Consider the following 115343-nt stretch of genomic DNA (forward strand, 5'->3'; position numbering starts at 1 on the left):
CGGCAAAAGTGTTTGGAAGTTGAGAGGCGGTCCTGCGGACGGCTTAAAAAGTCTATTTGATTACGAGCGGGCGTCTTCCATGTTTTTGAGGAAATTGTAGAGATCATTCATGTTAGTAATTTTAGTTGCTACTAACATAAAGTTCGTACCTAACTGCTTCAGCTTTGCATTGTTCACCCGCGTCTGTACATAGTTCAATATATGATCAAATGTAGGCGATGTAAAGTAAGGCGAATCAGGGTTGTTGATAAAGTAACAACGAAGTGTCTCATCTTTCAGGATCATCTTCTCAAACCCTAACTTAATCGCCATCCAGCGGCAACGCACCAGGCATAACAGTTCCAGTACCGGGTCAGGCAATGGACCGAATCTATCTTTCAATTCCTCTTCAAATGCAACCAGCTTACTTTCCAGCGTGATGTTATCCAGTTCCTGGTACAGGTTCAAACGCTCCTGTATGCTTTCTACATAACTATCAGGAATGAGAATTTCCAGGTCTGTATCGATGGTACAATCGCTTACATAATCCTTCTTCTCTTCCAGCTGCTCTTTAAAGAGATCTTTAAATTCATTCTGCTTCAGTTCGCGGATGGCTTCGTCCAATATCTTCTGGTACATATCGAACCCGATATCTGACATAAATCCACTCTGCTCACCACCTAAAAGGTTACCAGCACCGCGGATATCCAGATCCCGCATTGCAATCTGGAAACCGCTACCCAGTTCACTATGCTGTTCCAGTGTTTGCAGGCGCTTGCGGCTATCAGCAGGCAATGTACTCATGGGCGGTGCCAGCAGGTAGCAGAATGCTTTCTTGTTACTACGTCCTACACGGCCACGTAACTGGTGCAGGTCACTCAATCCAAAGTGATGCGCATTGTTGATGATAATGGTATTTGCATTTGGAATATCCACACCACTCTCTACGATGTTTGTACATACCAGCACATCGTATTTACGGTCTATGAAATCAAGGATCACTTCTTCCAACTGATGTCCTTCCATCTGCCCGTGGGCAGTAGCGACAGATAAGTCAGGGCACAGCCCTTTAATGAGACTGCTGATCTCGCCCAGGCCTTTCACACGATTGTATACAAAGTATACCTGCCCGCCTCTTTCGGTTTCGTAATAGATCGCATCACGAATCATGTCATGATCAAATACGTGTACCTCTGTTTCAATCGGCTGCCTGTTAGGCGGTGGTGTATTGATTACAGAAAGATCTCTTGCCCCCATCAGGGAGAACTGCAGGGTTCTCGGAATAGGCGTAGCCGTTAGTGTCAATGTATCTACATTCAATTTGATATGCTTCAGCTTTTCCTTTGCTGCCACACCAAATTTCTGTTCTTCGTCCACGATCAGCACACCGAGGTCTTTGAACTTCACATCCTTGCTCAGCAGGGCATGCGTACCCACGATGATATCTATCTTTCCTTCAGCGAGTCGCTGTAATGTTTCTTTCTTTTCCTTCGCCGATTTGAAACGGTTCAGATAATCCACTGTGCAGGGGAAATCTTTCAATCGCTCTGCAAATGTTTTGTAATGCTGGAAGGCGAGAATGGTAGTAGGCACCAGTATGGCCGCCTGCTTGCCATCTACGATAGATTTGAAGGCTGCACGTACTGCTACTTCCGTTTTACCAAAACCCACATCACCACATACCAGTCTGTCCATTGGTGCCGGCGATTCCATATCTCTCTTCACATCGGCAGTAGCCTTGCTCTGGTCAGGGGTATCTTCATAAATGAAGGATGCCTCCAGCTCTGTTTGCAGGTAAGTATCCGGTGCATGCTGAAACCCTTTCTGGGCCTTGCGTGCTGCATACAGTTTGATCAGGTCTTTGGCGATATCTTTAACCTGTGTTTTCGCTTTTTCTTTCAGCTTATCCCATGCATCACTGCCCAGTTTATTCACTTTGGGTTCTACCCCTTCTTTGCCGGTGAATTTACTGATCTTGTGCAGGGAGTTGATGTTCACATACAGGAGGTCGTTGTTCTTGTAAATGATACGAATGGCTTCCTGCATTTTGCCACCTACTTCTATTTTCTGTAAGCCGCTGTACATACCTACCCCATGGTCGATGTGGGTCACGAAGTCGCCTGACTGCAATTCGCGCAGGGTCTTCATGGTAAGTGCCTTATTCTTGTTGTATGCCTGCTTTACCTTGTACTTGTGGTAACGCTGGAAGATCTGGTGATCTGTATAGCACACCAGCTTCAATGAATGATCGATGAAGCCATGGCTCACCGGCACGGGGATTGGGAAGAATGTAAAGGTCGCTTTCAGGTCTTCGAAGATGCTGCGCAGCCTTTCCAGCTGACGGGCATTTTCGGCGAAGATGAAGAGGTTATATTTATTTTTATTATGCGTTTCCAGGTCTTTGATCAGCATTTCAAACTGCCGGTTAAAGACGGGTTGCTCCTGTGTTTCGAAGTTCAGGGGGGTGAATGCACGGTTGGTTTCTTCCCACCAGAGCCTGGAGCCAAAGATGATGCAGTGCCTTTGCAGTATCTGCTGCATGAGCAGGTGTGCTTTTACAAAATCTTCCTGCTGCAGTTCCATCTTCTCGTCTTCGTCAATCCTTACCTGTTGGCCGGATTGCAGGAATGCTTCCATCTTTTCTTCCAGCTGCAAAATCACATCCTGCACATATGCCGGGTCTTTCATCCAGATGACGGTATTGGCAGGCAGGAATTCCAGCAGGGAGGTCTTGTGATGGTCCAGGTTATGGGTATCCATATTGGCTATCAGGGTGACCTGGGTGAGTTTGCGTTCACTGAGCTGGGTTTCCGGGTCAAAGATGCGGATAGAGTCGACATCTTCTCCGAACAGCTCTATACGGTAAGGTTTTTCATTACCGAAAGAGTAGATGTCGAGAATACCGCCACGGAGGGCATACTGCCCCGGTTCGTATACGAAGTCAGTGAAGCTGAAGCCCCAGCTGACGAGCTTTTCCAGCAGATCGTCCACTTTGAGCACATCGCCTACCTTCAACTGGACCATGTTGGTATTGAAAGCTACGGAGGCTGCTACTTTTTCCCAAAGTGCTTCGGGGTAGGTGACGAGGATCTTTTTATGGATACTATTGCTATCGCCGGAAAATTTCATCAGGGCTTCGGTACGCAGCATGCTATGGCTGCTATTCAGATCGCTGAACTGACCGGCCTTTTTGAATGAATCCGGGAAGTAGAAAATATCGAGTGCCTGACTGAGTTGCTCAAGGTCATTATGAAAATAGGCAGCCTCTTCTTTATCATTTAAAATGAACAGGTGATTAACGGAAGGCGCCAGTTCCCACGCGCCTGCTGCGATAAATGTGGGGGTGCTACCGGTTAATCCTGTTAGTTGGAAATACTGTGGATCGGACAAATGAATCCCTTTCACCAGCTGTTGCAGGCGGGTGTCTCGCTGGTACAGTTGTAATACAGCCTGTATATTCATGAGGGGAGCAAAGTTACGAATTATTGATCATTCTTTGACCTGATGAAAGCGGCCTTTCGTTTCGGAAAAAATCGTGGGCGGGCCGGAGGGAATGAGTTTTTTCGCGATATTTAAGTAACAAATTCCACTAAATATGCTGGACCACTGGTATACTGGTTATGTGACCCGGATTGTACAGGAGACACATAACACAAGACGGTTCTGGATACAGATAAGGGAGCTGGAAAGATTTGATTTTAAACCCGGACAATTTGTAACCCTGGACTTACCTATTCATGAAGAAAAGAAAAAGCGCTGGCGAAGTTATTCTATTGCTTCGGCCCCGGATGGGACGAATGAGTTTGAGTTGGTGATTGTGCTGCTGGAAGGTGGGGCGGGAACGACTTATCTTTTTAATGAGGTAAAAGTAGGGAGTGAGTTTCCTGTGAAAGGGCCGCTGGGGGTGTTTACACTACCGGAGACGCTGGACAGGCATTTGTTCCTGATTTGTACGGGTACAGGGGTGGCGCCGTTCAGGGCGATGGCGCATCATATACATACGCATCAGATACCGCATCAGTCGATACATTTGATTTATGGGTGCAGGAAGGAGTGTGATTTGCTGTATGCGAGGGAGTTGTGGCAGTTGGAGCAGGAGATGGAGGGGTTTACTTATAGTCCGACCTTGTCAAGGTGTGAGGATGGGTGGACGGGGAAGAAGGGGTATGTGCATTTGGTGTATGAGGAGTTGTTGGGGGTGAATAGGGAGCCGGCGTATTTCTTTTTGTGTGGGTGGAAGAATATGATTGATGAGGCGAAGGGGAGGATATTGGGGATGGGGTATGATAGGCATGATATTCATCAGGAATTATATGGATAGCAAAAAAATAGCTGGGACCTTCGGTCCCAGCTATTTTTTTGAGGGGCGAATGTAATCCGGCCTGACGGCCGGATTACATTCGCCGGATATTCGGAGTGAATATGATTATTCGTTGATTTTGTTAAGAACGAGTTCTTTTATCTTGTCTAATGGAATTCTTTCCTGTTCCATGGAGTCGCGGTAGCGGATGGTAACGGTGTTGTCTTCTTTGGTCTGGTGGTCGATGGTTACACAGAATGGTGTACCGATCGCATCCTGACGGCGGTAGCGCTTACCGATCGCGTCTTTCTCTTCATAGAAGGTATGGAAGTGTGGCTTACATACATCCATCAGTTCTTTTGCTATTTCTGGTAAACCGTCTTTTTTAGTGAGCGGGAAGATTGCCAGTTTCATTGGCGCCAGTTTAGCTGGAAAGCGCATTACTACGCGGCTATCTTCTTTACCATCTTTGGACAGGTCTTCTTCTTCGTAAGCGTTGCATACGGTGAGGAGGAACATACGGTCCAGACCAATGGAGGTTTCGATTACGTAAGGAATGTAGTTCTGATTGATTTCAGGATCGAAATACTGCATTTTCTTTTTGCTGAATTCCTGGTGTCTGCCCAAATCGTGGTCTGTACGACTATGGATACCTTCTACTTCTTTGAAACCAATCGGAAATTCATATTCGATATCTTCAGCAGCATCTGCATAGAAGGCCAGCTTTTCGTGTTCATGGAACTTATATTTGCTTGCATCTACACCCAGGCTCAGGTGCCATTTCATACGCTCATTCTTCCAGTATTCAAACCACTCTTTCTGGGTGCCAGGGCGTACAAAGAACTGCATTTCCATTTGCTCGAATTCGCGCATACGGAAGATGAACTGACGGGCCACGATTTCGTTACGGAAAGCCTTACCTACCTGTGCAATACCGAAAGGTATTTTCATACGGCCGGTTTTCTGCACATTCAGGAAGTTCACGAAGATACCCTGAGCTGTCTCAGGGCGGAGGTATATTTCACTGGCTTCGTCGGTGACGCTACCTAACTGAGTAGAGAACATCAGGTTGAACTGACGTACATCGGTCCAGTTAACGGTACCGCTGACAGCACATTTGATTTTGTATTCTTCAATCAATGATTTCAGGCCAGCCAGATCATCAGCAGCCAGGAGGGCGTTCATTTTAGTGATCAGGGCTTCTGCACCCGCAGCATCAAGCGTTTCTGCATGTGCTTCGATCAGGTGGTCTACACGGTAGCGCTTTTTGCTATCCTTGTTGTCAATCATAGGATCGCTAAAGCCGTCAACGTGCCCTGACGCCTTCCAGGTAGTCGGATGCATAAAAATGGCCGCATCGATCCCCACGATGTTTTCATGCATCTGGGTCATGCTCTTCCACCAATAATCGCGGATATTCTTCTTTAACTGCGCCCCATACTGGCCGTAGTCATATACCGCACTCAAACCGTCATATATCTCACTGGACGGGAAAACGAAGCCATATTCTTTACAATGCGAAATAATCGCCTGAAATTTGTTCTGATCTGTTGCCATAATGGCGCAAATATATATAACTTTTTTGTGCCTGCTCTTATGGGGTAGAAGGCTTTTTTTCGGCGGCGGCCAGATTGGTTTCCAGCTCTACAGGGACCTCCTTTACATAGACTGCGTACTCATTGGGCCTAATCTGCTCCCCATTATACCGCACGTAGACCTGTGTAAACTCTGCACCAAAGTAGAGGATAATGGCCGAGTAGTATACCCAGAGGAGGATGATTACTATACTTCCGGCCGCACCATAAGCAGTACCCACCTTGCTGGTACCAAGGTAGAAGCCGATAGCAAATTTGCCTATCATGAAGAGGACAGCGGTGGTCATGGCCCCCACAATGACGTGTCGCCATTTGACCTTTGCATCCGGAAGAACCTTGAAAATGATGGCAAACAGGAGGGAGATGATCGCAAAAGTGAGGCCCAGGTTGATGACATAGACCAGTATCACGGTCACTTCGGGGAGCAAACGGGCCAGTTGCGCGCTGAATAACTCAATCAAACCGTTCAACGCCAGGGATACCATGAGAATAAATCCTAAAGAGATCACCATGGAAAAGGAGAGGAGGCGGTTGATGAGTATTTTAAGAAGGCCGTTTTTGGGTTTGGCTTTTAGCTGCCAGATGAAGTTGATAGAATCCTGGATTTCTCCGAATACACCGGTGGCGCCAAAGATGAGGGTCACGATACCGACTACTGTCGCCCAGGTAGAATCACCGGAGAGGGCGGCATTTTTGATCATCTGCTGGATCTGGCGGGCGGCATCGTTGCCTACAAATGAATTGATTTGCCCGTAGATGCTGCCTTCGATGGCTTCCTTGCCCAGGAATACTTCGCATAGTGTGATGATCACTATGAGCATGGGGGCGATGGAGAAAATCGTGTAGTAAGATAAAGCGGCACTGAGTTTAAGTACCTTGTCATCTAGAAAATCGCTGGCGGTTTGCTTCAGGATTTGCCAGTATTTCGTAAAAAATCCGGGTTGCTGCATATAGTTGATTTAACAAAAAACCTGCCTAGAGTAGTTTTTCATTTTCCTTGTGCCGGCTGGCATCGCGGATGTTCTTTTTGTCGAAGTTCTGCATGAGGGCAGCGGTCATGTCGATGCCGGTTTGGTTGGCGATGCAGAGGAGCACCCACATAACGTCTGCCAGCTCATCGGCGAGGTCTTTTTGCAGGTCGGAGGCTTTGGAAGATTGGTCACCGTATTTGCGGGCCATGACACGGGCCACTTCGCCGACTTCTTCGGTGAGGATGGCCATGTTGGTAAGTTCACTGAAGTAACGTACGCCTACGGTTTTGATCCAGTTGTCGATCTGGTCCTGCGCTTCTTTGATAGTCATGTTTTGGAGTGTTTTGCTTGTTAATTTTCGAAAAAATTGCTGATACCTTCGGTATCAGCAATTTTTTCGGGCGGTGGTCGGGCCTGCGGCCGGCTTTCGGGAAGTTCGATTCCCGGATGCGGGCGAGTGGGCCTGCGGCCGGCCTAAAATTTATTCCTTGTTTTTTGTATCGATCAATATTGTAACGGGGCCATCATTCAGCAAATCAACTTTCATATCAGCGCCGAAAATACCGGTAGCCACCTGCTTTCCGAGGTCCTGGCTCAACTGTTGTATCATCTGCTCATACAGTGGTATGGCTATATCCGGCTTACTGGCCCGGATATATGAAGGCCGGTTCCCCTTCTTCGTCGCGGCAAAGAGTGTGAATTGACTCACTAATAGTATGCCACCATCTACATCCTTTACCGACAGGTTCATCACTCCCTCTGCATCAGCAAACACACGCAGGTTTACGAGTTTATTACTCAGCCATGCAATGTCTTCCGCATTGTCTGCATCTTCGATTCCTAACAGCACCAGCAACCCTGTCTGTATACTGCCCGTGACCTGGTCGTCCACGGTCACGGAGGCCCTGGTTACCCGTTGTATAACTGCGCGCATTATGTATTTGTTTAGTTACTCCCTGTCTGTAATCTCCATGATATCTTCTGCTTCCAGTTCAGGATAGAAAGTCTCAATTAAGAAATAATAATACAGGTATATCAGTGCAAGATAAAATATAAAGTAATCATTGAAAGCATAAGCCACCGTCAATATATTCAATCCGATCACAATGTACACAAATGTCTTACCAGCAGAGAGTTTCAGGTAAGCACCAATTTTGAGCAGGTATAAAAATGCGAGTATACTGATCGCTACCAGCCGCAGTCCCGTAGGTACAAAGAGCATGGTATAAATGTTATAACCTGTGATGACGATGCCAAGTACGATCATTGCAATACGTGCATACCGGCGCTTTGCCTGCAGGTAGCTCGCAGCATTCTTCATATGCGTTTCTCTTTTTTCAGGTGCTAAAAAACAATAAACGGCGGCACCGGTATTTACCACCGGCAACAAATGCAACAGCAACACCCAGGGGCTATAATGCCCGATAGTCAAGGCTCTGCCAGTAATTACATTGCGCAGCATAATAGCACCCACATATAAAAAGAAGATGGATGCGATCATAAAGAGAATACTCATCGGCGTAGATTCTTCCGGCATCTGTTGCCCTTCAAAGAGCATGTGCACACGGGTACTCAGGTCTCCAATACAACCCATGTAAGCAAAGAACAGCACCATCCACATAAAGAGGTATTCCCACCGGTTGTATACCTGCACCTTAGATGGCAGGCGCTCCATGAAATGGCGCAGGCGGTAACCATTTTCTACCAGGAAGAGAATTACATAATAACACAGCACTTTCATGTACAGCAATATCAATGTAGACGCCAGGTATACCACCTCTTTCAAAGTGCCTGTGAGGAGCGCATTGCTGCTGAAAGGATTGCCCGTCTTTGGTAATAAATAAAATATAGCGGTTGCCAGCAGGCCGGCAGAGAATTTAGTTTCTATCCCCATCAGGTGATAATGGGTTGTAATGGCGACCATCCAGGCGGCAAACAGGTTCAGGTGTCCCAAGGCCCCGGCGGCTGCCGGGTTGCCATCCGGCAAATGGTGCATCAGCACATGCTGCAGGGAAAATGCGATACCCGATACCAATACCATGATAAAAAAGTCTTTCCAGCGACGGCAGACTACAAACTCCCAGCTTAACAGACCTGTGATCGTGAGCGTGTTGACGATATAACCCGGGGCATGTGGAATAAAAAGCAGCAGCCATGTAAGAATGGCCATGATCCAGCCGGATTTCAGAACGCGGAGTTGGGCAGGGTTGAAAAATGTCATAGTCCAGGGTTTTGGTTAATATATTGAATACCCGTAATAATTGTACCTTTATTAAATTACAATAAACAGTTATAAAGAAAAGTTAATTTAATGGACCTGGATCTCACGCCCGAGATTACCTTCCGGACTGCACGCAGCGGAGGTAAAGGCGGACAAAATGTGAACAAGGTAGAAACGATGGTAGAGGGCTACTTTGATGTAGCGGCATCCCAATTGTTAACCCCCGAACAAAAAACCCTTGTATTAGAAAAATTAGCCCACCGACTGACGAGTGAGGGCCTGCTACAGGTAAAATCGCAGGAGGAACGGACCCAGCTGGGCAACAAGCAGCTGGTGATCAAAAAAATGAACGAGCTGGTGCAGAAAGCGATGATCCGACCCAAAAAACGCGTGGCCACCAAACCTTCCCGGGCCGCCAAAGAAAAGCGGCTGAACCTGAAGAAAAAGCAATCTGACAAAAAACAGCTTCGCCGGAAAGGGCTGGAATAGTTAATTTTGGTAAAAATACAGGGCATTGAGTAGTATTAAATCACTGGCAGGACAGACCATCTATTACGGCTTTAGTAACATCGCTAGCAAGTTGCTGAATTACTTTCTGACTCCTCTTTACCTGGAATTAATGACCCAGGCAGCATATGGGGAAATGTCTACAGTATATGCCTATGTTCCTTTCATGAATATTATTCTCACGTATGGGATGGAGACTGCTTTCTTCCGCTTTGCAAAGCAGGAGAATAAGACGCAGGTGCTTAGTACCACTATGTTGTCCCTGATTTTTACTACCATTGGTTTTACCATACTGCTGCTCCTGATGCAGGGAACGGTCGTCAATTCTTACCTGGGTACCCTGGGGGGCTTGAAGGGGCATCCATGGTTTTATACATGGGTGGTGTTAATTATGGCCTTTGATGCGCTCACGGCGATTCCTTTTGCACAGCTGCGACTGGAGAACCGGCCTATTAAGTATGCCACAATCCGCCTGTCAGGTATCATCACCACAATTTTATTCAATATTTTCTTCCTGGTCGTACTGCCTAAGTTTTCGCCAGACCTGGTGAATAGTGGCAACCAGGTAGGATTTATTTACCTGAGCAATATGCTGGGGAGTGGGGTAACCTTATTATTATTTTTACCGCAGTTACTGCAAATAAAGCCGGAATTTGATCTCTCCCTGTGGAAGAAGATTCTCAACTATTCTTTGCCACTGGTCATTTTCGGGATGGCGGGCATGGTGAATGAAACATTTGACAGGGCATGGTTCCTGCCGGAATTCCTGCCTGGCAATAATATGGAGGTGAAGAAACAGCTGATCGGGATTTATGCGGCTAACTATAAACTGGCTATCCTGATTACGATGTTCATACAAGCTTTCAAGTTAGGTGCGGAGCCTTTCTTTTTTAAGCAGGCAGAGGGGAAAGATCCACAGCGGACGTATGCGAGGATTATGAAATTGTTTGTAATCCTGTTGTGTTTTATGTTTTTATTCGTGAGTCTTTATCTGAATATATGGAAGATCTTCCTGCGGAAACCGGTATACTATCCGGGTATGAAGATCGTACCGGTGTTGTTGCTGGCAAATATGTTCCTGGGTATTTATTATAACCTGACCATCTGGTTTAAGCTGACGGACAAGACGAGGAGCGGGGCGGTAATTACCCTGATTACTGCGGCGGCTACGTTCTTTTTTAACTGGTGGTGGATACCGATATTTGGGTATTTTGGTGCAGCGCTGGCTACGATGGTGTGTTACTTTATACAGATGGCAATTTGTTATTCATGGGGGCAGAAGCACTATCCGATTCCCTATCATTTGCCGAAGATTATTACCTATATAGGGAGTGCGGTGGTCGTGTATTACCTGTTTGATTGGCTGAACAGGACGATTTTGTCGCCGGGGGATGTGTATGCGGCGAAGCCAGCGAATCTTTTGGTGGCCACGGTGTTGTTTTTGGGGTATGCGTGGTTTTTGTTGAAGATGGAGAAGAGGGAGTTTGGGAAGTTGCCGGTGGTGGGGAAATATATTGCGAAATTATAATCGTTTTTATCGGGCAGAGCTCCGCTCTGCCCGATAAAAACGGCGGCGGGCTTAGTGGAATTGCGGAGCAATTCCGCTAAGCCCGCGGGGATTATAAGAATGGGTTATGCTTCTTTTCATACCCTATAGTCGTATCTTTTCCATGACCGGGCCAAACCCGCACTTCATCCGGCAATACGAACAATTTCGTCTCTATGCTGTTAAGTAAAGTTTGATGGTCACCACCAGGCAGGTCAGTTCGACCAATGCTCTGGTAAAACAACACATCTCCGCCAATCACAAACTGCTGCTCTGCACAGTAAAAACATACACTTCCGGGAGAGTGCCCAGGCGTCAGCAACACCTCCAGCTCATTGTCTCCAAACCGGATCTTTTCACCATCTACCAAATAACGGGCAGGAGCAGGAGAAGCCTCAAATGGCACGCCATACACTTTCCCTAATTCCGGTGAGCGCTCCAGTACCACCGCATCCAGCTGGTGGATCTCAAGGCCCACCCCATACGTATCAGCTACCAGTTTGTTGCCAAAAATGTGATCCAGGTGACAGTGAGTATTCAGCAAACGGGTAACATTTAATCCCTCTTTTTCGATATATGTTAGTAATTCTTTTCTTTCCGACTCAAAATAACAGCCCGGGTCTATAATTATACATTCCTTTTTTTCGTTTAAGAGCAAATAGGTATTTTCCTGAAACGGATTAAAGGTGAAATGTTTGATTTCAAGCATTGTTACCGATTTTTGTTACTTTTAATTAAGAACGCAATATTATCAATACTTTCTGTATGAACAGACTTATTACCAGGTTATTATTTACCGGTACCCTATTACTTGGCCCGTTTCTCCTCATGGCGCAGACGAATAGCGTGGAATTTGGACAAAACCGCATACAGCATAAGAACTTTAAATGGCGTTATTATCAAACCAGCCATTTCAATACTTATTTCAGCCAAAACGGTCTTGAATTGGGAAAATACGTCGCTCAGGTTGCAGAAAAGGAGTTGCCCCAGCTGGAAGAGTTTATGGAGTTCACCTTCCGTCAGAAGGTGAACATCGTTGTTTACAACTCCTTTGGGGAAATGAAACAATCCAATATAGGCATTGGCGTAGACTGGCAAAACACCGGTGGAGTAACCAAGCTGGTGGGTAATAAGCTGATTGTATACTTTGATGGTGACCATGAGCACCTGCGCTCCCTCATCCGCCAGGGTATTGCCCGCGTGATGCTCGAAAACCTCCTGTTCGGGGAAGACATCGGGGAGTTCGCCGGCAATGCGGTGCTGATCGACTTTCCAAAGTGGTATACAGATGGATTTATTGCATATGCTGCTGAAAACTGGAACACCACCCTCGACGATCAGCTCAAGGATGCCATCCAGTCCAACAGGTATAAAAACTTCTACCAGTTCGCCTACGAACAACCTTTGCTGGCTGGTCACGCGTTTTGGTACTATGTAGAAAGTAAATATGGTAAAGACGCCGTTCCTTACCTCATGTATATTTCCCGCATCAACAGGGGTTTGAAAAAAGGCTTTGAGCAGGTGCTGAACACCAAGCCGAAAGCTGCCCTGAAAGACTTTTTTGCATACAATGCCAAGCGCTACCAGGACGATAACCGCCGCCGTCGCCAGTCGACCAAAGGCCGTACCATCGCCGTGAAAGAGCTGGGCAAAACCGATTACTTCCGTTTCCAGGCCAATCCTAAGAATGCCAGCTTTGCGGCTGTTGCTTATACCAAAGGATTCTACAAAGTACAGCTGCAGACAGGGGAAGACAAACCTACCACATTGCTGAAAAACGGTGTGCGTATGCAGGCAAACCAGATGGACCCGAACTACCCGCTGCTGGCATGGAACCAGAAAGGTAACCGCCTCGCTATCGTATACGAATCAGAAGGTATGACCAAACTGATGGTATACGACCTGATCACCCGAACAAGAATGAAGTATGACCTGAATAAGTTTGACAGGGTGATCGATATGAAGTACTTCTTTGAATTCGATAACTCCCTGTTGCTCTCCGCTGTGAAAAATGGTCATACTGATATCTACGTTTACAGCATCAACAAGAACACGATCGAGCAGATTACCAACGACGTGTATGACGACCTGGATCCGTCTTTCGTAGCCTTCCCTGGTAAGAGCGGTATCATCTTCTCTTCTAACAGACCTTCTCCTACTGCCAGAGGTGGTGATACGACCCTGCCGGCAGGGCACTACAACATCTTCCTGGTTGACAACTGGAACAAGAGCGCGGACAAGCAGATCACCCAGCTTTCTAACATGAAATATGGTGATGCACGCAATCCGCTTCAATATAACACCACTCACTTTACCTTCGTATCTGACGCTAACGGTATCCGTAACCGTTATGCCGGTTTCTTCAAGACAGAAAGAGCCGGAGTTGACTCCCTCTTCTTTGTGGGCAATGAGATCCTGCACAACCCTGATCCGCTGGAACTGGATTCTGCCCTGCAGGAATATGGTACCAATGCACCAGATAGCGTGATGGCCGTATCTATTACAAAAGACTCTACTTATACTTTCCCGCTCAGCAACTACTCTTACGGCATCAAGGAAACAAGAGGCGCCGGCGATCAAAGCGAGGTTTCCCAGGTGATCCAGCAATATGGCTATAAGATTCTGCAAAAGCTGAAAGTAGATACCATCGCACTGAAGAAGCGTAATGTGAGCGATCGCCCTACTGCTTACCGTGCATATGTAATGCACCAGGATAGCATCCGGTTGGGCCTGCCTACTTACCAGAATATAAAGGCGCCCAAAAAGGATACTGTGAAACACAACGACTTCTTCCAGAGTGAGTTTGGCAATGAGCCACAGGATACGACCAATAGCAATCCTACCGGCAACAATGCCACCGCAGATATGTCTGGCAACGGTAACCCGATCAAAATACCTGTGGAACCGCTGCTGAAGAAAGCGAAGCTGCTGCCTTATAAGTGGAAATTTGCTTCTGACTACCTGATCCTGCAACTGGATAACTCTGTACTGATAAACAGGTATCAACCGTTTACCGGCCAGCCTTCAGGAGCAATACAGTTGGCAGATCCGCTGAATGGTATGATCCGTTTGGGGGTGAGTGACCTGATGGAAGATGTCAAGATCAATGGTGGCTTCCGTATTCCATCTTCACTGGATGGTACTGAGTACTTCCTGTCTGCTTCCTATCTGAAAAAACGCTTTGACTATAAATTCACTTACTACCGTAAGGTGGCGAAATATACTGGTATTGGTACAGATAGCAGTGGTACGGTGTTGATTGATTATCCTGCCAAGATGAAGACGAACCTGTGGCAGGCAGAGATCAAATACCCGTTTGACGAAGCAAGAAGCATTCGCCTGCAGGTAGGTTACCGTGTAGATAAATTTGTGATTGCGGCTTCTGACCAGAACTCGCTGAAATGGCCTGATTACCAGGATAAATATGTGCTGACCCGTTTGGAATATGTGTATGATAATACCATCAATCCTGCCATCAACATCTGGCATGGTACCCGGTATAAGATCTATGGCGAAAGCTGGGCAAAAGTAGCTGGCAATATCAATGAGGCATTTGGTACCACGGACGCTGCCGGCAAGGGTAGGTTTACTTATAACATGGGTATCGATGCCCGCCACTATGAGTCTATCTATCGCAACTTTATCTGGGCGACCCGTTTCTCAATGGACGTATCATGGGGCGACAGGAAGTTGCTGTATTATTTAGGTGGTACGGACAACTGGCTGAATCCTAAGATCAATACAAATACACCGGTAGCAACGAATGCAAGTTATGCTTACCAGACACTGGCTACACCACTGCGTGGGTATAAACAGAATGCAAGGAATGGTAATAATGTGATGGTGTTTAACTCAGAGTTACGCTTACCAGTGTTTGCAACATTCCTGCAAAGGCCGATTAACTCAGCGTTGCTGAGGAACTTCCAGCTGACGCAGTTCATTGATATTGGTACAGCCTGGAACGGGAAATTGAGCTTTAAGGATGCGAATTATACTTATTATACCGGCAGTGATGGAACGATTAGTGTGAAGGTGAAGGAAGGGTTCCTGGGGCCGTTTGTAGGGGGATATGGATTTGGTGCGAGAACGACGATTGCAGGGTACTTCCTGAGAGTTGATGCAGGCTGGCCGGCGATTGCGTTCTTTAGAGGAAGCCCGATCTGGTATTTTGGTATGGGGGTAGACTTCTAAAACATTTGATAATATTGCAAAATAAAAGCGCTTTTGCCTTCGGCAAAAGCGCTTTTATTTTGGGATGGTTTAAAAATATGGGATGAAGATGATTGCCCCGACGGCGAGTGCTGTGATGGCTGCTATTAAGACAGCACCTGCTGCCACATCCTTAATCCACTTTACACGGGGATGATATTCGGGCGCTACGTGATCCATTACCTTCTCTAAGACAGTGTTCAACATCTCTGTGATCCATACAATTCCTATCACTATAAGGAGGGCAATCCACTGCATTTCCGTGATGTGGAAATAAAGGGCAGCGGCTATGACGATCACCGTTGCAATGAAGTGCAGCAGGGCATGTGGTTCAGTGCGAACAAACGCGATGATACCAGCAATCGCAAATCCAAAACTGCGCAGTCGTTTTTTGAAATAACTCATAGTTTTCAAGCAATCTTATTCATTACCTTTCAGCTCATTCCATTTGATTCTACGGCTAAAGTACATTACAATAGCGAGTATAATGAATAATCCCAGGCTACCCATCAGCAAAGACAAATCTTCGGCACGGAGAATGACATAAATAGCCCCATACAGTATGGCTAATGCCCCACCAATGCCAAGCCCCACACGGAGATTACCAAAGATACTTGCCGTATATGCGGTGACAAGGGCAATGGTCATACCACTTGCAATCAGGTAGGCCATACCGAAATTGAATTGTTCTGCGAGGGCAATTAACAAGGTATAGAAGAGTACCAGGGCAAACCCGATCAGGATATATTGTAAGGGATGTACATACAGGCGCTTCAATAATTCAATAAAGTAGAAAACAAGGAATGAAAGGCCGATAATGAGGATAGCGTATTTTACTGCGCGGGTAGACTGTTGATACCCATCGACAGGCAGGAACAGCTTGATACCAAAATCATAGCTACGCAGGTTTACCTCATCTTTTGTGGTCAGGGATTGGGGGAAGTTGCGGTTCAGGTGCGATACCTGCCAGGCAGCGGTAAAGCCGGTAGATTTAACAACGGATTTCACAGGCAGGAACTGACCATCGAACTGGGGATTGGCCCAGTTGGAAGTGATTTTGACCTCGGTGGTTTTACCAACAGGGGAGAAGTGCACCTGGCCGGAACCGCGAAGATCAAGGTTGATAGAAAAATTACCTGCTATCCAGCCACTATCGGTTTTGGTCAATGGAATCCTTGTTTGCATACCATTATTGAATACACTTTGGATGGTCACCCCCGGAGAAAAAAGGTAGTCTTTGCCATTGAGCTGCATACTGGGTTGGTTACTGATACCTCTCATATCACTGACCCCTACGGCAATGACAGCTTCATTGATCAGTAATTTATCCGCAGGAATGTCCGTAGTGAGGGGGGCAAAGTTGCCTCCGATCTGGAGATGTGAACTGTATACAACGGTTTCATAGATGCCGCGGTGGCGCATTTCGGGCAGCAGTTCACCATTGATGCTCAGTTTGTCCGGGAGGAATAGCGCGTAAGCACGATGACCGGGGGTATCGATGTAGGGTACAATGATGATAGGGCCGGTAAGGGTTTGGGCATCGCCCCATTTGCTGCTGATTTCGGCGGTCGCTTCGTTACTGCGTTGTTCTCTTTCCCTGATCAGTTCCATGATCATGGCGGTGGGGATGAGGAGGAGGAGTACGAGAACGCCGATGATGAATGCCTTGATGGCATAAGCATATCGTTTTAGAAAGGAGGGTTGTTCCGGGAAAAGCTCTCCCTCTTGGGCAGGAGAATGGCTCTCCTGTCCTGCATTTGCAAGATGTTGATGTTCCATGATTGTTTTCTTTTAAAGTGCTTTGTATTTCAAAGTATAGGGATAAAAAAAATTTACTCGATAGAGCGAATCATATTTTCAAGCGCAGCGAGGTGGCCTTTGAAGGCTTTTTCGCCTGCTTTGGTGATTTGATAAGTTGTATTTGTTTTGCGGCCGATGAAGCCTTTGTGAACTTTGAGATACCCGTTTTCTTCCAGTGTGTTCAGGTGCGAGGCCAGGTTACCGTCGGTAAGTTCCAGCATTTGTTTTAAATCGTTGAAGCTGACCTCATCGTTGACCATAAGTATGCTCATAACACCAAGACGGATCCTGCTGTCGAAAATTTTATTCAGATTACCTATGGGATTGTTTATGGCCACTACTTACCAGATTCAAAAGTTCAATTAATAAAGCCTTGCCTGCAGCTGGGGTTTACCCTTCTGATTCAGCATTGCGCTCATACTTCCACCACATCATCACACCGTACACGATGTGTAATACACCGAAACCGAAGGCCCAAAAATACAGACCACGGCGCAAATAGAAAATATTGATAATCCCCAGTATGATTTGAGCGATCCCAAAGTATTTGATGTCTCTGAATGTATACTTGCTGGCATTGACCAATGCCAATCCGTAGAAGAGGAGGCAGGCGGGCGCCACGAGTACTTCAAGATTATTGTAAACCATTCCGGCAATGAATGCAGCGCCGGCTAGCATGGGGATGAGCCCACTGTAGAAAACGTTGCGGGAGGTTTTGTCCCAGATGGGGAGACCGTCTTTCTTAGCTTTGCGCCAGGTAAAGTAGATGCCGCCACCGAGGGCGATGGCCATTACGATGAGGCCGAGAATGGTGAGTTTTATTTTTAGTATGTTGAAATCTTCTCTTACAAAGATACCGGAGGTGTTCCAACGGATGTAATAGTCGCGGATCCAGATGTAGGCAACAGTGGCACCTATGAGGCCGGCTACGCCAGCGCAGACACCGCTTAAGCCACTGAGAGAGATGAAGCGGCTGCTGCGGTCCATGATACGTTTAATATCACTTAAGGTGTTTAGATGTTGCTGATCGGTCATACTAAAGTACTTTGGAATTCAAAGTTAGTATTTCGGATGGAATTACAAAAGGTTTTTATTGGTATTTGTTTTAAAAAGCCAATCCTGCGGGAAATCGCTTCGCGATTTCCCGCAGGATTGGGGGGGAACGGTATTAGATACGGTCGCGTAAGGCGACCGTATCTAATACCGCGAGGATAATATCAGATGCGAATTTAATCTCGTCTTCGGTGATAATGAGCGGTGGCGCAATGCGCAGGCATTGCGGGGCAAATAAGAACCAGTCGGTCATCACACCTTTCTCAATGCAGGCATCGATCACCTTTTTATTCATTGCAAAGCTTTCCAGCTCCACAGCCATCATCAGCCCCTGAGAACGGATTGCTTTGATAGCCGGATGCTTAAGATATTTGTGAAATAAGGCTTCTTTTGCCCGGACTGTATCTGTGAGCTTTTCTTCCAGCAATACTTTGAAACCCGCCATCCCGGCAGCACAAATCACCGGGTGGCCCCCAAAGGTGGTCATGTGACCTAAAACAGGGTTATTGGTAAGGGTCCACATAATTTCCCTGTTGGCAATGAAAGCACCCATTGGCATACCGCCCCCCAGCGCTTTACCTAACAAGAGAATATCAGGAACGATACCGAATTGTTCAAACCCCCAGAGGGAACCATTTCTGCCCAAACCACACTGGATCTCATCTAATACAAGCAGGGTACCGGTTTGGGTACATTTTTCCCGCAGGGCTTTCATCCATTCCTGCTGTGGTACGATCACCCCTGCTTCGGCCTGCACCGTTTCTGCAATTACACAGGCCGTTCTTGTTGTGATACGATCGATCGCCGCCCAGGTATTATATTTCAGGTGTTGAATGTCAGGTAATAATGGACGATATGCATTCCGCCATTCCTCATCCCCCATAATACTCATCGCCCCCTGTGTAGAACCATGATAACTATTCTCAAATGCAATAATTTCGGTTCTGCCCGTGAAGCGCTTGGCCAGTTTCATAGCCCCTTCTACTGCTTCCGAACCACAATTGGTAAAATATACACTATCTAAAGAAGCTGGTAAATGCTGTGTGAGCAAAGTAGCAAACGCTACCTGCGGCGACTGCACCAGCTCTCCATATACCAGGAGGTGCATATAACTCGCGGCCTGCTCCTGTATAGCCGCCACCACTGCCGGATGGCAATGCCCTACATTGCACACACTAATCCCCGCTATCAGGTCCAGTAATTTTTTCCCGTCCACATCCCACATGTACATGCCTGATGCCTTCACCATCTCAATTCCCAACGGCGCGTCTGACAATTGCGCTACGTGTCTTAAAAAAAGTTGCCTGTTATTCATTTGCCTGCAAAAATACGAAAATGATATGCCCATGCGTATTTAATAAGTATACCTGATCCGGAGCATCTGTTTAATCAATTGTAAGTGGTAATTTGCCAGCAAAACATAAGGAAATGCCATACATTCTGCCGGTAAAAGGAGTAATGCCTGAAATGGGAAAGGACTGTTTTATAGCTCCAAATGCGACTATCGTTGGTGATGTGATCATGGGAGATAGTTGTAGCGTTTGGTTCAATGCTGTGATCAGGGGAGATGTAAACAGCATCCGCATGGGCAATAAAGTAAATGTACAGGATGGTGCCTGCATTCACGCCACTTACGAAAAGACGAAAACCATTATTGGCAATAGTGTATCCATTGGCCATAATGCGATTGTGCATGGCTGTACTGTGGAAGATAATGTGCTGATTGGGATGGGTGCGATTGTGATGGATAATGTACACATCGGCAGCAATACTATTATCGCTGCAGGTGCTGTGGTACTGGAAAATACACAGGTAGAAGGAGGCGCTATTTATGCCGGTGTACCTGCTAAAAAAGTTAAAAACATCAGTGAGTCATTAATCAGTGGAGAGATCGACAGGATCGCGAATAATTATATTATGTATTCCAGCTGGTTTAAGGATTTGCCGGAAGAAGGGGAATAGGATCCTTTGGACGTTTGTTAGCTGAGATCTGCTGAGAGATGACGGCCTGCTGACCCGGCGGGCAGAGGATGGGTATTATCTAAAAATGACATATTTTAATTATCTTGCATTTAATATCCTTACCCTATGCAGAAATTAATATTACTCCTGGTGCTGGGTAGCATTCTGGCTATCAGCTGTCAATCAGAGCAAAAAGGCTGTCCTAGCAGCAATTATTACTCTAATAGGAATATCAAGCAGAACAAGCATTCTTCCAAACAAATGTCTAATAGGGTATTCTGATGATACGTACGTTTTTTATTTGCATGTTCGTGCTTGTTATGGGGTTGAGTTCCTGTAGGACGAGGAAGACGGGGTGTCCGCAACCGAGGAGTAATTGGGGGGCGGAGAAGGTCTTGGATGAGATGCAGGGGAAGCATCATAAGAAGAATAAGCATTGATTGATGGAGGAGGGGGATTTCCTTCGGAAAACATGTAGGGAAATTTTATTTTTCCCGAAGGGTAGGATCTGGTAGCCTCTTACATTTTGAGGGGGATTTCCTTCGGAAAACATGTAGGGAGATTTTTTAAGTATTCAGTAGGTTTTCTCCGAAGGAAGGGAAATTTTATTTTCCCCGAAGGGTAGGATCTGGTTGCCTCTTACGTTTTGAGGGGGATTTCCTTCGGAAAACATGTAAGGAGATTTTTTAAGTATTCAGTAGGTTTTCTCCAAAGGAAGGGATCAGTAGCTTTCTTCCTGTATTGATTCCAGGATCGTAGCATAACTCACATACCTCTCCATATCTATTTCCCCTTTTTCCACAGCAGCCTTCACCGCACAGCCAGGCTCATTGATATGCAAACAGTTATTAAACTGACACTTTGAAAGATAAGGCTGCATCTCAAGGAAATAATGCGACAACTCCGGCTTATCGATATCTACGATACCGAACTCTCTTACACCAGGAGTATCTATCAACCGGCCACCCTGTGGCAGATCATACATCTCTGCATAGGTGGTGGTATGCAAGCCTTTTCCACTCCACCCGCTAACTGCTTTTGTACGCAGTTCCAAACCAGGTAACAAACGATTGATCAGGGAAGACTTTCCTACGCCGGAATGGCCAGACACCAGGGTAGTTTTGTCCTTCATCATTTCTCCCAGTTCATCTACCCCCTCGCCGGTAGCGGCAGAAACCAGTTTTACAGTATAGCCTATATCTTCATACAAGGCTGCTAATTCAGCAAACCTGTCTATTTCTTTCTCTTTGTAAATGTCTTTTTTGTTGAACACCAGGATGACCGGAATATGGTAAGCAGCAGCTGTAACCAGGAAGCGGTCCATGAACCCATTGGAGGTTCTGGGTTCTTTTACCGTGCAGATGAGCATAGCCTGATCGACATTGGCAGCTACAATATGCTTCGCATTTCCTTTTTTATGTGGGGAGCTACGTACGATGTAGTTACGTCTTTCGGCAATGTCGGTGATCATAGCATTTTTTGCACTGGCATCGCCCTCTTCAGGAACGATGTCCACAATATCACCTACGGCTATAGGATTGGTAGAGGTAATGTCCTCATCCAGTTTCAGCACACCTTTGATACGTGCCTGAAATGTTTCGCCGGTGGTAGTAGTTTTTACGGTGTACCAGCTGCCAGTGGATCTGTAGATTAATGCCTGCAAATGCTTTATTTATTATTATGAGGGTGTAAAAATACAAAAAACTCGCTTCTGCCTTCGGCAAAAGCGAGTTTTTTAGGAGGGATTAGCCTTCCGCTGTCGCGGAAGGTTAATCTTTTAGAGCAACCTACCTTTGTGGCGGAAGGTCAATCTTTTAGAGCAGCGTGCCTTACGGCAGGCTGCGGAATATGGTATATCGCAGCACTACTTCCAGCAGCATGCAAGCTAATGCCAGCATTACAAACGGGAAGAAATGCTCGCCAAATCGTTTGTAAGAAGTGATCTCCACCTTTGTCTTTTCCAGCTTATCGATCTCATCATAAATACTTTCCAGGTCCTTATTGTTAGTGGCCCTGAAATATTTCCCACCAGTTTCTGTAGAAATCTTCTTCATCAGCGGCTCGTCCAGCTGTACATCCTGCATTGCCATCTGGATACTACCATCCGGCATCGTCATAGGGAACGGCGCTTTCCCGATGGTACCTACACCCACTGTATATACTCTTGTCTTGAATGCCTTTGCAATTTCCAGCGCGGTGAGCGGATCTATCAAACCCACATTGTTCACACCATCTGTCAGAAGGATGATCACTTTACTCTTGGCTTTACTGTTTCGGAGGCGATCTACAGCCGTGGCCAACCCCATTCCAATCGCAGTACCATCCTGCAGCATACCACTCTTGATAGCTGCTATCTGGTTTTTCAATACCGCATGGTCAGTGGTAATCGGACATTGCGTGAAGCTCTCTCCCGAAAAGATTACCAAACCTATACGGTCACTGATACGGCTATCCACGAAGTCGTTCGCTACTTTTTTGGCAGCTTCCAGCCTGTTTGGCTGCAGGTCTTCGGCCAGCATACTACCTGAAATATCTATTGCCAGCACAATGTCAATCCCTTCACTGTCTATACTTTCAGATGTATTGCTGGTCTGAGGTCTTGCCAGTGCCACCACCAGCGCACTAAACGCCAGCAGTCGCAGTATCAGCAGGAGGGGGCGGAACCGCACCTTCCAGGATACCGGCAGTCCCTTCAATCCCTGAAGGGAAGACATATCCATAGCCACCTGTTTCTTCTGCTGCTTTGCATAGTACCAGTAGATCATCACTGGCACCAGCACCAGCAAGCCAAAGAAGGCAGGATGGGCGAATTCAATATTTTTCCAGACTGAAAAATCCATGTATCTAAAATAATTTCCTGGTTCTAATTAGTTGCCTACGCCTTCACTTTTCTCTTTCTCTGCTTCTTTTGCTTTCTCTACAGCGGGTTTGGTCCATTCCACAATCTCAAATGCCTGTGACAGTGCGCGCTCGTGCTCTTCAGGTGTAGGATTGAGCTTCGCAAATTTAGCCAGGTCAGCTATGGTCAGCAGGTCTCTCAACCTGTCGCGCTGCTGGTTCAGGACCGTCACCGGTTTGATGTGTTGCAACAGTTCCTCGCTGGTTTGCTCCAGGGCAGGGATATTGAATTGCTGTTCGAAGTATGCGCGCAGCACATCTGTGATGCGGGTATAATATTGCTTTACATCTCCCTGTTGCCACAGTTTCTCTTCTTTCAGCTGCTTCAGTGCCAGCAGTGCTACCTCGTAAGGTGGTACGGCGGCAACCGCAGGTTTCACCACTTCTTTCTTAGGACGGCCGCGGAAATATACCCACAATCCGATGCCTATAATAATAACGGTGATACCGATGGCGAAGTACAGCCAGTAATCCCAGAAGCTCCAGGGTACTGTACGTACGGCTTTGATAGGTTTGAATGCTTTGGTAGTATCTACCTGCACGGTACCTACCTCTATACGCAGAGAATCGGTGAAAGCAGAATCAGTCACCGCACCATTATTGAGCACCTCAAATTTTAAAGCAGGGAGATCCCAGCTACCACTGTCAAAGCTGGTGAGCACAAGGGTTTGTTGCAACACCTTGTTGCCATTGGCAGCAGCAGTATCGAGACCGGTACGGCTCACTACTTCCCAGTGAGTGAAGGAATCGGGTAACTGCGGGAAAACGACATTGCCAGCGCCCTGGTTAGGTACGGTGGCAGACAATATGAGTTTTACCTGCTCACCTATACGGATTCTGTCTGTATCTGTACGGGCGCTCACCTGTACCTGGGCCTGTGAGGCAAGCCCATAACCCAGCATTACAAATAAAAGAAGTGTTTTAACTATGATCTGTTTACCCATGTTAATTTGCTCATCTTTAAACTATCACCTGTTTGTAAAGAAACCCCGTAAAGCCTTTACATAATCTTCATCCGTACGAATGCTGATCAGGTCTGCGCCGCTCTTCCTGAAGGAATTGCGGCAATACTGTACGTGCTGCTGGAACTGTTGGGTATAATATTGCTGCACCTGTTTGTCAGAAGCATCAACCCACTGGCGTGCACCGGTTTCAGAATCCTGCATCTGTATCAGGCCTACCGGTGGCAGTTCTTTATCACGCTGATCGTATACATGCACACCTACCACATCGTGGCGCCTGGCGGCAATGTTCAATGCATCCTGGTAGTCGCCTGTCAGGAAGTCGCTCAGCATGAATACAATGCTTTTTTTCTTTGTTGCATTGTTGAAGAAACGCAGTGTTTCCCTGATATTGGTTCCCTTGCGGGAAGGCGTAAATGATAGCAGCTCGCGAATGATAAACAGGATATGGGATTTACCTTTCTTAGGCGGGATATATTTTTCCATACCGTCGCTGAAGAAGATCACCCCCACTTTATCATTGTTGTTGATAGCGGAGAAAGCCAGTACAGCGCAGAGCTCCGTCATCATATTCCGCTTGTTTTGCCGAACGGTACCGAAGAGGGAGCTTTCACTCACATCTACCAGCAGCATTACGGTGAGCTCACGTTCTTCTTCGAAAACCTTGATGAAGGGATGGTTCAAACGGGCGGTCACATTCCAGTCGATAGCCCGCACATCATCGCCTACCTGGTAATCACGCACTTCACTGAAAGACATACCACGGCCTTTGAAGGCGCTGTGGTATTCGCCCGAAAAGATGTGATTGGAGAGACCCTTTGTTTTGATCTCTATCTGCCTGACCTTCTTAAGTATTTCTGCAGTATCCACCGGTTGTACATTAACTTTTAACAAAACTGTTTGCTACAGGGGAGCCGATTAAGGCACTTCTACAGCATTCAGAATTTCGCTCAGGATGTTTTCGCTGGTTACGTTTTCAGCTTCTGCTTCGTAAGTGAGACCTACACGGTGACGCATTACGTCGAAGCAGATGCTGCGCACGTCTTCAGGGATCACGTATCCACGACGCTTCATGAAGGCATAAGCTTTAGCAGCCATTGCCAGGTTGATGCTCGCTCTTGGAGAACCACCATAAGCGATGAGTGGTTTCAGTTTCTGCAGTTTGTATTCTTCAGGATTACGGGTAGCAAATACGATATCGAGGATATAGCGTTCGATCTTTTCATCCATGTATACTTCACGCACCAGGTCGCGTGCCTTCATGATGTCGGCAGGCTGAATGATGGGACTGATTTTCTGAGAAGGCTGAGGGTTCAGGTTCTGGCGGATGATCATGCGCTCTTCTTCCTTGGTAGGATAGCCAATCACCACTTTGAGCATGAAACGGTCTACCTGTGCTTCAGGCAGTGTGTAGGTACCTTCCTGCTCAATTGGGTTCTGGGTAGCCAGTACCAGGAAAGGTTCTTCCAGTTTGAAAGTATTATCACCGATAGTGATCTGTTTTTCCTGCATGGCTTCCAGCAGGGCACTCTGCACCTTTGCGGGGGCACGGTTGATCTCATCCGCCAGGATAAAGTTGGCGAAGATAGGACCGCGTCTTACCACAAATTCATTCTTTTGCTGGTTGTATATCATAGTACCGATCACGTCCGCAGGCAGAAGGTCCGGTGTAAACTGAATACGGCTGAATTTTCCATTAATGGCAGAAGAGAGGGATTTGATGGACAAGGTTTTTGCCAGACCGGGTACACCTTCCAGCAATACGTGGCCTTGTGCCAGCAGCCCTATCAATAGTCTTTCTACCATGTAACGCTGCCCTACGATGACTTTGCTCAGTTCCAGGTTAAGGAGGTCTACAAATGCGCTCGCCTGGTGGATTTTCTCATTTAGTTGACGAATATCATACGAAGTATTCTCCATGCTTATTTATTATTTACAAGTTTGCTAAAGTAAAACTTTCTGCCAGTAAAACACCGCCAGATAAGCTGATATGGCCGTTAAAATGCTGTTAAGAATAGGATTATAAATTAAAAATTACAAATTACGATATGGTTCTCAGATACATACATTTCTTAATCTGTAATCCTTGCATTATAAATAACGTATGTGACCACCAAATTAATAAAGCCCCCGCATATTTATATCATCTTTTTTTATAACGTACATTTGCAGGGATAGAAGGTTCATAATTAAAAGATTATAAAATGGCAGAGGAATTTGAGCAGCAATGGAAAAGGGTACTGGATATGCTCACTGAGCGATTTGGGAAGACCCCTAATATGGAAGCAATTCTCTTTTTAATAGGCATCCAGGAACTGGGACACCTGAAGCGGAAGTTTACCAAGGAGCAGAAACAGGACCTGATGCATGTGGCAACATGCACTCTATTGAGTCAAAGCGGGTATTTTGAACTAGAGGGGTATGACAAGGATGGCTGGCCCCATTTCAAAGAAGCACAGCCTGTACCCAAAATGAGCATGCCGGAACAGGAAAGATTTTTGCAGGAGCATATTATTGCATACTTTGATGACCAGGAGGGACGGTAAAATTCCCTTCATGATATAAATTATACACACCCTGGCTATGGATACATCATTACACGTTGTGCCCGTTTCTTCTGAATTGATGGATTTACTGGTTATGCTTGAGCAGCGGACGTTTACCGAAACATTTGTTCATCAATACAACCTGGCGGACTTTAATGCTTTTATGGAAGAGAAAAAATCCAAAAAGGCACTGACAGCTGAAATGGCCGCTCCCGGATGTTTATATTACATTCTGTACGAAGGCACTTCACCTGCGGGCTTTTTGAAGCTCAACTTACACAAGCAGCCGGATCATAATGGTCCCCTGGCTCCCACACCGGTCATGGAGCTGGAAAAGATCTATGTGCTGAAAGCATTTCAGGGCATGAAAGCCGGACAGTTTTTACTGGACTACGCGCAGCAAGTGGCGGTGCAACATGGTATAAAAACGGTCTGGCTTGGGGTTTGGGAGTACAACACCAAAGCTTATCAATTCTACGAGAAGAATGGCTTTGAAAAATTCGGCAGCCATATCTTCATGATGGGGAACCAGGAAGATACGGACTGGCTGATGCGCAAACAACTCTAAAATAATCATACACCCCCATGAAACGATTGTTACTCTTTGTGTGTCTAATACTCACACTACCCGCTATGGCAGCTAAACCCCGCAAGGTAAAAATCATTACGACCTATGGTACAATGGTGATTGAGCTGTATAATACCACACCAAAGCACAGGGATAATTTTATCAGGCTGGCCAGGCATCACTTCTATGACAGTACGTTATTTCACAGGGTGATCAAAGGCTTTATGATACAGGGTGGCGACCCTGATTCAAAGCATGCGGTGCAGGGAGCCATGCTCGGTAACGGAGATGTGAACTACACGATTCCCGCTGAATTTCAGTTAAACCTGTATCACAGAAAAGGTGCGCTGGCTGCAGCGAGAGACAACAATCCTGCGAAGGCAAGTTCCGGTTGCCAGTTTTATATCGTACAGGGAAAAGTATGGACGGATGAAGAACTGGACAAACTGGAGAGGGGCAGACTGGGAGGGAGGAAGATCCCGGTGGATCAACGTGAGTACTACAAAAAGTATGGAGGCACACCACAACTGGATCAGAGCTACACGGTGTTTGGACAGGTTGTGGAAGGCCTGGACGTGATCGATAAGATTGCAGGAATGAAGACAGATGGAAATGACAGACCACTGGAAGATGTGGCAATGAAGATAAGAGTGGTGAAGAAATTTTTGTTCTTTTAGGTTTTCCTTAATTTTACCCCTTAAAATCAAACTTGCCATGAATTTTCCGTCAAATCTGCGTTACACCAAAGATCACGAATGGCTGTTACTGGAAGGTAATACAGCAATTATCGGTATCACTGACTTCGCTCAGCGTGAACTGGGAGATATCGTATTTGTAGACATTCCTACCGTTGGTAAATCATTGGGTGCAGAAGAAGTATTCGGTACTGTGGAAGCAGTAAAGACTGTGTCAGACCTGTTTCTGCCAGTAGCCGGTACTGTTAATGAAATCAATCCTGAGCTGGATGGTTCTCCTGAACTGGTGAACACTGACCCATATGGCGAAGGCTGGATGATCAAGATGACAGTATCTAACCCTGCAGATGTAGACGGACTGCTGGATGCAGCTGCCTATAAAGCACTTGTTGGCGAATAAGTCCAATAATTAATAAAAGGTTAAAAAAAATGTGGAGGTATAAGGTTCAAAAGTTGGGAACGACTTTTGAACCTTATACCTTTATGATTATTAATAATTACCAAAAAAAACAATCGGACGTGCCAGCAATGAGGATTATCAGATATTATTGGCCTGCTATCTTATGGATATTGCTGGTGCTATACTTGTGTACTATTCCGGGAAGTAAGCTCCCGAAAGATCCGTTCTATGAGAAAATACATATGGACAAGATCGTTCACCTGGGATTGTTTGGTTGTACAGTGCTGCTGCTGTGTATAGGTTACTACAAGAGTAAAGGACACATTTCTGCGCTTACGCTGGCGCTGATCTGGTTCACCGCTGCATTTTATGGTCTTGCTATTGAATTTATCCAGAAATACCTGGCAGTAGACCGCAGTTTCGACATGATGGATGTTGTAGCTGATTCAATAGGTGCTTTATGTGGGGTCATTGCTTTCTTATTTGTACGAAAGTGGTGGTTGAAAAAGTAATTCAACTAAAAAGGCCGTATCCAACGATACGGCCTTTTTCATATATATGTGTATGAAGGAAATCCTATTATTGTCCTGATTCTTTCTGCGCATCCTGCTTCATCTTATCGTTTGCATAGATAGCGAATTCCACACGACGGTTCTTAGCCCTGTTAGCATCTGAGTTATTAGGTGCTACTGGCTGTTTGGAACCATACCAGTATGTTTGAATACGGCTGGCAGCTACATTCTGTGTTTTCAGGTAGTTTGCTACAGCGGTAGCACGTCTTTCAGAGAGTGCATTGTTGTAAGCATCGGTACCAGTGGTATCGGTGTGACCTTCTACCCGTACATAGGTATCAGGATATTTATTGAGAACGGCAGCCAGCTGCTGAATATTTTGCTGGGCAGTAGCTGTCAGGTCTGATTTATCAAATCCGAAGAGGACGCCGGAGTTGAAGGTTACATTGATACCCTCACCTACACGTTCTACGGTAGCATTTGGTACGGTTGTTTTGATTTCCTGTGCCTGTTTATCCATTTTTTTACCGATCAGTACACCAGCTCCGCCACCTACGGCAGCACCGATGATAGCGCCCAGGGCAGTGTTGCCTGCAGCTTTACCGATTACAGCACCGGTGGCTGCACCACCACCTACACCGATGGCTGCGCCTTTTTGGGTGTTGTTCATTCCATTCCATGTGCTACAGCTAAATAACATGGTGGCAGACAATACTACTGCTACGATAGGATTGATTCTTTTCATTGTATACGATTATTTATTACTGAGAGATACGAGACAAATATGCTGCCAGATTTTAGTAGATCAAGGCAAACATGAATATAGGTATTAATGAAAAAGCAAATGTAATATTAATGCTTCATATCTGACGAATGCAAAACAAAAGGGCTTTTGCCTTTTGTTTTACATTCATTATTGCCTGTAGCTTAGCTACCCATTTTCATTTTTTCCACATTTTCTGCAAACTGTAACGCCTGTACCATTTCCTGGATATCGCCACTCATAAAGGCATCCAGGTTATATACAGTCATGCCGATACGGTGATCTGTAACACGACCCTGCGGGTAATTGTAAGTCCTGATCTTTGCAGAACGGTCACCGGTAGAAACAAGGCTCTTACGCTGTGAAGCAATCGCTTCTTCATGCTTACGTACGGCTGCTTCATAGATACGGGTACGCAACATCTTCATAGCGATATCACGGTTTGAGTGCTGGCTACGTCCTTCCTGGCATTCTACCACCACACCGGTTGGTATGTGCGTGAGACGAACGGCAGACTCAGTTTTGTTTACGTGCTGCCCACCCGCACCGGATGAGCGGAACGTATCCATCTTAATATCTGCTTCTCTTACATCCACATCCACTTCTTCCGCCTCAGGCAGAATTGCCACTGTAGCGGCAGAAGTGTGCACACGGCCGGAAGTTTCTGTAGCAGGTACGCGCTGTACACGGTGTACACCTGATTCAAACTTCAGGGTACCATATACATCATCCCCGTTTACTTCTACCACCACCTCTTTATATCCACCCACTGCACCGGGGGTTTCGCTCATAATATTGGTACTCCATCCCTTGGTTTCACAATAGCGGAGGTACATGCGCAGCAGGTCGCCGGCGAAGAGGCTTGCCTCGTCACCACCCGTACCACCACGGATTTCAAGAATTGCATTCTTTTCATCCTGTGGATCTTTCGGGATCAGCAGGTTGCGAATTATCTCCTCCTGCTCAATTTTCTGATTGGCCAGTGCTTCGGTTTCTTCCTTAGCCAGCTCCCTCATTTCTTCATCGCCACTATCCAGCACTTCCTTGTTAAAGGCTATACTGTCGAGCAACTTTGTATAAGTATCGTATGCCTTCACGATTTTTTCCAGCTGACGGTACTCCTTGCTCAGTTTGCTGAACTGCTTGTTGTCGCTCACTATTTCGGGGTTGGTAAGGGCAAGGGAGACCTGTTCAAACCGGCCTTTGATCGCTTCTAGTTTATCTATCATAGTTATCTTTGTTGAATGGTCGATGGTCTGTCGACTTATCAATTGCCGGCAAAATTAACATCTTTAGGATAATTATGACCCAACAGCAAAAATTTAAAGGAACAGCCCTCTTTGACGGGCAGAAAATATTATCAGCAGACAAGGTCCTGATCCTCTCCGGAGACGGGACTGTGGTGGATATAGTACCAGCAGAACTCGCCGGCGAGGGGGTGCAGGAAGTAGAGGGGATACTCAGTCCGGGGTTTGTAAATACCCATTGTCACCTGGAATTGTCACATATGAAAGGGGTGATTCCCGAAGGTACCGGGCTACCGGCGTTCCTGACACAGGTGATGGAAAAAAGGGGGCAGCAGGACGACACAGCTATGAAAACGGCTGCGGAATTCATGTGGGAAAGCGGCATTTCGGCGGTGGGTGATATTTGCAATGGCACCGCGACGCTTACTCATAAACAGGGGTCACCAGTTTACTACCACTCCTTTGTGGAAACGATGGGATTTGTACCAGTGGCAGCTCAGAGCCGGCTGGATTACAGCCTCTCTGTGCTGGAACAATTCAGGCGCCTGAATGGTGATATGCATTCCTGCTCGGTAGTGCCACATGCCCCATATTCTGTGAGTGAAGCGCTTTTTTCCCTGCTTTCTGTGCTGCCGGACAATACCCCTATCAGCATTCATAACCAGGAAACAGCGGCCGAAAATCAATTGTATATTGATAAAACAGGTGCTTTCATGGACTTCTATCAGCACTTTGGGATGGATGCAAGTGCATTTGTGCCCACAGGAGGTACAAGCTTACCGGCATGGTTACCCTATTTCAGGCACCTGCCTGTGGTACTGGTACACAATACTTTTTCCACAAAAGAAGATGTGGTATTTACAAAACAACATGCCCCAAATGCATACTGGTGCTTATGTCCGCAGGCGAATTTGTATATAGAAAAACGGCTGCCGGATATTTCATTATTACGCAGTGAAGGGTGTACCATTACGCTGGGAACAGATAGCCTGGCTTCCAATCATCAGTTGTCTATCTGGGAAGAGATACAGGCAATACGTACGCATTTTCCGGAAATTCCATTGGCCGAAATACTGCAATGGGCTACGTTGAATGGTGCGAAAGCATTGGGAATCGCGGCCAGGTATGGCAGCTTCGAAAAAGGGAAGCAACCGGGTGTAATCGCTATTACTGACAAGGGTAGCCGAAGAATATACTAATATTGTAATTTCGCGCCATATGAACAATTTACTCGACAAGGTAATACTGGGCAACCCTATTCAGAATTATTTTATTCTGGCCATTGTGCTGCTGTTTGTCTCGATGATCAAACGGTATCTTTCGCAATGGCTGGCCAGCCTTCTTTTCAAAGAAGTCAGGAAGTGGGCGCCTGATATTGGCCAGCATGAATTCTCTCACCTGCTGTTGCGACCATTGGAATACTTCTTCCTGCTGGTTGCCTTCATGCTTACGATCGATCACCTGAATTTTCCTCCGGAACTAAACGTCATGGTTTACAATGGGTTTAGTTTGAAGGGAGTGTTGAACACACTGCTGGAGCTTGCGCTCACAGTGTCTATCATCTGGATCATTCTTCGCGTGATCGACTTCATATCGCTAATGATCAGTAAGAGTGCCGATTTGCTGCAGGACAAGACGGACAACCAGTTCATTGTCTTCTTCAGGGATTTCTTCAAAGCTATTGTCTTTATTTTCGGCGCCGTCGCCTTTATCAGGATTTTGTTTGGGGCGGTGCTGGTCAATAAAATCATTGCGGGTCTTGGTATCGGTGCTGCGGCCCTTGCTCTCGCTGCCAAGGAAAGTATTGAGAACCTGATCTGTTCTTTCATCATCTTCTTTGATAAGCCTTTCCGCGTGGGAGACACGGTGAAGGTAGATGCTTACCAGGGCGCTGTAGAAAAGATTGGGCTGCGCAGTACACGTATCCGCACACAGGACAAGACTTTCGTGACAGTGCCCAACAAGAAAATGGTGGATAGTATTCTTGATAACATTTCGCTGCGTACCCAACAAAGAGTGGCATTACGCCTGGAAGTAGCGGGCGATACCCAGGCAGAGAACCTGCTGCAGGTATTGCAGGACATCAGAAACCTGCTGGAAAGGAATGAAAAAGTTGCGGATGGCTTCATTGTGAACCTTCACGACTTTACCAGCACTACTTATGTGATTCAGATTATTTTCCTCACCAATGTAATTGAGAGTATTCCTTACAACCAGTTGCGCAGTGAGGTGAACCTTGGAATTATCAATATATTGGAAAGCCAGGGTGTGAAATTATCCAGCACGACGGTGGAGATACACGAGAAATAAGTTATCCACTGTGCATAAAAAAAGCCGTCTCAGGATGCTGAGACGGCTTTTTTGTCAGTTTCTTTTATATCAATCTTTATCTTTTCTGTTTGCTTTCAGCAGGATTTTAGCGATATCGCCTTCGAGTGTATCTTCCAGGTCTCCGGAGATGCGACCGATTTCTTTGCCTTCACGAACCACGATAAAGGTAGGCAGTTTCTTTGCCTGGTAGCCTACCGCGGCACCTGTTTGCAGCTTTTCGTCAGCACCATAAGTGATGATTTGTTCATCGGGACTACCGGCCAGGATCATAATTTTGTAAAGGGCAGGCAACAGGCGGCGGCTATCATCGTCCCAGGTACCTACTACCGCTACCACATTGAATTTACCACGATTGTCTTTGATATAATTCAGCATGTTATCATTGGGCTGATACTTGTTTACACCGGCATAGAACCATGCAAACGAACTATCGTTCATCAATGTTTTCATTTCAATCTTGCCTTTCAGAACCTTTCTTCCGTTAGATGCTGTGGATTGTGCATAAGATAATGTGGTGGCGGCCAGGAGACATGCCCCCATGAGTAATAATTTCAATCGCATAACTTTTTTTTATAATTGTTCCTTCAGTTCAGTTAAAAATCCCTTTACCTTCAGCAAAGCCTGTACCATTTCAAAATTACGGGCTGCCAATTTACGATCTTCTTTTAACTTTTGCTTAGCACCTTCAATAGTGTACTTACGCTCACGCAAGAGGTGGTAGATCAGTTTCAGGTGTTGGATATCTTCCTGGCGGAACAAGCGATCGCCTTTTCTATTCTTTTTGGGTTGGAGTATATCGAATTCGTTTTCCCAATAGCGGATCAGCGAGGTGTTGACTTTGAACATCGTCGCTACTTCGCTGATGGAATAATATTGTTTATCAAGCGGGACTGTTTCCAGTGTTTTGATCAGGTCCGGGTCGTCAGACACTTCTTTCAGCGATTTGCGGCCCCGTTTTTTCTGGGGGGGCTGAGAGGCAGTCACAGACTGACTGGATACCGCCACTGGGGGTGGTATATCAGGAGGCAACTGTACCTGGATCCTGCTGGGTATGTTTGGTAAATCATTAATCTCTGCCATCTTAGGTCGCTCCACAACTGGTTTCTGCTGCGGCTCCGGTTCCTTTTCAGGAATTGGGGGCGCAGGGTCTGGTTTTTTAGGCTCCAGGTTAGAAAATAGATCCAGCTGTTGCATCATATCCATTATATAAATACCAAATTACAAAATTCCGGGGGAGTTTGAATTTTCTCCTTTTGGTATTGACTCAAAAAATTACCGTCATTGATTACTGATACCTACGGCATCAGTAATCAATGACGGTAAGATGTCCCTGCGGCCGGCTTTAACATCAAAAATGAGTCAATGACGGATTAGTCAAATGATTGGTTGCCGGACCTTGCTATTTTCAGCATTCTATCAAACTCTTCCGGAGAAAGGTCGTTGAAGAAGAAGTAAACGGGGTCTACTTTTTCCCCGTTCTTTTCCACTTCGTAGTGGCAGTGAGGGCCTGTAGACTTACCTGTGCTTCCTACCCAACCAAGTACATCGCCTCGTTTTACGGCAGTACCTGCTTTTACTTTTATCCTAAGCATGTGACCATAGCGGGTTTTGTACCCATAGCCATGGTTCACTACCACATGGTTACCATATCCTACATCGCTCATGCTGGCTTCTTCGACCACGCCATCGCCGGTGGCGTAGATGGGGGTACCGGCAGGCGCTGCAAAGTCAAGCCCGGAGTGGTACTTTACAGTTTTGTAAATGGGATCGATTCTATATCCAAAACCGGAGGCAATACGCTTCAGGTCTTTGTTGGAAACTGGCTGGATGGCCGGAATAGAAGCGAGCATTTTTTGTTTATTCTTTACCAGGTCATCGATCTTTTCGTACGATTTAGCCTGAATACCAATGCGATGCACTAATTCCTGCAGTAAAGACCCGGTGCTGGCAATGATTTCGCTGCTGGAGAAAGAAGCCATCTGGGTGAGCTCTTCTTCCTTGGCCATATTGCCGGCCCTGGTACTATCGGGGATAGGGGAGGCTTCGAATATGACACGATAGATCTCATTATCACGGTGTTCCAGTTCGGCCAGCTGGGATTTTACTTCCTTCATGCGGCCTTGCATTTCTTCGTATTTCTCGTTCATCACTTCCAGGTCACGGCGCAGGTTTTTCTCCTTGGGGGAATCCAAGACTCTATAAGATATGGACAGAAAAATAAATCCTGTGACAATGGTGGCTGAAACAAATCCAAGGATACGTAATACCTTGACGCGCAGGGATATTACGAGTTTTTCGTACTTGAGCGTCTGTGTATTATAAAAGTATTTTACCTTCTTCATGTGCCGGGCTTATGCTTTAACAGCAGTAGTAATTTCTTGGGAGCTATTCAGACAATGAGGATGAAGTTGGGTGCGGCTTTTCAGTAATTCTTCGCCATTCTGACTTTTTCAATATTTTTGCACTCCTTTCGCTCGTGCGACAGGGTGTGCAAACCTAAGGGAATTAGACTAAAAGGGCAATCTTTTGAGTGTCAATTTTCTAAACACCACTAGTTGGCTTAAAATACAAATTAAAGCCATTTAGGTGACACAAAATTATAATACATACTAATTTTTTCAAATACTTATGACTGCTTCCGAGATTCGCCGGCAATTCCTGGAGTTTTTTAAATCCAAAGGGCACCATGTAGTGCCATCCGCTCCTATCGTGGTTAAGAACGACCCCACCCTGCTGTTTACCAACGCAGGTATGAACCAGTTCAAAGACTACTTCCTGGGTAACCAAACCCCTGCCTGGACGAGGGTCGCGGATACGCAAAAGTGCCTGCGCGTAAGCGGAAAACACAACGACCTGGAAGAAGTGGGCATCGATACCTACCACCATACCATGTTCGAGATGTTGGGTAACTGGAGTTTTGGTGACTACTTTAAGGAAGAAGCGATTGCATGGAGCTGGGAACTGCTTACAGAAGTGTACAAACTGCCAAAAGACCGTTTGTATGTAACTGTATTTGAAGGAGATAAGAAAGAAAACCTGGAAAAAGACCAGGAAGCTTACGACTTCTGGAAAAAACATGTTGCAGAAGACCGTATCCTGCTGGGTAACAAAAAAGATAACTTCTGGGAAATGGGTGATACCGGTCCCTGTGGCCCCTGTTCTGAAATTCACGTAGACTGCCGCCCTGACGAAGAGCGGAAACTGGTGGATGGCGCCAGCCTCGTGAACAAAGATAATCCACAGGTGATTGAGATATGGAACAACGTATTTATGCAGTTCAACCGCCTGAAAGACAAGAGCCTGGAGCCACTGCCAGCTAAGCACGTGGACACAGGGATGGGCTTTGAGCGCCTGGTACGGGTGATCCAGGGTAAATTTTCCAACTACGATACTGACGTATTCTCCGGCACTATTGGTTATATCGAAAAACTGACTGGTGCTAGATATGATGCTACCGACAGCAAAAAAGATGTGACATTCCGTGTGCTGGCAGACCATATTCGTGCTATCAGCTTTACAATTGCTGACGATCAGCTGCCATCCAATACAGGCGCTGGTTATGTAATACGCCGCATTCTGCGCAGAGCAGTAAGATATTACTTCACTTACCTGGATTATAAAAAACCATTGCTGCACGAACTGGTACCCGTACTGGCTCAGCAGTTTGAAACCGTATTCCCTGAGCTGCAAAAGCAGGTGGACTTTGTGAAAAAAGTGATTTTCGAAGAAGAAAATAACTTCCTCCGCACCCTGGATAGCGGTATCCGCCGTATTGAAGACATCATAGCGGCAAATAATGCAACCAAATCTATCGATGGTAAGACTGCTTTCGAACTGTTGGATACTTATGGTTTCCCATTCGACCTGACCAACCTGATTGCTACCGAAAATGGCTTCAGCGTGGATGAAAAAGGTTTCGAAGCTGCCATGAAAGAACAAAAAGATCGTTCCCGCGCCGCTACCGAACTGGATATGGGCGACTGGACCATTCTCGAAGACAGCGGCACCACCTTTGTAGGCTACTCCCTGGATACCACCCAGACCAAAGTGACCAAATACCGTAAAATCAAAGCCAAAGGCAAGGAACAATACCAGCTGGTACTGAGCCAAACCCCTTTCTACGCTGAAAGTGGCGGCCAGGTAGGTGATACCGGTACCCTGGATTTCAATGGTGAAAAGATCAGCGTAACCGATACCAAAAAAGAAAACGACCTGATCGTTCACTTTACTGACAAGCTGCCTGCAACGATCAATACCACTGTCACCGCGACTATCAATAAAGATAAACGCCAGCAGACCACGCTGAACCACTCTGCTACCCACCTGCTGCACGCTGCCCTGCGCCAGGTACTGGGTACACATGTAGCACAGAAAGGCTCCCTGGTAAACCCTGAAGCCCTCCGCTTCGACTTCTCTCACTTTGCAAAAGTGACTGACGAAGAACTGGCCCGGATTGAAGATATCGTGAACGAAAAGATCCGTGCTAACATTCCTGTTGTAATACAGGAACTGCCTAAAGAGGAAGCTATGCAACTGGGCGCTATGGCCCTGTTCGGCGAAAAATACGGGGATATTGTGCGCGTGGTGATCATGGATCCGAACTACTCTGTAGAGTTCTGTGGTGGTACCCACATTGGTAGCACCGGGGAACTGGGCCTCTTCAAATTCCTCTCTGAAGGCGCTGTAGCTGCAGGTGTACGCCGTATAGAAGGTGTAACCGGCGCTCATGCACTGGCTTATGTAAATGAGCAACTGCAACAGCTGAAAGAAGTAAAAACAGCCCTGAAAAATCCAAAAGAACCAGTAAAAGCTGTAGAAACCCTGATCGCTGACAAAGCTGGCCTGGAAAAGCAACTGGAAGTACTGGAACAGGAGAAAGTAAAGCAACTCGCTACCGGTCTGCTGGAAAAAGCAGAGAAAGTAAACGGCATCAACTTCATTGGCAGCGTAGTGAGTGTGAACAGCGCCGACGCCCTGAAGCAGCTGTGTTTCCAACTGAAAACCGAACTGGCTGACTATGTATTCGTCTTCGCTGCCAATATAGGTGGTAAAGCAAACGTAGCTGTGATGATCGCTGATAATTTAGTAGCAGACAGAGGACTGGAAGCACCTAAAATTATCAAGGAAAAAATTTCCGGCCTCATCAAAGGTGGTGGCGGAGGTCAGAAATCCTTTGCATCGGCCGGTGGTCAGGAAACTGACAAGCTGGACCAGGTGATCAAAGCCGTTAAAGAAATACTCTAAATAGCTCTCTATAGCGCCCTCCAATTGGAGGGCGCTTTTCATTTCCCCCTTGTCGATTTTAACTTTTCCTTTATACCTCCCCCCTCTAAATTTGTCCCTGTAAAACATATACATATGAAAAAGCTCTTCCAAAAATTCGTTTTTGCGGGTTTTACCTGTCTTGCCTTTAGCATGGCCTATGCGCAGGAGCCAGCACCCAAGGGCGATAAACTCGGCGAGTACGACGAAATCATTATCAAAAGAAACAACAATAAGGACGGAAAAGTAACGGTTGAAATCAAGGATGGAAATGTGCTGGTGGATGGCGAAAAGCTGGAATCCTACAAGGATGGAGACATCTCTGTATACCGTCGCAAGATTCGCCCGATGGACGGTAACAATTTTAACTTTCAACCACATAGTGGTGGATTGCAGTTCTTCAACGAAGCCCCCGACAATATTCGTCCAGGCAGAGCGCTGCTGGGTGTGCTGACTGAAAAGAAAGAAGCTGCAGGCGCCACTGTAAAAGAAGTATCCAAAGAAAGTCCGGCTGCTAAAGCTGGTTTGAAAGCAGGAGATGTGATCACAAAGATAGATGCAGATAAGATCGAAGAGCCAAAAGATCTGTTTGAGAAAATTGGCGCTCACGAACCAGGAGATAAAGTGACGGTGACCTACCTGCGTGATAAGAAGGAAAACACTGCTACCGTGACGCTGGACGAAAGAAAGCAACCTGAATTCGGTTTCAACCGTGGTCGTGATAACAATGATGGTCCGGAAAATTTCTTCCGTATGATGCCGCCAGATGGTGGTGGCCGTTTTGACTTCCGTGAAGATGATGGTGACGACGATCGTCGTGCTCCACGCAGTTTCAGCTGGGAAGACCGTCGTGAAAATGATGTGAAACTGGGTCTGTCTGTACAGGACACTGAAGATGGAAATGGTGCTGTGGTACTGGCTGTAGCCCCAGGTTCCGCTGCTGAAAAGGCAGGTTTCAAACCGAAAGATATCATCACCTCCCTGGCCGGAACCAGCATCAGCTCTACCCGCGATGTGACCAATGCTTACAGGGAAAACAAGAATAAGGGTACTGTGGATGTACAGGTGAAGAGAGATGGAAAATCACAGACCTTACAGGTGAAAGTACCAAAGAGATTGCATAAAGCGGATTTATAGGGCAAGCATATTGTTCCGCCTTTAGTAAAAAGAGGATGTCTCCATGAGCGGAGGCAACCTCTTTTTACATTTTATTTCATGAGTCTTTTCAGGAGTCCCAGCCCGCGATAAGGGGGGTATTTCAATTTTACATCCAGCCAGGTGCCGGTTTTCATCACGGCTTTGGCATGGGTAAAAGTCAGGAAGTTATATTTGCCATGGTACTGTCCCATACCGCTGTATCCCACTCCACCAAAGGGCAGTTCTACGTTGGTGTAATGCCCCAATACATTGTTCACACAACCACCACCAAATCTCAGTTGTTCTATAAGCGCCTTTTCCGTACTACTTCTCTTTGTAAACACATACAGTGAGAGCGGAGCAGGGTACTGCCTGATATACTGAATGGCGTCGCCCAGATGCTCGTAGGTTATAATAGGCAGAATGGGACCGAATATTTCATCGTCGATTGCTACATTCTCCATGAGGGTAGGGCCAATATATAAGGTGGAAGGATCTGTATCTCCACCATGCAGAATTGTACCTTTTGAAAGATAACTATTGAGGGTATCGAATCGCTTTTTGTTGATGATGCGGGCATAATGATTACTGGTAGCTGGATTGTTGCCATAGTAGCTGGTGATCGCCTTTTTCATGGCAGCGATGAGCTGTTCTTTTACTTTAGCATGTACCAGTACATAATCGGGTGCGATGCAGGTTTGACCAGCATTGAAGCATTTGCCCCAGATGATTCTTTTGGCGGCTACCAGGATATCTACCTTGTCGTCTACGACACAGGGAGATTTGCCACCCAGTTCCAGTGTGACAGGAGTGAGATGAGGGGCTGCCATTTCCAGCACTTTCCTGCCCACATTCGTACTGCCGGTGAAAAATACATGGTCGAACCGGTGCTGCATCAATGCCGGAATGACTTCACTACCTTCTCCTTCTACAACGGTGATATAGGCAGGGGCGAAGGTTTCCTGTACCAGGCCGGAGATCACAGCAGCCGTATTGGGGGCCAGTTCTGAAGGTTTCAGGATGGCGCAGTTACCACCGGCAATGGCACCAATGAGTGGGGTGAAGATAAGACTGAAAGGATAATTCCAGGGGCCGATAATGAGGGTCTGGCCCAGTGGAGCGCGATGAATTTTGCTTTTGGAAGGGTAGAGCATGAAGGGACTGCTCACAGGCTCCGGGCGCATCCAGCGCTTCAGGTGTGTTAAGCAGTATTTGATTTCACCATACACCAGTCCTATTTCGCCGCCGAAGGCTTCCATTGGCGGTTTGTGTAAATCGGCATGCAAGGCGGTCAGAATACGGCGCTCATAGCGCTTTACGGCCTTTTTCAGCAATTTCAGCTGTTTCCGCCGGTAAGCGTAGGGGAGAGTAGCACCGGAGGCAAAAAAGACCTGCTGTGCCTGATAAGTGTTTTCAATACTCATGATTGAAAGTTACTAAAAAGGCACAACCCATATTTTTAAAGAATAGGGATAAATAGTGGTTAAATGGTAAATCCCAACTTCGAAAATCGCTACACAGTGGCTAATTACCGCTTTAAACAGGAAAAAAGGTTAAATGCTGATGGCGTCAGAAAAAATATAGGCCAAATGGTATGGCAAGTGGTTTAAAAAAGTGGAAATACAGATTAAACAGTTGCTAATGCAAGTTTAATAAAATTTTGTTAAAATTCAATATTCCGTTTCAAAAGGGTAAACATTCCCCTTTCTACCCGTCATTTTCTATATTTGCGTTCACAGCATAACAATAATATGAGCGCAAGCATTGATTTTGACAAATATGAGGTAGTGATAGGCCTGGAAGTACATGCCCAACTGCAAACAGAGAGCAAACTATTCTGTGGTGACAGTGCTGCTTTCGGAGGCGCTCCCAATACGCATATCAGCCCTATTACCCTGGGCCACCCGGGTACCCTGCCCAAACTGAACAAGAGGGCAGTGGAATACGCCATCAGGCTGGGTCTGGCCTGCGAATGCCGTATCGAAAAGGAGAACTACTTTGCCCGTAAGAACTATTTTTATCCTGACCTGCCAAAGGGCTACCAGGTATCCCAGCATACTGCCCCTATCTGTGTAGGTGGCCGGGTAGTGATTCCTACCCCCGATGGTGAAAGAGCTATAAAGCTGAACCGCATTCACATGGAGGAAGACGCCGGCAAATCTATGCACGATCAGGATCCTGCCTTTACCATGGTGGATTATAACCGTGCAGGCGTACCCCTGCTGGAAATTGTGACAGAACCGGACCTGCATAGCAGCGATGAGGTATATGCATTCCTCACCGTACTCCGCCGCCTGGTACGCTGGGTAGATGTGTGCGATGGTAACATGGAAGAAGGTAGCATGCGCTGTGATGCCAACATCTCCATCCGCTTGAAAGGTGAGACCAGACTCGGCACCAAAGTAGAAGTAAAGAACCTGAACTCTATCCGCAACGTAAAACGCGCGGTAGAGGGTGAAATAAAACGCCAGATTACCCTGGTAGAAACCGGGGGCACGATCGTACAGGAAACCCGCAGCTTTGATGCTGGCAATGGTACTTCGTTCTCGCTACGCTCCAAGGAAGAGGCAAACGATTACCGCTACTTCCCTGAGCCGGACCTGGCGCCATTTTCTTTCTCCGACGAATTCCTGGAAGGCATCCGTGCATCACTGCCTGCACTTCCGGAAGCACTGGTAGAGAAGTATGTGCACCAATACGGACTCTCAGACTATGATGCCAGAGTAATCTGCGATGACAAAGCCACTGCTGACTACTTTGAACAGGTAGTAAACCTGATCCCCAGGCATAAAGCCGTGGCTAACTGGCTGCTAGGCCCAGTGAAATCTACCCTCAATGATAAGGGTATTGATATGACGGCCTTTCCACTGCCTGCCGGGGCACTTGCTGCACTCATTCAGTTGGTGGAAGATGGTAAAGTGAACTTCTCCATCGCCTCCTCCCGCATCTTCCCGGAACTGCTGCAGGAACCGGCTACGGCACCGCTGGATATCGCTACCCGTCTCAACCTGTTGCAGGATAATAATGCAGATAATATTTCCCCCATCATTGATGAGGTATTAAGTAAATACCCTGATAAGGTGGCAGAATTCCGCAAAGGGAAGAAAGGCCTGATGGCCCTGTTTGTGGGTGAAGTCATGAAAGCATCTAAAGGTAAAGCCGATCCGAAACTGACCAACCAGTTGCTGGCTGAAAAACTTAAATAACAACTGATCTATATGAAGAAATTAGCATTATGGGCGATAGCCTTCGGTTTTGTACTGGCGGGTTGTCACCAGCAGACCGAGAAAGGAAATTTTGTGATCAATGGTAAAATCGATAATGCACCTTTAGGTACCGTTATACTGGAAGAACTGTCTATGGATACCCTCAAAATAGTGGATTCTGTGACGCTGAAAGACGCCAGTGGTAAATTTACCCTGAAAGGCATGCTGCCAGAGCAGGGGCTGTATCGTATTCGCTTTGGCCAGGATGAGCAGCACTTCATTCTGCTGGCACTGGATGCCGGTACCATGACGGTGACTGGTGATCTGAATAACCTGGAACTGGTGAAATTTGAAAACTCTGAAGCTTCTTCCGAGCTGCAACAGCTGCTCAATGATGTAAGCGCTAAGAGTCGTTCACTGACTGAAGAAAATATAGCACTGGATAGCCTGGCAAAGAGCGGCGCCAGTGATAGCATAGTACAGGCCAAATCCAGCGCGCTGGAAGCAAAAGAAAAAGAAGTGACCGACTTTGTAATGCATGCGGCTACTACTTCCAAAAATCCCGCTGTTGCCGCGTTTGCACTGAGCATGATCAATCCACAGTCTTTAATGAACAGTGGAAAGGAAATTGCTGAAGTAAAGGCGCATTTCCCAACTAACACATTGGTAGTTGGATTGACCAGTAAACTGGACCAGATGCTGAAACAGGCTGCGGGCGAAGTAGATGCAAATATGACTGCATTGCAGGTAGGCCAGGAAGCACCTGATTTTTCTTTGCCTGATCCTTCTGGTAAGATGGTGAGCCTGAGTTCTTTCAAAGGCAAGTTTGTATTGGTTGATTTCTGGGCAAGCTGGTGCCAGCCATGTCGTATGGAAAATCCGAACGTGGTGAAGGCATTTAATGCTTATAAGGATAAGAATTTTACTGTACTGGGTGTTTCTTTAGATAAGAAGAAAGAAGCATGGGTAGAGGCAATCCAGAAAGATGGTTTGACATGGACACATGTGAGTGATTTGAAATTCTGGGAGTCTGCGGTGGTGCCTTTGTATGGAATTAATTCTATTCCTACGAATATGTTGCTGGATCCGGCTGGAAAGATTTTAGGAATTGGGCTGAGAGGTGAAGCGCTGGAAGCGAAGTTGAAAGAAGTGATAAAATAACTGGTATTTAATATCAAAAACAAAACGCTTTTGCCTACGGCAAAAGCGTTTTGTTTTTGGCGGCGGCCAGAATGCGGGGGTATTAATAGCCCTGGTTTTGTTTTATGTTTTTGTTTACATCTATTTCCCTTTGTGGTATGGGTGCTATTACTGTTGGCGATGTAGCCGGATATGTACAAGCGGGAGTATTTAACTCTAGCGGATCGTCACAAAATGTTCTGACTATATCCTGTTTGTTCCTCAATAAATCGAAGTACCGATGCCCTTCGAACATCAGTTCTTTCCTTCTCTCTAACAATACATTTGCGAGTACATCTGCATCAGGAATATTGATAAGATCCGCCTGGTTCCTATTTGCACGAATGGCATTTATATCTTCAATAGCAGCCGCATAATTACCCAGTTTTGCATTCGCTTCTGCACGTACCAGGTATTGTTCTGAGATGCGTAAAATTTTAGGGCTATACAATCCTGAGATACCATCCTGGCCGTAGAATTTTTCATTTTCATATTCAGTCGGACTGCCACTGAATGGGAAGATATAGGCCTTATAGCGTGCATCAGCTGTATCAAATACATTTACTATATCAGGCGATACCCGGATATCGCCATATCCAGGCTTCAGATAGATTCTACCTACATCGTCAGAGCCTAATGATTCGGTAGACAATACCATGAGTGTGAAGATATCTTCACTTGTACCAGGTGTGTTGTAGAATTCAGGTAAATCTTTTGCAGCGACTATAGCATATTCATTGGAATTAATCACGGCAGCGGCTTCCGTTATAGCATTGGCATTATCACCTTTGTAAAGATACACTCTTGCGAGTAATGCAGAAACAGCATATGCATTGGCGTTATATGGATTGCCGGCATCGGTTCCCAATAGTGATTTTGCTTGTGTAAGATCATTTATAATCTGTGTATACACTTCTTCCACTGTATTTCTGGCAGGTGAACCGACTTCAAATTTAGTCATGACAGGAATGCCTGGCGCACTGCCGCCACCAATAGCATAAGGCTGTGAAAAGATGCGCAGCAGATCAAAATGGGTGAGTGCCCTCACAAATAATGCCTGCCCCAATGCATCATTCTTTTCCGCTTCTGTTCCATCTGTTAATGCAGGAATACTGTTGATGATATTATTGGCTCTCAGCATCACAGCATATGCCTGATTCCAGAGACTGGTGATGTCAGGGTCAGACGTGAGCCAGGTGATACGAAATGTAGAACCAAAGCGATTACTGTTGGTCGCAGATAAATATACATTATCAGCAGCTAATTCAGGTATCACTAAAAAATTTCGCCCGTAATAGTTAACAGAACGCATTCCGGCATACATACCGCTAATACCGGCTTTTACACCAGCAATATCAGTAAGTGCATCTTCAGTAGGCAACTGTACGGCAGGTGACAATGTGAGTTTATCATTGCACGCAGTAAAGGATAGTAAAAGGAATATATAGATGATAGTGTTTCTCATGTTTCAGCAGTTTAGAAGTTTACATTTAAGCCCAGACTTACGGTCTTTGAAGGAGGATACCTGAAAGCTTCATTAGCCGCTATATCCTGCTCCGGATCCCAACCGGTATATCCTGTCCATGTAATCAAATTTGTACCGGTAGCAAATACATATGCTTTGGCAATTTTTGCATGTCTGAGCCACCGGGCAGGCAGGTTATAGGAGAGTGTTACATCTTTCAAACGAAGGAACTGACCGTCTTCCAGGAACCTGGTAGAAGTAGCAGAATTTGCAGAGTTGTTACCTCCTTTTTTAGGCTTGGGCCGCTCTGCAATATCGCCTGGCTGCCGCCAGTAATTTTGCCCTTGCTGCCTGCTGTAATTGTAGCCAAAGTATACACCATCTGCATCGGATAATACTCTTGTCTGGTTCAGTACTTTGTTGCCTGTCACGCCGTAAAACATGAATGATAATCCAATGCCTTTGTAAGAGAACCTGTTGGTCAGTGAACCAATGTACCGGGGCTCTGCATTGCCTGCTATTACTTTGTTTGCAGCATTCAGACTGGTGGTTGTTTTATTATCGGCAGTGAGCCATAACGGGTTTCCATTTTCAGGGTCAACACCTGCCCATCTGGCCATATACCAACTAGTCACATGGTAACCGACACGCTGAATTGAAATAGAACCTGTGATATCCTGACCACCATACAACTCAAGGATTTTATTCCTGTTCAGGGAGAAGTTGAGTTCTGTTTGCCATTCAAATCCATTGAACTTTACATTCGTGCTGGTGAGCATTGCTTCAATACCTTTGTTCTGAACCCTGCCTACATTTGCCTGCTGCTGTGTGAAGCCACTGGTGGACGATACAGGTGTATTCATCAACAAACCATTTGTGATACGTTTGTAAATATCAAAGGTCAGTTTAAGCCTGTTATTCAGCACAGCTGCTTCCAGTCCTATGTTAGCAGCTTTGTTCTTTTCCCAGGTCAGGTCTTTGTTGCCAATGGTGCTGGGAGCATTGCCTGGCGCGCCATTGTAAGAAGTATTATATGCATACAATGCAGTAGCGACAAAGTTGTCAAAGTCTGCATTGCCTGTGAGGCCATAGCTACCACGCAGGCGAAGATCAGAAAGCACTTTCTGCGATTGAAGGAAAGGTTCATCTATCAGGATCCATGAGGCACCGACAGAGTAGAAATTACCGAAACGTTTGTTCACACCAAAACGGGAAGAGCCATCGTTGCGATAGGTTGCATTGAGTGTATACCGGCCTTTATAGTTATAGTTGAGTTGGCCTAAGTAAGAGACAAAAGTATAATCAGTACCGTTACCATTCACATCCTGCGGTGTAGAGGTAACATCCAGTACCTTGAGTTTGCCGGATACAAGACCGATACCTTCTGCACCAAAGCTGGTATTGGAAAAGCGGTCGTATTCCATCAGCGCGATGTAATTGAGGGTATGATCTGTTGCAATCGGGATAGTGCCTGAAGCGGAGAGCTGATTGGTAAGCGTTGTATTGCGCACCAACTGGTTAAAGATATCACCGCTCTTCAAAGGTTCTGCGCTATTATAGCCATCGTGGGTAGTAGGATCTGTAAACAGATGTGCGTATCCATATACCAGGTCCATATTTACCTTTTCAGATATTTTGAGCCAGTCAGTAAATGTATAGGAGACCGTCAGGCCACCCAGGCCCCTGAAATTATTCAGCTTATTCGTATTGCGGGAATAGGAGTAGAGGAAGTTGTTCTTGGAAGCTGCTTTAAACGCTGTTTCATTGCCCGTATACATGCTTCCGTCTGGCTTGTAAGGACTCTGGAAGGGAGAGACAAAATAAGCGCCTAAAATAGGGCTGGAATAGAAATTTCCACCACCTGCCGAATTATAGTCGGTATAAGAAAGATTCAGGTTCAGTGCCAGGTCAATCTGGTTATTCACTTTTGAAGTGATGTTGGACATGACGGAGTAGCGTTTCATACCAGTGCCGATCATGGGTCCGTCTACTTTTTCATATCCACCGGAGGCATAGTATTTCGCTTTTTCAGTACCGCCGGAACCGGTGACACCAATTACCTGGTTAGTACCTCTTCGCCAGCCGGCTTTGCTCCAGTCAAAGGCATTGTCAAGAAGCGACATGGGAAACTGGGCATCTATATCTGCCTGAGATGTACCATTGATGGCCAGCAGATCTCTGTCGTAGTGCAGGGCTTCGGCAGGTGTCATTAGTGCGGCATGGCCCCTGGTCATTTCGGTTTTACCATATTGTGCATTGATGCCGAATGTAGAGACACCTGATTTACCTTTTTTGGTAGTGATCACAATTACGCCGTTGGCACCCCTGGAACCATAGAGGGCGGTAGCGGAGGCATCTTTCAGCACGGTGATGGTTTCTACATCGTTGGGGTTCAGGTTCGCCAGCAGGTCGTTGCTTTGCACACCTATTGAACCGGCAGAATTCAGGTCTCTGCCATCGATGATTACACCATCCACAACATAGAGGGGAGAGGAACCGGCACTAATGGAGCCTATACCCCTGATCCTGACCGTTTGAATGGCGCCGGGCATACCTGAGTTACCACCAATGAATACACCGGGTGTCTGGCCCTGTAATGCCTGATTAATGTCTACATAGTTTTTGTTCTCCAGGTCTTCGGCAGTGACTTCACCAACAGCGCTTGTTCGGGTTCGTCTGTTTGTATTGGTGTAACCCGTGGCGATGTATTCGTTTAATACGTTTTGGTCCGTCCCCAATGTTATGGATACATTTGCCTGTCCGGTCACGGCGATTGATACGGGTGAATAGCCGACAGACGATACCTGCAGGGATTGTCCTGCTTCGACACTGATAGAGAAATTACCTTGCTGATCGGTGGTAGTTCCTTTGTTTGTTCCTGCTACTCTAACGGTGGCGAGGGGAATAGGCTGGCCGTCGTGGGCATCGGTTACTTTTCCTTTGACGGTACGGGTTTGAGCATGCGTGGATACCACGCTGATGGCTAGCAATAGCCATAGGAGCACAGATGTTTTCATGAGGGATTAATTTTTAATCAAAGTGGGTTATGCTACATGCATGCATGAGGGAGCTGCACGCCACAAGGGCACAATGATGGCTACAAATAGGTATTCCTGGTTTTAAAAATTGTATTTAGATTTTGGTTCTTAGCTATTTTGAGTTTTGATTATTAGTCTGTACTAATATAAAAAATTCGGAGGAGAAATTGCAATAAAAAAAAGGGCGCGTATCAGAGATACACGCCCTTTTTGATATGAAGAATTGAAAGGATTACAGGTTATCCCACCATACTTTCGCGAAGATATCTGTTACGTTAATAGCGTTTGCTTTGTTGTAAAGCAGTTCGTTATTTTCAGTAGGCAGTCTTCTTGGAATTGCGTTAGTACCGGTTACGTTGTCTGCATTTGGAGTCAGGGTTGGGTAACCAGTTCTGCGCCATTCAGCCCATGTTTCGATCTGTGTGAACAGCGCGATGTATTTCTGAGTAGCGATCTGCTCTTCTGTGATAGTCGCAGCAGTAGCAGAAGCAAAAGCAGCGATGAAGGTAGCATCAGGAGCTGAACCAGTTACCTGGGTTACAGCTTTAATTACAGCCTGGTTGTAGTAAGTAGCTGCTTCAGCCAGGTTACCGAGACGGAAGTTAGCATCAGCTTTGATGAACAGCGCTTCAGAATAAGTAACCAAAGGAATGGAAGCACCTTCGCCAGCGATGTAATCACCAACTTCAGAAGCTGAAGTATTTTCAGAAGAAGGAGCAGCACCTACATAAGTACCAGCAGCTGTTTTTGCTGCATAGTATGGTAAGCGGGGGTCGTTGTTAGTCTGCAATAAATCAACCAGGTATTTACCCACTTTGAGGTAGTTAGCTCTGTCTACTTTGAAAGCATTCCACTGGTTGAGTTCAGCGGTTACTATACCGTAGTTAGCCATAGCATCACCAGCATCCGTTACGTTTGCGAGGTAGCCCAGTGCTGTAGTTGCAGAACCGGTAGCATCACCTTTGCTCAGACGGTTAGCGAAACGAGCCTGCAGGATGTGAGCGGTATTTAACCATTTAGTCAGATCACCATTAAAGATGAAGTCGTCAGAACCAATGGTGTAGTTGTTAGTACCACCAGTAGCACTCAGGGTAGTAACTGCTTCGCTCAGCAGTGTCTGAATGTAAGTATAGATAGATTCCTGTGTATCGAATTTAGGAGTCAGGTTACCGGTAATGTTACCCAGACCAGCTTCAGTAGCAGGTACATCGCCCCATACATCGGTAGCGATACCCAGCGCCATTGCTTTCATAATTTTCATTACAGCAGCATACTGTTCGTTGGTTGCTCCATAATTTTCGATCAGGTCATTTGCAGGCTGAACGATGTTGTTATAAAGGTTGTTCCAATCGTTCGTATTGGCTGTATTCAGCAGCTGGTACTGATCGATTTCCAGCATCTGCGCCTGTACACCACCAGTCTGTTGGGTCAGGGTTGCAGAGACTCTTGCCAGGGTACCAGTGTAGGTACTGTAAAGACCCAGTTCTGCTGCTGACAGGATCAGTGGAGGAGTCGCTTTAGTTGGGTTATTAGGGCTTTCACCATAACCTTCTGTGAACTTTGAGCAGCTTTCCGCCATGAATAACAGCGGTAATGCTAAAAATATAAAGACTTTTTTCATGACTTAGTCGTTGTTATTATTTTCAATAATACCTTTTAATACACCTTAGAATCCAACTCTCACGCCAACTGCATAAGTTTTAGTACCTGGGTTGTTGAAGTAATCAAAACCTGTCAGGTTAGAACCAGCACCAGTTAAGCTTGTTTCAGGATCTACACCTTTGTAGTCAGTATGTAACCACAGGTTACGACCAGTCAGTGTCAGTTCTACAGATTTAATTGGGCTATTGCCTGGGAGGATGTATTTGTAACCCAGGTTCAGTTCACGCAGACGAACCCATGATCCATTTTCAACAGAGTTTTCAACTGCAGAACCAGCTGCGTCACCTTTATAAATACGGTAGTATTGCTGTGCAGTAACTGTTTTAGTGTTTTCAGTGTATTTACCATCAGCACCTAATACCACACCTGGAATTACATAGGTTTTTTCACGATCAGCAGATTCTTCAGTTCTACCCAGGTTGTTCATTCTCGCATGGGTACCATCCCAGATCTTACCACCATGTCTTACATCCAACAGGGCAGACAGGGTAATGTTTTTGTAAGTGAAGGTAGTTCTTGCACCACCAGTCCAGTCTGGGAACGGATTTCCGAGGTTACCACTTGCAGCAGCAATTGAAGGTAATCCATTAGCACCGATTACGAGCTGACCCGCATCGTTACGTACCCATTTAGAACCATACAGTGCACCATAAGCCTGACCTACGATAGCATAAGAACCGATAGAAGTAAATGCAGATTCAACACTGATCTCGTCTACACCATTCGCCAGTTCCAGCACTTTGTTTTTGTTCATTGCCCAGTTTACCTGAACATTCCAGGTGAAGTCTTTCAGCTTCAGCACATCAGCAGATGCTAACACTTCCACACCTTTGTTCTGCATTTTACCAGCGTTATCGAGGATGCTTTGGAAACCGGTAGAACCAGCTACTGGTCTTGCTACCAGGATGTCTTTGGATTGCTTATCGTAATAAGTCAGTTCCAAATTCACACGGCCGAATAATTTAACATCCAAACCTATTTCTTTTTCCACGCTTCTTTCTGGTTTCAGATTTACGTTACCCAGCGCACTGCTCAGGCTCATACCGTTCTGACCTTTGAAAGGGAAGGAGTTACCATCGGTAAAACCGTCGGCGAAGTTAGGGTTGGTATATAATGTGTTAGCAGCATAAACACTTGGGCTCTTACCACCCGCTGCGATAGCAGCACGCAGTTTACCGTATGTGATTACATTGTTAGCAGGTACAATTTCAGTGAATATCCAGCTACCACTTACTGAAGGGTAGAAGAAGTTGTTTTTAGAATTACCAAAAGTGGAAGACCACTCGTTACGACCTGTAGTAGTCAGGAAGAACTGGTTTTTGTAAGCAAATTCCAGATCATAGTACAGCGCAGACGTTCTCTTGATAAAAGAAGAGTTATCAGCGTACAGGGTAGAAGCGTTATTCAGGTTATAATAATTAGGAATAGACAGCTGTGTACCCTTAGCATAATCGTTCTGACCTGTTTCCTGGTTCAGGTTACCACCCAGGTTAGCGATTACATCGAACTTATCATTGAAATTCTTATGACCAGACAGGATCAGATCTGAGTAGATGTTTCTGTTGGTGTAAGTATTTTCTTCGATCTGACCCAGGTAGTCGCTCACAGCGTTTGATCCGATTGCGAACACCTGTTTGCTGAACTGAGTGTACATATCCACACCGGTACGGTTATTCAGTGACAACCAGTCAGTGATTTTGAATGATGTATTCACGTTACCGTAGAAGCGGTCAGTTTTATCTCTATAAGGGTTGTTGTACAAGCTCCAGTATGGGTTGTCGTAGAAGAGGTAATAGTTCTTGCTGGAACCATCTTCATTCTGGTAATCAGCCAGGTTCCAGGATGCTGGGGCTCTCATCAGCGGCAGCATTACACCGGTAGTGTTAGAACCATTCTGTGCTTTAGTACCTTCAGTCAGTACATAAGATGCAGAAACACCCATTGTCAACCTGTCAGTGATTTTAGAGTCCGCATTGATACGAACGCTTGTTCTCTGCAGATCAGTGGTAGGCACTACACCTTTCTGGTCTACACGGTTCAGAGACAGACGGAAAGTAGTGTTATCGTTACCGCCGGTCACAGATACATCGTGTGTGAAGTTGGTACCAGTCTGGAAGAATTCTTTAGTGTTATCGTATACTTTGGCACCGCTAACAGAGCTGATAGCAGGACCCCAGCTATATGGAGTACTGGTAGCCAATCCACCTGGATCGTATACTGGAGTAGCACCAGGAGCACCCTGGCTATAAATATGCTGCTCTTCAGGCAGTTTGCTTACTTTATCGAAACCGGCATTGAAGCTGTAAGCTACTCTGGTTGCACCTGCACGACCTCTTTTGGTAGTATAGATGATAGCACCGGAAGCAGCGCTTGCACCATACAGGGCAGCAGCAGCAGGGCCTTTCAATACTGTTACGGAAGCGATATCATCAGGGTTGATATCCAACGCACGGTTTGAGTTATTTACCCCCTGCAGGTTAGAGTTGTAAGGGTAGTTTCTTGCAGATGTAGAATTGGTGCTGTTATCAACAGGCACACCATCCACAACGATCAGTGGTTGGTTTTCTCCGGTAAAGGTAGCGTTACCACGGATGATGATCTTAGTAGAAGCACCTGGAGTACCACCGGAACCAATTACCTGCACACCTGCAGCTTTGGAAGCCAGGGCCTGGATAACGTTGTGCTCATTAGAGTTGATCAATTCATCAGAACCGATCTTCTGCACGCTATAACCCAGTGCTTTCTTTTCTTTCGTGATACCCAGTGCGGTTACCACAACCTCGTTCAATTGTTTATTATCAGTACCCAGGGCAACAGAAATGTTTGCTGCACCGCCTACGGCTTTTTCCTGGTTAACGTATCCTATGAAGGAGAATATCAGCGCATCATTTGCACTGGCGTCAATTTTATAACTACCATCAGCACCTGTTACAGTACCTTTAGTAGTACCCTTCACTATAACTGACACTCCAGGTAAGGGAGACCCGTCTTTGGTATCAGTTACCTTTCCCGTAATTGTTCGTGTTTGTGCGAACGTGTGTAACACGCTCATGGCCACGAACAGCCATAGGAGTAATCCTTTCTTCATAAAAGATAATTGATTTGATAAAATGAACTTGTTAACAATTATATCAGTATTCCTCATAAGCAATTTTCAATTCATAAAAAGCAAAAACCATTTCCCACGCCATCTACGGCGCATAACAAAGCAGTACAAATTCATAAGCAAGCAGGCAATTCCCTTGTTCATTTTAACGTCTCACGTTCTCCCCCGTTACTGTCAATGCTGTTTAAATAGAATACAAGCGATCCCTAATTCTGTGTAACCAAATAATAATAAAACCGACTTTGTTAGATCATCTTCAAGCAAAACCAATAAAATTAACCGTATACTACACGTTGCCATGCAATATATCCGGGCACCAAAATTCAGTTTACTAGTTTTTGTTCAGCAAGCACCTTACGTGATTATGTAGTCATAATGTTGGGTTGTATGCACAATACATATCCGTCTCAGCGGCTTCTTTCATCGACAATTGATTTTGGCTTAGATTTCTGTTGTTGTAATGTTACTTTATTATTATTTAATAGGTCGGCAAGATACTTAATAAAATGTTAAACCCCACATACAATTTTCATGTTATCTAGGGTGTATTTTGTCATGAAATTGTAATAACGGACTAATACAGAGGGTTTCAGGAAGCTACTTGTCTAAGTTAAGTTTCAACATATTGTCAAAATAATGTTATAGAAACCCTTTCTTTTTATCTTGATAAAGTCATATTAAAAAAAACAATAAAGGCAAGCGGTAAGAGTACCGCCTGCGCGCTCATCAACCAAAATCTAAATCCGGGTTAAACCAGATTTAAATAAAAATGTACATCTAAATAACAGTTTAAAAGGAGAATTGATTAGCATTCCACATGTGCGCACGTCGCTGACCGGCCCTCTCTTAAAGGCTGGCAGCGCTTCCTCCCCGAATTTTTTCTTTTCCTACGACAGGCTTAGTGGTTGTGTCTTCAACAATTCCAGCAGCGTTTCATAGATATCCTCATTCCTGTTGTTGTAACGGAACTCACATTCCTTCAGGTGAAGATAAACTGTGCTGCGGTTCAGCCCCTTGAATTTGGCCAGGCGATGCTTGGTCAACCCCCAGAATGCATCTACATCCTCAGAAGCATTGTTGGTTCCCTCATTTTCCAGATTGTAAAGCCTGTATTGTCCCAGATCGGCAACATTGCTGAAGCGCCTGATCTTTTCTGCTGCACTCTGAGTCTCCAATATTGATCGGTTACTCCTGACTACAGAATGAATCATGGAACGGCTTACATCGGGCAAAATCTCAGTGTGCAGGCGGTCAGATGCGCGATAAATACCAAAGACAACTGGCTTGATATTCCGGCTGACATCTGTTTTTACGGAAACTGGGGAGTCGGAGTCTTGAGTGGCTGGGACTGCTTTCCGTTCAGTAGTAGTTGAACGTAAGGGGTCGGTTGGCAATAAAGATTCACAATGCCGGGCTATCTGTTGTCTGATTTTCTTAAGATAACTGTTAACAGTGACCCGGCTTACTCCACTTATGCTGGCAATCTGAGTGGCCGTGAGATCCTCGGCAAATAGCCGTAGTATCTCCTTAAATTTACGCTCGGATAAATGAGCGCCCTTTAAGTATTTGTTTTTCATGAACTAAAAGTGGTTAGAATGGCATCATAAACCTCTTATTTTTTAATGGGTATAATACATCCTTTTATACAAACGGCTAAAACGGGGGGATGAGTGCCTTGCACTAGATTATTTGAAACTAAAAAGCTCAATGCCAGCGCACTGGCATTGAGCTTTTAGCTATTTTGGATATTTTTTTGACGCTTATTTCTCGCCTTCTTCCCGGTCTTTTAAGCCCAGTTTGGACATTTCCACATCCTCTTCGTCATCCAGCGTATTCCATAACTGTTTCTTCTGCGCCTTCCTGATCAACGCCTTCTCCATCCATAACAACAATGCAGGCAAAATTGTTAAGTTCGTGATCATTGCCAGCATCAATGTCAGCGATGTGAGCCAACCCAATGCCTTGGTACCACCAAACTGAGAGAAACTGAAGATCATGAAACCTGCAAACAGGATCAGGGAAGTGTAAATTATACTCAAACCCGTTTCGTGAATAGTTTGCTTCACTGTCGCAGAAATATCCAGGTTATGATGTGGCAACTCCTGCTTGAAGTTCACCAGGAAACGAATCGTTACGTCGATCGCTATACCCAGCGCCACACTGAACACCAGCACTGTAGACGGCTTAAGCGGTACACCCGCCCAGCCCATCACACCTGCTGTGAGTGCCAGGGGAATGATATTTGGGATCAGCGAAATGATCAGCATCTTGAAGGAACGGAACAGGTACAACATACAGAAGATGATGAGTATAAAGGCCAGCAAGATACTTTCCATCAATCCATCGATGATGAAACGGCTACCTTCCAGGAAGATCACCGTACTGCCTGTATATGTCACCTGGTAATGTGCCGTATCGAATATTTCATTTACTCTTGGTTTCAATGAATCCAGGAGGATTGGTAAACGGCGGGAACCCACATCAGCCATATTCACACTCACCCTGGCTACCTGGCGGCTGCTATCCATAAAGTTGGCTACCAGTTTGGTAAACATGGCCGCTTCCTTGCTTGCATTACCCGTATTCTTCATGCGCAGGTAAGGAGCCAGGAAACCGATATCAAATGAGTTAGGTACTGCATAGTTAGTGCTGTCTCCATTGTAATAAGCCTGCTTTGCAAACTTGATACCCTGTACTACTGACAACGGCTGTGCAAAGTCTGGTTGTACTGCCACCAGCTTCGACAACTGATCCAGTTTATCCAGTGTTTGCAGGTTGATTACACCATTCTTCTTTTTGGTATCTACTGCTATTTCCAGCGGCATTATACCCTTGAAATTCTGCTCAAAGAATTTCAGGTCTTTATACAACCTGTGTTCCTTCGGTACATCGTCCAGCATAAAGCCTTCTGACTTAAGACGAAGCATACCGGTAACAGCTACGATCACCATCACCGTTGTACCAATGTATACCGCAGGTCTGTATTTAAATACCAATGCATTCAAGCCATCCAGGAATGTGCGGAATAAGCGGTTGTTCATGTAGCTGGTATGCTTCATCTTAGGTGCTGGCAAATAGCTTAGTACTGCAGGCAGGAAGATAAAGGAGATCAAAAAGATCAGCATAATATTCAGACCGGCTACGATACCAAATTCTTTCAGCAAAGAGCTCTTGGTAAAACAGAATACACCGAAACCAATGGCAGCCGTCAGGTTCGTAAACAGGGTCACGATACCCATACGCTGAATCATGTGCACCAGTGCCCTGGTCTTGTTCTGATCCTTGGCGTATTCTGTATGATATTTATTGAGGAAGTATACACAGTTCGGTATCCCTATCACCACTATCAATGGTGGAATCAGGGCTGTAAGCAATGTGATCTTGTAACCTAACAATACAATCGTAGCTACTGACCAGATCACCCCCATCGCTACTACGATCATTGACATGAGCACAGCACCAAATGAGCGGAAGAATACAAACAGGATCAGCGCTGTCAATACGAATGACAGAATCAGGAACATCTTCATTTCTTTGGCTACCATCACCGCCATGATTGTGCGGATCAGTGGCAAACCACTCATACGCACCTGTGTATGATGCCGGGCGCCGAAATCATCGCCAAGTTTCATGATGTCATTTACCACTTTGGTACGACCCGCAGAGGCCATTACCTCCTTGTTCACACTGACCATCATGAGATAAGCATGTGTATCAGGATTGTACAGCAACCCTTTGTAGAAAGGAAGGTTATGAAATACATTGCTCAGACTATCCAATACCACCTGGTCCTGGATATTACCTTTAAATAAAGGCTGTGCGACAAGTTTGTGCGTACTGTCATTCTTTATCAGATTGATGGCAACAGGTACACTCAGTACATTCTCTACATGAGGCACTTTTTTGAGATCCTCATTGAGCTTTACGTAGTCACTGAAAAATCCGGCATTAAAGAAGCTGTCCGATTGAACGCCCAATACGACCATGTTTCCATCCTGACCAAAGAGTTTTGTAAATCCCAGGTATTCCTGGTACTTCGGATTGTCTGTAGGAATGGCTTTGTTGGACTCATAAGATAACTGGACCTTGCTGGCGAAATATCCCATTACTGCGGTAGCTGCTAATAATGCTATCAGCAGTGGGAGCCTGAATTTTAGTACGAAACCCGCTAAGCGTTGCCACATAAGCATCGTTGAATTTAGTAGGTCGTAAAGGTAATCAAAGTTGTCTAAAAAAAAGGGCCACTTAGCCTATATCACAGTAATTGTCATAAAGTAACAACATATAACTATTTTTGATGCATGTACCGGTTCCTGCTCTCCCTGTATCTTTTGTGCCTCGGCCCGCTGCTGTTAGCAGCACAAACCCTTATAGGACAATGGCAGTCATGGCTGCCCTCCCTGCCAGCTATCGCTGTAGCCCAACAAGGGGACAAGGTCTATTGCGCTACCAGTTCCGGGTTGTTTTCCCTGACTACAGGCGCTGAACAGGACATTACCTGGTATAGTAAAGTCAATGGCCTTCATGATATAGGCATCCGCACCATCGCCGGCAATGAGAATGGGATACTGATTGCCTACCGCAACAGCAACCTCGACTTCCTAAGGGGAAGCAACAGCTATAACCTGCCTGACCTGCTACGCAAACAAACCGCTGAGGATAAGACGATTTACCGCATTTATACAGGCGGAACCAATGCCTACCTGTGTACTGGCCTAGGGGTAGTGGTGGTAAATACAACAGTACCTGAAATTGCGGCGACATATGCCATTGGTACTGTATATGGGTTTACAATTCAGCACAATCAACTGTATGCCGCTACGGCAGCAGGAGTGAAGACGGCCCCCCTCACTGGCAGTAACCCCGCCGATTATAGAAACTGGTCTTCGATGGGACAGTTGACTGATACAGTCAACAATATCGTTTCCTTTAATGGCCAGTTGATTTGTCAGCAGGGTCAGGAATTGTATGTTTTTAATAACAACGAATGGACGCCTTACTATTCAGGCGCTACCAATATCGCCGTACAGGGTGACTACCTCACTGTTTCCAATGATACCAGTATCGTGTATATAGGAAAAGATGGAAGTGCTGGCCTCCCCATTCAAAATGCCTTATTAAAAGCGATCCGCCAAACAACCGGAGATAACCAGTATACCTGGGTGGCAGACTCCCTTTCCGGGTTGCTGCAATACGATGGGCAGGAATTTTCTGCCATCCGCCTTAATGGCCCTGCCAGCATACTCACAGGGCAGTTACTGTTTTACAACAATACATTGTATGCCCCTGCTGGCGGAGTATCCGACAACTGGACTGCCAATAACAACATGGGCGTTTATTATACCTATAATAACGGCGAATGGCAGCAATACACCGATAACCTTCACGACATTATTACCATGGCCCCAGATCCGACAGGAGATGGCATGTACGCCGGCTCCTTTGGGGGTGGATTGATCCATATCGCTGCAAATGGTACCCGTACCTATGCCCTGCAGGGGCAAAAAATCAGCGGCCTCACCAACGATGCCTCCGGTAATCTCTGGATAGCGGTCTATGGCGCCACCTACAACCTGGTATGCAAAAAACCGGATGGCACCTACCTCTCCTTCCGTAGTACATATGCACAAAGTGGCAACGCCATCAGCCAACTGATAGCTGATGATGCCGGGCTGATTTGGATCGTATCTCCGCAAAGCAACGGCCTCTTTGTATACAATACCCTAACTTCTGAATGGAAACAATTCAGGCAGGGGAGTGGACAGGGCAACCTGCCATCCAACGATGTGTACTGTATGGCAAAGGATAAGAATGGCAGTTTCTGGGTAGGAACAGGTACAGGTATCGGCGTAATTGGCTGTAGCACCTGTGATGCCGTCTGGCCAATTATTCAGCAGGACAATTTTGCCGGTTACCTTTTCCAGGATGAGCAGGTGACTGCCATCGCCGTAGATGGCGCTAACCGTAAATGGGTAGGTACGCACAACGGTGTATGGCTGGTGAGCGAAGACGGCACCAGCATCGTAGAAAATTTTACTGCTGACAATAGCCCTTTACCCGGCAACCGCATCTACAGTATCTCCATCAACCCTACTACAGGAGAGGTGTACTTTGCCACCGATCAGGGCCTGATGTCGTACAGGGGTACCGCCACCGAAGGGAAAAAAATGAGTAAAGATTCCGTACTGGTATTTCCCAACCCAGTACCACATGACTATAGCGGCAATATTGCCATCAATGGTTTAGCTGAGAATACATTGGTGAAGATTACTGATATAAGCGGCAGAGTGGTATATCAAACGAGGAGTAAAGGAGGACTTGCATTATGGAACGGGGTAGATTATACAGGACACAGACCTCAAACGGGGGTCTACCTGGTATTTGCTGCTAATGCGACTATGGGAGAACATCTTGTAACAAAGATAGTGTTTATTAATTAGCCTATTTTTGTGGTGTAATGTTACACAAAACACGTGGTATAGTCCTCAGAACGGTCAAGTATGGCGAAACCAGCGCCATCGTCACTATTTTCACAGAACTGTTCGGTATCCAGTCATACATGGTCAATGGTGTCCGGTCTTCGAAGCCAACAGCCAAAGGTAACCTGTTTCAGCCCGGGAATATACTGGAACTCGTAGTGTACCATTATGAGCAGAAAACTATTCAGCGGATCTCTGAGTTTAAGCTGGGGTACATCTATACCTCTCTGCACTTCAATATAGTAAAGAATACGGTTGCCCTCTATCTCATAGAATTATTACAAAAAAGCCTGAAACAACCGGAGCAACAACTGGAGCTTTATTATTTTACAGAAACAGCACTGGCGGCACTGGATCAGGCGCCATTGGGTATTGCAGCAAATATACCTTTGTATTTTACATTGAAACTGGCGGAACAACTAGGTTTTCGCCTGAATGGGCGTTACTCGGAATATGCCCCGTTTCTCGACCTGCAGGAAGGTTCATTTACTGACCTGCCCCCACATCATAACAACTACCTGGATGCAGCGAATAGCGAAATCACAGATCGCCTGTTCCAATGCCAGGCATGGGAGCAGTTGGGTGAGGTGGTGATGAATAAAGATAAAAGAAGGCGGTTACTATATGCTTACCTGGACTTTTTCAAGCTACATATGCCTGACTTCCAGGAAATGAATTCTCCGCCTATTTTGCACGAGATTCTTGATTAGCGTATTTCAGGGTAGTAGTTTTGCCATCGAACTCTGCATACGTAAAGTAACGCAGCCAGTCGCCCAGGTTGATATAGTGACTGTCAGGTCCTACCTCCAGGTCTAAAGGCAGGTGGCGATGACCGAATATAAGGTAGTCGTAGTGGGTCGTTTTTAAAATGTCTTTGCTGTACACAGCCAGCCACTCATTTTCTTCTCCCAGAAATTTTTCGTCATGTTCTCCGCCGGTAGCCGCACGGCTCTTACGACTGAAGTAGTTGGCAAGTCCAATTCCCCATGATGGATGAATAAGAGAAAACAGCCAGCGGCATACAGGATTACGAAACACTTTTTTCAGCATCTTATAACCATGATCTCCGGGACCTAAACCATCTCCATGACCGATGTAAAATTGCTTACCTGCAATATCGTAAGTCTGTGGTTCGTAATATACCGGGATATCCAGTTCATCTTCGAAATAGCCATTCATCCACATATCATGATTACCGATGAATACAGAGATGCCAATGCCCCTGTCACGCAGCTCTGCCAGCTTACCCAATAAGCGGGTATAGCCTTTGGGAATTACCTCCTTATACTCAAACCAGAAATCGAAAATGTCGCCTACGAGGAAGATATGTGCTGCATCTTTGGATACCTCATTCAGCCATGCTACGATCTTTCGCTCCCTATCCCTGCTGCGTACCATATCTGGCGCACCCAGGTGAAAATCTGAAGCGAAATAAACACGTTTGCCAGCTGGAAGTTGAATATGATGATGCATGAGCCTTTTAATTGCGCCTGCAAAGATGAAGAAAAATTGTGATTACCTGATACCGGCTTCCTGTACAGCGGTTTCGATATCTGTAATATCAGCCTTTACCGGATCATTGTAGCTGTCGAACAGGAAGATCTCCCAGGCATATTTTTCATGCATGAGGTTAATGTCTACATCTTCGCCGTTCTTCTTGTGAAACTTCAGTTTTAGCCTGGAGGTACTGACAATCTTTACACCCAGTTTAGCGAGGTAAGCACTGTCTGCTACCAGGGCAGCATTGTTGGATTGCTCCATGGCAGCAAAGGAGTTCTTACTGAACGTATTTTTCAGGTAGGTCAGCTTATCGCCTGCAGGATGGAAAATAACGGCACAGGTATCAGTAATGACGAGGGTGGTGGTAGAATCCTTAAAGTTACCACTTCCTCCACTGCCACAGGAGGCGCACATGACGATAATGGAAATAAAAAACAGTAACCGTGTCACTTGCTTGATTATTTAAAAGAACAGCGCATGACGAGGTCACGCGCTGTACGAATATTGTTAACTGATAATTGACTTATTCATCTACCAGGAATACATACACTTCTTTCGGACCATGTATACCTACTACCAATGTTTTCTCAATATCTGCCGTGCGGCTTGGCCCAGAGGCAAAGTGAATAGAGGAGGGGAGGTCTCCCTGGTATTTCTCCTTCATTCTTGCGATGGCATCTTTCAGGTCGAACACCAGCTGATGGGTATAAGCCACTACCAGGTGAACTGGTGTATATACCGGCAACGCTCTTCCTGAAGACTGTGCTGCACTCAGTACGATGGTACCTGTACGGGCTACCAGCATTTCGCAGTCAGTGATGGCTGCATTTGCGGAGTGCATATCACCTTTGTTCAGGCCAGAAAGCTGACTAAGTTGCAGGTCTTTGACCAGGGTAGGAGTCTGGCAGATAATATCCGACCATTCCCGGGTGGAGGCCAGTGCCTGCAGGTTTTCCAGCAGTTCGGCCTTACTGGTACAAAAAACGAATTTGCCCTGCAAGCGGGCAAATTCTTCTGCAAATTTCATTTCCAGCCCTTCGTGTTCCTTCACGAAGACGGAGTTGTTGCCCTCCGAGTTAGGGAAGGGCAACTGCACCGACTGGCTTAATGCATTTCTTACTCTTTTGAGAATATTTTCCTTGGCAGGAGATACTTTCATATCAACTTACGCATTAGCAGCAGCTGGAGAAGGATTGATCAGGTCAGTAGGATGTACGCCGTCAGTAGTCATACCTTCGTGGTTTGCTACATGCTCCTTGTGCACATCGTAAGGACGTTTACCAATCAGTCTTTCCAGGTCTGCCTGATACAATACTTCTTTTTTCAACAACTCGCCTGCAAGCACTCTTACATTTTCGATCTTTTCGGTCAGCAGGTTCTTAGTACGCTGGTAAGCTTTTTCGATCAGGAGACGTACTTCTTCGTCAATCATTTTTGCCGTCTCTTCAGAGTAAGGCTTGGTGAAAGACTGATCACTGTTTGGATCATAGAAGGATACGTTACCCACTTTATCGTTCATACCATACACGGTTACCATCGCATAGGCCATACGGGTGATTACCTGCAGGTCATTCTGGGCACCGGTGGATACTTTACCGAATACGATGTCTTCTACTGCACGGCCACCCAGGGTCATACAAATATCGTCCATCAGCTGTTCGGTGTTATAAAGGTATTGTTCTTTCGGTAGGTACTGTGCATATCCAAGGGCAGCCACACCCCGGGGAACGATGGTTACTTTCACCAGTGGATTAGCATGCTCCAGGTACCAGCCACAAATAGCGTGACCAGCTTCATGGAATGCGATGATCTCTTTCTCTTCAGGAGAGATGATCTTGTTTTTCTTTTCCAGACCACCGATTACCCTGTCAACGGCATCGTTGAAGTCATCCATTTCTACTTCCGTTTTGCCTTTACGTGCAGCGATCAGGGCTGCTTCGTTACATACGTTGGCAATATCGGCGCCGGCAAAACCCGGAGTCATGGAAGCCAGTTTCTTGATATCGAGGTTTGGAGAAGTCTTGATTGGTTTCAGATGCACATCGAAGATGGCTTCACGACCAGCCAGATCCGGCTTGTCGATAGAGATCTGACGATCAAAACGACCTGGACGCAGCAGCGCACTATCCAGTACATCCGGACGGTTAGTGGCAGCAAGGATAATGATACCACTGTCGGTACCGAAACCATCCATTTCTACCAGCAGCTGGTTGAGGGTGTTTTCACGCTCATCGTTGCTCATCATTACGTTTTTACCTCTTGCACGACCGATCGCATCAATTTCATCGATGAAGATGATACATGGTGCTTTTTCACGCGCCTGTTTGAACAGGTCACGTACACGGCTGGCACCCACACCTACGAACAGTTCTACGAAGTCGGAACCGGACATAGAGAAGAATGGTACCTGTGCTTCGCCGGCCATTGCTTTGGCCAGCAGGGTTTTACCGGTGCCCGGAGGGCCTACCAGCAGTGCACCCTTTGGTATTTTACCACCGAGGGAGGTGTATTTTTTCGGATTCTTCAGGAAGTCTACTATTTCCATTACTTCCACCTTCGCTTCATCGAGACCGGCTACATCACTGAAGGTGATGTTTACGCGGGTACCCTTGTCGAAGAGGGTTGCTTTGGACTTTCCGATATTGAAGATGCCGCCTGGGCCGCCACTGCCACCGGCAGGTCCGCCCATTTTACGCATCAGCAGTATCCAGAGACCGATGAGCAGTACCAATGGTAACAGTAATTGAATGAATGGTTCAAACCAACCCTGTCTGTCTTCATAGGTGACCTTCACCTGGTCTTCCAGTGGGGTATTGGCCTGTGCCTTATCCATATCTGCCTTGAAGCTTTCTTCACTACCAATAGTAAAGCGATAATGAGGACCTGGATTTACACGACCCAGGTTGCCCTTGGATACTTTGTCGAATTTAGGCTCATTAAGACGGTCTCTCTTTATGTAAACCTCTACTGATTTCTTATTTACAACCACCAGTTTATCTACATCACCTGGTTTCAGATAGTCAAGCTGGAATTCCTGCCAGCTTATATCCCTGGGCGGTGGGTTGAAGGGAAACCAGTTCATTGCCAGCAGGGCAATACCTATAAAGGCATAGACCCAGTATATATTGAACTTTGGTCCTTTTTTCGGCGATTTGTCTGACCCCTTGTTGAAGTTGTTGCCTCTTTCCATAATCTTTCGCTCCTTTACGGATGTCGGGTAATAGTTAAAAGTTATTAGTTAGTCTCATTATGCTCCATTCGTTCGGCATCACTCCACATATCTTCCAGGCCGTAAAATTGCCTGGTTTCCGGTTGGAATACATGCACCACAACATTCACATAATCTACAAGAATCCATTGTTGTGCGGTAAAGCCCTCATGCTTGTAAGGGGTTTCTCCAGTATGCTTTTGCACCTGATCTTCCACGAAATCAGCAATAGCCCGCACCTGGGTGTTGGAGTTAGCCTCACATATAACAAAGAAATCAGCCACAGCTTCAGGAATCTGGCGCAGATCCAGGGAAACTATGTTTTCTCCCTTTTTTTCCTGGATGGCCTTGATGATGGTGGAAAAAATCTCGCTTTCTCTACTCAGGCGCGCAAGCGCTTTCTTTCTCGTACTCAGAACGGTTAAGGGTGCCAATAAAATCTCTTTTGGTTAAAAATAAACTTTAATTGTCAAAATTACTAAACAAGCCTGAAATAACGCCGGAATAAAACGAATGTACCACCAGGGGATGATTGACCGTTTACCGGGTGTTAATGCTTAAGAACCACGGACTTGCTATGGCTTTCGGCGGTTTAGAGTGAGCTGTTTGATGACTGTTAAGGAAAAGATAAAATGAGTTACTTTGCCTTTCCAAAATAATTCAATCAGTTTTTCCCAATGACAGGACAGCCTTTCTATATCTTAGATTCAGTAGACAGCACCAATAACTATGCCATGGAGCAGGTAAATACAGGCACGGTGACACCCGGTACAGCCTGGTTTGCAATGGAACAGACCGCCGGAAAAGGACAGCGCGGAAAGCAATGGTCATCAGCCAAAGGAGAAAATATTGCCTTGACGATAGCGCTACAACCCAATATGCTACCACTTTCCAGGCAGTTTATGCTGAGTGTGGCAGTAGCGCTTGGTGCAGCAGATTTCTTTACAAAATATGCAGGTGATGAGACAGGTATTAAGTGGAGCAATGATATTTATTGGCGTGACAGAAAGGCAGGGGGCATTTTAATCGAAAATGTACTGCGTGGCAATACATGGCAATATGCCATAACAGGTATCGGGCTCAACATCAACCAGGCCGCTTTTCCGTCACATTTGCCAAATCCCGTGTCACTCAAACAAATTACCGGGAAAACGTGGGATTCAGTAGAGTTAGCAAAAGATCTGTGTACGTTTCTGCACAAGAGATTTGAGCAGTTACATCCTGCACATTATAATGAGCTGCTGGAAGAATATAAGAGCAAACTGGTACGTATGAACAAGCCTGGCTTGTATCGTAAGGATGGGGAGATTTTCGAAGGTATTATCAGAGATGTACTGCCAGATGGCAAATTATGTCTTGAAAAAGCAGGAAATATTTTAGCACTCGGATTCGGGGAGATCGAATTTATTTTTCCTAAGTAATATTTGTTCGGTTTTGATTGTAGCGAACACTTAAAAATGATACGGATTACGTGCCGCAGTCATATTTTAGGAATATAGGTTGGACGACGGGGTCACGTAATCCGTTTTAATATCTTGTTTACTGCCGGGAGGGTAGTTGGTTGTTGTTTCATAGCAGTTCATCAAAAAGCCAGATGAAAACAAGATTTTGGTTGATAAAGGGTAGAACTAAATTGTGAAAATTTTGTTAATTTATCAAATTAAAAATTGCAACTGCGAAACATATAATTTTAATTATTAATTGTTTATAACTTATTTTCTATTATTAAAAGGAAAGTAACGGCTGCTGACAGCTACCCTAAGTTATTTGGCCTTATACCCCCAGTCCTGCAGCCATTTGATTACTTTCTCTTTGTAATCTCCCTGGATCAGGATCTGGCCATCTTTTGCACTGCCACCGGTACCGCATTTTGTTTTGAGGTCTTTGCCCAGTTTTTCCAGGTCTTCGTCTTTGCCTACAAAGCCATCTACCAACGTTACAACTTTACCTGCACGCTGCTTCGTATCCAGCTTTACACGCAACTGCTGCTGAGCAGGAGGGAGGGTATTTATTGCTGACTGGTCATCATCATTATTACCCAGTGTAAAATTGGGATCTGTGGAATAAACGATCCCGCCGCTGTTATTTCTCTTTTTAGACATAATACTAGTTTTAAATTATGCTACAATCACCTGCAGGGAAGCGGGTTCTACCCTGAAGAGTACCTGCCCCTGGCTGGTCAGTGGCACTGCATCGCCATCTACCTGTAAATGGGCCAGTTCCGGACTTTTGACCAGGATTTGTTTACCCATGTAATGGTTCATGTAACTGGTCTTGTCAATATTACCCATCAATGAAAAGAAACCTAATGGCACTAATCCAAAGAATGGCATGGGTGGTACCACACAAACGTCCAGGTTGCCATCAAAGACACTTGCATTTGGTGCGAGCTTGAACTCATATCCAAACTGGTTGCCATTGGCAACTGTGAACATAAATGCTCTCTGCTCCAGTTGCTGCCCGTCAATATCGATTTTATAAGAAGGTCCTTTGTATTTGTTGAAACTGCTGATCACCAGCTTGGCATAGCCCCATAATCCTCTCTTCTTCGTATTTCTGAACTGGTCGGCGATAAGGGCATCGAAGCCAACGCCGGCATTGCTCAGGAACAGGTGTTCGTTAGCATATCCTATGTCAATGGGCTTGCGTTTTCCATTAGCGATCAGTTCCAGTGCCAAAGGTACCTTCAGCGGAATCTTCAGTGCCCTGGCTAAACCATTACCACTGCCCAGCGGAATCACAGCGAGTGCTGTATCTGTACCTACCAGTCCCTGTGCAATTTCATTGATGGAGCCATCTCCACCTACTGCCACGACTGTATCCACACCCTGGGAGACTGCCTCGCGCGAGAGGTCGGCACCATGCCCCAGGTATTCCAGGTGTTTGATTTCTACTTGAAAGGCCTTAGGTGTCAGGTATCGCCGGATCACTCCTTCTAACCGCTTCTCTCTGTCTGTACCGGCTTTCCGGTTGATGATAAATAATATCTTTCTCAACGCTAGGGATATTTCTGTTTTAAATAGCTTTCAGACTCAGGTCAAGACTTACCGCATGGTGAATGACAGCTCCTGCTGATACGTAGTCGACTCCCGTCTTTGCGTACGCTTCGATCGTATCCAGGTTAATGCCTCCTGAAGCCTCTGTTTCATATTTCCCGTCTATCAGTAATAATGCCTCATGCAATTGTGCCGGCGTAAAATTGTCCAGCATAATGCGATGTATCTTTCCAACAGTCAGTGCTTCTTTTACATCATCGAGATTACGGGTTTCCACTTCTATTTGTAAGGGTAATCCGTTTTCTTCCAGGTAAGCGACTGTTCTGTTCACAGCGGCAGTGATACCACCTGCAAAATCAATATGATTATCTTTCAGCATCACCATATCATATAATCCCATTCTGTGATTGACACCGCCACCTATTCTAACCGCTTCTTTTTCCAACAGGCGGAAGTTAGGTGTCGTTTTACGGGTATCGAGCAGTTTGGTATGGTAGCCAGTCAGGCGCTGAACATATTGACTGGTGAGCGTTGCAATGCCGCTCATGCGCTGCATGCAGTTCAGCACCAGTCTTTCGGCCATGAGCAGGGTATGTACAGAAGCATGTACTTCAAAGGCTGTTTCGCCGGCAGTCATGGCTTCACCATCTTTCTTCAGGGGAGTAAACACGGTTTCCGGATCCAGCAGGCGAAAAATGGTAGCTGCTACTTCCATTCCTGCTAAAATGCCGTTTTCTTTGATCTTCAACCTGGCGCCACCTTTGGCAGTTGCCGGTATACAAGCCAGGGTAGAGTGGTCTCCGTCTCCGATATCTTCTGCCAGTGCGCTGCGAATAAGGTTTGTTAATGCTGGTTCCTGTAACATACTATTGCTTTGAGACAACGAAAGTAAGCGAATTTTAACTCACGTTTTCAAACAAAAAAAGTCCGGAGATGTGCTCCGGACTAAACAATATCAATCTTAACAATCACTACTTGTTTTCAAAACGAAGCTCATTGAGTACCATTGAGCCTCCCTTTTTTTGTAAGAAAAAGGAGGTACGATAAGAACCGCCGGAGGTACCCATATTACCGATACCGAAGCGGGATCCACCACCACCTTCGCCCTGGTGAATCAGTTCGAAGGACTTTACCTGATTCTTCGAAAAAAAGTCTTTCAATATAATTTCAGCCTGAGACTTGCTATAAGAGCTGGATTTACCTGAGATGTTGATTTCAACAGTATTATCAAGATAGCGGGAGAGAGAACTAACGTCGCCCGATTTGATGGAGCTGACTACATCTTCAAAAGGTCCTGCAGCAGCCGGGTTCAAAGCCGACGCTGACATTGTAAATGCAGTGACAATGCCTGCTAACAGCACCACTCCCAGCACGTACATTATCTTTTTCATTGCCAGTATTTTATTAGATAGTAAAGTTTTCATCATCAGTGTGAAATGGGCTAAAACTATGCCAAATTGCGGGTTGACGCGGAAAATACAATTATCGTTGTATCATCCAATTGGTAATTAATGCAAATTTAAAAATATATAAAATTAGAATAAAACTTAAGTGCATGTTGTGACATCTAATTTCAAACAGAGGCTGATATGAATTTTGTTATCAAATGATCAAATTACTATTGGAATTGAAGTATGCTTGTTAACTTTACGACCTTACTGCTTTAAAATCTCAACCGGATATATGGAAAAGAAAAAAGCCATGCTCGTTATCATGGATGGATGGGGACAAGGACAGGTTCCTTCCGCTGACGCAATAGCAAATGCCAAGACACCTTTCGTGAGCAGTCTTTATTCAAAGTACCCACATAGTACACTCGTAACTTGTGGCGAACAGGTAGGCTTACCGGATGGACAGATGGGTAACTCAGAGGTAGGTCACCTCAACCTCGGCGCAGGCCGCATTGTATACCAGGAACTCCAGCGTATCAATGTAGCTATCCGCACCGGAGAGCTGGCAGCTAACCCTGTGCTGCAGGAAACTTACAACTACGCTAAAGACAACGATAAAGCCCTTCACCTTATTGGCCTGGTGAGCGACGGTGGTGTGCACTCTCATATTACCCACCTGAAAGCCCTGACCCAGATCGCTAAGGAAAAAGGTCTGACCAAAGTATATATCCACGCCTTCACCGATGGCCGCGATACAGATCCTAAAGGTGGCCTGGGCTACTTCGCTGACCTGCTGCCTCACCTGGCACAAACTACCGGTCAGGTAGCCAGCATCACCGGCCGCTATTACGCTATGGACCGCGATAAACGCTGGGAACGCGTAAAACTTGCTTACGACGCCCTGGTAAATGGTACAGGTACCCCTGCTACCGATGTACTGGCAGCCGTAAAAGCTTCTTACGAAGCAGGTGTAACTGACGAATTTATCAAGCCGGTGGTCATCACTGATGCTGCTGGTAACCCAGTTACCACCATCCAGGAAGGCGACGCCGTTCTCTGCTTCAACTTCCGTACAGACCGTTGTCGCGAAATCACCCAGGTACTTACACAACAGGCTTTCCCTGATTTCGGTATGAAACCACTGAACCTGTTCTACACCACCATGACCGAGTATGATAAAACATACAAAGGCGTGCACGTGATCTTCGAAAACGATAACCTGGTCAATACCCTTGGCGAAGTGCTGGAACAAAACGACCGTACCCAGATCCGTATCGCAGAAACTGAAAAATACCCGCACGTATCTTTCTTCTTCTCCGGTGGCCGCGAAAAAGAATTCAAAGGAGAACGCCGCCTGATTGTAGCTTCTCCCAAAGTAGCTACTTACGACCTGCAACCCGAAATGAGTGCATTCGAAGTAACCGATACTATCGTTGCTGAAATAGACAAGAAATCAGCTGACTTCATCTGCCTCAACTTCGCTAATGCTGACATGGTGGGTCATACAGGTGTTTGGGAAGCCGCTATCAAAGCAGTTGAAACCGTAGATACCTGCGTAAGCAAGGTAGTTACTGCTGCCCTGGCTAACGGTTACACCGTATTCCTGACAGCTGACCACGGAAATGCTGATTACATGGTAAACAGCGATGGCACTCCTAATACCGCTCACACCCTGAACCTGGTACCTTACTTCATCATCAGCAATGATTTCAAAGGAGCAGTAAAACCTGGTAAACTGGGTGACGTAGCTCCTACCATCCTGACCCTGATGGGATTACCAATCCCTAAGGAAATGAGTGGTAATGTCCTGGTTTAACAGATGCACTGACAATACCGAAAAGGCCGTTCTGTGGTATACAGAACGGCCTTTTTATTTTTCGGCATTGGCTGTAACTATTCCATTAGGTAAACCGTTTTACGTTTTTAGTGCTCTCGACAGATTTGCTCATGCATCAGATGCGCCGTCTTCACGGCGCATTATTTTTTACTCCCAACTGTAGCAGCAGTTCAGTTTGCTGTTCATTTCAATTCCTTATACTTCGCTACCTTTGCTGCATGAAATTTTTCTGGACATTACTGACTGGCACTATACTCTTTACCTCCTGCAAAACCGGCTCCTCCACCCCTCCGCCAATCGGCAGCGGATACAGGGATCTGAAAGGCTACTTCCAGGATGAACTCAACGGACTGGAACAACAAAAACCCGGGTTATTCAAAACAGTTTCACTGAATACAAAGCATGACAGTGTCACTATTGCCGCCCCCGATTCCCTGCAACTGCATAATATGCTCGCACCCTTTATGGATGTAGACCTCCACAAACCGAGTTTGCAGGGCGCCTACGATACCATTCTGTTGGCAGATCAGTTCACCGGTAAGCGTTCCCTGATGTACAAGGCAAAGGATGATGCGACCCTTCCGCAGGAAATCATTCTCGAGTTAGACAATGCACAACATATTACTGCCGTACAGCTGAACAGGCATGTACGCAACCTCGTTTATGAATACGAACAAAACCTCGAGTATCAGCACAATCATCACATCCGGATCACGACAAGACAACATATCGCTTTCCTGCCCGAAAAAGAACTGGATGTAAAGATTGCAATGATGCACCTTTAATGACTTTATTGATCAGATGACAGCAACGGAGTTTTCACAGATATCACATACGATTCCCCTTCAACCCGGTATTTACAAATACTATAACGAAGGCGGCGAGCTCCTGTACGTAGGAAAAGCGAAAAGCCTGCGGAAACGGGTGAGCTCTTATTTTGTAAAGAATCACGATAACTATAAGACCAGGAAACTGGTCGAACATATCCATCATATTGAGTTTACCATTGTAGGCTCCGAACAGGATGCCTTTCTGCTGGAAAACTCATTGATTAAGCAGTTCCAGCCCAAGTTCAACATCAACCTCAAGGACGATAAAACGTATCCTTACCTCGTAATCAAACATGAGGCCTTTCCAAGGGTGTTATTAACCCGGAATGTGGTCAGGGACGGGTCGGAGTACCTGGGCCCCTATACCTCCGTATGGAGAGTAAAAGAACTGATGGAAGTAATCAGGTACAATATTCCTTTGCGTACCTGTACACTGAACCTTTCTCCACAGAATATTGCGAAGGGCAAATACAAAGTATGTCTTGAATATCACCTGGGCAACTGTAAAGGACCTTGTGAAGGCTTGCAGACGGAGGAAGATTACAGGGAAGGATTGTCGCAGGTAAAGAATATCCTGAAAGGCAACCTGTCTCCTATCTTACAGCTGTTCCGCGGGCAGATGCAGGAGTATGCCATGAACATGGAATTTGAGAAAGCGGAGATCATGAGAAAGAAGATTGAAAAGCTACAGGATTATCAATCCAAGTCTACCATTGTGAATACAAAGGTGGGCAATGTAGATGTCTTCTCTATTATCAGTGAAGGGAACCATGCATATGTGAATTACCTGCGGGTGCTGAACGGAACAATATCAGATACAAAAACGGTTACACTGGAGAAAAAGCTGGAAGAAGAGAATGATGAAGTACTGGCATATGCAGTCAGCTACCTGCGGGATGCATTCAAGAGTATGACCAGGGAGATCATCGTGCCGATTGAAATAGAGTATCCGGAAGAGCATGTAGTAGTCACGGTACCGAAAGGAGGGGATAAGAAGAAACTACTGGAACTCTCTGAGAAGAATGTAGATTACTTCAGGGAAGAATTGCATCGAAAAAAGATCCTGCACCTGGAAGGTAAGAGTGATATGGAGAAGAAGAAAGTGCTGTACCAGCTGCAGGCTGATCTTGAACTGGTAGATTTACCAACGCATATTGAATGTTTCGATAACTCGAATTTTCAGGGTGCGTATCCGGTATCTGCATGCGTAGTATTTAAAGATGGAGTAGCATCCAAAAAAGACTATCGTCATTTTAATGTGAAAACGGTAGAAGGGATCAATGACTTTGCTTCGATGAAGGAAGTAGTATTTCGTCGTTACAGCCGTTTATTGGCAGAGCAGCAGTCGTTGCCACAGCTGGTAATCATAGATGGTGGAAAGGGACAATTGGGGGCAGCTATGGAAAGCATCAGGGCATTGGACCTGGTGGGAAGTATGACTGTGGTGGGGTTGGCTAAAAATGAAGAAGAGATTTTCTTTCCGGGGGATAAGGATAGTATCAAATTGCCCTATGACAGCGAAAGCCTGAAACTGATCAGAAGAGTGCGTGATGAGGTGCATAGATTTGGTATTACATTCCACAGGAATAAGCGAAGTAAAGGAACGTTTAAAAATGAATTGGAAGGTATAAAGGGAATAGGGGAGAATACAGCGACCCAGTTGTTAAAAACGTTCAGGTCAGTGGCAAAAATTAAGTTACTTACGGAGGATGACCTGGTGAAGGAAGTAGGGGCAGCGAAAGCGAAATTGATCTATAATTATTTTCATCCAAAAGAATAAAAAAAGGGATCGCGGATTGCGATCCCTTTTTTCGTTTAATCTTTATCTGCGAGCAGTTATTAATACTGCCACATATCCTGTTCTTTGTTGAAGATTTTATCCTTGATAGACTGACCTTCTAACAATCTCATAGTACCGTCTTTGATGTAGTCTTTAATCTCGCGGTTATAAGTATTGTTTTCTTTGGTAACGTAGCTGGTGAAGAAGCGCATTTCAAACAGATCTTCCCAACTCATAGTAGCCGCATCGTTATTCTGGTTGTATACATCGTATTTAGCCAGGATAGGACGCATATCAGGATAATATACCCAGAACAGCGGAATAGCTGCACGGAAGGAACCATCTTCGTTCATACGGGATACCATTGGAGCGATACCGAGGATACGAACTTTCAGCTGGGACGCTTCTTTGTCGAATACCCAGATTTCTTTGATCTTGTACTGAACTACAGTACGGGGATCGAATTCATCACGGGTAGTTACCATCTTCTCTTCACCTGTTACAGGGTCGATACTACGGATGGTTTTTTCTTCGCCGCTCAGTTTATTCTGGATTTCACCGTAAGCAATAGGAGTAGTAAACCTGTCGTCGATAGGACTGAAGGCTTCTACCTGCTTGCTCTTGATAGCATCGAGCAGGATATTAATGAACAGTTGGCTTGTACCATTTTCATCCTCAACATTGTACTGAAAAGGAAGGTTCATCTTTTCGCGGGTATCTATCACCTGCCAGATCTTTTTTTCCCAGAATTCGTCATCTGAGCGAATGTGATCGTAGATAATAGGCGTACGGTCTTTGATGAAGTTCTTTTCAGAGATACCATCGATACGCTGTGACTTGCGCGGTGTATCTACCGGCATACTCAGACCATCAGGGCGCAGTGAAGTTCCCGGGGGTGGTGGAGGGGGCGGTGGCGGCGCAACGCTGTTACCTGTAGCAGGATTTACAACACTGGCATCTTGAGTAGCTGCTGCATCAGGAGTCGTCGGTTTACGACGTGTACTGCCTCCCCGACGTTGTGCATCAGCCTGAGATGCCAGCAGGATCACCAGCATAAGGGAACACCAACCAATTTTGTTAAGGATGACTGCTCGCATAGAAAATATATTAGTTTATCTTGAAATTGATATTGCTCATATCTCTTACTTTACCATCCGGACCCTTTACACGAACGTTATCGAAGTAAACCTGGTCGCCTGGTCTCAGGCTACGGATAGCACCCATTACAGAGCTAGGGAAGTAAGCGGAATTTGCCTCACCTTCAACATAATCGCCGGAACGAGGTTGGATACCGATACGGTAGCTAACTACATCGTATTTTACACCGTCGAATACGAAGTCTTCCAGATCAGCACGCAGACCGCCCTGTACTTTGAACTCAGCAGCTTTCATAGATGGGCCTTTGCTCAGACCAACTTTCAGCACTGGGTCAGGGATGTATTTGATACGGAATTCTTTAGAACCTAAAGTCTTTTGTTTACCATCAATATTGGCACTTACGGAGATCACTGCTTTACCTGGAGAGCTTACGATTACAGCGTATTCACCAGTAGCTTTCTTCGTCATAGAACCAGCAGAGATGCTTGCGCTGATTGCTTCACCTGGTACACCACCTGCAGATACTGAGATTGGGTTTGATAAACCAATGTACAGTACGTTCATCTTATCGGCAGAGATAGAAGTAGTAGAAGCACCTACGCTATAAGGCTCATTGAAAGGCAGGGTCTCAGCTGTGCCATCTGGTTTCTTGATAGTTACAGTACCAGAGATAGTTTTTTCACCGATACCGGAAACTGGCATAGTATAAGTACCCAAACCGTCTACCGCAGTAATGTTTTGACCATTTACCACGATTTCTGGATTCACAGTGCTGCTGTATGCACCTACTGCGATCTGAGCTGTCAGTGTTTGACCTTCCATCAGATTTTTGGAATTCAGGGAAACCAGTGGTCTGATCTTGTCAAAGCGAATGATGTTTTTGCTAATCTGGTTCAACAGATCATCGATGATCAGTGACTCAGAGTTTTTAACGTCGTTCTGGAACTTACTCAAAATGGTAACAGCTGCGATAGTTGGCACCATTTCGAAGTGATAGCTGGTCCAGTCTTTCTTTTTAGGTCCGTGGCCGCCGTGAGACTCACCTACAACTATTCTCAGTGGTAAGGATTTGTCAAAAGCAGCTTTATCCTTAGGATCAACGTAAGTAAGCAGTTGCTCGCGCAGTTCTTTCAGACGTTTTTCCAGTTCAGGTCCTTGTTTGCGATTTTCCATGACGCGTGTCGGAGCGTCCAGGTCAGATTTAGATTTGATATCACCGTACTCGTCCAGTCCACCTGATTCTCTGATGATCGTGTTCTTTAACGTATCGAGATATACATACATTGCCTCAGAAAGTTTTTTTACTTCTTCAGCTTTTGCCTTCAGTGGACCTACTTTTCCCGGATCAGATTTCATCTGATCTTCGAAGGTGAGGTAAGTGTTATCATTCTTGTCGGTAATCGACTTATTCGACGTAACGATTGAGTTGTTTACTATATTAAATGCGTTCAATATCTCAGCAGAAACGTTCAATGCAAGCATGGCCGTCAAGACCAAGTACATGATATTGATCATCTTCTGCCTGGGATCTTTAGGTAGTGCCATAGTTTGTTTTCAGATTAAATGATTGTCTGTTGTTAATTCCAAAACTATAAGCGTACCTTATCTACCTGCACCGTGCATAGCGCTGAGCATGTTACCATAAACGGTGTTCAGATTGCTCAGATTTTTAGCGAGCTGGGAGATTTGATCCTGAGTTTTACGCGCGTCGTCTACGCTGCTTGTCATAGCTGAAGAAACTTTGAGCAGATTTCCGTAGAAATTGTTCATTGCCTTCAGGTGGTTGTTAGTGTCCTGGAGTTCCAGTTCATAGATAGCATTCAGAGAAGCCAGGTTTTTGGTCATACCCTGCATTTGCTCATGGAAGCTCCTTGTAGACTCAGAAGCACTGTTGAAAGAAGCAACAGCCGATGCTGCTGTGGTGTAAGCGTGAGCAACGTTAGTAATTGCGCTGGCAGCTTCCCTTGTTTTCTGGGTGTAGTCGCCTGTAGCCGCAACAACGTCGCTAATGTCCCTCATCTTATCTACAGTGGTACCTAACTTCTGGAAGTTCTCGCTCAGGCGCTGCAGTGATACAGGAGTGATGTCAGCTTCTTCCAGCATTTTGTCCAGGCCAGCCAGAGCAGGGCTACCACCGGCTACAACAGAAACGTGTGTTTCACCGTGATCTCCGCCACCACTATCTGGTACGAATGCATATACAAAGAAGATTAAAGCCTCCGTGCTCAAACCAACGATCAGGGCGATATCCGCGCCTGGCCAGTGTTGCAGTTTGAACAACGCTCCGATAATTACTACTGATGCCGCGATACAAACAAAGAAATTAAGCCATTTCGATGTAGTAGGATTCATAGCCATAGGTCAAAATTTACTGGTTAAAGTGTTAAAGGTTAAATTGTTGTTATGGAATAGTTGTTGCTCATCGATGATTTGCGGTTTCCCAATGTACATCTTACGGTTTCTCATGTTGAACATATTTTAAGTTGTTTAACACATCACTACATGCCTGTCCCAAAGGCACTCGGAAATAAATCCCCGGTACTGCTTCGTTCTATGCCTGTGTCCAGCCCATCTATCCGTAATGCTGATTATACTATTGAATACTTGCCAGATTAATGGTGACCAAAATCATTTTTAGAACGGCTCAGGAATGCAATCGTACAACGGAAACCAATGTAAGATTTAGCACTGTCCTGATATTCGTAAGAGCGGGTACCTGTTTGAAGGAAATATCCGATGTCTTTCCAGCTACCGCCTCTTACAGCTTTACGCTTCATTTTTGGTGGTGCATCATCTGCTACGTCCATACGGAGGTATGGGTTCATGTCAGATGTGAAGGAGTAGGCATTCTCATAGAAGATATCCTGTGTCCATTCCGCTACGTTACCAGACATGTTGTACAGTCCGTAATCGTTAGGCCAATAAGCGTCTGCTCTTACAGTGTAGAAACCACCATCTTCAGGATAGTTACCACGACCTGGTTTAAAGTTTGCCAGCAGACAACCCTTCTTGTTGCGGATATAATAACCACCCCATGGATAAGGAGATTGCTCTCTGCCACCACGTGCAGCATATTCCCACTGTGCCTCGGAAGGTAACTGGAATTTATCTTCAGTAAACAGATTCTTGGAGATACGGTAGTCTTCCCAGAACTTACTACGCCATTCAGCGAATGCGTTTGCCTGGTGCCAGGTTACACCTACTACCGGATAGTTATCAAATGCCGGGTGCCAGAAGTACATTCTCGTCATAGGCTCGTTGTAAGCATAAGAGAAGTCTCTGATCCAACACAGCGTGTCAGGATAGATGGCTACATCTTTCTTTACAATGAACTTAGAACGTGGCTTGTTAGCGTTCTCACGCAGCTTAGCCTGCTCCCAGTTGAAAGTTTCTATGTGATACACCAGTTTGTGTACGTCGAATTCCTTACGACCGTACAGGCGATCCTCAGGAGCGTAGGTCATTTGCTCCAGCTTATCCATGGTGCCTTTATCCTTATAGTTGATCTTCTGCTTCCAGTCGATCACATCCTGTCCACCATCACTCTTTACATGGCTCAGCAGAATGTGTGCGATAGAGTCTGTCACCCATTGTACGAACTGACGATACTCGTTATTTGTAATCTCCGTAGCATCCATGTAGAAGCCGGAAATAGAAATAGACTTGTTACGAGCAGTGTACGCATAGTTCAGATCCTCATCGCTGGGTCCCATATGAAATGTACCTGAAGGCACATACACCATTCCATAGGGTACAGGAGGGAAATACTTCGGTCTGGGACTAACTCCAATCAGCTGTCCTTGCGCATTTTTGGGGGTTTTACTACCACCGCAGCTGGCTAGCAGGCTAACCAGCAATACTGCTAACAGACCACTTGAAAAATTAAGCTTCATAAGGGTAGCTTTCATTGAAAATCATTTATTTCGATGAGCGACGCAGTTACATTGGCCGAAATGAAACTGCTTGCTGTCGCTAAGTTCTGAAACATGGCCGAAGTCTTCCCGGACCCCCGGTTAGACTGATAAGCCAACCAGCCATTCACATTTTTTGAATTCTAAATGACTCTAAAGCTGCTGATTTATAGACAACTCCAGATATAACTGGTTGTTTACTTGTTGGTTTCTTTAATATCTTGCCCGATCAGGTCGTGTTCTCAGAATCAGCACCTTTTGCCCATCACTCACCCATTGAATCTTAAGTAAGATAACAAATGTAACGATTAATTTTAATCCGTAGTTAGTTTTTAGCCAACTTTTTCATTCGCTCATAGGACCGATGACAATTAAAATAAACGTATTTTTTAACATTTTATTATATCTGACGAAAAATCCTTTTTACCGTTTCCTGTTTACAGAGATATGGTCATGCAAGATACATAAATATTATTTCAAATTAATAATTTCATCTATATAATTCACAGGTTTAATGCAATGATAATCTTCGCAAACATAGATCAGCGTCTCGTTCGCCCGCTCCCGGTGTGACAGTAAGGGTTTTCCAGGATCATCATGCGTCGCTCCCAACAATACTTTAAACGGAATATAACGCTTATTAGTATCCTCCATTCTCAACTTATAATCCGGCCCGACTATCGCAATTTCTTTCACGCCTTGTACACGCTGCAATAGCAACCCCGCCCATACCCCCAGCGAGGTTGGATACCTCACCGTAGTTTGCGCCTGCCCAGCCTGCATTTTAATGGATCTTTCCGCCCATTCTTTTTGGTCGAATACTATACCCAGGTACCATAAGTTGGCCGCCATCACTGCATTGCCACTTGGAGTTGCCCCATCGTATACTTCCTTTTTCCTGACGATCACATCAGATTGACTTTCAACAGTATAAAAGCAATATACACCGGTTTCGTCAGAAAAATGCGCCAATACAAAACTAGTTAGCGAAAAAGCCTTGTCCAGCCACGTTTTCTCCCCGGTTACCTCCTGCAGGGCAATCAGGGCCCTTATTAACCAGGCATAATCATCCAGGAATGCCGGATATTTTGCCTGCCCATTTTTGTAGGTGTGATAAAAGGAGTCCTCACCATCTTTCCGGAAATGTGTCCAGCAAAAATCCATCGCCTTTAGCGCCATGTTCCTGTAGCTTTCTTCGCCTGTAGCCGCAAAAGCTTTACAGCAGGCATGTATCATCAGGGCGTTCCAACCTAGTAAAAGCTTGTCGTCCAATCCCGGTCTTACACGCTGGCCTCTTACTTCCATCAGCCTGGCCAGGCCAATGGCCAGTTGTTCCCCCAGCGCTGTTTCATCCAGCTGATTCTCAGCGGCAAAGGTGGATAAGGGCTGTTTAATCCATAGTATGTTGGTCTCCTCCCAGTTGCCGGCTTCACTGATATCGTAAAAGCGACAGAATACATCTGCATCTGCGCCTAATATTTCATCTATCTCTGCCTTACTCCAGGTATAAAATTTACCTTCCACACCTTCTGAATCTGCATCCAGTGCGGCATAAAACGCACCCCCTGCTGCTGTCATTTCCCGCTGTATAAAGGCTAGGGTTTCTGCTATTGTAATGGAATACAACGGGTTGCCTGTCACCTGGTAAGCTTCACTCATTACATCTACCAGCAAGGCATTGTCGTACAGCATCTTCTCAAAGTGCGGCGCCAGCCATTTTGCATCGGTGCTATAGCGGGCAAAACCGCCACCAGCCTGGTCGTAAATACCGCCCTGTATCATTTTGTCCAGCGACAGCAGCGCCTGGTCCAGGGCTGCCTGCTCACCGAAACTATGATAATAGCGCAACAGGTACTGAATGATGAAAGTACCGGGGAACTTTGGAGCATTTCCAAATCCGCCCCATTCCTTATCTGCCTGTTGCATGATGTTATGGAAAATGATATCACATTGGTTACGGGTGAACTGTTCTTCTTTTGGCAGCAGGTTGATTGTACTTCCAAATTTGCTGGCCTGTGCCAGGTGGTCACGCATGTTAATAGCCTGTGTCTCAATGTCCTCGCGCCTGTTTTTGAAGGCATCTGCCAGGGCCAGCAGCAGTTCCTGCCAGGAAGGGCGGTTGTAAGCCTTCACAGGAGGGAAGTAGGTACCTCCGTAGAATGGCAGTCGCTCCGGAGTCAGGAACATATTCAGGGGCCAGCCGCCAGATCCGGTCATGGCTTGCAGGGCATCCATATAAATATGGTCAAGGTCTGGTCGTTCCTCTCTGTCTATCTTGATATTAATAAAGTGTTCGTTCATGATCCGCGCTGTTGCTTCGTTCTCGAAGCTTTCGCGTTCCATGACGTGGCACCAGTGACAAGCGGCATAGCCAATGCTAACTAATATTGGTTTGTCTTCTGCTACTGCCCTCTGTAAAGCCTCATCGCCCCAGGGATACCACTCTACAGGATTGTGCGCATGCTGTAGGAGATACGGGCTCGTCTCGTTAGATAGTTTGTTCACGGTTATGGTCTTCCTGTAATTCCTTTTCCAAAAATAATAAGGGACAGCGATTGCTGTCCCTTAAGGTATATTAATTTCCTGTTTTTTTTACAGATTATTTTCCTATTTACCCTGATTAGCAGGCGAAAAACTGTTATTTCGGGTCAATTCTTCCTGAAATGAGGAGGATTTATTTCTTATTGGTATTAGCCAGGTATTGTTCCAGGGCGGCTACCATAGAAGGTGCCTGTGGCGCAGGGGCTTTTACATCCAACCTGAGGCCGGCTTCTTCCACAGCGGCAGAGGTGGTAGGACCAAAGGCGCCGATATGTGTGCCATTCTGCTCAAACTTTGGCACATTTTCAAATAGTGACTTCACTCCATACGGGCTAAAGAACACAATCATGTCGTACACTTTGCCTGTAAGTACTTCCTTTACATCGTTTGAAACGGTCTTGTAAAGGGTAGCAGTTGCGTATTCACATTTGTTAGCTTTGAGCCATTCTTCAATGTCTTTCCGCTGGCTGTCGGAACTGGGGAAGAGGAATTTCTCGTTGTCGCGATGCTTATTCATCACCTCCAGCAGACTTTTGGTAGACCCATCAGCCCCATAGAACACTTTACGCTTGCGGTAAAGGATGAATTTTTGGAGATACAACGCAATTGCTTCTGTAATGCAGAAATATTTGCAATCCTGCGATACTTTGATTTTCATTTCTTCGCAAATGCGGAAGAAATGGTCTACAGCATTACGGCTCGTAAATATCACGGCTGTAAAAAGCTGTATGTCAATTTTCTGTTTCCTGAAATCTTTCGCGGACAGTCCCTCCACCCTTATAAACGGATAAAAATCCAACTTCACATTGAATTTTTTCGCTAGTTCAAAGTATGGTGATTTTTCTGTTTCAGGCTTAGGTTGGGAAATTAGAATTGACTGAATCTGTTTCGCTTGCAAATCTTTTTTTGGCCCGCCTTTAATCATACGTTTTTTTGCTCTTGTGTTAACAATAGGAGATCAATGACCGCCAGTTAACCAGACCAGCAGCACCTTTGTAATTATTAATACCGGCGCTACTTCGAATGCGCAAAGGTAAAGAAAAAAATGTAATCTGCTGAAAGATAAGTATTGCTTTACCACTGAATAAGACCTGATATACCTGTATGCGACCAATATGACTATGAAGAAAACCGAAATGTACAGGAAGGCTTTTGCCAGTTCAGGCCTGCAAAAGGCCAGGATAACGAGGAATGGCACAAGCAAAATTCCCAGTACTTTATTGATCAGATACAAAATAAAAATATATGCATCTGCCAGCTCTGCACTACCAAATAACCAGCCACAAAACCGTAGCATCACGTATTTTATACTATAAACCAGTGCTACCAAAACGATCAATGCGGGTATTACCATCCAGGCGTTACTAGCAGGTATATAGTTTTGGCGATACATCAGGAGGTAGAGGTACATAGCCAGGCTAACCACGAAAAAAGTATTCAGCAGGAAGTTTGGGAAAGGGCTTTGGGACAACTGATCCTTTAACTGACGCTGGCTCAGGGTTGGGTTCAGAAAGGCCCTGAACAGGTCGGTGAAATACTTCAGGTAGCTCAACCGGATTATACCGAGCAATAAAACTACTCCTGCCATAACATATACCAGCCAGTCGAGGTCTTTGTATACACGGATTGGATTGAGGTCCAGCCTGTGAGGCTTGTTCTGTTTCAGAAATATATTGCTGGTGGTCAATGTCTTTAAATACTTCTCATAAACCGTTTCCTGATGCAAAGGTACGGCCTGCGCCTGCGGAATGGTGTCAGCCCGCAGGGTGTCAGTACCTGCTGTGGTGGTGGTCGTAGCTGGTTTCCCTGCAGTACTTACAGGCACAGTTGCAACCTGGCTGGCGGTAGCCGGCTTAGGTGATGTTCCGCCCGGTGTAGCCGCATTCACAGCAGTAGGTTTTACACCCGTACTATCCTTCTTCACCACAGGCACTTTCTTTTTCACCGGCTTTACGCTTCCTGTATCCTTACGGACCTGGCTGTCTGTAGCCATAGGGGTCGTATGCCTGACTGCCGCACTGTCTTGCGCAGCCATCCGTAAACAGGGTATTATGAACAGGAACAATAACCAGCGTCGCACCTCAAATATTTTTTTATGCTGAAATATGATTGCTGGCAAAGATATAAAATAAGTACGTCGTCTATAAGTGCTCTGCATCTTTTCTGTATGATCCGGGCTGTATCCCTTTGCGCTGTTTGAAATAATGTGATAAATGACTGGCATCTGTAAAGCCAAACTCATCGGCGATCTGCTTCATCGTCACTGTACCCGAAGCAATCCGGTTTTCAATCAGCTTGATCCGGTAGTCGTTTACATAATCCCGGTAACTGACATCGAAGTTTCTCTTGAAATAAGCACTGAAATAATTAGGGCTGATATTGAAGTGGCTCGCAATATGCCGGATCTTAATTAAAGAAGGGTCGTATATATGCTGATGAATGTAGGAAATCATTTCCTCTTTATCAGGCTGGCCCTGGTCAATTCTCACGTTCATGCGAACCATCGCTTCCCTGATCAGCCCGAAAATCGACAGTACCTGGAAGTACATCAATGCCGAGTTCGACAGATCCTTTTCCTGCTTCCAATAAACGAGCAGGTTATCGATCGTATTGCGCAGCACTACTTTTCCCGCCTCATCCATCACCGGCTTCATTTCCTTCAGCAACGTGAGGCGCATGATCTTTTCAGGAGAAGCAGACAGGGACAGATAACTTCGTCCACTGAAATAACTGTCTGTAAACTTGATGAAGATAAAACGGCTACGCCCACCAACTTCAAAATAATGCTCATCCTCAGGGGAGATCAAAAACAAGTCGCCCGCTTCATATGGTATTCTGTTATTGTTATGCTGATGAATGCCACTGCCCTTGTATACATAGATCATTTCGTAATAAGTATGGCTATGCACCGGCAAGTGGTAGACATCTGTATCCATTTCGTCTAATTCCAGTGGCTCAAACTGTCTCCGTTTCATCTATTAAATTTACAATAATATATCCTACATATACCATATTCCCCAAAGAATACTACAGGAACTTTGCACCTGGGTGTAGCGCTTATTAGCCTGACTCCCCTTAAAATAATTGAATATGCAAACAGCACAAAATGCTGGTGTTTCGTTGTTGAAAGTCCGTTCGACCATAGCGGAATTCGTCGCCTTTACCTTTATTGGATACTTTACCATTGGCCTTGCACTGGCGGTATTACCATTTTTTATTTACCATGACCTGGGGTTTAGTACGATGACTGCAGGTGTGGTGATCAGTCTTCAGTACATCACAACGTTCCTGTCCAGGGGATATGCCGGAGGCATCGTTGACAAACAAGGGCCTAAACCCGCTGTCATGATGGGGATGATAGGCTTTGCTGTAAGTGGTGCACTCCTGGTCATTGCATATTTCTGCAAGGGCATTCCTGCGCTCAGTCTATCTTTGCTGATTATTACCCGTCTTGCCACCGGATTTGCTGAAGGTATGATTGGAGCAAGTCCTATCAACTGGGCCATCCTGGCTGTAGGAGATGAGCATACCAGCAAGGCTATTTCTTATAATGGGATTGGTAGCTATGGCGCATTGGCCATAGGGGCTCCTTTTGGCGCCATGCTCCACCACAATTTTGGGATGAGTGCCATGGCGGTTCTGATTATGATCTGTGGCATAGCCGGATACTATTATGCAAAAGGAAAGGCCCCATTGAAATCTACATCTACCGCTCCCAGACAACCTTTTATGGATGTGTTCAAACTGGTAACACCCTTTGGTGTGTGCCTGGCGCTGGGTGGCCTGGGTTTTGGTACCATTTCTACATTCATCACTTTGTACTATTCTCAGCTGGGATGGCAGGGCGCTGTGATGTGCCTGTCTACATTCAGTATCAGCTTTATCCTGGGCCGCCTGTTTTTCGAAGACTATATCAACCGGTATGGTGGTATGAAAACGGCGATCTTTTGTCTGCTCACAGAAGCCATTGGCCTGGCTATTCTCTGGCAGGCATATAGCCCGCACATGGCACTGGCAGGCGCTTGCATTGCCGGGTTTGGTTTTTCGCTGGTATTCCCTGCACTGGGAGTGGAGGCAGTGAGACTGGTGCCGGCGTCCAATAAAGGGGCGGCTTTGGGCGGCTATGGATTGTTTATTGACCTTTCCCTGGGTATTACCGGACCGCTGGTAGGCCTTGTAGAGAGCACTTTTGGCATGGGACATATCTTTATGTTCAGCATGGTCATGGTGTTCACCGGGTTTATCATTGCCGTACTCATAAATTACTGGCAGCACAAAGGCGAAATGACGATGCGCTAAAATCGGGGATAAATACCCACCTTTGCAAAATGGCGGGTATTTATTTGCATATTCCTTTTTGTAAGCAGGCTTGTTACTATTGCAATTTTCATTTTTCTACTTCATTGGCGCAGGAGCCGGCAATGGTGACAGCCTTATTAAAGGAGACTGAGTTACAAAAAGAGTACCTGGCTGGCGCACCGATAAATACAATCTACTTTGGAGGCGGTACGCCGAGTTTGTTGCCCGAAAAAGACCTGCTCCGTTTACTAGCAGCAATTCATAAAAATTTTACGGTTAATGCTGATGCAGAAATAACACTGGAGGCCAATCCGGATGATTTGACGCCCGAAAAATTGCATATGCTGCAAAGTGCGGGTGTGAATAGGCTGAGTATTGGGATACAGTCATTTCATGAGGAGGATTTGAAATGGATGCATCGGGCGCATAATGCGGTGCAGGCGAAAGCATCTATTCTGCATGCCCAGGATGCGGGATTTGAAAATATTACAATTGACCTGATCTATGGTGGGCCTACCCTGACTGATGCAGGGTGGGAACATAATGTACAACAGGCAGTAGAACTGGGAGTACCCCATCTTTCCTGTTATGCATTGACCGTGGAACCGGGTACGGCACTGGATCATTTTATCAAAAAGAAGAAGATGCCTGCCGTAGACGCAGATAAAGCAGCAAGGCATTTTGAGCAGTTACTGAAATGGACTGGAGAAGCAGGATATGAGCAGTACGAGATTTCAAATTTTGCTAAAAAAGGATGGCATTCGAAGCATAATAGTAGTTATTGGCAGGGGGCGCCCTACCTGGGATTAGGGCCGTCAGCACATAGTTTTGATACAAAGTCAAGACAGTGGAATGTGGCCAATAATGCACTGTATATAAAGAGTTTGGAACATGGGCAGTTGAATTTTGAAAAAGAGGAATTGACGCCGGTAATGATGCTGAATGAATATTTGATGACGTCATTGAGAACTTCTGCGGGGTGTGATTTAAATGTCATTTCAGACAGATTTGGGAAGGATAAAAAAGAAAAAATACAGAAAGAGGTTGTGAAGTATTTGAATAAGGGCTGGATGTATGAGGCAGGGGAGAGGTTGATATTGACGCCGGAGGGGAGGTTGTTTGCAGATGGAATTGCTTCGCAATTGTTTTTTTAAAAAAGCCCCCCACTGGGTGGGGGGCGGGATATGATAAAATTATTTAACTCCAAACTTATAAATACACTCAGAAGTATAAGTAGCACCCGGTTTCAGCACCACACTTGGAAACGCCGGCTGGTTCGGAGAATCAGGGAAATGCTGTGTTTCCAGGCAGAAAGCCCCACGATGTACGTAAGTCTTATCATCCTTGCCCTTATCAGTACCATCCAGGAAGTTACCACCATAGAACTGTACACCTGGCTCAGTCGTCCACACTTCCAAAGTGCGACCACTTGTAGGCTCTTCTACTTTCGCTGCCAGAGACAACTCATTTCCTTTCTTATTCAGCACATAGTTATGATCATAACCACGACCAAATTTCAGCTGCTCAAAGTCTGCATCTACTCTCTCACCAATCCTGGTAGGCGTAGTGAAATCCATTGGTGTACCCTTCACGGCTTCTAACTTACCGGTAGGAATCAGCGTGCTGTCTACAGGTGTAAATTTATCCGCATTGATAGTCAGGATATGATCATTGATATCGCCATTACCAGCGCCATGCAGGTTAAAGAAAGAGTGGTTTGTTAAGTTAACAACCGTTGCTTTATCTGTAGTAGCTGAATAATCAATTTTCAGCTCATTGCTGTCTGTCAGCGTATAAGTGAGCGTGATATCCAGGTTACCAGGATAACCTTCTTCACCATCTTTTGACAGATAATGCAGTTTCAGTGAATTAGGAGCTGTTTGTTCTGCATCCCAAACTACATCATTGAAACCTTTTTTACCTCCATGCAGGTGATTCTGGTTATTGTTGGTAGCCAGTGTATATTCTTTGCCATCCAGTTTAAACTTTCCTTTTGCAATACGGTTACCGTAACGGCCTACGATACCACCATAGTATCTCTCTTTGGTGCTAACATAGCGGGAGATGTTGTCATATCCCAGCTCCACATCTTCCAGCTTGCCCGATTTATCAGGAGCCAGCAGGCTTACGATTTTTCCGCCATAGTTTGTAATGGCAACCTGCACATTACCTTTACTTTTCAGGTAATACAATTTTGTCTGTTTACCGTCTACCGTGCTGTCGAAACGTGCAGCAGGGATCTTCCCTTCAATGGAAAGGCTGTCTTGAGTGGTCTGCATACTGTCTACTGAATTATTATTGGATTTTGTACCAGACTGGCAGGCGCTTAAGCTAACAGCGGCTGCCACCGTGAGTAGTGGAATAATGTTTTTCATGCATTGGAAGTTATAAGGGTACAATATACGCTTTTCTCAAATACCTGCTATTGCCTACAGGCGAAAAAAAATGGCTTTTACCTTCGGTAAAAGCCATTTTTTTTGGGCAGGGCCCGCGGTCGGCAAATACAAGTATTACCAACCCAGCAAATAAGAGAATATCAGCGGTGCTACAATCGTAGCATCAGATTCCACGATAAATTTCGGTGTATTGATATCCAGCTTCCCCCATGTGATCTTCTCATTAGGCACAGCACCTGAATAAGAACCATAAGAAGTAGTAGAATCAGAAATCTGGCAGAAGTAGCCCCAGAAAGGAACATCATGCCATTCCAGGTCCTGGTACATCATAGGCACTACGCAAATTGGGAAGTCGCCAGCAATACCGCCACCAATCTGGAAAAAACCTACGCCTTTGCCAGCAGAGTTATTTCTATACCAGTCAGCCAGCCAGATCATGTATTCAATACCGCTCTTCATGGTAGAAGGCTTCAGTTCACCCTTAATGCAGTAAGAAGCGAAGATATTACCCATAGTACTATCTTCCCATCCTGGCACTACGATAGGAATATTCTTTTCAGCAGCAGCGAGCATCCAGCTATGCTTTGGATCGATCTCGTAGTGTTCTTTCATCACACCGCTCAGCAGCAGCTTGTACATATATTCGTGGGGGAAGTAACGCTCACCTTTATCTTCCGCATCTTTCCAGATCTTGTGAATATGCTCCTGGATGCGGCGGAAAGCTTCTTCTTCAGGGATACAGGTATCAGTTACACGGTTAAAACCATCCTGCAGCAGGTCCCACTCTTCCTGGGGGCTCAGGTCACGGTAGTGAGGTACTCTCTTGTAGTGTGTATGCGCTACGAGGTTCATGATATCCTCTTCCAGATTTGCCCCGGTACAGGAGATGATGTCCACTTTCCCCTGACGGATCATTTCCGCGAAGGAGATACCCAACTCGGCAGTACTCATCGCACCTGCCAGCGATACCAGCATTTTGCCCCCTTCCAGTAAGTGAGCTTCATATCCTTTAGCAGCATCCACCAGTGCAGCCGCGTTAAAGTGGCGGTAGTGGTGCTGGATAAATTGAGAAATTGGACCTTTGTTCATTTCCGTTGTTGAATAAGTTTAAATCTTGAAACAGAGGGGCAAAGGTAAGGATTTTGAAAAGATTTCAATTCAGGCGCAGCTGGGTAGAAGATTATGCTTTTGCTAAGGATTTCTAAAACAAAAAACCGGGGCAATCAATACCCCGGTTTACAAAATAAACAATAGTCTTCTCTAACTTAAAAGCAGGTTATGCTTTTTTCAGGCGCTGGTGTACGCTCAGGTCGCCGTTAGCGCTTGCTTTGATCACTTTCCAGGTATTGCTACCTTCCAGTGTTACATAGTACGCTGTATTACCCTCACTCTGGAACTCTACTACCCAACGGATAGCTTCGTTTGGATAACGCTGTGCCAGTTTTGAGGAAACAGACAGCGGGAGGTTTGTTGCGTCAATATAACGACGCGTAGCCAGCAGATGACCTTCTCCATCAAAGTAAGCCGTTACGTTACGCTCATTCAGCATGAACTTAGCCATAAAGGTCTTGTTGTCATCACTGTACCATTTGATGCCGGAAGCACCATTGAACTCCTTATTCAATGCCGACTTCAGTGTACTGGAAGCTTCCAGCTCTTTGGTGCCGGTACCTGCAAAGGAGTAGATAGAGGTAAATACAGCTATTGCTACCAGGAGTAACAACTTTTTGAAACGGCCAATAGGCCTTACACCCACAGGTGTAATGTGGTTACTGATTTTTGAACTGATTTGTTTCATGGCGGAAACGTTTTTGTTTGATGACTCAAAGGTACATGCTTCCAGGCTGGTAGGTCAAGGCTTTTGTTACAAATGGAGGGCCACTGGATAAGATGTGCACAATCTCTTGTAATATTGGGGTCGTATTCCTTTGCCATACACGATATACAAGCTTTGCCACCGAAGAGTTGCACAGGAAGAAGGAAAGTTGCAGGTACCAGCGTTAAGCTTTTGTTAAACTGGACAAGGAAAATAAAATCTATCTTCGCTATATGAATTTTCTCGCTCATGCATATTTATCATATCACCAGCCTTCCATTACCACTGGCAATATGATTGCCGACTTTGTGAAAGGAAAAAACTGGCAGGACTATGATACAGGTATACAGCAGGGCATACAATTGCATAGACTCATTGATTCTTTCACTGATACACATCCCGTCACACTGGAAGCGAAGAAATTCTTTCAACCCGGTTGTGGCAAGTATAGCGCCGTATTCATAGACATCGTCTATGACCATTTCCTGGCCAACGATGCATCCCGGTTTCCCGACGATACACTGGCTGCCTTTGCACAGGAAGTATATACTGCAATAAAGGAACGACATCACCTGTTACCCGTTGGTTTTCAGGAAGTATTCAGGTATATGAGTGAACAAAACTGGCTGCTGGGTTATCGCTACAAAGATGGTATTTACAAGACCTTTAGTGGTATCGTCAGAAGAAGCCGTTACCTGGAGGTAAGCGCCGACATACCATTTGCTGTACTGGAAGAAAACTATGATGCACTCGCTGCCAGCTATCAGCGCTTTTTCCCGGACCTTGTCAACTTTGTGCAAAATGTACCGCCAGCCCCTACATCTGTATAACTTTAGTCGTAGGTTTGCGCAACTATTTTTTTTGAACATTTAAGACCTATTAATGAAGCAAGTATTCATCGCCGCACTGATTACCCTGTTTGGCTGTAGTGCTGTGTTTGCACAGGACAAAAAACTGCCGCCACTGGATTCCAGCCCTATGGACATGGCGTACTATCCTGTAATGTATCCTTACGTTGTAAAGGTAAAAGGAGAACCTGGCGCCCTCGTGGCCCGTGTAATCTACAGCCGGCCACAAAAGAAAGGCAGAAAGATTTTTGGTGACCTGGAACCATATGGTGAACTCTATCGCCTGGGTGCGAACGAAGCCACTGAAGTGGAATTTTACCGCCCGGTTTCAATCGGTGGCAAACTGGTGCCCAAAGGCCGCTATACCATGTATGCCATTCCTAACGAATCAAAATGGACGATCATTATCAACAGGGATACTGACATCTGGGGGGCATTCAAATACAATGCAGCAAAAGATGTGGTGAGAACCGATATCCCGGTGACCAAAGTGGATACCCCGGTAGACCCTTTTACCATGGTATTTGAGAAAGCTGATTATGGTGCAAATCTAATTATAGCATGGGATGTAGTGAGTGTGAGCCTGCCTGTGAAGTTTAGTAACACCGCTCCTGTAAAAAAATAAAAGGCGGTAAGAATACCGCCCACGAATTTTAACCATATCCTATGAAAAACCTGAACCAAATTTAGCCGGAAATACTGCGGGAATACTACGGTACCAGCCCAACGTGCAAAATTAGTTCGTGAACGTAGCGAATTCATCCGTGTAAATGATTCAAATAGCGATTTTTGACTATATGCGCTTTTAGTATGCGTAGTTCTACGCATTTTGCCGTTTGTGAGATGTACCTGAGGATCGTACCTTTGGTCCTTTCCTAATAAACTACTAAATCTTACAGGCATGAAGCTGGGAACTAAACTCATTCACGCGGGTGTAACGCCGGATCCGTCTACCGGCGCCATTATGACCCCCATATTTCAGACCTCCACTTATGTTCAAAGCGCCCCCGGCCAACACAAAGGATATGAGTATGCCCGTACCCAAAACCCAACCCGTGACGCCCTGCAAAATGCACTGGCTGCCATAGAAAATGGGAAATTCGGTATCTCCTTCGGTAGTGGTCTGGCCGCTACTGATGCAGTGATGAAACTGCTGAACCCCGGTGATGAAGTCATTGCCAGCAATGACCTTTATGGTGGTACTTACCGCATCTTCACGAAAATATTTGAGCGCTATGGAATTAAATTCCATTTCATTGGTATGCAGGATGCCCGGAACATCCGCAATTATATCAATGCCAATACAAAGCTGATCTGGATAGAAACACCTACCAATCCGCTGCTCAACATTATTGACATTGCCGCCTGTGCACAGATTGCCGGCGAGCATAAACTGCTGCTGGCGGTAGATAATACCTTTGCCTCTCCATACCTGCAGAATCCACTGGACCTGGGTGCGAACATCGTAGTACATTCAGCTACCAAATACCTGGGCGGGCACAGCGATGTAGTGCATGGCGCCATCATCGTAAAAGATGAAGACCTGGCAAAACAGTTATATTTCATTCAAAACAGCTGCGGGGCAGTACCTGGTCCACAGGACTGCTTCCTGGTACTGCGCGGCCTGAAAACCCTGCATGTACGCATGCAAAGGCATTGTGAAAACGGGGCCGCAGTAGCCCACTTTCTACGCCAGCATTCCAAAGTAGCCAAAGTATACTGGTGCGGATTTGCCGACCATCCAAATCATGATATTGCTAAAGAGCAGATGCGTGGCTATGGCGGGATGATTTCATTTACACTGAAAGATGACAGTATAGAAGCAGCAACGAAGGTATTGAGTGGTACTCACCTGTTTTCCCTGGCAGAATCGCTGGGGGGCGTAGAATCGCTAATAGGCCATCCCGCATCTATGACGCATGCGTCTATTCCCCGTGAAGAGCGCATCAGCAATGGTTTGGTAGATTCGCTGATTCGATTGAGTGTAGGGATTGAAGATGCGGACGATTTGATTGCAGATTTGTCAAAAGCTATTGGATAAGGTGATCGCTTCTGCCTGTGGCAGAAGCGATTGTTTTTTGGGGGGAATATTAGTTTTCACAATTTTACTTATTTTCAATGCGTCATGCTGCAACCTAATGCGAGCCTACAGACACCTAATCGAATGACCACCATGAAATTCCAGCAACTGAAGGCGTTTTTGGATACCAAAGCGGCATATTACAATACTCCGGATTTTATAACCGGAGATCCCATCACGATCCCGCACAGGTTTTCCAAATTACAGGATATCGAGATCGCAGGGCTTTTTGCAGCAATACTTGCCTGGGGCAACCGAACCACCATTATCAATAAATGCACTGAACTGATGAAGTTGATGGACAACGAACCCTATGACTTCGTCAAAAACCACCAGCCCAGGGAACGTATGAAGCTGATGCAGTTCTGCCACCGGACCTTCAACGGGATAGACCTGCTTTACTTTGTCGAGTTCCTGCAGCACTATTACAGCAACGTCACTTCCCTGGAATTTGCCTTCAGTGGTCACCTGACCCCCGAGGACGAAACCGTTGAAAAAGCCCTTATTGGGTTTCAGAAGATATTCTTTGCCATGGAGCACCCGGAAAGGACCCGGAAACACATTTCCACCCCCGCCCGGAACTCCGCATGCAAGCGCCTGAACATGTATTTGCGCTGGATGGTCAGAAAAGATGAAAATGGCGTGGATTTTGGACTATGGAAGCACATCAGCCCTTCACAGCTGGTATGCCCTGTGGATGTGCATGTGGGCAGAGTCGCTACCAGACTGGGATTGATCTCAGCCGCCAAATCAGACTGGCGTACTGCGCTGGAACTGACAGCAAAACTAAGGCAGCTGGACCCGGAAGACCCAGCCAAATACGACTTTGCGCTGTTTGGCCTCGGCGTCATTGAAAAATATGTTTAATAAATATAGCGTAATGATGAAGCGATTTTTTGTGTCAATGGCCCTGGGCGCTACCATGGCCATACCGGCATTTGCACAACAACAGGATGATAAAAGAGATTATGTAGACCTGAGCTACAATTTTCTCAAAGGCCAACAGTTCGAGCTGAAACAGGAAAGCCGCAGCGAAACCTATACGACAGTAGATGATATCATGCAACGCGTGACACGCGACTTCAATAATACCATTGCTATCGAGGTGACCGAAACTACAGATGGCCATGCCACCCTGACTTTCAGATACAAAGAACTGAAGTTCAATTTCAATGCACGAAATCAGAACATCCTCGTGGATGCCGCCGTGCCTAATGAAAAAGAACCTTTTCAGGCTGCCCTGAAAAGCATTATTGACCAGCCGTTTTCTGTCGACATATCGTCCTCAGGATACATCAATAAGGTAATGGGACTGGACGATCTGCTGGAAAAAGCATCGGCCACCTTCTCCAACCTGAAACCTGATGAGCAGACTGCCTATAAAAAGCTGATGAAAGACCAGTTTGGAACCAACGCATTCCATACCTGGTTAGAACAACTACTGGTAATCTATCCTGTACGCAGTATTAAAACGGGTACCCGCTGGGAAGAAAATGTACCTATCCGCACCGGACTGGTAGGAGATATTTCTCTCTACTGGAACCTGCAGACATGGGATGCCCAGACTGCCAAGATCAATGGTACAGGTAAAGTTGTTACCAACAAAGTTGAGACTTTCACGACCGATGATGGTATCGTAGCAACCGCCGAAATCAATGGTGATATCATGACGAACTATCTCATCGATCGTACATCAGGGTTCCCAAGTATTGCTTCGCAGAATACTGAGATGAATGGTACGTATACTTACAAAGCGAATAAAGCGAAGAAGATTAAGAGTGATGTGAAAGTACCGGTGAAGATAGTGACGAATGCATCTTATAAAATTAAAAGAATGAAATAGCAGTAAATCACTTTTACTGCCCAAAAAAATTGCTGCTGCCAATGGCAGCAGCAATTTTTTTTTGATGAATAAATTAATACTGATACAATGCAGCTCTTACCAGAAACAACGTTACAAATTGCAGAAGATACTTGCCTTGCCCTGCCGGAGCACATCACTTATGAACAACTGGAATCACTGCTCGCCGCAAAGCTTGAAACCATGATCGGCAAAGACTTTCAGCAGTTCGTACTATTGTTATATAAAATCGATGTAGCCGAAAATAAAGTAAGACAGGTACTGGCTGATGATACAACCGGTGATGTCTATAAAAAAATTGCTGCCTTACTCATAGAGCGTCAGCAGCAAAAAATTATCTCCCGCAAAACCTTTACCAAACCCGCCAGCGATCAGGATGGAGAAGAAAGGTGGTAATCTATTTATCAAACATCAGTTCGCGCACTTTCGTCTTATCTTCCTTCTCTTTCTCAAGGTCAAATGATGTTCCAAATACCCTGTCCCACAAAGAGGAACTTACCCCAAATCCTTTCTCTTCTGCCTTATAGTGATGCAAATGATGATTGCGCCACAAAGGCTTCATAAATTTAAACGGCGGATTCCATGCGTGAATCGCATAGTGCATGCTGCCATAAATCAGGTAGCCTAACATGAATCCCGGAAAGAACATATAAGTATACTCTCTCAGAAAAATATACTGTACACCAAATATCGCAGATGCCAGTATCAGGCTGGGCACAGGTGGCATAAACAACCGTTGCTTGTCGCGTGGGTATTCATGGTGATTACCATGCATCACATAGATAAACCGCTTTATTTTGGGATTCTCACTACTAAAGTGAAATAAGTAGCGGTGCATGATATACTCAAAAAATGTCCAGAAAAACATCGCCCCAAAAAAGATCGTTAATACTGTAATAATACTAAATCCTAATGAGGTGTTGCTGTAGTAAAGGCTATACCCAATAATCGGTATGTACATGCCCCATATCACCAATGGATGTGTTTTGGTGAGCATTTCTAAATATCTGCTCTCAAAAAGCCTCGCCTGTCCTTTGTTCTTAATCTTATCAAACTTCATAACTCCCTTTAGATTTTTATGCAAAATAAATAAGCCTCAAAACCCTTTTTCTTCTCGTAAATTCATTCGCCAAAATGCTATTCCACTAATATTATGCCGATATTACCTATCCTCTCCGTACGTTAATTTAAATTCAGAGAGGTCCGGTACATGCGCCCTTTTTCGGTGTAATTCATATTGATAAATTATCTCACCTGTCTCTCTGAAGAAGGGATATCCTTCCTCCTCATATTCATATTTATCATCATTCACAATTCCATCTCTATTCACGTACAGTGTCGCACTGAGCATGAATTCTACATTATTTTTTGTATCAATGATGTATGCTACATCCGTCAGAAACCCATAAGACCATCCAGGTTTATTAAAGATTCTCATATATGATGGTGGTCGTTGTTTTTTATCCTTAAAAAGGAAAAACTTAACATAACTATCAAAATATGTTGCAGTGTCATAATGTGGATTTGCTACCTCAGAAGGGTAGGCGGACATATATGTATACAGAAAACGATAGTCATTTGTTGTAAGATGAAATCGTTGTCCTGGGGGAACAGATGCAGGAAACATGACTGATTGCAGCATGTGCTGCAAATCTTCCAGGGGCACATTGTTATGTTTTGTAAAATCCATCGGTGTCATGATCAGGCTATCATGCTGGTCCCAGTGTCCTTTCCCAATTTCGATATTTTGACTGAAATCATATGTCAATGCACTGCGGGCTGGTGGCTGTTTATATACATTTCCAAATGATACTGCAGGAGTATTTCTATTGCCTTCTTCATTCAGCGGCATAAATCTTCGTACTATGCGGGTCCGCGGATAACCTTTCCCCCACAGCTTTTCATGAATGGTTTGCTGGCCCAGAAATTCATACAACCGATTGTACGCATCATTGTCACTCACCAGAAAAATTTGCTTCAAATAATACGCGATATCATGCTCCACACTATCTATCCGCATGGGCGTATATTTATCCAGTCCTTTTATATGCAGGTCATTTAACTTTTCAAGTGCAAGAAATGCAATGGGCATTTTTACAGTAGATGCCGGATTAAAATACTGATTGGGGTCTACATGCAGATAATACTGTTTGAAATGAGGACGATTCTTCGCATCCCTGTCAATCTGTGTATAGATCAACTGGTAGCGGAATGAATCAGGATACTGCAATATATGCTGCAGGGCCGGAGATCCCTGGCTAAAGAGTCTTTGCAATAATGTATCCGTGCGGGGTTGAGCTGTAAGCGATATGCTACTCAACATGACTACCATTAAAATGTATAAGCTATATTTACACATCATACAACCAGAACGTTAATTTATGAAACTTGTTACTTACCTCCGGGAAGAGAGCGACCAACTGGCGATATTAGTAGACAACCAACTCTACAACACCCAGGACCTTCACCCCAATCTTCCCAGCAGTATGCAGATGTTCCTGCTCATGTGGGAAGACGTGATCGATATTGCAAAGGAAGCCGACGCGCAATTAAAAGCCGGCAAACATGTAGGCACCGCCAGGCCTATTCCACTGGAAGGCGTTACACTGATGGCCCCTGTGCCATTCCCCAATTCCTGCCGTGATGGTTACGCCTTCCGTCAGCATGTAGCCTCTGCCCGTCGTAACCGCAGGGTAGAGATGATCGCAGAATTCGACCAGTTCCCCGTTTTCTACTTTACCAACCACAATGCTATTCAGGGACCCGGTAATGTTTATTGCATGCCTGATCACTTCGAAAAACTGGACTTTGAACTGGAAGCTGCTATCGTGATCTGTAAAGCCGGTCGCAACATTCCTGCCGAAGAGGCAGACGAATACATTGGAGGTTACATGATCATGAATGATATGAGCGCCCGTACCCTGCAAATGGATGAAATGAAACTGAACATGGGCCCCTGCAAAGGCAAGGATTTCAGCACCGTGATCGGCCCTATGCTGGTAACACCCGATGAACTGCAACACCTGCTCACTGCTCCTAAACCCGGTCATACCGGCAATGCCTATAACCTGAAAATGACCTGTCGTGTAAATGGCGTACAGGTAAGCGAAGGCAATATGGCCGATATGGACTGGACATTTGCCGAAATAGTGCAACGCTGTTCTTATGGCGCGAACATTATGCCCGGCGATGTTATCGGTAGTGGTACAGTAGGTACCGGCTGCTTTCTGGAACTAAACGGCACCGGCAAACTCAATAATCCTGATTACCCTGAACAATGGCTACAGGCCGGCGACGTGGTAGAACTGGAAATTGATGGCCTGGGAAAACTGACCAATACCATCGTTGCAGAAGATTCAGATTTTTCGATCCTCAAACTTAAGAAATAAATGCAGATCATTCCGGGGCAGGTAACCACCGCCGTACTGCAAGGTTATTTACAGGGTGCTATCGCTCCCAGACCTATCTGTTTTGCAAGCACGGTCGATAAAGAAGGAAGACCTAATTTATCGCCTTTTAGCTTCTTCAATATCTTCGGTACTAACCCTGCTACGCTGATTTTTTCGCCGTCGCGCAGGGTCAGGGACAACACGACCAAACATACCCTGGAGAACCTTTACGAGGTAAAAGAAGTAGTTATCAACATGGTGAATTATGCCATGGTACAGCAAACTTCTTTAGCCAGTTGTGAATACCCAAAAGGGGTCAATGAATTTGAGAAAGCAGGTTTCACCGCTCTGGCAGCTGAAAAGGTACGGCCTTTCAGGGTGAAGGAAAGTCCTGTGCAGATTGAGTGTATTGTAAGGCAGATTATTGAAACAGGTATGGAAGGTGGTGCGGGCAACCTGGTGATTTGTGAGCCGGTTATGATTCACATTAATGACGAAGTGCTGAATGAGAAAGGAGGGATTGATCCGCACAAACTGGACCTGGTGGCAAGAATGGGAGGGGATTACTATTGCAGGGCCTCCGGCAATGCAGTGTTTGAAGTAGCGAAGCCCAATACGGCATTAGGAATTGGGATTGACGCCCTGCCTTTGCATATACGGAATAGCAACATTCTGACAGGAAATAACCTGGGACAATTGGCGAATGTACATGAGTACCCGGTAATAGATCCGGCATTTGAGGATGAGCACCTGAAAAATATTTTCCAGTATTATAGCATTACACCCGATGAGATGGAAAGGGAGCTGCATGCTTATGCACAGCGGCTATTAGATGAAGGGAAAGTTAATGAGGCATGGCAGATATTACTTGCCGTATAAACCAAACGGATTTCTGCCTCCGGCAGAAATCCGTTTGGTTAAATTCTAAGGTCTGCCGGATGGCAGACCTTTTAAAAAATTATTTAGACGTTACACTTCCAAACACCTTCTTCAGCAAATCAGTAGTTCTCGCTGCCGGATTAGCCCTGATATTCTTCTCTTCATTCTTAATCTGATCAAACAGCGCATTCACTGCCATACCAGTCACATAGTCCTGCAAATCAGGATTTACTTTATTGAAAGTAGTAGGCAGTTTATTGTAAGAAGTCACAATATTACCATAGTACTTAGTTGCACTTGTGCTATCCAGTGCACCCTTCACCACAGGAGAAAATGCAGCCTTCAGCTTTTCAGTTGTCTTACCCTTGAAGTATACAGTAGCTGAACTATCACTTCCCTTCAACAGGTTCAACGCATCGGTAATGGTCATTTCCTTGATCGCATCCACAAAGATGGGCGCTGCATAACCTACTGCTTTTTCAGCTGCACGGTTGATAGACAGAATCGCTTTATCTACCTGGCTGCCCAGACCTACACTTCTCAATGTATTACCAATCTTTACCGCATCAGGAGGTAATAACAATTTGTACACCTCACTACCAAAGAAACCATCTGTCTTGTTCAGTGAAGCAATACCTTTTTTTACACCATTTGACAATGCCTCCTTGATTGCATTCCCTGCATCTGTCTGGGAAACACCTGAAGTACTACCGGTTGTGCTACTGGCAGCACTACTTACAGCCTTGCTCAAATTCTTTAATAGCTGGGCCTGAGATACCGTCCCTAAAGAAATACCTGCCAAAAACAGAAGACATAGTTTCTTATACATATTGTTGAAGTTGTGGTTTACATGCAAATTAGTAACAATATTTATTCTACCAATTCAATTAGTGATGAAGGGTAGCGTTTCGCACAGCAGCCCCGGCTCGCAATGCGAGCCGGGGCTGCTACAGGGTATAAAAATAACGTATTTTCCTATTCATGTATTGCCAGCAATGGGATATGGCTATGAAAAGCCAGCTGTGTGGTCCGGCTCCTTCTGAACATACCTTCAAAAAGACCATGTTTGCGGGGAATAATAAAGATCAGATCGGCGCCTTCCTCCTCTGAAAAATTCACAATCCCGTTCACCACATTCTCATTGTCCACAAAGTGATAAATAGGGTTATACCCTTCCAGCAGGGTATCCAGCAGCAAACTTTCCATAGGTGTTTCACCCGCCAGTCCTTTCCCGGAATGATCGATATTCAGCACATGCAGCTCGGCATTAAAGGTCCTGAGCAAACTCTTCAGGGGCCCAAGGGGCGTATTTTCCCCTATATGTTTAAAATCGCATGCAAATACGATCTTCCTGATAGGGTGGAAAACTGCATCTGCAGGTACAATGATCACCGGGCAAGCTGTATGTTTGGCCACATCTACCGAATTGGAGCCAATCAGAATTTCTTCGAGCTGACTGCCCCCTTCTGTACCCATCACGATCAGATCGGCATGCTGATCGCTGCAAAATCCATCAATATTCGCTGCCAGCAAGTGATTCTCTGCCTTCAGATCCAATATTACATTATCGGGAACTTCGCTTGCCAGCTCCCGCTGCATCTTTTCCAGCCCTTCCATGCTGGCGGCTTTCAATTCCTCCGGGTCTACCATTGGAATGGCCGAAGGCATATCCGGCACCGGCACTACCAGCTCATATGCATGATACAATACCACCCGGGTTGCCTCCATCTGGCCTGCCAACCCCAGTGCATAGCGGGCACCATTATATGCGGCTGTTGAAAAGTCCGTAGGAACAATAATAGTTTTCATCTCATTACTGTTTTGAGTGTGGAATATGTAGAACCTATGGAATAAAGAGAAAAATTAATGCCAAAGGGCAGAAAACTGTTATTTTTGCACTCCATTATTGTAATTCAGTATTTACATGACATCACTATCTGAGCAAGAGATCATACGCAGGGAGAAACTGCAGGAACTGGAAAAACTGGGCATCAATCCTTATCCAGCGGAAGAATATCCCGTAAACAATACCGCGGATAACATTAAAGCGGTATATAGTGAAGAAACGAAAGACCAGTTGCAGGACCTCTGCATTGCAGGCCGTATCATGAGGATCCGTGACATGGGTAAAGCAGCTTTTATAAGATTGCAGGACCATACCGGATATATTCAACTGTACATACGCCGCGATGACATCAGCAATGGCGAGGATAAGTCCATGTATGATACCTTGGTCAAAAAGATACTCGATATTGGCGATATCATCGGTGTGAAAGGCTATGCCTTTGTCACCAAAACAGGCGAACTGTCTGTACATGTTACCAAACTCGATTTTCTCGCAAAATCATTGCGTGTACTGCCAGTTGTAAATGAAAAAGACGGTGAAACCTTCGATGCCGTAACCGATCCTGAATTCAGATACCGCCAGCGCTACGTAGACCTGATCATCAACCCTTCAGTAAAGGATACCTTTATCAAGCGTACGAAGATCATGCAGACCATCCGTGATTTCTACAACAACCTGGGCTACCTGGAAGTAGAAACACCGATCCTCCAGCCTATTCCTGGTGGCGCTACTGCACGTCCGTTCAAGACACACCACAATGCACTGGATATTCCATTATACATGCGTATCGCCAATGAGCTGTACCTGAAACGCTTGATCGTAGGTGGTTTCGATGGAGTGTACGAGTTTGCCAAAGACTTCCGCAACGAAGGGATGGACCGTACCCACAACCCGGAATTTACCGTAATGGAAATGTACGCCGCTTACAAAGACTATGAGTGGATGATGCGTACTACAGAAACCCTGCTGGAAAAAATCGCCCTCGCCCTGCACGGTACCACCCAGGTACAGGTAGGAGAGAAGGTGATCGACTTCAAAGCACCTTTCAAACGCATCAGCATGTTTGACGCGATTAAGGAACATACCGGTATCGATATATCCAATATGGACGAAGCACAGTTGCGTGACACCTGCAAACAACTGGGTATCAGCGTGGCGCCTAGCATGGGTAAGGGTAAACTGATCGACGAGATCTTTGGTGAAAAAGCTGAGCACAACTATGTACAGCCTACCTTCATCATTGACTACCCGGTGGAAATGAGTCCCCTCACCAAAAAACACCGCAGCAAACCAGGTCTGGTAGAACGCTTTGAACTGATGGTAAACGGTAAGGAACTGGCCAACGCTTACAGCGAGCTGAATGATCCTATCGACCAGCGCCAGCGCTTCGAAGACCAGGTGCAACTGATGGAAAGAGGGGATGACGAAGCCATGTACATCGACTACGACTTCCTTCGTGCCCTGGAATATGGTATGCCGCCAACCTCCGGTATCGGTATTGGCATCGACCGTTTGACCATGATCATGACAAACAATCCATCCATCCAGGATGTGCTGTTCTTCCCGCAAATGAAACCAGAGAAGCTCCAATAGTCTTCTCTTTCTACCTTATATCAAGAAAATCCGGCTCTTAATGGCCGGATTTTTAATTTACAACAAATCCGATCTATGCAATTACGTCACTTCTCCAGGTGCATGGCAGCCCTGGGACTTTTATCCGCACCACTATGCGCCCAGAATAAAAAAGACCTTACTTTCGAACAGATCTGGAAAAATGCGCCTTCCGGCATTTCCCAGCCATTACCCAACATAACCGGTTGGGCAGATGACACTCATTATATCGAAGTGCGCAATGGCAAGTCTTACAAAGTAGATGTTAAAACCGGTGCTGCTACCGACTATAGCGAAGGTGGTATTTCCGTATCTGTACAGAATCACGACATTATCTACACAGCCGCCGATGGTACCACCACACAGCTCACGAACGATACCCTCACTGAGAAAAATCCCACCCTTTCTCCCGATGGAAAGTATGTGGCCTTTACCCGTCACAACGACCTTTATAGTGTAGAAATAGCTACCAAAAAGGAAACCCGCTATACCAGCGATGCCTCCGATGTGGTGTACAATGGCTATGCCTCCTGGGTATATTATGAAGAAATCCTGGGCCGCGCCTCCCGCTATCGTGCATTCTGGTGGAGCCCGGATAGCCGCTACCTGGCTTATATGCGCTTTGACGACTCACAGGTACCTGTATTCCCTATTTACAGCGAAAAAGGGCAACATGGCTTCCTGGAAAACACCCGTTATCCAAAAGCCGGCGACAAAAACCCTGAAGTGAAAGTAGGCATCGTACCCGTTGCCGGTGGTACTACCACCTGGGCAGCTTTTGACGAAAAGGCAGACCAGTACTTCGGCACACCTTCCTGGACACCCGAAGGCCACCTGTGGATACAATGGATGAACAGGGGACAGGATAACCTGAAAATCTATGACATAGACCTGGCCTCCGGCGCTAAAAAGGAAGTGTACGATGAAAAGCAATCTACCTGGATCGACTGGTTAGCAGAACCGGTTAACCTGGCAAAAGGCAAAGGCTTTATCCTGAAAAGTGATAAATCTGGCTGGGCACACCTCTATTGGTATAATAACGACGGTAGTCTCAAAAAGCAACTGACTACCGGCAACTGGACGGTGAACTATTCCGTAGCCCTCGATACAAAACAGGAACAACTCTACTTCGTAGCAAGGAAAGAAGCGGCTACCCGCACAGACTTATATAAGGTAAACCTGAACACTGGTGCGATCACCCGCCTCACCTTCGGAGAATACTACCATGCTACAGCTGTAAGCCCACATGGAGACTATTTCATTACCACCTACTCCAACCTCACCACACCTGCCCGCCTGGCGCTGGTAGACAATAAAGGGAAGGTAATCCGGGAACTGGGCGACAGCAAAGGCCCTCAATTAGCAAATTACAACCTGGCGCTGCCCAAATTAATGACGTATACCACCCGCGATGGGTTGACACTGCCAATGACGGTAACCATGCCGCTTCATATACAGGAAGGGAAAAAATACCCTGTGCTGATCAGTATCTACGGAGGCCCTAATGCAGGTACCGTATACGACCGCTGGACGAGCAACCTGACAGCACAATGGTGGGCAGAAAAGGGCATTATACAGGTAGTCATTGACAACCGTAGCTCAGGCCAGCTGGGTAAAATGGGAATGAACTATATCTATCGCAAAACGGGTATCTATGAAATTGAGGATTATATGGATGCCACCAAATGGCTCCGTTCCCAGCCTTATGTAGACACCAACAAAGTTTGCATCACCGGTGGCAGCTTTGGCGGTTACATGACCTGTATGGCCCTGACTTATGGCGCATCTGTATTTAACTATGGTATGGCGAACTATGCGGTAACCGACTGGCAGCTCTACGATAGCCACTATACAGAAAGATATATGGATACTCCTGCCGAGAATCCGGAGGGATATAAAATCACCACACCTATGCACTACCTGGATCGCTACAAAGGCTTAATCAGGATCGTACATGGCACCATGGACGATAACGTGCACATGCAAAACAGTATCCAGCTCGTCAATATGCTGGAAGACATGAACCTGCATTTTGAATTTATGCTATATCCGGGAGAACGTCATGGGTGGAGAACCAGTATCAAGATGCGGCATAGTGATATGGAGATGTATAGGTTTATCTATCGCTATTTACTGGAAGAGCCGTTTCCGGCAGAGTTATAAAAAAGAAACGGGGCTGCAAGACTACAGCCCCGAAAAATTTTAACCATATCTTTATTGAAAAACCTATACCAAAGGTGGGCTTATTTTGCATACGTACAAAACCCATTCTGGTGAATGCTATATTTTTGTTTGGGAACGCAATGAAAAGGAAGTTAAACGTAGGGGCTTTTGAAGGGAAAAATCGGTTTTTAAGGGGTGAATGCAAAAGATGAGCTATTAATGGCAGTACCTGCCTAAAATATAGAAGGGCGGTAGGAATACCGCCCTTGTAATAATTTTAACCATATCCTATGAAAAACCTAAGTCAAAGATATAGTCTACAAAAATGAGTTATCTTCCCATTTCCGTGAACGTTATAAAATAGTTCGTAAAACGGTAAGAATGAAGAGGTCAGTCGATATATCTTAAATAAGATAATATTAATTAAATTTTAAATTGTAATTATTTCTAATTACTAAGCAGCGCGCCCATTACCCTATTTGCAGGCCATTCTGCACTGCCCTGTCTGGTTGCAACAACACTATTTCCTTGTCTTTCCCCACTACCCCCAGCACCAGGCATTCAGAGAAGAAGTTAGCCACCTGCTTTACAGGAAAGTTTACCACCGCAATTATCTGTTTGCCAATTAAGGTGTCTTCACTATATAATTTGGTGATTTGGGCAGATGAACGTTTTATGCCCAGCTCAGGCCCAAAGTCAATTAATAGCTGGTAAGCGGGGTTTTTCGCCTTGGGGAAATCGGCTACTTCAATAATGGTTCCTACCCGGATGGCTACCTTTTCAAAATCCTGCCACGTAATCTGTTCCATAATATTATGATATTGAGACCTTAAGATAATAAAAAATGGTGGTAAGAGTACCGCCTGATAATTTAACCATGTCCCTGCCATTTATGGAATGTTATAATTTTCCCGGTAAGATGATTCTATAAACATATGCCAGAGTATCATTATATTATAAAATACATGGCTGTGACCACATACTTAATGGCATGGTTCTTGCGTTTTTATAAAGACAAAATTTTAGGTTAAAAAATAGGTTAAAGCGAAACGGCCCATCATTGCATACGCGATGATGGGCCGTTCTCGTTGAGGTGAATATCTTTAGTCCAGCATGGTAGTATCCTGCACTACAAATGGACCAGTAGGATGCATGATAGTATAGTTTGTAAAGTCCTGGTTGGAAATCAACCCGGTACCATACAGGGTATCTGTTTCAGTACTGATCCGCACAGGTGTATTGGAAATGAATTGTTGTTTTTTGGAATCCCAGTTCAGCTCTTCGCAGTCCAGTCTTTCCCCTTTCTTGTTGATAACCACCACATGATCTTTCAAAAAAATGTTGGCATCATTCTCAAAATATTTGCCATAGCGGGCTGTCAGGGTGCTCTCTACGCTCAGGGTATCATTGTAAAACAATACCTTCAGCCCGTTATTGAACTCTACATAGATAGGGTTTGCCAGGTGGCGAAGCATAGTAGGGGCTGTCAGATTGGCCTTTACATGACCATCCTGACTATACAGGGAGTTAATATTCTTCCCTTCTTCTACAGCGGCTGCTTTTTTATCGAGGCTCATCACAGCCTCCATATCGTTTTCGCACGATGCGGCGGCCATCAGGACCCACAGGAATGCTAAACGCGTAATGATCTTCTTCATATAAGTACTTCGGGCAGCAAAATTATACAATTCCTAAATATCACCTGCTGACAGGTTTCTAAAATGCCCATTCAAATTCACGCGGTCCTTTAGCCGTTCCATTTCCGCCATGACAGGCACGACTTTTAGCAGGTGTCGCTTCAGGTATTCCAGCCGCTGCAGTTCCTGGAACAGGTGCAGCACCTCATATTCCTCATGCAGGGACAAACCTGCATGGTGGGCAATGTCGTAGGAGAGGAGGTCATCATCCCCCTTTACGAAGTTTTTGTTTACCTGCAGCAGGTGGTGCAGCTCTCTTAATGCCTGCAAAACCTGTTTTTGTAAACGCTCGTTGGAGGTAAAGTGATTTTCCGGGTAATTGACAATGGCGCCTGAGTATAACTTCTCAGGAATGGATTTGATCACTTCCAGTATGCGAAACACTTTTATCCCCCTGGTTACCACATCCAGCTCCCCACTTTCGTAAGACTTTTCCACCCTTACCACATCTACAAGGGTACCGTACTCTACTATCTTATTGTTAATCACAGCCGGAATTCCAAAAGGTTTCTGCTCAGCAATACATTCCCGGATAAGCTGTTTATATCTCGGCTCAAATATATGCAGGTTCAACTGCTCTTCAGGGTAAACCACAATACCTAGCGGAAATATTGGAATGAAATTCGTCATGGTTTCTAAATTATAGAATATATATTTAACCCCCAATTACCATTCAAACTTATATGCCGCGACTTTTACTCGACTGTGAAAAAATGAAATACGCCAATACAGGACTCTTTGAATTCTGTAAGCAGCTGGGGCATGCCCTGCTGAAAAACAAAGCGGCCGATGAGGAAATGGTATATTATGTTCCGGAACAGTACCAGGGTTATTTTGGAGAGAATGCCACCTATATCAAAAAGAATTCCCTCCATAAATACTGGATGCCTACCTACTTCAGGCCGGCAGTATGGCATACCACCTTTCAATCGTCCAGGTACACACCACAGGCAGGCAATACCAAAATGGTCTTAACTATCCATGACCTGAACTGCATTCATGAAAAACAGCCTCCCGGGAAAGTCAAAGCTATCCTAAAATCCGTCCAGAAAAATATCGATCGGGCAGATCATGTTGTGACTATATCGCAATTCGTCATGAACGATGTGAAAACACACCTGCACCTGAAAGATAAACCAACCAGCGTCGTATATAACGGCGGCCACCTGGACGCCTTCCCCGACTTTGACGCGCCTGCTTACCGCCCTGCTAAACCATTTCTGTTCAGCCTTGGCGGGGTTAATGCAAAGAAGAACTTTCATGTACTGCCGGCCCTGCTGGTTGGCAATGATTATGAACTGATCATAGCCGGTCCCATCCTGGATGAGCACTATAAACAGCGCATCCAGGTAACCGCCCAGGAACACGGTGTTGCCGACAGGGTAAAAATTACCGGTGCTATATCTTATCCTGATAAATACTGGTACCTTCGCCATTGTGAAGGCTTCCTGTTCCCCTCTATTGCAGAAGGTTTCGGGATTCCCGTCATAGAAGCGATGACCATGGGTAAACCATGCTTCCTCTCTACCAAAACAAGTTTGCCTGAAGTTGGAGGACCGCTTAGTTACTATTTCCTGGATTTTGAACCAGCTGGTATGCAGGAGGTTTTCCGGAACGGCATGCACGATTACCGGCAAAAGAACCCTGCCAGTGCAATTCAGGCATATGCAGCGCGTTTTAGCTATGATAATATGGCAAAAGGTTACCTGGATATATACCGCAGCCTGTACTAAATCTCAATCATCATTTTTTTATGCACCGCATCGGTCTGGATTTCGAGAAATTAAAGTATCCACACAACGGTCTTTATACCTTCTGTTTACAATTAGGACAACGACTATTGAACCTGCAGCAGCAGGATGAACAACTGCTGTATTATATGCCTGAATCCTTTAAGGAATTTAACGGGCGATATGAAACCATCCCTTATAAATGGTATGACAGATATGCCTTCTTTCCTGAAAAGATGGATGTATTCCATGCTGTACACCAGACAGGGAACATCTGGCCCAGGAGGCAGGCGAAAAAAACGGTGGTAACAATTCATGATCTGAACTTCCTGTTCGACCAACGGCTAAAAAACTGGCAAAAGCAGTATCACCTGCGACGGTTGCAAAAACAGGTGGATGAAACGGATGTGGTAGTATCCATCTCAAAGTTTACGCTGAGTGTAATCAGGGAACATATCAGGGTGCCTGAAAGCAAATGTCAGATCGTATACCAGGGCTCTGAAGTAAAACAGTTCCCGGGGTTTGATACCCCATCATATAAGCCGCAAAAGCCTTTCCTGTTCTCTATTGGCATGCTGACGCAAAAAAAGAATTTTCATGTGCTACCTGCATTGCTGGTAGGGAATGATTATGAGTTGATCATTGCCGGCAGGCAACAGGGAGATTACGTCAAAAAGATTGAAGCGGCAGCTGCAGAATTGGGGGTGAGCAACAGGTTGAAACTGGTAGGGGGTATTACCGATGAAGAGAAATACTGGTATTACAGCCAGTGTCTGGCCTTCCTGTTCCCTTCGCTGGCCGAAGGTTTCGGTGCACCTGTAGTAGAAGCCATGCATTTTGGTAAACCTGTATTTTTGTCTGACAAAACGAGCTTGCCCGAAGTAGGAGGGGATGTTGCTTATTACTTCCGTGATTTCGCACCCGATGCCATGCAGGATGTATTTGCAAAAGGACTGGAACATTTTGCTGGCAATGATCGGGCAGATGCCATAAAAAAACATGCCCTGCAATTTAGCTGGGATGCTAATGCAAGGGCATATTTTGAATTATATCGAAGTCTTTATTAAGCAGGCCATAGGCCCACTCCAACAAAAACGCTTTTGCCTTTGGCAAAAGCGTTTTTGTTGTTAAATTATCTTATAATTTCTATAATCGAACAGTCGTTTACCGGTTCTTTTTTCTATCCAATACAGGATACTATCTTTAAAACCAAACTTCTTCCTGCTGATATCGTGCTCAAACTTCCAGTTCTTTTCCTCAATCCGTGACTGCATCACTGAAGGATGCGTGCCCCTAAATAGTTCCAGGCTATCCACCACACCGTAATCAAACTCCTGGATATTCACTCTCTTCTTCATCTTCTCATCGTTCCCGCCATGATACAACTGGAATGAATTATTCAGTTTTCTTGCCTGTGCTTCAGGATCCTTTACCCATCCATAATGATAGATGTGTGCATCTATCTGTTTCACATGCAATTTCTCACCTTCTTTTCTGAATCCCTGTGCATCGCGGTAAGAAGAGATCTTTTTGTCATTTCTAATCACCCTTATTTCATTCTTATACCACACTCTTGAATCTCCAATGTAATCGTAGCTGCCAAAGAAGTGCATATATTCAAACAATAATCCTTCTACTTTAGGATCATCTTTATATTTCTCCATAGCAGCCCTTATCGTAGCATAATCATTTTCATGTACCACTTCATCTGCCTGGATATAAAAACACCAGTCTGCATCGGGGCTCACATGCGCAAATGCCTTATCTGTTTCTACAGCCAGTATACGTCCTCCTTCTTTCAGCGAATCATCCCATACAGAATGTGTGATCTTAATTTTAGGAGAATCGATTGACTGAATGAGTTCCAATGTACCATCATCAGAGTCTCCTACACTTACAATCACTTCATCGCACAGTGGCAGGATAGACCTGATAGCTGCCAATACAGGATAATCATATTTAACGGCATTGCGAACAAAAGTGAATCCGGCTACTTTCATATAATAGTTATATTGGCTGCGAAGATAATCCGTTATTCGTAATTTAGAAGATGCGTTCTCTATTGACAGCCCTGTTACAGGGCTCACCCAGGGCATTGGCCCGATGTATCACACTGGTGGAAAATGAAGCCAATGGGTACGAAGGGCTGTTGGCAGACCTTCCTGCCAATGAGCATACCCGGGTAATCGGGATTACCGGCCCTCCGGGTGCCGGCAAAAGTACCCTTGTGAATGGGTTGATCGAACTGCTGCTGGCACAGGGAAAGAAAGTGGGCATTATCGCGGTAGATCCCAGTTCCCCGTTCAATTACGGCGCATTGCTGGGGGATAGGATACGGATGGCCCAGCATTTTAACAACGACAATGTATTCATCCGCTCTATGGCAAGCAGGGGAGCCCTGGGCGGTTTGAGCCCAAGGATCATTGAAGTCAGCGACCTGATGAAAGCCGCTGGTTTCGATTATCTCTTTATTGAAACGGTGGGAGTAGGGCAGAGTGAAGTGGAAATAGCAGGGATTGCTACAACTACGGTGGTAGTGGTCGTGCCGGAAGCGGGGGATGAAATACAAACGATGAAAGCAGGGCTGATGGAGATCGCCGACATTTTTGTGGTGAACAAAGCCGACAGGGATAATGCGGATGCATTTGTAAAAAACCTGCGCACACTGGCACATAGCCGTGTACAGGAAACAGCTGTTTTAAAAACAGTCGCTACTACCCATGAAGGGCTAACCGGGCTATTAGCAGCCATCGACCATCATCAACAGCAATTGACCCAACATCCTGAAAAACATGCTCAACTGCTGACTGAAAAAGCCTGGCTGCTTATTCAGCGCCAGCGCATGCGGGCGTTTAACAGGCAGGAGCTATTCCTGCAAATCAAGGCAGAACTTGAAAAAGGAGACTTTAACCTGTACCGTTTTCTCCGATCAGGCCAATATTTTTCACATTCTTAACTTCCGGTTATGTTAATGATTAGTTAACAAAAATGAGTGCTTCTTTAAGATCAAATTAATTCCTCATTTATTATAGTCTAATAATAAAATTATTATATCGAGAATGGCGGCATCACTTATTTGAGTAATCTTTCGTCAATAGCAAGTTAAAAATTTCATGTCCTTTATAGCCATCCCTACTTTTGTCTCACCTAGATTACTGTTATTGATTATTAATGCCTTATCATGGAAGTTGCTATCTTTGACACCTATGTAAAACGCCGGGAAGGAGGCTATATGCATTTTGACATTATTGTCTCCGTTGATACTAATTACGAAAGCGTCCTCACTTTCGGTAATGCTTACCTCAAATCCCGCTCACTTTCTGCTCCCGTTATTTCATCCCGCGATTGCAGGTTTTGCCATATGCAGGAGACTGTGCCCTCATGGGAAAAGAATATCCAGCAGCAGGGTTATCATATTTACGAACTGGAAGGTTGCAGGTAAATCTATAACCACAAAGGGCTGACCATTACTGATCAGCCCTTTGCTTATTATGATTTGTAATAGTTATTGCGCTTGTTGCCTGTTATTTCTGTAATAACGGATACCGAGCAGGGAAATGATGATGAGTGGCGTTACTGCCAGCATTAAAATTCCTGCATTTAGTCCCTTGGCAGGTCCTTCTCCCAGTTGTTGTGCTGTCTTGGTACAAAGAGAGCATTGTGCCATGGTTTGGGTGGTCAGGGCAAGGAGGAATATTGCTATTTGTCCAATCTTTTTCATGCTGCTAATTTACTAATAATTGCGTATGCCTTCGGCATAAGATGTAAGAAAGGGGGGCTTCGTAGAAGCAAATCAATAATAAGGCGAAATCATTACATACACAACCACCCCTGTCACTGCCACATAAAACCAAATCGGCCATGTAACCCTCGCAATCTTCTTATGCTTCTCAAAATCATTCTGAAACCCACGCAGCAATGTAAACAACACCAGCGGAACAATAATCCCAGCCAGCACAATATGCGTAATCAGGATAAAGAAATATACATACCTCAACCCACCTGCCGCCGCTTTCTCTGCCTCTGTTACAATATAATCATGGTTCACATCCCCATACATAGTAGACTTCACAAAGAAATGATATGTCACATACGATACCAGGAAAATAGCTGACAGCGCCACCGCAATCAGGTTCGCAGTCTTGTGTGCTTTAATGTGCTTTGTTTTGATAAAATAAAGACTCGCCAACAACAACACTGCCGTAGCTGAATTCAACGCCGCATGAAACAACGGCAATATCGTTACATTAAACCCCGCTTCCATATGCTGGCGCGGCAGGAACATCAGGAGCGCCACTACTACCGGTATCGCTATTGAAACAATCGCAATCGGCAGGTTTAGATTTTTGTTTGTAAGACTCATATCTCAGGATATTTAAAAGCAAAAAGTGAAACGGCAACGCTATTCTTAGCGCTTACACATTTCACTTTCATGCTTACTTTTCATTTTTTTATTTTTCTTATTCAGTGCCGGGATTCAAAATCCTTTTCAGGAAAGGAGGACGATGTTTTGCCTTCTCCAGGTGCAATACAGCGATATCATTTGCGACCTGACGAACAACATTACTGTCTGTTCCATCATAATAGCCCCTGATCTGACGATCCTTGTCCAGTAAGATCAGTTTCTCTGTATGAATAAAATCATCCGGTCCGCCATCTCCCTCTGTTACACTCACAAAAAATTCATGCCGGGCCAGATCATAAATATCCTTCTTACTACCAGTCAGCAACCACCAGTTATCAGGATTAATGTTGCGTTTTAAACCATATTGGCGCAGTGTCTCAGACGAATCTCTTTCCGGGTCTACTGTCAGCGACATTAGTTGCAGTAAAGTATCGCTCTTGATATACGCCTTTTGCAGCTTTTCCAGGTTTGCCATCATCTTAGGGCAAATGCTGGGACAGGAAGTAAAAAAGAAATTTACCAGCACCATCTTGTTCGGCACGTCATGCAATGATACCTGCTGACCCATCTGGTTGGTAAATGTAAAATCCTTTACCGTATGGTACACTGTATCATACGTTTTCTTCCCATCTTTCATCACAGTATCTACACGCTCCGCAATATAATGGCGGGGGAGTGGTACTGCATCTTCCCGATAGTGATCTACTATCAGGTAGCCCACCAATGGCAACAGCACGGCGAGTACTAATCCTAAAAGTCCTTTCTGTGTGATGGCGTATGGTATTAAGTGTGAACAAAAAATTACGCTTTACAATATCCGCATCGCTGGGGACAATGTAAAGCGTAACAGTATAAATGTAACAACTTATTCGTGATGTCCTCCCTCTTCATGAATCACCTGCACTTTCTCAACAGGCTTTGCAGTACCAGGAGCCAGGTTCTTGCGCATGTTCTTCCATGAATCACCATCAGCCAGGAAAGCGATGATAAACCAGATAAACAGCAGCAATGGCATCATGATAGTCATGATCAGGTTCTTAATTTCATGACCAAGGTGCATGAACTCAGCTACGATGAAGAACGCCTTCACAATGGTCAGACCAATGAAGATAGAGTTTACCAGCAGCTTTGGAGGGAAACCTGTATTCAGGTGAATCAACGCCAGCGTGATTTCAACAATCGTGATAATCAATAAAATCCAAAACGTTTTCCAGATGGTCTTGGTAGAGCTATCTGCTACGTGAACGTCCTGACCCGCGTCTGTATATGTTGTATTTGACATGTGTTCTCTTTTTAAAAATTCCAATTTACTAAATTCTCAATTCCGGTTAGAGCAGGTAGAAACAGGTGAATACGAATACCCAAACCAGATCTACAAAGTGCCAGTACAGACCAACCTTCTCAACCATTTCGTAGTGACCTCTGTCTTCATAAGTACCTTTCAGTACGTTAGACAGGATGATGATGTTCAATACCACACCGGAAGTTACGTGCAAACCGTGGAAACCAGTGATCGTAAAGAAGAAGTTAGTAAAGTTGCTGGTAGCAGCAGTACCATCAGCATTTACAAAAGGATTACGACCCCACCATGCACCTTCGTGATACAGGTGTGTCCACTCCCATGCCTGACAGCTCAGGAACGCGATACCACCCACAATCGTCCAGGCAAGCCACTTAGCTACATCCTTCTGACGACGCTGGTGACCGGCATGCACAGCCAATACCATGGTTACAGAACTCATGATCAGAATGAATGTCATCAAGCTCACAAATCCCATTGGAACATTTGCATGCCCCAGGCCTGGGAAAGAACGGAACACCTCGTTAGGGTCAGGCCATGAAGTACTCATGAAGCGGATCGTTCCATATGATATCAACAATGCTCCAAAAGTGAAGGCATCTGACAACAGGAAGTACCACATCATCAACTTTCCGTAGCTCACATTAAAAGGAGAATGTCCCCCGGACCACCATTTTTTCTTCGCTGTAACTGCTGTATCCATTGTTTGTTTTGTAAATTAATTTTTAGAAAGTTTATCTGGCGATACTCAGAAAAATCAAGAGGTAAATCCACAGAATGTCGACAAAGTGCCAGTAAGTAGAAGCTACCTCAATCGGAACTGAACTGTAACTCAATACTTTGGTTCTGAAGGCCCTGCCAAACAAGACCATCAAAGCGACTACTCCACCCAATACGTGCAGCAGGTGCACACCTACAATCACATAAATGAAAGAAGCAGATGCCGGACCATTTAAAGGCAGCCCATTATGTGCCATCTGTGAAAACCCAATCCACTGACACACTGCAAAGGCTATTCCTAACAGGGCTGTCAGCGTGATCAGCTGTTTGTATGCCTGCATATGTCTGTTTCTGAACTGCCTCACAGCCATCTGAACAGTTACACTACTGGTCAGGATGATTGCAGTGCTTGCCCAGAAAATCATAGGCAGATCGAACGTGATCCAGTTTGCTTGCGATCGCTTTACTACATACGCACTGGTAAAACCAATAAACATCATCGTGATACTCCCCATAGCTATCCATAGGGAATATTTGTGTGGATGTATCTTTTTGCGTTGTTCTAAACTCATCGCCTGCATCACTATTTATTCTTTAAAACCTTATTAAATATTATGCACTTTGTCAGCCAATAATGCCAACTGCATGATTGTAAGATAAATGTATGATCCAAACATCAGCTTGCGCGCTGCCGGAGCATCACATTTCCTATACAGGTTTACCGCACGGTAAAGGAAGAAGAGCGTAGCCAGCAATACGATGATTGCCGAAATGCCACCGCTGATTCTGAAAAGATAAGGAAGACCACCCAGTGGAATCAGGAGGAATGTATACATTACTGCCTGAATAGCGATCATCCTGTTAGGCTCCGAACCGTTTGGTAATAATTTAAACCCGGCGTTTGCGTAGTCTTTATGTCCAACCCATGCAATTGCCCAAAAGTGAGGGAACTGCCACACAAATTGAAGCGCATATAAAGACCATCCGCCTGCACCCAGTTCATCAGCACCAGCTGCCCAGCCAATTAACAGCGGCATCGCTCCCGGAATTGCACCCACCAGCACTGCCAGTGAATTCCATTTTTTCCAGGGTGTATAAATAAAGGCATACACTACCAGCGATAACAGGCTCAAACCAGCACTCAGCCAGTTGAATGCCCATGCCATAATCAATACACCAGAGATAGCTGTTGTAAAAGCCAGGATCCTGGCTTCTGTTTCAGAAACACGACCAGCCGGCAGGGGCCTTACGGCGGTACGTGCCATCAGCTTGTCTGTCTCTATCTCCAGCAACTGGTTGATTGTATTAGCTGAGCCGGATACCAATAAACCACCGGCAAATAATTCAACAATCTTTATCAACGAAAACTCCACCCCAGGCACAAGCAGGTAACCCACTACACTGGAAAACACCACCATAAAGGTCAGGTTAAACTTCATCAGCTGAGAATAATCCTTCACCTTACTGGCTACAGCATACGACAACGATAATTTTATGGAGTTTTCTCTAATCATTTCTTAGTCCATATCTGTGAGGTGCGCGCTCACATGGGTCCAAAAATATCAATCAATCTTCACTTTCGTATTTGAGGTGCCCTCCCTTTTAATGGGGG

General features: G+C 45.4%; 101 protein-coding genes and 1 pseudogene. 38 read left to right on the forward strand and 64 right to left on the reverse strand.

Features of this window, described 5'->3' with window-relative positions; genetic code table 11:
* Nucleotides 1–60: 60 nt before the first annotated feature.
* The gene (gene mfd, locus ABDW16_RS00005; RefSeq protein ID WP_343667054.1) at nt 61–3441 is read right to left on the reverse strand and encodes a transcription-repair coupling factor; all 3381 of its coding nucleotides are present in this window, start codon (nt 3439–3441) and stop codon (nt 61–63) included.
* Between the two features lie 133 nt (nt 3442–3574).
* Between mfd and ABDW16_RS00010 the strand changes: the two genes are divergently transcribed.
* Nucleotides 3575–4300, forward strand: coding sequence for an FAD-binding oxidoreductase (locus ABDW16_RS00010; RefSeq protein WP_343667055.1), 726 nt, complete (start codon nt 3575–3577; stop codon nt 4298–4300).
* 105 nt (nt 4301–4405) lie between these two features.
* On the opposite strand, the gene ABDW16_RS00015 is transcribed toward ABDW16_RS00010, so the two are convergent.
* The 5 genes from ABDW16_RS00015 to ABDW16_RS00035 form a co-directional block, all read right to left on the reverse strand.
* Complete coding sequence (locus ABDW16_RS00015) at nt 4406–5836, reverse strand: glycine--tRNA ligase (RefSeq protein ID WP_343667056.1); 1431 nt, start codon at nt 5834–5836, stop codon at nt 4406–4408.
* 37 nt (nt 5837–5873) lie between these two features.
* A complete protein-coding gene (locus ABDW16_RS00020) occupies nt 5874–6824 on the reverse strand; it encodes a YihY/virulence factor BrkB family protein (protein ID WP_343667057.1) in 951 nt (316 codons plus the stop codon).
* 25 nt (nt 6825–6849) lie between these two features.
* Nucleotides 6850–7176 (reverse strand): nucleotide pyrophosphohydrolase, encoded by a 327-nt coding sequence (locus ABDW16_RS00025; RefSeq protein WP_343667058.1) that lies wholly within the window; start codon nt 7174–7176, stop codon nt 6850–6852.
* 150 nt (nt 7177–7326) lie between these two features.
* Nucleotides 7327–7779: a D-aminoacyl-tRNA deacylase gene (gene dtd, locus ABDW16_RS00030; protein ID WP_343667059.1), complete on the reverse strand. Its 453-nt coding sequence runs from the start codon at nt 7777–7779 to the stop codon at nt 7327–7329.
* A gap of 15 nt (nt 7780–7794) precedes the next feature.
* Entirely contained in the window at nt 7795–9066 is a 1272-nt protein-coding gene (locus tag ABDW16_RS00035) for a hypothetical protein (RefSeq protein WP_343667060.1), read from the reverse strand.
* Nucleotides 9067–9156: 90 nt separating this feature from the next.
* On the opposite strand from ABDW16_RS00035, the pseudogene arfB reads away from it, so the two are divergent.
* Both arfB and ABDW16_RS00045 read left to right on the forward strand, forming a co-directional pair.
* Nucleotides 9157–9555, forward strand: a pseudogene (gene arfB, locus ABDW16_RS00040) (alternative ribosome rescue aminoacyl-tRNA hydrolase ArfB); the annotation flags it as partial.
* Between the two features lie 25 nt (nt 9556–9580).
* A complete protein-coding gene (locus tag ABDW16_RS00045) occupies nt 9581–11101 on the forward strand; it encodes a polysaccharide biosynthesis C-terminal domain-containing protein (protein WP_343667061.1) in 1521 nt (506 codons plus the stop codon).
* A 91-nt stretch (nt 11102–11192) separates the two neighbouring features.
* On the opposite strand, the gene ABDW16_RS00050 is transcribed toward ABDW16_RS00045, so the two are convergent.
* Nucleotides 11193–11828, reverse strand: coding sequence for an MBL fold metallo-hydrolase (locus ABDW16_RS00050; protein ID WP_343667062.1), 636 nt, complete (start codon nt 11826–11828; stop codon nt 11193–11195).
* A gap of 56 nt (nt 11829–11884) precedes the next feature.
* Here ABDW16_RS00050 and ABDW16_RS00055 point away from each other — a divergent pair, with 56 nt between their 5' ends.
* Nucleotides 11885–15310: a hypothetical protein gene (locus ABDW16_RS00055; protein WP_343667063.1), complete on the forward strand. Its 3426-nt coding sequence runs from the start codon at nt 11885–11887 to the stop codon at nt 15308–15310.
* A 69-nt stretch (nt 15311–15379) separates the two neighbouring features.
* Here ABDW16_RS00055 and ABDW16_RS00060 read toward each other — a convergent pair whose 3' ends face one another.
* The 5 genes from ABDW16_RS00060 to ABDW16_RS00080 form a co-directional block, all read right to left on the reverse strand.
* Nucleotides 15380–15733, reverse strand: coding sequence for a diacylglycerol kinase family protein (locus ABDW16_RS00060; protein WP_343667064.1), 354 nt, complete (start codon nt 15731–15733; stop codon nt 15380–15382).
* A gap of 15 nt (nt 15734–15748) precedes the next feature.
* Nucleotides 15749–17107, reverse strand: coding sequence for a cell envelope integrity protein CreD (gene creD, locus ABDW16_RS00065; protein WP_343667065.1), 1359 nt, complete (start codon nt 17105–17107; stop codon nt 15749–15751).
* 53 nt (nt 17108–17160) lie between these two features.
* Complete coding sequence (locus tag ABDW16_RS00070) at nt 17161–17466, reverse strand: transcriptional regulator (RefSeq protein ID WP_343667066.1); 306 nt, start codon at nt 17464–17466, stop codon at nt 17161–17163.
* Between the two features lie 52 nt (nt 17467–17518).
* Nucleotides 17519–18163, reverse strand: a complete 645-nt coding sequence (locus ABDW16_RS00075) for a hypothetical protein (RefSeq protein ID WP_343667067.1) — start codon at nt 18161–18163, stop codon at nt 17519–17521.
* Nucleotides 18164–18296: 133 nt separating this feature from the next.
* Nucleotides 18297–19496, reverse strand: coding sequence for an aminotransferase class III-fold pyridoxal phosphate-dependent enzyme (locus ABDW16_RS00080; protein ID WP_343667068.1), 1200 nt, complete (start codon nt 19494–19496; stop codon nt 18297–18299).
* A gap of 113 nt (nt 19497–19609) precedes the next feature.
* On the opposite strand from ABDW16_RS00080, the gene ABDW16_RS00085 reads away from it, so the two are divergent.
* Entirely contained in the window at nt 19610–20143 is a 534-nt protein-coding gene (locus tag ABDW16_RS00085) for a gamma carbonic anhydrase family protein (protein WP_343667069.1), read from the forward strand.
* A gap of 721 nt (nt 20144–20864) precedes the next feature.
* On the opposite strand, the gene rsgA is transcribed toward ABDW16_RS00085, so the two are convergent.
* From rsgA to ABDW16_RS00110, 5 genes are all read right to left on the reverse strand, one after another.
* Nucleotides 20865–21806, reverse strand: coding sequence for a ribosome small subunit-dependent GTPase A (gene rsgA, locus ABDW16_RS00090; protein ID WP_343667070.1), 942 nt, complete (start codon nt 21804–21806; stop codon nt 20865–20867).
* Between the two features lie 166 nt (nt 21807–21972).
* Nucleotides 21973–22983 (reverse strand): VWA domain-containing protein, encoded by a 1011-nt coding sequence (locus ABDW16_RS00095; RefSeq protein WP_343667071.1) that lies wholly within the window; start codon nt 22981–22983, stop codon nt 21973–21975.
* Between the two features lie 27 nt (nt 22984–23010).
* On the reverse strand, nt 23011–23985 hold the full coding sequence (locus ABDW16_RS00100; protein ID WP_343667072.1) for a hypothetical protein: 975 nt from the start codon (nt 23983–23985) through the stop codon (nt 23011–23013).
* A 24-nt stretch (nt 23986–24009) separates the two neighbouring features.
* The gene (locus tag ABDW16_RS00105) at nt 24010–24897 is read right to left on the reverse strand and encodes a DUF58 domain-containing protein (RefSeq protein WP_343667073.1); all 888 of its coding nucleotides are present in this window, start codon (nt 24895–24897) and stop codon (nt 24010–24012) included.
* 24 nt (nt 24898–24921) lie between these two features.
* Entirely contained in the window at nt 24922–25923 is a 1002-nt protein-coding gene (locus tag ABDW16_RS00110) for a MoxR family ATPase (RefSeq protein WP_343667074.1), read from the reverse strand.
* A gap of 284 nt (nt 25924–26207) precedes the next feature.
* Between ABDW16_RS00110 and ABDW16_RS00115 the strand changes: the two genes are divergently transcribed.
* From ABDW16_RS00115 to ABDW16_RS00135, 5 genes are all read left to right on the forward strand, one after another.
* Complete coding sequence (locus tag ABDW16_RS00115; RefSeq protein WP_343667075.1) at nt 26208–26549, forward strand: hypothetical protein; 342 nt, start codon at nt 26208–26210, stop codon at nt 26547–26549.
* Nucleotides 26550–26586: 37 nt separating this feature from the next.
* Nucleotides 26587–27117 carry a GNAT family N-acetyltransferase gene (locus ABDW16_RS00120; RefSeq protein WP_343667076.1) on the forward strand — a complete coding sequence of 177 codons (531 nt, stop codon included), beginning with the start codon at nt 26587–26589 and terminating at the stop codon, nt 27115–27117.
* 17 nt (nt 27118–27134) lie between these two features.
* Nucleotides 27135–27794: a peptidylprolyl isomerase gene (locus tag ABDW16_RS00125; protein WP_343667077.1), complete on the forward strand. Its 660-nt coding sequence runs from the start codon at nt 27135–27137 to the stop codon at nt 27792–27794.
* A gap of 37 nt (nt 27795–27831) precedes the next feature.
* Nucleotides 27832–28212, forward strand: a complete 381-nt coding sequence (gene gcvH / locus ABDW16_RS00130; RefSeq protein WP_343667078.1) for a glycine cleavage system protein GcvH — start codon at nt 27832–27834, stop codon at nt 28210–28212.
* Nucleotides 28213–28340: 128 nt separating this feature from the next.
* Nucleotides 28341–28724, forward strand: a complete 384-nt coding sequence (locus tag ABDW16_RS00135) for a VanZ family protein (RefSeq protein WP_343667079.1) — start codon at nt 28341–28343, stop codon at nt 28722–28724.
* A 67-nt stretch (nt 28725–28791) separates the two neighbouring features.
* On the opposite strand, the gene ABDW16_RS00140 is transcribed toward ABDW16_RS00135, so the two are convergent.
* Together ABDW16_RS00140 and prfA are read right to left on the reverse strand one after the other, a co-directional pair.
* The gene (locus ABDW16_RS00140) at nt 28792–29469 is read right to left on the reverse strand and encodes an OmpA family protein (protein WP_343667080.1); all 678 of its coding nucleotides are present in this window, start codon (nt 29467–29469) and stop codon (nt 28792–28794) included.
* A 182-nt stretch (nt 29470–29651) separates the two neighbouring features.
* Complete coding sequence (gene prfA / locus ABDW16_RS00145; RefSeq protein ID WP_343667081.1) at nt 29652–30716, reverse strand: peptide chain release factor 1; 1065 nt, start codon at nt 30714–30716, stop codon at nt 29652–29654.
* A 74-nt stretch (nt 30717–30790) separates the two neighbouring features.
* On the opposite strand from prfA, the gene ABDW16_RS00150 reads away from it, so the two are divergent.
* Nucleotides 30791–31933: an amidohydrolase family protein gene (locus ABDW16_RS00150; protein WP_343667082.1), complete on the forward strand. Its 1143-nt coding sequence runs from the start codon at nt 30791–30793 to the stop codon at nt 31931–31933.
* Nucleotides 31934–31952: 19 nt separating this feature from the next.
* Nucleotides 31953–33044, forward strand: a complete 1092-nt coding sequence (locus ABDW16_RS00155; RefSeq protein WP_343667083.1) for a mechanosensitive ion channel domain-containing protein — start codon at nt 31953–31955, stop codon at nt 33042–33044.
* A 69-nt stretch (nt 33045–33113) separates the two neighbouring features.
* Here the strand turns inward: ABDW16_RS00155 and ABDW16_RS00160 are convergent, their stop codons facing one another.
* The 3 genes from ABDW16_RS00160 to ABDW16_RS00170 form a co-directional block, all read right to left on the reverse strand.
* Nucleotides 33114–33626: a hypothetical protein gene (locus ABDW16_RS00160; protein ID WP_343667084.1), complete on the reverse strand. Its 513-nt coding sequence runs from the start codon at nt 33624–33626 to the stop codon at nt 33114–33116.
* Nucleotides 33627–33635: 9 nt separating this feature from the next.
* The gene (locus ABDW16_RS00165; protein WP_343667085.1) at nt 33636–34262 is read right to left on the reverse strand and encodes a MerR family transcriptional regulator; all 627 of its coding nucleotides are present in this window, start codon (nt 34260–34262) and stop codon (nt 33636–33638) included.
* A gap of 173 nt (nt 34263–34435) precedes the next feature.
* Complete coding sequence (locus tag ABDW16_RS00170) at nt 34436–35407, reverse strand: M23 family metallopeptidase (protein WP_343667086.1); 972 nt, start codon at nt 35405–35407, stop codon at nt 34436–34438.
* Between the two features lie 286 nt (nt 35408–35693).
* Here ABDW16_RS00170 and alaS point away from each other — a divergent pair, with 286 nt between their 5' ends.
* Nucleotides 35694–38309 carry an alanine--tRNA ligase gene (gene alaS, locus ABDW16_RS00175; protein WP_343667087.1) on the forward strand — a complete coding sequence of 872 codons (2616 nt, stop codon included), beginning with the start codon at nt 35694–35696 and terminating at the stop codon, nt 38307–38309.
* 114 nt (nt 38310–38423) lie between these two features.
* On the forward strand, nt 38424–39464 hold the full coding sequence (locus ABDW16_RS00180; protein WP_343667088.1) for a PDZ domain-containing protein: 1041 nt from the start codon (nt 38424–38426) through the stop codon (nt 39462–39464).
* A 71-nt stretch (nt 39465–39535) separates the two neighbouring features.
* Here ABDW16_RS00180 and ABDW16_RS00185 read toward each other — a convergent pair whose 3' ends face one another.
* Nucleotides 39536–40888 (reverse strand): aldehyde dehydrogenase, encoded by a 1353-nt coding sequence (locus tag ABDW16_RS00185; RefSeq protein ID WP_343667089.1) that lies wholly within the window; start codon nt 40886–40888, stop codon nt 39536–39538.
* Nucleotides 40889–41215: 327 nt separating this feature from the next.
* On the opposite strand from ABDW16_RS00185, the gene gatB reads away from it, so the two are divergent.
* Nucleotides 41216–42670, forward strand: coding sequence for an Asp-tRNA(Asn)/Glu-tRNA(Gln) amidotransferase subunit GatB (gatB, locus tag ABDW16_RS00190; protein ID WP_343667090.1), 1455 nt, complete (start codon nt 41216–41218; stop codon nt 42668–42670).
* A gap of 12 nt (nt 42671–42682) precedes the next feature.
* The gene (locus ABDW16_RS00195) at nt 42683–43831 is read left to right on the forward strand and encodes a TlpA disulfide reductase family protein (protein WP_343667091.1); all 1149 of its coding nucleotides are present in this window, start codon (nt 42683–42685) and stop codon (nt 43829–43831) included.
* 82 nt (nt 43832–43913) lie between these two features.
* Here ABDW16_RS00195 and ABDW16_RS00200 read toward each other — a convergent pair whose 3' ends face one another.
* The 6 genes from ABDW16_RS00200 to ABDW16_RS00225 all read right to left on the reverse strand — a co-directional run bounded on the left by ABDW16_RS00200 (nt 43914) and on the right by ABDW16_RS00225 (nt 57304).
* Entirely contained in the window at nt 43914–45314 is a 1401-nt protein-coding gene (locus ABDW16_RS00200; RefSeq protein WP_343667092.1) for a RagB/SusD family nutrient uptake outer membrane protein, read from the reverse strand.
* 11 nt (nt 45315–45325) lie between these two features.
* Entirely contained in the window at nt 45326–48331 is a 3006-nt protein-coding gene (locus ABDW16_RS00205; protein WP_343667093.1) for a TonB-dependent receptor, read from the reverse strand.
* A gap of 253 nt (nt 48332–48584) precedes the next feature.
* A complete protein-coding gene (locus ABDW16_RS00210; RefSeq protein ID WP_343667094.1) occupies nt 48585–49973 on the reverse strand; it encodes a SusD/RagB family nutrient-binding outer membrane lipoprotein in 1389 nt (462 codons plus the stop codon).
* 45 nt (nt 49974–50018) lie between these two features.
* Nucleotides 50019–53102 carry a SusC/RagA family TonB-linked outer membrane protein gene (locus tag ABDW16_RS00215; RefSeq protein ID WP_343667095.1) on the reverse strand — a complete coding sequence of 1028 codons (3084 nt, stop codon included), beginning with the start codon at nt 53100–53102 and terminating at the stop codon, nt 50019–50021.
* A 905-nt stretch (nt 53103–54007) separates the two neighbouring features.
* Nucleotides 54008–54295, reverse strand: coding sequence for a hypothetical protein (locus ABDW16_RS00220; protein ID WP_343667096.1), 288 nt, complete (start codon nt 54293–54295; stop codon nt 54008–54010).
* A gap of 585 nt (nt 54296–54880) precedes the next feature.
* Nucleotides 54881–57304: an MMPL family transporter gene (locus ABDW16_RS00225; protein ID WP_343667097.1), complete on the reverse strand. Its 2424-nt coding sequence runs from the start codon at nt 57302–57304 to the stop codon at nt 54881–54883.
* Nucleotides 57305–57421: 117 nt separating this feature from the next.
* Between ABDW16_RS00225 and ABDW16_RS00230 the strand changes: the two genes are divergently transcribed.
* Nucleotides 57422–59560 (forward strand): two-component regulator propeller domain-containing protein, encoded by a 2139-nt coding sequence (locus ABDW16_RS00230; protein ID WP_343667098.1) that lies wholly within the window; start codon nt 57422–57424, stop codon nt 59558–59560.
* Nucleotides 59561–59577: 17 nt separating this feature from the next.
* Complete coding sequence (gene recO, locus ABDW16_RS00235) at nt 59578–60309, forward strand: DNA repair protein RecO (protein ID WP_343667099.1); 732 nt, start codon at nt 59578–59580, stop codon at nt 60307–60309.
* Here the strand turns inward: recO and ABDW16_RS00240 are convergent.
* The 5 genes from ABDW16_RS00240 to rsfS form a co-directional block, all read right to left on the reverse strand.
* Nucleotides 60284–61072: a UDP-2,3-diacylglucosamine diphosphatase gene (locus ABDW16_RS00240; RefSeq protein WP_343667100.1), complete on the reverse strand. Its 789-nt coding sequence runs from the start codon at nt 61070–61072 to the stop codon at nt 60284–60286. The genes recO and ABDW16_RS00240 overlap by 26 nt on opposite strands.
* Nucleotides 61073–61114: 42 nt before the next feature.
* The gene (locus ABDW16_RS00245) at nt 61115–61549 is read right to left on the reverse strand and encodes a hypothetical protein (protein WP_343667101.1); all 435 of its coding nucleotides are present in this window, start codon (nt 61547–61549) and stop codon (nt 61115–61117) included.
* Nucleotides 61550–61622: 73 nt separating this feature from the next.
* Nucleotides 61623–62258 (reverse strand): LUD domain-containing protein, encoded by a 636-nt coding sequence (locus ABDW16_RS00250; protein WP_343667102.1) that lies wholly within the window; start codon nt 62256–62258, stop codon nt 61623–61625.
* A 6-nt stretch (nt 62259–62264) separates the two neighbouring features.
* Nucleotides 62265–64289 carry an ATP-dependent zinc metalloprotease FtsH gene (gene ftsH / locus ABDW16_RS00255; RefSeq protein WP_343667103.1) on the reverse strand — a complete coding sequence of 675 codons (2025 nt, stop codon included), beginning with the start codon at nt 64287–64289 and terminating at the stop codon, nt 62265–62267.
* Between the two features lie 44 nt (nt 64290–64333).
* Nucleotides 64334–64741 (reverse strand): ribosome silencing factor, encoded by a 408-nt coding sequence (rsfS, locus tag ABDW16_RS00260; protein WP_343667104.1) that lies wholly within the window; start codon nt 64739–64741, stop codon nt 64334–64336.
* Nucleotides 64742–64984: 243 nt separating this feature from the next.
* Here rsfS and ABDW16_RS00265 point away from each other — a divergent pair, with 243 nt between their 5' ends.
* On the forward strand, nt 64985–65728 hold the full coding sequence (locus tag ABDW16_RS00265; RefSeq protein WP_343667105.1) for a biotin--[acetyl-CoA-carboxylase] ligase: 744 nt from the start codon (nt 64985–64987) through the stop codon (nt 65726–65728).
* 342 nt (nt 65729–66070) lie between these two features.
* On the opposite strand, the gene ABDW16_RS00270 is transcribed toward ABDW16_RS00265, so the two are convergent.
* From ABDW16_RS00270 to ABDW16_RS00285, 4 genes are all read right to left on the reverse strand, one after another.
* On the reverse strand, nt 66071–66409 hold the full coding sequence (locus tag ABDW16_RS00270; protein ID WP_343667106.1) for a translation initiation factor: 339 nt from the start codon (nt 66407–66409) through the stop codon (nt 66071–66073).
* A gap of 15 nt (nt 66410–66424) precedes the next feature.
* Nucleotides 66425–67303: a diacylglycerol kinase family protein gene (locus ABDW16_RS00275; protein WP_343667107.1), complete on the reverse strand. Its 879-nt coding sequence runs from the start codon at nt 67301–67303 to the stop codon at nt 66425–66427.
* Between the two features lie 19 nt (nt 67304–67322).
* Nucleotides 67323–68168 (reverse strand): carboxylating nicotinate-nucleotide diphosphorylase, encoded by an 846-nt coding sequence (nadC, locus tag ABDW16_RS00280; RefSeq protein WP_343667108.1) that lies wholly within the window; start codon nt 68166–68168, stop codon nt 67323–67325.
* 106 nt (nt 68169–68274) lie between these two features.
* Nucleotides 68275–68694 carry a DUF4783 domain-containing protein gene (locus ABDW16_RS00285; protein WP_343667109.1) on the reverse strand — a complete coding sequence of 140 codons (420 nt, stop codon included), beginning with the start codon at nt 68692–68694 and terminating at the stop codon, nt 68275–68277.
* A gap of 292 nt (nt 68695–68986) precedes the next feature.
* On the opposite strand from ABDW16_RS00285, the gene gpmI reads away from it, so the two are divergent.
* The 3 genes from gpmI to uvrC all read left to right on the forward strand — a co-directional run bounded on the left by gpmI (nt 68987) and on the right by uvrC (nt 73141).
* Nucleotides 68987–70510, forward strand: a complete 1524-nt coding sequence (gpmI, locus tag ABDW16_RS00290) for a 2,3-bisphosphoglycerate-independent phosphoglycerate mutase (RefSeq protein WP_343667110.1) — start codon at nt 68987–68989, stop codon at nt 70508–70510.
* A gap of 239 nt (nt 70511–70749) precedes the next feature.
* Nucleotides 70750–71316, forward strand: coding sequence for a hypothetical protein (locus ABDW16_RS00295; RefSeq protein ID WP_343667111.1), 567 nt, complete (start codon nt 70750–70752; stop codon nt 71314–71316).
* Between the two features lie 16 nt (nt 71317–71332).
* Complete coding sequence (gene uvrC, locus ABDW16_RS00300; RefSeq protein WP_343667112.1) at nt 71333–73141, forward strand: excinuclease ABC subunit UvrC; 1809 nt, start codon at nt 71333–71335, stop codon at nt 73139–73141.
* A gap of 59 nt (nt 73142–73200) precedes the next feature.
* Here the strand turns inward: uvrC and gldN are convergent, their stop codons facing one another.
* The 8 genes from gldN to ABDW16_RS00340 form a co-directional block, all read right to left on the reverse strand.
* Entirely contained in the window at nt 73201–74238 is a 1038-nt protein-coding gene (gene gldN, locus ABDW16_RS00305; protein WP_343667113.1) for a gliding motility protein GldN, read from the reverse strand.
* 10 nt (nt 74239–74248) lie between these two features.
* Nucleotides 74249–75784, reverse strand: coding sequence for a gliding motility protein GldM (gene gldM, locus ABDW16_RS00310; protein ID WP_343667114.1), 1536 nt, complete (start codon nt 75782–75784; stop codon nt 74249–74251).
* A 57-nt stretch (nt 75785–75841) separates the two neighbouring features.
* Nucleotides 75842–76597 carry a gliding motility protein GldL gene (gldL, locus tag ABDW16_RS00315; RefSeq protein ID WP_343667115.1) on the reverse strand — a complete coding sequence of 252 codons (756 nt, stop codon included), beginning with the start codon at nt 76595–76597 and terminating at the stop codon, nt 75842–75844.
* Nucleotides 76598–76851: 254 nt separating this feature from the next.
* On the reverse strand, nt 76852–78132 hold the full coding sequence (locus ABDW16_RS00320) for an SUMF1/EgtB/PvdO family nonheme iron enzyme (protein WP_343667116.1): 1281 nt from the start codon (nt 78130–78132) through the stop codon (nt 76852–76854).
* A 489-nt stretch (nt 78133–78621) separates the two neighbouring features.
* On the reverse strand, nt 78622–80655 hold the full coding sequence (locus ABDW16_RS00325; RefSeq protein ID WP_343667117.1) for a thioredoxin domain-containing protein: 2034 nt from the start codon (nt 80653–80655) through the stop codon (nt 78622–78624).
* A gap of 169 nt (nt 80656–80824) precedes the next feature.
* The gene (locus ABDW16_RS00330) at nt 80825–81496 is read right to left on the reverse strand and encodes a uroporphyrinogen-III synthase (RefSeq protein WP_343667118.1); all 672 of its coding nucleotides are present in this window, start codon (nt 81494–81496) and stop codon (nt 80825–80827) included.
* A 153-nt stretch (nt 81497–81649) separates the two neighbouring features.
* Nucleotides 81650–82726, reverse strand: a complete 1077-nt coding sequence (locus ABDW16_RS00335) for a DUF4271 domain-containing protein (protein WP_343667119.1) — start codon at nt 82724–82726, stop codon at nt 81650–81652.
* A 106-nt stretch (nt 82727–82832) separates the two neighbouring features.
* On the reverse strand, nt 82833–83666 hold the full coding sequence (locus tag ABDW16_RS00340) for an AraC family transcriptional regulator (RefSeq protein WP_343667120.1): 834 nt from the start codon (nt 83664–83666) through the stop codon (nt 82833–82835).
* Between the two features lie 115 nt (nt 83667–83781).
* On the opposite strand from ABDW16_RS00340, the gene ABDW16_RS00345 reads away from it, so the two are divergent.
* Complete coding sequence (locus ABDW16_RS00345) at nt 83782–84990, forward strand: MFS transporter (protein WP_343667121.1); 1209 nt, start codon at nt 83782–83784, stop codon at nt 84988–84990.
* Between the two features lie 29 nt (nt 84991–85019).
* A complete protein-coding gene (gene hemW / locus ABDW16_RS00350) occupies nt 85020–86144 on the forward strand; it encodes a radical SAM family heme chaperone HemW (protein WP_343667122.1) in 1125 nt (374 codons plus the stop codon).
* 39 nt (nt 86145–86183) lie between these two features.
* On the opposite strand, the gene ABDW16_RS00355 is transcribed toward hemW, so the two are convergent.
* The 3 genes from ABDW16_RS00355 to ABDW16_RS00365 form a co-directional block, all read right to left on the reverse strand.
* Nucleotides 86184–87365, reverse strand: a complete 1182-nt coding sequence (locus ABDW16_RS00355) for an aldose epimerase family protein (protein ID WP_343667123.1) — start codon at nt 87363–87365, stop codon at nt 86184–86186.
* Nucleotides 87366–87500: 135 nt separating this feature from the next.
* Nucleotides 87501–88475 carry a deoxyhypusine synthase family protein gene (locus ABDW16_RS00360; RefSeq protein WP_343667124.1) on the reverse strand — a complete coding sequence of 325 codons (975 nt, stop codon included), beginning with the start codon at nt 88473–88475 and terminating at the stop codon, nt 87501–87503.
* 187 nt (nt 88476–88662) lie between these two features.
* Entirely contained in the window at nt 88663–89184 is a 522-nt protein-coding gene (locus tag ABDW16_RS00365; RefSeq protein WP_343667125.1) for a hypothetical protein, read from the reverse strand.
* A 251-nt stretch (nt 89185–89435) separates the two neighbouring features.
* On the opposite strand from ABDW16_RS00365, the gene ABDW16_RS00370 reads away from it, so the two are divergent.
* From ABDW16_RS00370 to ABDW16_RS00395, 6 genes are all read left to right on the forward strand, one after another.
* Nucleotides 89436–90032 (forward strand): ACP phosphodiesterase, encoded by a 597-nt coding sequence (locus ABDW16_RS00370; RefSeq protein WP_343667126.1) that lies wholly within the window; start codon nt 89436–89438, stop codon nt 90030–90032.
* Nucleotides 90033–90084: 52 nt separating this feature from the next.
* A complete protein-coding gene (locus ABDW16_RS00375; RefSeq protein ID WP_343667127.1) occupies nt 90085–90675 on the forward strand; it encodes a DUF2911 domain-containing protein in 591 nt (196 codons plus the stop codon).
* Between the two features lie 276 nt (nt 90676–90951).
* The gene (locus ABDW16_RS00380; RefSeq protein ID WP_343667128.1) at nt 90952–92091 is read left to right on the forward strand and encodes a cystathionine gamma-synthase; all 1140 of its coding nucleotides are present in this window, start codon (nt 90952–90954) and stop codon (nt 92089–92091) included.
* Nucleotides 92092–92223: 132 nt separating this feature from the next.
* Nucleotides 92224–92997 (forward strand): TIGR02757 family protein, encoded by a 774-nt coding sequence (locus ABDW16_RS00385; protein ID WP_343667129.1) that lies wholly within the window; start codon nt 92224–92226, stop codon nt 92995–92997.
* Between the two features lie 13 nt (nt 92998–93010).
* Nucleotides 93011–93973, forward strand: a complete 963-nt coding sequence (locus ABDW16_RS00390) for a DUF6263 family protein (RefSeq protein ID WP_343667130.1) — start codon at nt 93011–93013, stop codon at nt 93971–93973.
* 87 nt (nt 93974–94060) lie between these two features.
* Nucleotides 94061–94387: a hypothetical protein gene (locus ABDW16_RS00395; RefSeq protein WP_343667131.1), complete on the forward strand. Its 327-nt coding sequence runs from the start codon at nt 94061–94063 to the stop codon at nt 94385–94387.
* A 1-nt stretch (nt 94388) separates the two neighbouring features.
* Here ABDW16_RS00395 and ABDW16_RS00400 read toward each other — a convergent pair whose 3' ends face one another.
* Nucleotides 94389–95051: a sterol desaturase family protein gene (locus ABDW16_RS00400; RefSeq protein WP_343667132.1), complete on the reverse strand. Its 663-nt coding sequence runs from the start codon at nt 95049–95051 to the stop codon at nt 94389–94391.
* Nucleotides 95052–95153: 102 nt separating this feature from the next.
* Nucleotides 95154–96314: a serine hydrolase gene (locus tag ABDW16_RS00405; RefSeq protein WP_343667133.1), complete on the reverse strand. Its 1161-nt coding sequence runs from the start codon at nt 96312–96314 to the stop codon at nt 95154–95156.
* 58 nt (nt 96315–96372) lie between these two features.
* Between ABDW16_RS00405 and ABDW16_RS00410 the strand changes: the two genes are divergently transcribed.
* Nucleotides 96373–97380: a fumarylacetoacetate hydrolase family protein gene (locus ABDW16_RS00410; RefSeq protein ID WP_343667134.1), complete on the forward strand. Its 1008-nt coding sequence runs from the start codon at nt 96373–96375 to the stop codon at nt 97378–97380.
* Entirely contained in the window at nt 97381–98259 is an 879-nt protein-coding gene (locus ABDW16_RS00415; RefSeq protein ID WP_343667135.1) for a flavin reductase family protein, read from the forward strand.
* Nucleotides 98260–98338: 79 nt separating this feature from the next.
* Here the strand turns inward: ABDW16_RS00415 and ABDW16_RS00420 are convergent, their stop codons facing one another.
* Both ABDW16_RS00420 and ABDW16_RS00425 read right to left on the reverse strand, forming a co-directional pair.
* On the reverse strand, nt 98339–99088 hold the full coding sequence (locus ABDW16_RS00420; protein ID WP_343667136.1) for a DUF4197 domain-containing protein: 750 nt from the start codon (nt 99086–99088) through the stop codon (nt 98339–98341).
* Between the two features lie 146 nt (nt 99089–99234).
* Complete coding sequence (locus tag ABDW16_RS00425; RefSeq protein WP_343667137.1) at nt 99235–100068, reverse strand: universal stress protein; 834 nt, start codon at nt 100066–100068, stop codon at nt 99235–99237.
* Between the two features lie 115 nt (nt 100069–100183).
* Here ABDW16_RS00425 and lysS point away from each other — a divergent pair, with 115 nt between their 5' ends.
* Entirely contained in the window at nt 100184–101698 is a 1515-nt protein-coding gene (gene lysS, locus ABDW16_RS00430) for a lysine--tRNA ligase (protein ID WP_343667138.1), read from the forward strand.
* 75 nt (nt 101699–101773) lie between these two features.
* On the forward strand, nt 101774–103879 hold the full coding sequence (locus ABDW16_RS00435; RefSeq protein ID WP_343667139.1) for a S9 family peptidase: 2106 nt from the start codon (nt 101774–101776) through the stop codon (nt 103877–103879).
* Nucleotides 103880–104349: 470 nt separating this feature from the next.
* On the opposite strand, the gene ABDW16_RS00440 is transcribed toward ABDW16_RS00435, so the two are convergent.
* From ABDW16_RS00440 to ABDW16_RS00450, 3 genes are all read right to left on the reverse strand, one after another.
* Nucleotides 104350–104688, reverse strand: a complete 339-nt coding sequence (locus ABDW16_RS00440) for a tRNA-binding protein (protein ID WP_343667140.1) — start codon at nt 104686–104688, stop codon at nt 104350–104352.
* Nucleotides 104689–104982: 294 nt separating this feature from the next.
* Nucleotides 104983–105537: an LPS export ABC transporter periplasmic protein LptC gene (gene lptC / locus ABDW16_RS00445; protein WP_343667141.1), complete on the reverse strand. Its 555-nt coding sequence runs from the start codon at nt 105535–105537 to the stop codon at nt 104983–104985.
* Between the two features lie 33 nt (nt 105538–105570).
* Nucleotides 105571–106206, reverse strand: coding sequence for an LON peptidase substrate-binding domain-containing protein (locus ABDW16_RS00450; protein ID WP_343667142.1), 636 nt, complete (start codon nt 106204–106206; stop codon nt 105571–105573).
* Nucleotides 106207–106289: 83 nt separating this feature from the next.
* Between ABDW16_RS00450 and ABDW16_RS00455 the strand changes: the two genes are divergently transcribed.
* Nucleotides 106290–107309 (forward strand): glycosyltransferase family 1 protein, encoded by a 1020-nt coding sequence (locus ABDW16_RS00455; protein WP_343667143.1) that lies wholly within the window; start codon nt 106290–106292, stop codon nt 107307–107309.
* A gap of 20 nt (nt 107310–107329) precedes the next feature.
* Nucleotides 107330–108373 carry a glycosyltransferase family 1 protein gene (locus ABDW16_RS00460; protein WP_343667144.1) on the forward strand — a complete coding sequence of 348 codons (1044 nt, stop codon included), beginning with the start codon at nt 107330–107332 and terminating at the stop codon, nt 108371–108373.
* Nucleotides 108374–108433: 60 nt separating this feature from the next.
* Here ABDW16_RS00460 and ABDW16_RS00465 read toward each other — a convergent pair whose 3' ends face one another.
* Nucleotides 108434–109306 (reverse strand): glycosyltransferase family 2 protein, encoded by an 873-nt coding sequence (locus tag ABDW16_RS00465; RefSeq protein WP_343667145.1) that lies wholly within the window; start codon nt 109304–109306, stop codon nt 108434–108436.
* A gap of 50 nt (nt 109307–109356) precedes the next feature.
* On the opposite strand from ABDW16_RS00465, the gene meaB reads away from it, so the two are divergent.
* Together meaB and ABDW16_RS00475 are read left to right on the forward strand one after the other, a co-directional pair.
* Nucleotides 109357–110262 (forward strand): methylmalonyl Co-A mutase-associated GTPase MeaB, encoded by a 906-nt coding sequence (gene meaB, locus ABDW16_RS00470; RefSeq protein ID WP_343667146.1) that lies wholly within the window; start codon nt 109357–109359, stop codon nt 110260–110262.
* Between the two features lie 225 nt (nt 110263–110487).
* Nucleotides 110488–110748 (forward strand): DUF2024 family protein, encoded by a 261-nt coding sequence (locus ABDW16_RS00475; protein WP_343667147.1) that lies wholly within the window; start codon nt 110488–110490, stop codon nt 110746–110748.
* Between the two features lie 63 nt (nt 110749–110811).
* On the opposite strand, the gene ABDW16_RS00480 is transcribed toward ABDW16_RS00475, so the two are convergent.
* The 7 genes from ABDW16_RS00480 to cyoE form a co-directional block, all read right to left on the reverse strand.
* Nucleotides 110812–111027, reverse strand: coding sequence for a hypothetical protein (locus ABDW16_RS00480; RefSeq protein ID WP_343667148.1), 216 nt, complete (start codon nt 111025–111027; stop codon nt 110812–110814).
* 72 nt (nt 111028–111099) lie between these two features.
* Nucleotides 111100–111669, reverse strand: coding sequence for a DUF420 domain-containing protein (locus tag ABDW16_RS00485; RefSeq protein WP_343667149.1), 570 nt, complete (start codon nt 111667–111669; stop codon nt 111100–111102).
* Between the two features lie 97 nt (nt 111670–111766).
* Nucleotides 111767–112447 (reverse strand): SCO family protein, encoded by a 681-nt coding sequence (locus ABDW16_RS00490; RefSeq protein WP_343667150.1) that lies wholly within the window; start codon nt 112445–112447, stop codon nt 111767–111769.
* Nucleotides 112448–112576: 129 nt separating this feature from the next.
* The gene (locus tag ABDW16_RS00495; protein WP_343667151.1) at nt 112577–112993 is read right to left on the reverse strand and encodes a cytochrome C oxidase subunit IV family protein; all 417 of its coding nucleotides are present in this window, start codon (nt 112991–112993) and stop codon (nt 112577–112579) included.
* Between the two features lie 46 nt (nt 112994–113039).
* The gene (locus ABDW16_RS00500) at nt 113040–113714 is read right to left on the reverse strand and encodes a cytochrome c oxidase subunit 3 (RefSeq protein ID WP_343667152.1); all 675 of its coding nucleotides are present in this window, start codon (nt 113712–113714) and stop codon (nt 113040–113042) included.
* Nucleotides 113715–113745: 31 nt separating this feature from the next.
* On the reverse strand, nt 113746–114303 hold the full coding sequence (locus tag ABDW16_RS00505; RefSeq protein WP_343667153.1) for a heme-copper oxidase subunit III: 558 nt from the start codon (nt 114301–114303) through the stop codon (nt 113746–113748).
* A gap of 33 nt (nt 114304–114336) precedes the next feature.
* Nucleotides 114337–115245: a heme o synthase gene (gene cyoE / locus ABDW16_RS00510; RefSeq protein WP_343667154.1), complete on the reverse strand. Its 909-nt coding sequence runs from the start codon at nt 115243–115245 to the stop codon at nt 114337–114339.
* Nucleotides 115246–115343: the final 98 nt, after the last annotated feature.

It is taken from the genome of Chitinophaga sp., assembly GCF_039596135.1.
Lineage (GTDB): Bacteria > Bacteroidota > Bacteroidia > Chitinophagales > Chitinophagaceae > Chitinophaga.

Bases quoted from the DNA above. Each gene is read 5' to 3' on its own strand.
- mfd (WP_343667054.1), bottom strand. From the start codon at position 3,441: ATGAATATACAGGCTGTATTACAACTGTACCAGCGAGACACCCGCCTG.
- ABDW16_RS00010 (WP_343667055.1), top strand. From the start codon at position 3,575: ATGCTGGACCACTGGTATACTGGTTATGTGACCCGGATTGTACAGGAG.
- ABDW16_RS00015 (WP_343667056.1), bottom strand. From the start codon at position 5,836: ATGGCAACAGATCAGAACAAATTTCAGGCGATTATTTCGCATTGTAAA.
- ABDW16_RS00020 (WP_343667057.1), bottom strand. From the start codon at position 6,824: ATGCAGCAACCCGGATTTTTTACGAAATACTGGCAAATCCTGAAGCAA.
- ABDW16_RS00025 (WP_343667058.1), bottom strand. From the start codon at position 7,176: ATGACTATCAAAGAAGCGCAGGACCAGATCGACAACTGGATCAAAACC.
- dtd (WP_343667059.1), bottom strand. From the start codon at position 7,779: ATGCGCGCAGTTATACAACGGGTAACCAGGGCCTCCGTGACCGTGGAC.
- ABDW16_RS00035 (WP_343667060.1), bottom strand. From the start codon at position 9,066: ATGACATTTTTCAACCCTGCCCAACTCCGCGTTCTGAAATCCGGCTGG.
- ABDW16_RS00050 (WP_343667062.1), bottom strand. From the start codon at position 11,828: ATGCTTGAAATCAAACATTTCACCTTTAATCCGTTTCAGGAAAATACC.
- ABDW16_RS00055 (WP_343667063.1), top strand. From the start codon at position 11,885: ATGAACAGACTTATTACCAGGTTATTATTTACCGGTACCCTATTACTT.
- ABDW16_RS00060 (WP_343667064.1), bottom strand. From the start codon at position 15,733: ATGAGTTATTTCAAAAAACGACTGCGCAGTTTTGGATTTGCGATTGCT.
- creD (WP_343667065.1), bottom strand. From the start codon at position 17,107: ATGGAACATCAACATCTTGCAAATGCAGGACAGGAGAGCCATTCTCCT.
- ABDW16_RS00075 (WP_343667067.1), bottom strand. From the start codon at position 18,163: ATGACCGATCAGCAACATCTAAACACCTTAAGTGATATTAAACGTATC.
- ABDW16_RS00080 (WP_343667068.1), bottom strand. From the start codon at position 19,496: ATGAATAACAGGCAACTTTTTTTAAGACACGTAGCGCAATTGTCAGAC.
- ABDW16_RS00085 (WP_343667069.1), top strand. From the start codon at position 19,610: ATGCCATACATTCTGCCGGTAAAAGGAGTAATGCCTGAAATGGGAAAG.
- ABDW16_RS00095 (WP_343667071.1), bottom strand. From the start codon at position 22,983: ATGGATTTTTCAGTCTGGAAAAATATTGAATTCGCCCATCCTGCCTTC.
- ABDW16_RS00100 (WP_343667072.1), bottom strand. From the start codon at position 23,985: ATGGGTAAACAGATCATAGTTAAAACACTTCTTTTATTTGTAATGCTG.
- ABDW16_RS00110 (WP_343667074.1), bottom strand. From the start codon at position 25,923: ATGGAGAATACTTCGTATGATATTCGTCAACTAAATGAGAAAATCCAC.
- ABDW16_RS00115 (WP_343667075.1), top strand. From the start codon at position 26,208: ATGGCAGAGGAATTTGAGCAGCAATGGAAAAGGGTACTGGATATGCTC.
- ABDW16_RS00120 (WP_343667076.1), top strand. From the start codon at position 26,587: ATGGATACATCATTACACGTTGTGCCCGTTTCTTCTGAATTGATGGAT.
- ABDW16_RS00125 (WP_343667077.1), top strand. From the start codon at position 27,135: ATGAAACGATTGTTACTCTTTGTGTGTCTAATACTCACACTACCCGCT.
- gcvH (WP_343667078.1), top strand. From the start codon at position 27,832: ATGAATTTTCCGTCAAATCTGCGTTACACCAAAGATCACGAATGGCTG.
- ABDW16_RS00135 (WP_343667079.1), top strand. From the start codon at position 28,341: ATGAGGATTATCAGATATTATTGGCCTGCTATCTTATGGATATTGCTG.
- ABDW16_RS00140 (WP_343667080.1), bottom strand. From the start codon at position 29,469: ATGAAAAGAATCAATCCTATCGTAGCAGTAGTATTGTCTGCCACCATG.
- prfA (WP_343667081.1), bottom strand. From the start codon at position 30,716: ATGATAGATAAACTAGAAGCGATCAAAGGCCGGTTTGAACAGGTCTCC.
- ABDW16_RS00150 (WP_343667082.1), top strand. From the start codon at position 30,791: ATGACCCAACAGCAAAAATTTAAAGGAACAGCCCTCTTTGACGGGCAG.
- ABDW16_RS00155 (WP_343667083.1), top strand. From the start codon at position 31,953: ATGAACAATTTACTCGACAAGGTAATACTGGGCAACCCTATTCAGAAT.
- ABDW16_RS00160 (WP_343667084.1), bottom strand. From the start codon at position 33,626: ATGCGATTGAAATTATTACTCATGGGGGCATGTCTCCTGGCCGCCACC.
- ABDW16_RS00165 (WP_343667085.1), bottom strand. From the start codon at position 34,262: ATGATGCAACAGCTGGATCTATTTTCTAACCTGGAGCCTAAAAAACCA.
- ABDW16_RS00170 (WP_343667086.1), bottom strand. From the start codon at position 35,407: ATGAAGAAGGTAAAATACTTTTATAATACACAGACGCTCAAGTACGAA.
- alaS (WP_343667087.1), top strand. From the start codon at position 35,694: ATGACTGCTTCCGAGATTCGCCGGCAATTCCTGGAGTTTTTTAAATCC.
- ABDW16_RS00180 (WP_343667088.1), top strand. From the start codon at position 38,424: ATGAAAAAGCTCTTCCAAAAATTCGTTTTTGCGGGTTTTACCTGTCTT.
- ABDW16_RS00185 (WP_343667089.1), bottom strand. From the start codon at position 40,888: ATGAGTATTGAAAACACTTATCAGGCACAGCAGGTCTTTTTTGCCTCC.
- gatB (WP_343667090.1), top strand. From the start codon at position 41,216: ATGAGCGCAAGCATTGATTTTGACAAATATGAGGTAGTGATAGGCCTG.
- ABDW16_RS00195 (WP_343667091.1), top strand. From the start codon at position 42,683: ATGAAGAAATTAGCATTATGGGCGATAGCCTTCGGTTTTGTACTGGCG.
- ABDW16_RS00200 (WP_343667092.1), bottom strand. From the start codon at position 45,314: ATGAGAAACACTATCATCTATATATTCCTTTTACTATCCTTTACTGCG.
- ABDW16_RS00205 (WP_343667093.1), bottom strand. From the start codon at position 48,331: ATGAAAACATCTGTGCTCCTATGGCTATTGCTAGCCATCAGCGTGGTA.
- ABDW16_RS00210 (WP_343667094.1), bottom strand. From the start codon at position 49,973: ATGAAAAAAGTCTTTATATTTTTAGCATTACCGCTGTTATTCATGGCG.
- ABDW16_RS00215 (WP_343667095.1), bottom strand. From the start codon at position 53,102: ATGAAGAAAGGATTACTCCTATGGCTGTTCGTGGCCATGAGCGTGTTA.
- ABDW16_RS00225 (WP_343667097.1), bottom strand. From the start codon at position 57,304: ATGTGGCAACGCTTAGCGGGTTTCGTACTAAAATTCAGGCTCCCACTG.
- ABDW16_RS00230 (WP_343667098.1), top strand. From the start codon at position 57,422: ATGTACCGGTTCCTGCTCTCCCTGTATCTTTTGTGCCTCGGCCCGCTG.
- recO (WP_343667099.1), top strand. From the start codon at position 59,578: ATGTTACACAAAACACGTGGTATAGTCCTCAGAACGGTCAAGTATGGC.
- ABDW16_RS00240 (WP_343667100.1), bottom strand. From the start codon at position 61,072: ATGCATCATCATATTCAACTTCCAGCTGGCAAACGTGTTTATTTCGCT.
- ABDW16_RS00250 (WP_343667102.1), bottom strand. From the start codon at position 62,258: ATGAAAGTATCTCCTGCCAAGGAAAATATTCTCAAAAGAGTAAGAAAT.
- ftsH (WP_343667103.1), bottom strand. From the start codon at position 64,289: ATGGAAAGAGGCAACAACTTCAACAAGGGGTCAGACAAATCGCCGAAA.
- ABDW16_RS00265 (WP_343667105.1), top strand. From the start codon at position 64,985: ATGACAGGACAGCCTTTCTATATCTTAGATTCAGTAGACAGCACCAAT.
- ABDW16_RS00270 (WP_343667106.1), bottom strand. From the start codon at position 66,409: ATGTCTAAAAAGAGAAATAACAGCGGCGGGATCGTTTATTCCACAGAT.
- nadC (WP_343667108.1), bottom strand. From the start codon at position 68,168: ATGTTACAGGAACCAGCATTAACAAACCTTATTCGCAGCGCACTGGCA.
- ABDW16_RS00285 (WP_343667109.1), bottom strand. From the start codon at position 68,694: ATGAAAAAGATAATGTACGTGCTGGGAGTGGTGCTGTTAGCAGGCATT.
- gpmI (WP_343667110.1), top strand. From the start codon at position 68,987: ATGGAAAAGAAAAAAGCCATGCTCGTTATCATGGATGGATGGGGACAA.
- ABDW16_RS00295 (WP_343667111.1), top strand. From the start codon at position 70,750: ATGAAATTTTTCTGGACATTACTGACTGGCACTATACTCTTTACCTCC.
- uvrC (WP_343667112.1), top strand. From the start codon at position 71,333: ATGACAGCAACGGAGTTTTCACAGATATCACATACGATTCCCCTTCAA.
- gldN (WP_343667113.1), bottom strand. From the start codon at position 74,238: ATGCGAGCAGTCATCCTTAACAAAATTGGTTGGTGTTCCCTTATGCTG.
- gldM (WP_343667114.1), bottom strand. From the start codon at position 75,784: ATGGCACTACCTAAAGATCCCAGGCAGAAGATGATCAATATCATGTAC.
- gldL (WP_343667115.1), bottom strand. From the start codon at position 76,597: ATGGCTATGAATCCTACTACATCGAAATGGCTTAATTTCTTTGTTTGT.
- ABDW16_RS00320 (WP_343667116.1), bottom strand. From the start codon at position 78,132: ATGAAGCTTAATTTTTCAAGTGGTCTGTTAGCAGTATTGCTGGTTAGC.
- ABDW16_RS00335 (WP_343667119.1), bottom strand. From the start codon at position 82,726: ATGGCTGCGCAAGACAGTGCGGCAGTCAGGCATACGACCCCTATGGCT.
- ABDW16_RS00340 (WP_343667120.1), bottom strand. From the start codon at position 83,666: ATGAAACGGAGACAGTTTGAGCCACTGGAATTAGACGAAATGGATACA.
- ABDW16_RS00345 (WP_343667121.1), top strand. From the start codon at position 83,782: ATGCAAACAGCACAAAATGCTGGTGTTTCGTTGTTGAAAGTCCGTTCG.
- hemW (WP_343667122.1), top strand. From the start codon at position 85,020: ATGGCGGGTATTTATTTGCATATTCCTTTTTGTAAGCAGGCTTGTTAC.
- ABDW16_RS00355 (WP_343667123.1), bottom strand. From the start codon at position 87,365: ATGAAAAACATTATTCCACTACTCACGGTGGCAGCCGCTGTTAGCTTA.
- ABDW16_RS00360 (WP_343667124.1), bottom strand. From the start codon at position 88,475: ATGAACAAAGGTCCAATTTCTCAATTTATCCAGCACCACTACCGCCAC.
- ABDW16_RS00365 (WP_343667125.1), bottom strand. From the start codon at position 89,184: ATGAAACAAATCAGTTCAAAAATCAGTAACCACATTACACCTGTGGGT.
- ABDW16_RS00370 (WP_343667126.1), top strand. From the start codon at position 89,436: ATGAATTTTCTCGCTCATGCATATTTATCATATCACCAGCCTTCCATT.
- ABDW16_RS00375 (WP_343667127.1), top strand. From the start codon at position 90,085: ATGAAGCAAGTATTCATCGCCGCACTGATTACCCTGTTTGGCTGTAGT.
- ABDW16_RS00380 (WP_343667128.1), top strand. From the start codon at position 90,952: ATGAAGCTGGGAACTAAACTCATTCACGCGGGTGTAACGCCGGATCCG.
- ABDW16_RS00385 (WP_343667129.1), top strand. From the start codon at position 92,224: ATGAAATTCCAGCAACTGAAGGCGTTTTTGGATACCAAAGCGGCATAT.
- ABDW16_RS00390 (WP_343667130.1), top strand. From the start codon at position 93,011: ATGATGAAGCGATTTTTTGTGTCAATGGCCCTGGGCGCTACCATGGCC.
- ABDW16_RS00395 (WP_343667131.1), top strand. From the start codon at position 94,061: ATGCAGCTCTTACCAGAAACAACGTTACAAATTGCAGAAGATACTTGC.
- ABDW16_RS00400 (WP_343667132.1), bottom strand. From the start codon at position 95,051: ATGAAGTTTGATAAGATTAAGAACAAAGGACAGGCGAGGCTTTTTGAG.
- ABDW16_RS00405 (WP_343667133.1), bottom strand. From the start codon at position 96,314: ATGTTGAGTAGCATATCGCTTACAGCTCAACCCCGCACGGATACATTA.
- ABDW16_RS00410 (WP_343667134.1), top strand. From the start codon at position 96,373: ATGAAACTTGTTACTTACCTCCGGGAAGAGAGCGACCAACTGGCGATA.
- ABDW16_RS00415 (WP_343667135.1), top strand. From the start codon at position 97,381: ATGCAGATCATTCCGGGGCAGGTAACCACCGCCGTACTGCAAGGTTAT.
- ABDW16_RS00420 (WP_343667136.1), bottom strand. From the start codon at position 99,088: ATGTATAAGAAACTATGTCTTCTGTTTTTGGCAGGTATTTCTTTAGGG.
- ABDW16_RS00425 (WP_343667137.1), bottom strand. From the start codon at position 100,068: ATGAAAACTATTATTGTTCCTACGGACTTTTCAACAGCCGCATATAAT.
- lysS (WP_343667138.1), top strand. From the start codon at position 100,184: ATGACATCACTATCTGAGCAAGAGATCATACGCAGGGAGAAACTGCAG.
- ABDW16_RS00435 (WP_343667139.1), top strand. From the start codon at position 101,774: ATGCAATTACGTCACTTCTCCAGGTGCATGGCAGCCCTGGGACTTTTA.
- ABDW16_RS00440 (WP_343667140.1), bottom strand. From the start codon at position 104,688: ATGGAACAGATTACGTGGCAGGATTTTGAAAAGGTAGCCATCCGGGTA.
- lptC (WP_343667141.1), bottom strand. From the start codon at position 105,537: ATGAAGAAGATCATTACGCGTTTAGCATTCCTGTGGGTCCTGATGGCC.
- ABDW16_RS00450 (WP_343667142.1), bottom strand. From the start codon at position 106,206: ATGACGAATTTCATTCCAATATTTCCGCTAGGTATTGTGGTTTACCCT.
- ABDW16_RS00455 (WP_343667143.1), top strand. From the start codon at position 106,290: ATGAAATACGCCAATACAGGACTCTTTGAATTCTGTAAGCAGCTGGGG.
- ABDW16_RS00460 (WP_343667144.1), top strand. From the start codon at position 107,330: ATGCACCGCATCGGTCTGGATTTCGAGAAATTAAAGTATCCACACAAC.
- ABDW16_RS00465 (WP_343667145.1), bottom strand. From the start codon at position 109,306: ATGAAAGTAGCCGGATTCACTTTTGTTCGCAATGCCGTTAAATATGAT.
- meaB (WP_343667146.1), top strand. From the start codon at position 109,357: ATGCGTTCTCTATTGACAGCCCTGTTACAGGGCTCACCCAGGGCATTG.
- ABDW16_RS00475 (WP_343667147.1), top strand. From the start codon at position 110,488: ATGGAAGTTGCTATCTTTGACACCTATGTAAAACGCCGGGAAGGAGGC.
- ABDW16_RS00480 (WP_343667148.1), bottom strand. From the start codon at position 111,027: ATGAAAAAGATTGGACAAATAGCAATATTCCTCCTTGCCCTGACCACC.
- ABDW16_RS00485 (WP_343667149.1), bottom strand. From the start codon at position 111,669: ATGAGTCTTACAAACAAAAATCTAAACCTGCCGATTGCGATTGTTTCA.
- ABDW16_RS00495 (WP_343667151.1), bottom strand. From the start codon at position 112,993: ATGTCAAATACAACATATACAGACGCGGGTCAGGACGTTCACGTAGCA.
- ABDW16_RS00500 (WP_343667152.1), bottom strand. From the start codon at position 113,714: ATGGATACAGCAGTTACAGCGAAGAAAAAATGGTGGTCCGGGGGACAT.
- ABDW16_RS00505 (WP_343667153.1), bottom strand. From the start codon at position 114,303: ATGAGTTTAGAACAACGCAAAAAGATACATCCACACAAATATTCCCTA.
- cyoE (WP_343667154.1), bottom strand. From the start codon at position 115,245: ATGATTAGAGAAAACTCCATAAAATTATCGTTGTCGTATGCTGTAGCC.